The sequence below is a fragment of the Phycobacter azelaicus genome (assembly GCF_014884385.1).
Classification (GTDB): Bacteria; Pseudomonadota; Alphaproteobacteria; order Rhodobacterales; family Rhodobacteraceae; genus Phycobacter; species Phycobacter azelaicus.
In genome coordinates this window covers 340522-453588 of sequence record NZ_WKFH01000003.1, presented here as the reverse complement: position 1 = coordinate 453588, position 113067 = coordinate 340522, and the positions used below count along the sequence as shown (strand labels likewise).

Here is a 113067-nt window from a genome sequence, read left to right as displayed (position 1 = left end):
TCAGCTTTTGAAGCTCGCTCTGAGCTTCTCTTGTCAGCTCCTCCATTCGCATCCTGTCTGTCGGGTTGGGAATTTCATCGTAACCGAGGATTTTGAAAAGTCCTGGACTCCAGTACAGAATGTCGTTTTCAAGATCTTGAGAGTACACACCAACGTCCAAGTCTGCGGTGAGCATGTTGTATTGCTGGAGCAATAGATCTCTTCCGCGCTCCTCAGACACGTTGCGCGTCACTCCAACAAGGTAGACATGTCCGCTGTTTTGGTCCCTAAAGGCTTCACCGAAGATGTGACCGATGAAGACCTTTCCGTCCACCCGTGCAAGCCGAGCGTAAAAATCAAATGGTTCAAGATTCTCTGACGCGGCTTTCAGGTTGACCTCGACGCGCTCACGCTCTCCTTCGTCGACAAATTTCAAACCCTCATTCAAGCTGTCGGGACGGTTGTCATCGGTGTATCCGAGCAAGGCATCATGTTCCGGCGTGGTTTGCAATTCTCCTGTATCCATGTTGATCCGCCACGAGCCCATGCTCGCAAATCCACCGGATTTGTCGCTGATCAACAGATGTCCAAGATCGCTTTCGATGGATTGGATCTGGAGGATCAGACCGATGAGGTTCTCATCGGATGAAAAAACAGGTGCAATACTGAGATAATAGTCTCTGGGGCCGGCCCTGAACCGCTGCCGAAGCGGCAAGCGGGACACCAGCGCCTGGGTGCACAGATCGATGAAGGGAGGGTAACCCGTTGGCACAAAAGCCTGCGACAGATGTCCGTAGCCGATGCCGCGTTCCGTCAGTTGGAACAGAGCAAGCGCCTGATCCGAGGCGTAGCGGATCAACAGCCCCTGATCGACCATGATCATCACCGTTGGCATATTGCCGATCAGCCCAGTCAGCTCAGCGGTGGTGCGTTCCAGCTGACTGGTGTTGACCAGCAACTCCTCGTTTACGGTGATCAGCTCTTCGTTGGTGGATTGCAGCTCCTCATTCGAGGTTTCAAGCTCTTCGTTCGTCGACTGCAGCTCCTCGTTGGAGGATTGCAATTCCTCATTGATCGCTTGCAGTTCCTCGTTTGAGGTTTGCAGCTGTTCAATTGTGACCTGCAGGGCGTCGCGCGTTCGTGAAAGTTCCTCTTCCAGGTATCCGACGTATTCCGTGTCGCCGGTGTCCTTCTTGTGTTCAACTGCGGGCTCTGCCCGCGCTTCAAAGCCGATCAGGATCATGTCCTCGGCAGCCTCTCCGTGCCCGCCCATCGGGTAAGCGGTCAGTTGCACCAGTTCTCCGTCCATATCGGGCAGACGGTGCCAAGGGCCATGGCGCCGCTGGTCATACTTTAGGGAAACCAGCGCCAGGCTTGCCGCATCAGATGCCAGAGGTTTTTTCAGAACCGACAGGTTGCTGAGCCCGAAAGACCGGGACGTCAGGTTGCAGTAAGGCGCAATGTCACCATACACCCTGAGAACAGTGTGCTCCCGGTTCAGGACAATTCCATCGCTGACGACAGACCGGGCCAGCCGGTCGAATTGATCCCACTGATCTACGGACCGTGGCAGATTTGAGAAAGCTTCGCCCGCGGTGGCCGGGGGAAGGCGACCGCCGCGAAATGCGGCCTCTGTCGCGCGAGGTGAAATCCGGCCCTTTCCACGAAGCTGGAAGATGCGGGCGCTGCTGGACAGTTGCGTGAAATGATCGTCCATATGGCCGAGTGTTTCAGAGGTGCCGAGGAACAGAATCCCGTCCCGCTTCAACGAGTATATCAATCGGGTCAGAACGCGTTCTTGCAACTTGGTGCTGAAATAGATCAGCATGTTGCGGATGCTGATCAGATCCATGTTCAGGAAAGGTGCATCCTGAAACACGTTATGCCTCGAGAACATAACAAAGTTCCGCAGCTTGGGTGTGACATGCACCATATCCCCATGCGTTTCGAAATACCGTGGCAAGTACTTTGATGGGATATCTGCCGTGGCCGCCTGGGGATAGATGCCCCTGCGGCCGACACGCATTGCCTCTTCGTCGATATCGGTTGCAAAGATCTGAATGGCGTCGGATGCAACCTCATCGAGACCGCCCATCGCCTCGACAACCAGGATGGCAAGTGAATAGGCCTCTTCGCCTGTAGCGCATCCCGGCACCCAGATCCGGATCGGCTCGGTTTCGCTGTAGTCGCCAAATCGCTCTGCAACGACACGTTCAAGAACCGAATACTGTTCTTCGTCGCGGAAGAAACGTGTGACGGAGATCAGCAAATCCCTGTATAGGGCGTCCACTTCTTCGACCGACCTGCGACACAGGTCTACGTAGTCGTCAAACTTGTCGATGCCTTTGGCAATCATTCGCCTTTGGATGCGACGATTGATTGTGTTGCTCTTATACTGTCTGAAATCGACCAGGGAATGCGCCAACAGCACATCGAAAAGGTCATTGTTGCGCCCACTTTGTGAATTGAGTTCCTTGAGCGCGCTCAGATCGCGTGGGTGTTGCAGGATCAGCCCGATATGAGCGCCAATTTGTTGGGGCGTCAGGGTCAGATCGACGCAGCCCGTGCGAATGGCGGCAAGAGGCATGCTGTCGTATTTGCATGTCGTCGGCTCCTGAGCAATTGTGATGCCGCCCATTTCCCTGATGGAACGCACCCCATAGCTGCCGTCACTGCCTGTGCCGGAGAGGACCACGCCAATCGCATTCTCGCCTTTCGTATCGGCAAGGGAGGCAAACAGCCGATCGGCGGATGGCTTGGGAGACGCGGGATGATCCGAAGGATTGCGCAACTCCAGCCCCCCGTCATTGAAAATGACGTCTTTTGCAGGCGGCGGAATATAGATGATATTGGGCTTTGGGACCGTTCGCTGCTGCAACTCTTCCACGTGCAGCGATGTTTCACGCGACAGAAGGTCAACCAGCATGCTTTTGTGTGAGGGCGACATGTGTTGGGCGATCACATAACAGCAATTCATGCCCGATGGCAGGTTCTGAGCGAGGATTGATGTCGCTTCTAACCCGCCAGCAGAAGCCGCTATGGCTACGATGCTGAATGGGTCGGCGGGTTCAACGGTATTCATGGTCTTTCTTTCCACCCGTAGTCACATCCTGTGAACCGGGTCGCAAAATCTACAGTCATCGGGTGTTTGTTTGCTGTTAGGCCGACAAGGCACCAAAGTGATTCAAGTGTCGCAAGTGTTGATTTCTCCAGCGTATTGTTCGCGTTTGTCGCGATCAACTTCCAACGCCTTTTGGGTCTCGCGCAGGTCATCCAGGCGTTGGCTCACCATCTCGATACGCATCATGATGTGTTCCCGCGAGGATTCGAGCCTCTCAAGGCAGGCTTCGAGGTTTTGCCTGTTGCTGCCCGAAAGGCTGGGCAACTCACTGATCGAAGCGATGTTCAGAGCTGGAATGAGAACCCAATCCAATGTGTCCTCAAGTGCGTCAACGACAGTGTTGACTGGCAACAAAAAATGCATCAGGCGCTTTGATCAAGGCTGCGTTCGGATTCCCAACCAATGCAGAAAACCGGATCAGGACCCTGGCTCTGCCTTGTTCGTTAGGGGAATAAACAATCCGAACCCGCCCCAGCACCAAACCGGGCATGCGAAGCTCGGCGTCAGGAAATGACATAATTTTGGATTGTGAACCGAGGTCGCACAGGTATGGATGGAAAAAGCGCACTATTTCAGCGCAAAATATGTCCTCGAACGACCGCATTTGAGTAAACGAAATACGGTGCGAAACATCTTCTCGGTTCACCACAACCGAGACGGGTGTCCAGCCACGATCAGATCCCGGATGTTCCAGGGTCACGGACATTGAGCGCTCACGCTCAGTACTATTGCTCATAGTCGTGCCCCCCAAACAGAAAAACTTGGAAACATACGAAAGTATGCTAGCGACAAAGAAGCCTCTTGGATAGGTAGAATACCGTCAATGCGTGTTCACAGTGCCGTTGATTTCAGTCTTTGCATGCATCGGCGCCAGCAGAATGGGCGATGTTTGCTGCGCCCGGCTGCATCGCTTCTGCATTTAGGCAACGGACGGGCGACTACATCACCGGTTCGAGCAAAGTCTGCCGATCGGTTATCCTTGTCAGAAGATCCTTGTCGTGACTCACGATGAGAACCGCGATCTTCTTGATCCGCGCCAGGTCTACCAGCAGCTTTAGCACAGCACGCTGTGTCAGCGGATCAAGCCGGGATGTTGGCTCGTCCGCAAAAAGGAACACGGGATCCATCAAAAGCGCGCGTGCAATGGACAGGCGCTGTAGTTCACCGCCCGAAACGGTATCCGGTGTGCGCTCCAACAGACCCGGTTCGAGGTTCAGCTGTGTCAGAAGGGGCTGAAGTCGTTGCTTTTCTATCCCGTGCAACCTCATCAGATCTGCGATGCCTTGCCCAATGCTCTGATGCGGGGCAAAGGCCGCCGGCGGATCCTGCCAGAGCTTTTGAAAACGCCGCTGCGAAATCCCCTTGCTGCGGGAAACGGTTCCATTCGCGGGTGCGCTTAGTCCGAGCAGTGTGTCGCCCACCGTTGTTTTGCCCACTCCGGACGGTCCGCTTAAGCCGACGATTTCGCCAGCCCCAAGTGACAAATCCAGGCCCGTGGTCAGCACCCGACCACCCCGAGACACGGTTACGTTTTGCGCGGCCACAACCGTTTCGCCCGGCACCGCGGGTGCGTTTTGGGGCCAGTTGCGCGGCACCGCCGAGATCAGCTCGGCTGTATAGTCGGTTTTGGGGTGTCGCAGGACGTGCTCAGCAGGGCCGCGTTCCACAAGGTGCCCCTTGCGCATGACCAGGAGCTCGCCGCCAAGCGCCTCTGCCAGATCCAGGTCATGGGTGATAGTCAGGGTCGCTCCGCCGTCCTGGCGTATCTCGATCAGGCGCTTGGCCACGTCATCGCGGCGGTCCGTATCAAGACCTTTGGTTGGCTCGTCCGCAACAACGATCCGCGCGCCACCGGCCCGAGCAGCGGCAATGGCCAGTCTCTGTGCCATGCCGCCCGACATCTCGAAAGGATAGGCGTTTGTCGCATTGTCGAGACCGAGCGCCGCCAGGTCGGATCGGGCTGCCGCCTTTGGGTTCGTGGCGCGAGCCACCAGTTCATGCACCTCGGCGACCTGTTGCTCTGCGCGCATCAGCGGATCCAGGGCGCGCCATGGTTCTTGCGGGAGAACCGAAATGGCGGTCCCCCAAAGGTGTTCAAGTGCATCAGGCGAGACAAGAGCGATCCTTTCTCCTCCCACTTCGAGGTCTCCAGTCGAATTAAGACCTGGCGGCAGGGTCCCCAGAATGGCTTGCGCAAACAGACTTTTGCCTGAGCCAGTTTCTCCGATGAGAGTGATGGATTGTCCGGCTTCGAGTGTGAGCGAGATGGGCGCTATCAGTGGTTGATGACCCGCGTGGACGGCGATCTGCTCTGCTTTCATCAGGGTCATGTCCTCGTGTCTCCCGCGATCAGGGTGAGGGCCAGCAGAGTGACAAGCGTGGCTGCGACAGGCTGCAAAAGCGCCCATGGTGCTTCGCGCCAGTAGGGGAGGAGTTCCACCATCATCATGCCGAGTTCCGGCGTTGGCGCACGCACGCCCACGGAAACAAACCCAAGGGCGGCGATCCCCATCACGACCGTCGCGAAGGTGAGCGCAAAAGTTGCCCTCAGGATTGGTGCCAGTTCGGGCCAGAGGTGAGTGCGGAAGATGTAAAAGGGACCAAATCCCAGCAATTCTGCCGCTTGCACGGCTGGGGCCGCTATGTGAGCCCGTATCGTCGCGCGCGTAAGACGAAAGATCTCGACCCATAGCGTGGCCGAGAGTCCGGCCCAAAAGGCAAGGGGTTGGTTTGGGAGAATGAGACCGGCCATCAGCACGATCAACAGGGCGGGCAGGGCAACGACGGAGTCAGCCAGAAGAACCAGCCCCCGATCAAGCCAATCGCCACGCCAGCTTGCGATTGCGCCCAACACCACGCCAATCAGCGCGGTCGTGATTAAGGTGACAAAGGCAATGCCAAGCGACAAGCGAAGCGCGGCTGCAAGCCGAGCCGCCATTGATCGGCCAAGGTGATCATACCCCAGCAGCGCGTCTTGTGAGGGGGGCTGAAGGGCTTTGAGCAGGCTTTGCGCCACCGGGTCGGTGTCAGAGATCAGCGGATAGCCAAGTGCAAAGATCAGTACCGCACATATCAGACCAGTGCCTGTTGAGCGGGGGGTCATCGTGCGACCTCTCGTGGGTCCAGTATCCGCGCGGCGATATCGGCGAGGGCATTCACCAGCACGAAAGACAGCCCCATCACCAGTGCGGTGCCCTGTACCATGGGCACATCCCTGTGGAACACGGCATGCACCAGGGCGTGACCGATGCCCGGCCATCCAAAGATTGTCTCGACAACAACGATGCCTTCCATCAGGGCCACGAACTGTGCTGCGATCAGGGTCAAGAGTGGTACCGACACATGGCGCAGCCCGTGGCGCAGCATCACCTGCCGATCAGACAAGCCTTTCCAGCGCGCAAAACGCCACCATTCAGACCCTCGTGCCTGCACAACGGCTTCGCGCGTGATGCGGGTCGTACTGGCGGATAATCCCAAGGCCAGCGTCACGCCAGGCAAGACCATGTGGCGCACCTCTCCGTGACCAGCCGCCGGCAGGAGTCCCATGCCGATGGCCACGACAACGATCAGGACAAGGCCCAAAAGGAATTGTGGAATGGACTTGAACACCGCAGCCAAGGTCACGACGGTCCGGTCCAGGAGGCTGCCGGGGTTCAGACCAGCCCAAAGTCCCAATGGCGGGCCGATCAGAATAGACAGCGCGATGGCCACTGCGGCCAGTTGCGCGGTTGCGCCAAACTGATGCGCAATCTCGGCACTGATCGCTTCGCCCGTGACCAAGGACACACCCAGATCACCGCGGAATAACCCGGTTATCCAGCTCGCAAATGCGGTGATGCTTGAAGGGTCTCCGAGTTGGGCGCGTATGATCTCTGCATTCTCGGCAGTGACGTTGTCATAGCCAAACCGGGCGCCCGCAATACGGTAGATCATATCCCCGGGCAAAGTGCTCATCATCAGGAAACTGAGAATGCCGACGAGGATGGCCACCATCCCCGCCTGCGCCAGCCTCCACCCCAGGGCGGGGATAAGTGCCTTGGCCATGCGCGTTTACTGTCCGCTCCAGGAAACCGAAGACAGGCCGAGCGTTCGCTCGAACGGGTCGACAATCACTCCCTCAACCGTGTCGGAAACTGCCATCGTCAACTGGTACCAGGCGATCGGAATGACAGGCAGCTCTGCTTGCAGTGTGGCGACCAGCTCATCGCGCGTGCCCTCAGGTGCGGTCCCGGCAGCCATCGCCTTGACGCCATCAGTGAAGGCTGCGTTTGACCAGCCCATGGCGCCCCAGTCACCGCCGGGGGCGTAGTCTTGCAACAAAGTGCCAACCGGGTCAGGGACCAGTGCGAAGTTACGCGCAAAAAGCGCCGTCGAGAGCGTGCCGTCATTATGCCGCGCCGGTATCTGCGAGAAGTTGGTCGAGTTGATTGTCGCCTCTGCGCCCACTGCCTTGAACTGCTGCTCAAGAACGGCGGCCACCAGCGGCAATTCTGGACGATCCGGGTATGTGAGAAGTTCGATATCGAGCCGCTGCCCATCCCGCGTCAGTACGCCGTCAGCGCTCTCGCTCCAGCCAGCCTGAGCCAGCGCCTCTTTGGCCGCTTGGGGATCGTATTTCAAAGGGGCAAGCGTTGCGTCATGCCAGTCCGCCATGCCGGGCGGGAACATCTGGGTTGCCCCATCTGGAAAGCGCAGGATCGCTTGTGCAATACCTGCACGGTCAATCGCTAGGCTCAGCGCCTTGCGTGTTGCCTGATCAAAGACCTCTCCATTGACCTTGAGCATCAGCACGCGCGGGATCGGGGCAGAAATCACCTCAAGATCATCTTCGCCCTTGAGGCGCTGCACCGAGGCAGGATCAAGAGTCAGCGTGATGTCCGCATCGCCACTTTCAGCCATCAATGCCCGCGTTTCAGCCCGACTGACGCCGTGATAAGCCGCTCTTTGGATCTTGGCCTTTTCACCCCAGTATTGGTCAAATGCGACAACCGACATCTTGTTTGGCGGTGAAAATTTGGCAACGCGATAGGGGCCCGTTGCAATGACCTCTGTGATCGTGCCGTCTTGTGCAATGCTCTCTGGTGCGATGATGGCAGAGCGGTATTCAGCCAGGAAGGCGGGCAGCATGGCGAAAGGAGCTGTCAGTTCAATCTCGACTTGTTGGTCACCTTTGGCGGTGATCGCATCGATCGGGGCGCGGGCCAGAAGACCTCCGTCTGCGACTGACCTTTGCAGGGATTTGGCCACTGCAGGCGCGTCCATCGGGTTGCCATTGTGGAACGTCACGCCGCTGCGCAGCGAGAATGTCCAATTGCGCCCGTCTTCCGAGACCTCCCAGTCAGTGGCCAGTCCGGGCTCAAGCTGACCGCCCGCAGATACATCAACTAGGGTCTCAATGACGTCCATCTTGATTAGGATGCTGCCCGACTGGATAGGGTCTGCGCCCTTGATCTCGAATGGGGCAACGACATCCAGAACATCATCCCTTGCCATAGCAGGCAAAGCTGTGCCTGCGATCAGCAGGGTGAGCGCGGTCGATCTTATCATGGGGTTCTCCTGACTTGGGGTGCCCGTAGGCATTTAGCTTCAGGCCGCGCTGTTGGCGTCCCAGCCTGGCAAGGGAAAAGGGATAGGCAGGTTTCGTGATATCTGCTGATATCTATTATGTGATAACATAACTTCTTGCGAGTGCAAGAAGCATTTCCCGGAAAAGATCACAGCGCGTCCGGGGATGCGTTTGCAGATCGAGATTTGGGCTGTGGGGCAGGATGGCCGGTCAGCAATTCCTGGACGAGTTTGTTCGGGAACCTGCGCTTCAATGTGATGGCGAAGAAATTCTCTTTGATTTGTGGATGTTCATCCGCCTCGACGAGACGGCCAGAGGACAGTTCGTCCTGCACGACGATCGGGGCAACCAGAGCAAGGCCGATGTTTTCACGCGCCAGCAAGCGCATCATGGCCATATCGTCAACCTCAGCCACGATTTGGGGGCGTACGGACAGGCGGCTTGCCATGGCATCAAAGGCTGTGCGCAGTGAATTGTCGGTCGTGGGCAGGATGAAGGGCTGCTCACGCAGAAGGTCTCTGATTGGCGTAGACGGTTCAAACCGGCCAGGCGATCCTACAATGCTGACGGGTTGTTCTGCGATGTGGTGCGTCTCGTAGGGCGCAAGACTGTCGCTTGGAGGCTCGCGGTTCATAAGCACAACATCGAGGTTCAGTGTTCCCAACCCCTCCATCAGTTCCGTCGGGCTGCCGGAGCGCAGAATTACCTCCACATCCATGCGGGCGAGCATGGGTCTTAGAAAACCGATCTGAAAATTCCGTGACAGCGTCGCCAGCGCTCCGATTCTCAACGCCTGCCGCGTATTGCCCGTTTCTTGCAGTGTTGCGACGAGTTCCTGACCGGCCGAAAAGATCGCATCGGCATGGTCCAGAGTGATCCGCCCCGCTTCGGTAAGATGTAGCTGCCGTCCGCGTCGCTCGAACAGAGCGTGTCCGAGCCGTTCCTCCAGCTGTTTGATTTGCGTGGATAAAGCAGACTGGGACAAATTGAGGTGCTGTGCCGTGCGGGTGAGATTCCCATCGTGGGCGACAGCCCAGAAGTAGCGCAGATGGTGATAGTTGAGCGGCATAACGTTCTAAATAATAGAATGAAAACTCAAAAACAATGAATTTTTATGGTCGCAATTAATGACGTATCTGCAGTGACGGATTGAGTTTGACCCCACAGCCCAAGGACGCCAACCGATGAGTCATCTGCTTTTACCACTTCTTTGCCCCGTGATCTTGCTGATCATGGTGGCGACGGCGCGTAGCACCCCAGGCGCGCGCCCCGGTTCGTTGCCCAAGATGGCGGAACTGGCCACGCTTGTGATTTTTGCAATCAGCCTGCTGTCCGTTGGGCTGGTGCTTCTCTATGGCGGTGGCACCTCGGCATTGCTGGGGGCTTGGGGTATTGGACTGTCGGTGCGGCTTGATGCGGTCAGCCTGACCATGCTCACTCTGGTCAGCTTCATTGGCTGGGTCGTCATGCGCTATTCTGCCACCTACATGGATGGCGAAGAGCGTCAGGGCGCCTTTACAGCAATGATGCTTGCGACCCTTACTGCGGTTCTGTTGCTGGTGATTTCGGGTAATCTGTTCCAGCTGCTTGCGGCATGGGTCGCAACCAACCTGCTGCTCAATCGCCTGTTGGTGTTCTACCCGGAGCGGATGACCGCCCAGCGCGCCGCCCGCAAGAAGGCCGTGATCGCCCGCTTGAGCGAAGCGGTTCTGGCCGTCGCTGTGACCCTTTTGCTGCTCAACTATGGCACGTCAGATATCGGAACCATCCTGGCGGCCGCTCAACCGGACTTGGCAACAGCCGCTGCCGCTGTTTTGATCGCTTCGGCCGCGGTTCTGGCCTCGGCGCAGCTTCCGGCTCATGGCTGGCTAACCGAGGTGATGGAAGCACCCACGCCTGTGTCAGCCTTGTTGCATGCCGGTGTCATCAACGCTGGTGGCTTCCTTCTGATCCGCTTTGCCGATGTCATGCTGACGGCGCCGGGTGTGATGGCGCTCTTGGTGATGCTGGGCGGGTTCACGGCGCTCTTTGGTGGGCTGGTCATGCTGACCCAGCCTGCCGTCAAGACATCGCTGGCGTGGTCGACCATTGCCCAGATGGGCTTCATGGTGATGCAATGCGGTCTTGCGCTGTTTCCGCTTGCTCTGCTGCATATCCTCGCGCACTCGCTTTACAAGGCGCATGCCTTCCTGAGCGCCGGTGAGGCAGTGCGCAACGTGGCAGCGATCCGTCGCCCGGGACCCGTCGCCGTGCCCAGCATGCGGAACGTGATCCAGTCCTTTTTGATCGGCATCTCGATCTATGCGCTGGTGGGTTTCCTCATCGGATTTGACGGCAAGTCCGTGCAGGCCATCGCCTTGGGTGTGATCCTGATCTTCGGTGTCGCCTATATTCTGGCGCAGGGCCTTGCCGATGCCGCCCCGGGTGTTCTAACGCGGCGCACCATGGTCTATGCGCTCGCCACGTCGACCAGCTATTTCCTGCTGCAGCTTCTGGCGCAGTACGTCACCGCGGGTACCTTGCCTGCCACTCCGGCACCCGGACCGCTGGAATGGGCGCTGCTGATACTCGCTTTGCTGAGCTTCGGCGTGGTTGCGCTGGCCCAGGCGACCTTCCCGCTTTGGGCGAACCATCCTGCGGCCCTTGGCATCCGTGTACATCTGGCCAACGGCTTTTACATCAATGCGATCTTCGACAAGCTGCTTGGCGGCTGGTCGTATCGGAAACCCTCCTGATATCGGAGTCCGCTTATGCTGACCAAGTTCGAAGTCTTCCCCGCCGCTCTTCTTGAGCTCGTCCACGCCGCAAACTCAGCCGCTAAGGCGATCCCGCCGTTGTTTCCCCTGTCTGCCAGCGTTGCGGTAAATCCCTTCCTCGGTCAAACCGATGAGCCCTTGGCCGTCACGGCGGCCCGCCTTGCCCGGGTCTCGGGCAAGCGGATCATGCCTCACCGTAGCCATTGGGCGCAAAAACTGACAAGCGGAGAGATCTGCCAAGAAGATCTGACCGATGCGCTTGCCGGTCTTGAGCGTACCTTTGATCGCCCCGATCTGAACGATGTGTTGAACGCGCTTGATGTCGAGGGTGCGCTGCCGGAGGCGCTTCCGACCATAGCTGACCTGGCTGCCGAGGTATCAGGCATCGACTGGCCGGGGCTCATTGAAGAGCGGATCGGCGTCTGGGCCGCCAGCCACTTTGATGAAGGGCAGGCGCTGTGGCAGCCGGGCCGTACTGGCGGTATCTTTAGCGCCTGGCGGGAGTTTGGCGCCCGTGACCTGACGCCTGAAATCCACGGGCTGACCGGGTTTGGCGCCTTTGTTGCGGCCACCAACCGCTCACACTGGCGGGCCATCGGGCGGGCATCGGAAACGCTTGGCCTGACGCCAGCGGCCGCGGGCACCGCTTTTCACCGCTGGCTGATGACCTTGGGGGGCTGGGGCCAATATGGTCGCTATTTCTTGTGGCAGGCGGAACTGAACAACGACAGCGACAACTCCGTAACCGAGCTTTTGGCCATCCGCATGGTATTCGAGGAGGCGCTCTACACGCTCTACAAGGACCAGATCGCGGACCGCTGGGCAGATGTGGTTGCGGCTCACGAAGCCCCTGTGACCCCGACGCGTGACATTGTTATCGACGCGGTCCTGCAGGAGGCGGGCGAGCGGGCAGAACAGCGGCGGCTGGCCGATGCCCTTGCCGCAGCGGATGTCCGGTCTCTGAAGCAGCGCCCCGATGTACAGGCGGCCTTTTGTATCGATGTGCGCTCTGAAGTCTTCCGCCGCGCTCTTGAGGCGCAGGGCGCAGGTATCGAGACCATGGGCTTTGCCGGTTTCTTCGGGCTTGCGGCGGCGCATCAGTGCGCCGGCTCTGATGTGGTCGAGGCGCGCGGCCCCGTTCTGCTGCAGCCAGGGGTGACATCACAGGCCCATGAAAACGAGCAGACCAACCTCAAGCGGCGCGGTGTTGCGCGGGCTAAACGGGCCTGGGGGCGGTTCAAGCTGGCAGCGGTATCTTCTTTTGCCTTTGTCGAGGCGACCGGCCCGGTCTACGCGGGCAAGCTGGTTCGGGATGCGCTTGGGATCGGGCATGAGCAAAAGGCAGACCCAGCTCCCCAACTTGATCCCGGTATCGATCTTGCGCAGCGTGTCACCATGGCCAAGACGGTTCTGGGCGCCATGTCGCTGACCCGTGACTTTGCGCCGATTGTCATGCTGGCGGGACATGGTGCGGATGTGACCAACAATCCGCACGAAAGCGCCCTTCACTGCGGGGCTTGCGGCGGCTTCGCCGGAGATGTGAACGCACGCCTTCTTGCCGGTCTCCTGAATGATCGTGATGTTCGTGTCGGTTTGGTCAGTGAAGGCATTGATATTCCGTCCGATACGGTATTCCTGCCTGCAATGCATCATACCACAACGGATAAGGTGACCCTTTTTGAGCAGGATCTGCCGGATACGTCCAAGGCAAGCGATATCGCGCGGCTGAAGGAAATGCTCGCGGCGGCGGGGCGTCTGGCACGCGGCGAGCGGGCCAAACGTTTGCCTCGTGCGACGGGCGAGGCGGATGTGATGCGCCGTGCGCAAGACTGGGCCGAGACACGCCCGGAGTGGGGCCTCGGCGGCTGCCGTGCCTTCATTGCCGCGCCCCGTTCGCGGACCTCAGGAGCCGTGCTTGACGGGCAGTCCTTCCTGCACAGCTATGACTGGCGGGCGGATGAAGGCTTCTCGGTGCTCGAACTGATCATGACAGCCCCTGTTCAGGTCGCCAGCTGGATCAGCCTGCAGTATTATGGCTCGACGGTGACGCCTGACCTGTTTGGTGGCGGCAACAAGCTGTTGCATAATGTGGTCGGCGGTATCGGCGTCCTTGAAGGGAACGGAGGCAATCTGCGCGGCGGGCTGCCCTGGCAGTCGGTGCATGATGGCGAAGGCTTCCAGCATGATCCGCTGCGGCTTTCGGTCATCATTGAAGCGCCCCGCGAGGCGATGAGCGATATCCTGGCGCGTCATTCAAACGTGCAAGAGCTGTTCGATAATCGCTGGCTTCACCTTATCGCAATGGACGATGACGGAAAGCTGGCCTGGCGGTATGATGGAGATCTGCAGTGGTCTGCGATCAATCAGAAAGACGGCGCGGGACGCGCAATTGCAGCAGAATAGCTTTGCCGTTTTATTCTAGGCGGTCAATGTCACGCTTTCAGTGACATTGACCGTGTGGGGCATGGTGATTGGTAGCAGCACAAGGCCGGTTGCCATAGCGGCTGCGAGGGCCATGACGACGAGTGAGGTCATCTCTTTCATACGTCTGTTCCTTTTCGTTGGGTTCGGCGCGACACCGGCGCCGACTGGATGATGTGAACTTACGCCTGCGGGACGTTCACATCTTGGCAGCCTCTGCCAGAATTGTGTCCATTCCTGCCAAGCAGGCGATAGGCATCTTTCAGGCTGAGCCTGGTTTCTGGCGATATTGGGCCGGAGCAAGGCCCGCCCAGCGTTTGAAAGCCCGGCTGAAGGCGCTTTGTTCGGAGAAGCCTGTAAGAAACGCGATTTCAGCAATGGACCGGTTGGAGGAGCTCAGCAGTTCGCGGGCTAATTCGCTTTGCGCCTGTTGAAGAACTTCTCGATAGGTTAGTCCCTCATCGGACAGGCGGCGATAGAGGGTGCGTTCACTCATGCCCATTGCGCGGGCAATGTCAGCTGCTTGGGGCAGGCCGTGCTGTAAAGCTCCAGACACATGCCGCATCAGTTCGGCTATCAAGGGGTTTGCGCTGTCCAAATTAGACAACTCTTGTTCCAGATGCGCGATCAGGAAATTGCTGACGCCCTTGTCCCCGCGAAGAACCGGAAGGTCGAGCGCCTCTGCACTCAGCCAAACGGCGTCGCGTGTTTGCTGGAACAGGACGTCACAACCGAAATGGTCTGCATATCTTGCCGGATCGCCCGTACATTTGTGGGCGAATGAGATATGGTCCAGAGCGATTTCAGAACCTGTCAACATTCTGATCTTCTTTGAGAAGCCCAAGAGCGCGCATTCATTTCGAAAGGGCAGAGCCGCATGCCGACCAGTCTGAGCCACTATGCTGAGGCTCGCCGGATCGCCTGTGCTGTCGAACCGATAGACAACGGTGTCCGTCATCAAGGCGAAAAACCGTTCAATGACGGAGAGGACGCTTCTCAGATCTGGCGCTGTCTTGACGGCCAGCCCGAGGACACCGAGGTCATCTAGTTCGATCATGTCAGAATAGGCACGCATCAGGGCCAGATCGTCACCAAAATGGCTTCGGATACGTTCCAGCGCATCAAAGTGCTCGTTGTCGGTAATGGTCTTTTGCGGCGTACGCTCGAACCGGTAGACTAGATCCGCCCCAGACAGGAGGCGCCCATCGTCGGACAGGGTCAACCCTGCAGCCCGGGCCATGGCGTTTACGAAAGCAGCAGCTACCGTCGGCATGGGCTCCTCCCTAAGACCTGAGGTTTGCAGACGTTGTTCTGGCGATCCGGCATTTATCACCAAAGTGTGTAGTGGTGTACTGATCGGTACTCTTTTTGTCAACGCGCGGTTTTCAGAGCTTTCCAGTCATGACAAGAGGTCCGGAATGTTGCGTTTCTTTTCAGAAGTTTTCCGCTAGAAGGCACCGGAGGAATCCCCGATCAACGCAGTACTGGTCGATATGGCTTTGTTGCAAAAAAGCCTTGTCGCTACCCTGCCTGGGCTTGGCTGCCGCAGTTGAGGTGTTAGCGAATTCGGTCGACGAAACTCGTTGGATGATCTAAAGCTATTTGACGCCCAGGCCCATCTGCATCAGGGTTTTACGCACAGGCGCCATTGAATAAAGGGCGCTCAGGCCAAAGGCCCGCAAATCGCGCAAGGGGCGGGGCGACAGCATCGACGTGCGGTTCAAAAGGTCGATCCCCTTGACGCGCATCAGTATATCTCGGTGGCGGGCCTTGTGATAGGCCTCAAGCATGGCTGCATCGCCTAGCCCCGCTGGGCGGGCAGTTGCCAGATCAAGCAGGCAACGCAAATCGCTTAGGGACATGTTCAGGCCCTGAGCGCCGATTGGGGGCACTACGTGAGCCGCCTCTGCCATTAGTGCGATCCGCTCACCGGCAAGGCGCTCTGCGGATTGGCTGATGATTGGCCAGATGCTCCGTCGTGACGCCAGTTTGAGATCCCCAAACAGGCTGCAGCTGCGCCGTGTCATTTCGACCTCAAACGCGCTGGGCTCCATCTGCAGAAGCTCGGTGGCTCTTGGTCCTCGTTCCATCCAGACCACGGCAGAGGAGGGCTGGCCCTCGTAGTCGGGCAGAGGTACCAAGGTGAACGGTCCTCCGGACCGGTGGATTTCGGTCGAAACGTTTTCGTGCGGCACTGGATGAGTGACGGCAAAGGCCAGAGCTTTTTGACCATAACGGGTGGTCTGGACCGGAATTCCGGCGGCCTCGCGCATGGGAGAGCTGCGCCCATCACAGGCCAGCACAAGTCGCGCCCGCTCCTGGCGGCCATCGGTCAGGGCAACTCGTGCCTCGCCGAGGCGGGTGAACAGCCGCGTGGTGCCAACACCGGGGCGAAAATCCACGTTGGGCATGCCTGCAAGAACTGCTAATAGTTCGCGCCGCAACAGCCAGTTCGGCAGGTTCCAGCCGAAGGGACGCTCCGAAATGTCTGCGGCGTTGAAGTCTTTGACAACACGCGCCTCCGGCTGCTCGCCACCTGCATCTACAATGCGCATCACCTGCAAAGGCGCTGCATGTTCCGACAGACGCGCCCAGATTCCAAAATGCTCCAGCAGATCACGCGCAGGCTGCAGCAGCGCTGTTGTTCGTAGGTCGGATCCATCGACATCCCGTTCGATGACCGGCGGCGTTGGGTCAACGCAAATGACCCTGAAACCGGAGGATCCGAAGGCGGCGGCTGCGGTCAGACCGGCAATACCGCCGCCGGAAATCAGGATGTCACACGTCTCGGTCATGGCTGCCGCCTTTCGTCGTCGTCTCGCGCTCAGATATGCGTCCCGGACACGCAAAGACAAGCGGCAAATGGTCCTATCCGCGCGTGATCAGGATCAGCAGCGTGAACATGACTGGCACAAGGCACAAGGCGGGTATGTAGAGACCCGGAATCCCGAACATCAGGATTGAGCAGCCCCATAAACTGACGAAGGTCCCAAGTGCGTAGTAGATGTTGTCGGCCGCGCCGTAGGTGACCTCTTTGGCAATGCGCCCAAGTACGGGAATGGCAAAGAGGATGCGCTGCCACAAGGACAGGCGCGCAGGCAATGTGTATGCAGTCATGTCGCGTTTCCTAAGTCAGTTTCAGACCTGCATGTAGGTCAGCAGTTATGACTCTTGGAGGTGCGATTTCGTCGCAGGATATGAGGCTCATAGCAGCCTTGCGAGAAAACTGCTCAGGTCATCCGTGTGGTGGTGGATGTGCCCCCTCTCGTGCGGGTCAGGGGCGACGTGGACTGTGCGCATGCCCATGGCGTGGGGGGCTTCGAGGTTCCTTGGATCATCCTCGAACATGGCTGCGGCTTCAGAAGCTATGCCTGCCTTGGCGAAAACCGTGTCAAAGGCTTGCCGCTCGGGTTTGGGGCGATAGTTTGCGTGTTCGACGCCGTAAATCCCATCAAAAAGGCTTGAAAGCCCGCGTGCCTCCAGCACTCGCTCAGCATATGGGGCGCTACCGTTTGTATAGACGATGCGCTTGCCTGGCAGGTCGCGGATTCGGGCGGCGAGATCTGCGTCAGGTTCAAGCGGGTCAAACGAAATGTCATGCACGGCGTGGAGGTACGGCTCGGGATCGATTTCATGCTCCTGCATCAAACCGGCCAGCGTGGTGCCGTGCTCGCGCCAGTAGTGTTTGCGCAGGCGATCTGCTTCGGCGCGATCGACGCCCAACTCTTGCATCACGTAGTCGGTCATCTTGACCTCAATCTGGTCAAACAGCCGAGCCGAAGGCGGATAAAGCGTGTTGTCAAGGTCGAAGACCCAGTGCCGTACATGGGAGAAGAGCGATTTTACCATTCCATCCGTTTAAGATCTGAGCTTGGATTTTTCAATCCGGCTTGGGCCGCGCCGCCTTTTGAATGGACTGCGTGATTTCGGCGCAAACTGTTCTAAAGGCTTGATTGGTTGCAGGTGCGATGTAGAAAAGACCGGATGTACCAAGGTGGAAAACCCATGAGCCAGAGCCGCAGCAACCAGAAAGATGCCTATGCCTTGATCCTCGAGGCCATCGACGTGGGTGTTTTCAAACCAGGTGACAGGCTGGTGGAAAGTGATCTCGCAGAGCGGTTCGGGGTATCGCGGACACCTATCCGCGAAGCGTTGCAGCGCCTTGAAACCCAATCGCTGTTGGAGCGCGATGGCCGGTCGCTGATCGTGGCGTCGCTGGATCACAATCAAATGGCCGAGCTTTATGTCGTGCGGCGCGAACTGGAAGGACTCGCCGCGGCGCTTGCCGCCCAGCACGCCACCGAAGAGGAAATTCGCGTTCTGCAGGAGATGGTGAAGGCGGACGATCTACTGGTTGAGAACCCGACCGAGCTGGCCAAGGCCAACCGTCGCTTTCACGAACAGATCCATCTTGCTTCTCATAACCGCTATCTTGTGCAGCAGCTGGATCTGGTGCATCGAACCATGGCCCTGATGGCCACGACATCCCTGGCTGCAAAGGGACGCGGCAAGATTGCCCAGTCCGAGCACAAGGGGATAGTGGATGCGATTAGCAGGCGCGATGCCGAAGGCGCTTCGGAGGCGCTGAAACAGCACATCTCGATCGCCTTTATGACCCGCCTGAAACAGGATGCAGGTGATCGTAGCAAGGGGTAATGCCTTTGCTTGCCAGTCATCTTTTTCCGCTGGTCACTGGGCCTGATCCCGGGGAGGCGGTTCAGGTGCATGCAGACCATGATGCGTCTTGTCCCAGAAGAAGGGACGGAAGACGAACTCATACAACGCCTTGTAGGCCGCAGCCGCACCCATGACGTAGTAGAACAGAAGGCAGGGGGCCCAGAGCGCAAGGCTCCGACGCTTGCTGGCAAATGCTGCAAGAATGGCGGTCACTTGGTTAAGGAGTTCAAAGAAGACAAGAGCGGCAGCGGCCAGCGACAGCCACAGGCCCGGGACATGGCCTGCGCTTGGGTGTGGAAGGCCAAATGTCACCAGCCAGAAACTCCACAAGATCGGGGCGAATAGGAACTGACCTACGGAGCAGAGAAAGAACACCTGCAGTCCCAGGAACTGCTTCCAGCCCAGATCGCGCAGCAGTTGCCGTGGCGCGCGCATGTGGGTTGCATAGGTCATCATGAAACCTTTGAGCCAGCGCGAGCGCTGCTTGATCCAGGGCCAGACACGGGCATTGGCCTCTTCATAGGTCGTAGAAGCCAGCATCTCGGTACGATAGCCGGCTCGGCACAGGCGGACGCCTAGGTCGGCATCCTCGGTCACATTATGGGCGTCCCAGCCGCCGATTTCCTCCAGGACCTTGCGCCGCACGAACATGGTTGTGCCTCCAAGAGGCACGATGATGCCCAGTTTGGCGATGCCGGGCAAGATGATGCGGAACCAGCTTGCGTATTCAAGCGTGAAGCAGCGGGCGATCCAAGTGGCGCGAGGATTGTAATAGTCAAGAACACCCTGAAAACACGCGACTTTTGGTGGTGCGTTGGCAAAGGCCCTCGCCACCTCAAAAAGCTGATCAGCCATGGGAGCGTCTTCGGCGTCCCAAACGCCGATGATGTCTCCGCGGCAATAGTTCAAGGCATAGTTCAAAGCACGCGGTTTGGTCTTCAGCTCTCCGTATTCAGGCACTTTGATGACTTTGATCCAGTCCGGCAACACAGTCTCGCGCACTGCATTCCAGGTTATGTGATCCCCATCTTCGAGCACGAGGAAGACCTCAAGCAAGGGATGCGGGTAGCGTTGCCTGTTGAGGCGTTTCAGCAAGTCCTTGCTGATTCTGGCCTCTTTGAAGAGAGGGACAAGAACGGAAATCCTTGGCAGCGGATTGGTTTCAAAATAGGTTTCAGGACAAGTTTTCGGTTCGCTGCGCAAGCTCAAAAAACCTGCAATGCCAGCCATTCGAAACGCGGTGAATAGCGCCAGCAAAAGCAAAGTGAGGCCACAGGCGGCTATGAACGCGGCCATTGGAAACATCACAATCAAGCAAACCACAAAGCTCGTCCATATGGCATAGCCTGTGTGTAGGTCTGGATTGGCGAGGAACCGGCTACTATGCGCCTGTGGAACGCGGAGACTGGCGCGTCTCGCCATCTGGTTGCGCAGGTTTGCGTTGAGGTGTTTCAGTATCTGATCAGCACGTGCTGAGATTGGGATCACAACGCCAAAATGGTGATGAAGAGCCTCTTGGAGCACTGGCGCGCGGGACGGATCTGCCATGGCCACCACGATTGCGTCTCCCAGACGCAGCCATGGGACTGCGGCGTGGCGCAACCAGAAGGCTGGTGGCATACGGTCCAGCAGTCGCTTGTCAGGAGGGGCACGGTCAAGGTCCACATGGCGAAACCGGTCAGGTGCTTGGTGCTTGCAGTCGAAAGCCGTGGCCATCGCAGAGGGCTGGCCGAACGGTCTTACCTGCAGGTCTTGCCCTGCCACAGGTTTGCCATGCTGCCTGAGGGTCAGCCGGTGCAACGACGAGGCATCGCCTGAAGGTCCGAAACCTTGTTGGCCGTCCAGATCCTTATTGCGCAGGCCATCCAAATAGCCGCGACCAAGAATGCTCTCGTCGCCTCTGTCCCGCTTTGATGCCCCGTGCACACGTGCATTTGGCGACATCTGTGATTTGAAACCAGCCCTACCGGGTCGGCGCAAACTCCGCCTTGATCTTACCATAAAAACACAATCCCAGGTGGATTCTGAGACTACGCTTTCCCGTCTGAGTTAACAATCACTTAATGCCAAATTCTGACGGCAGGCGAAGGATGTGTTTTTATGCGCCTTTGCGTTCGGCCATTGCGTCCGCAAATCTTTCGAAAAGATAGAAGCTGTCTTGAGGTCCCGGGCTGGCCTCGGGATGGTGCTGAACAGAGTAGACCGGACGGCCCGTCACGGCGATTCCGCAGTTGGATCCGTCAAAGAGTGAAATGTGAGTCTCTTCCACTCCCTTGGGCAATGACTGCGCATCCACGGCGAATCCGTGGTTCATCGAGGTAATCTCCACCTTGCCGGTAGAATGCTCCTTGACCGGATGGTTGGCGCCATGGTGACCATGGTTCATCTTGACGGTCTTGCCACCAAGGGCCAGCGCCAGCATCTGATGGCCAAGACAGATCCCGAACACAGGGAGGTCGGTGGTGTCGAGAATGGTCTTGATCATCGGAACAGCGTATTCGCCTGTCGCGGCCGGATCGCCGGGACCGTTGGACAGGAACACACCATCCGGGTTATGGGCTAGCACTTCCTCTGCTGTCGCGGTCGCGGGCAGCACCGTTACGTCACATCCAGCGCTGGCAAGGCAGCGAAGGATATTGCGTTTGGCGCCATAGTCGACGGCGACGACTTTGTGTTTGGGCGCCTTCTGGCGGCTGTAGCCCTCGGGCCAGGCCCACCGCATTTCATCCCACCGATAGCTTTGTGCGCAGGTGACGTCTTTGGCCAGGTCCAGACCTTCAAGACCAGACCATTCGCGCGCAGCGGCGACCAGGGCTTCCACATCAAAGTTGCCCTCGGGATCATGGGCAAGCGCAGCATGCGGGGCACCCTGCTGGCGGATCGCACGGGTCAGGCGACGGGTATCGATACCGCCAATTGCAATGCGCCCGGTGCGGGTCAGCCAGGCTTTCAGCTCCTCGGTGGCCCGCCAATTCGACGCCAGCGTCGGGTCCCATTTGACAACCATGCCAGCGGCAACCGGATCTGCGGTTTCGTCATCCTCAGGTGTGACGCCGGTGTTGCCGATATGGGGGAAGGTGAAGGTAACGATCTGACCAGCATAGGAAGGATCGGTCATGATCTCCTGGTAGCCTGTCATTGCTGTGTTGAAACACAGCTCAGCCACGCATCGTCCGGTCGCGCCGAAGCCCATACCGTAGAAAATAGTTCCATCGGCAAGCGCCAGACATGCGGTTGGCGTGGACGGTGCAGTATCGGCCATGACACGACTCTCCATGAGGTGAAATTCAAGGGCTTGTAGGGGCAGGGGGCAAGCGGGTCAAGGGCGCCCGTCGACCCGGCGACACAAGGCAGGAGGATCAGCTGGCGGTTTCCCTTGCTTGAAAATCGCTTTCCGATTGGTTATGCATCCAAGCTCCGATGCCATGGGGATGGATAGAGACATATGGACACGCGCACGCGGGTAAATCAGGCCTTGAAACAGGCAATGAAGGACAAGGCGGCCGATCGTCTGGCGACTCTTCGGCTGATTAATGCTGCCATCAAGGACAAGGAAATCGCCGCGCGCGGTGAGGGCGGTGAAGGCACCATTGGGGATGCCGAAATCCTTGGGATCCTTGGAAAAATGACCAAGCAGCGCAATGAAAGTGCTCGCGCCTACGAAGAGGGAGGGCGCCTTGATCTGGCTGAGCGGGAACTCGGGGAAATTGCCATTATTGAGGAATTCCTGCCCAAGCAGTTGGATGAGGGTGAAATCCGTCAGGCGGTCAAGGCTGCGGTCAGCGAAACCGGAGCCGATTCAATTCGCGACATGGGCAAGGTGATGGGCGTATTGAAATCGAAGTATACCGGCCAAATGGATTTTGGACGGGTCGGCCCCATGGTCAAGGATGAGCTTTGCACCGAAGGGGGATGTTGACCCGTTTCTTGCCTGCTGACGGACGCCGTTGAGCCTTGAAAGACTGATTTGGCCCGCTTGGAGCGGGCCTTTTTCGTTGTGGGCTAAACGTCTTTACATGCGGTGAGCGCCCGTGCTTTGCGCAGAAAGTCTTCTCGCACCTCGGCTGCGAAGGGATTGGCGTGTGAAATGGCTGCAAATACCCCTGGTGGGTCGCCTTCAACCATGCGCGCGGCTTCCATCAGAAGCTCGTAACTGACAGTGGTCATGCGTGTTGGCCGTTGGGGCATGTCGGACAATGTTCGTGCAATAAGATGGGTAAGTCCCTGAACGGTGGCGGCCTCTCGGTCGTGATCCTCCGGCGTAGTAAGGAATACGCGTAATCCCCAGGTTTTGCGCAGGAAGGCTGCAACGGGAAGATGGGCCGGGCCACGGATTTTGCACAGGGCGATCTTATGCCCGGCAATGCCACAGGAGGCGCTTTGCGGGCCAAACAGCGGATGGGTTCCGACAATGTCGACGTGGGAAGGCAACAGATCCTGCATGAGGCGGCAGGGTTGAACCTTGACCGAGCCCACGTCGGCGACGATGGACCCCGAGCGTAGGTGCGGTCCGATCGCTGTGCACAAGGCGGGCAACGATTGTACCGGGACAGCCAGAATGACCAGTGGGCTGGCAGCGGCCTCCTCAAGGCTGCCAATTTGCACATTCACAGGCAGTGCATCTGTATGCAGCAATGCCGGATCATGAACGGTCATCGGCACGAGAGGGGAAAGGTGCCTGGCGATCAATCGACCAAAGGCGCCAAAGCCAAACAGCCCGACAGAGTGGATATGTGGAAGAGATGTCATCAGTGTCTCCGGTGTGCCGCGACGCCGGAGGGAAGTTCTGTTCTGTATCAAGCCGCCGGATCGGGGCGGTTGAGCATGGATATAGGAAATGCGACCGCCGTTATGTAACGCGGCGGTAATAGACGGTGCTGAAAAGGGGCGTCATGTTGCGCATGCGCTCTGCCTAACTTCGCGTTGCAGCAGAGTCAAAACATGTTTTGTGAGATCTACCGGTGCAGGGCCGTTTGCAGATCGTCGTACAGCGCCTTGCGTTCATCTTCTGAGAGAAAGGCACCAATCTCCACTTCGCGTCCTCCGCCCCTCAGTGTCACATAGTTGGGTACGGGCCCCTCGTTGGGGTGGATCTGAACAGTCGTCCAATAGCGGTTGCATTCCCAGCTTTGATGACCACCTCGCAGGTCGGTCCGCTCCAAGCGTGCTTCATCTGGACCGATGGTCAGCACCTCGAGGATCTGCCTGTCGCGACGACTTCGGTCTAGTGCCCATTTCATGCCAAATAGAGCAAGCAAGAGAAACGGAAGAACGCCCCACAGAACAAACGAACCCAGCAGTGGGAACAACGGGACCGTAATCAGAACGGCCGTCACGGCCAGAAAGCGCACGTAGCCTTCGGGGGGCAAGGACTGATGTGGCCAGAGGTGCAACTCTCGTGTGGAGGTCGCATCAGTGATGTCGTCTGATGTCCAGTTGTACGGCATGGTCTTGCTACGCGTGGTGTTGAGTGGTGTCCCTGAATTATGTTGCCGTCTTTTCCGGTTTCAAGGTGCGCGTTGTCGCAAAGCGTCTTGGCATAATGTCGCAACACGTCGGGCCAAGGAAAAGGCCCCGAAGCTGTCGCTCCGGGGCCCGTTCAAATTCTCATGACACTCGCCTTAGTGAGAGTGGGATTTGTCCCAGTCTTCCTGCTTGGGCAGGATCTCAAAGGTGTGCTCCGGTGGCGGAGAGGGCAGAGTCCACTCCAGCGTATCCGCGTATTCGTTCCAGTAGTTGTTCTGGGTGATGCGTGCGCCGCGCAGCAGCGAGTAGATCATCACGCCAAAGAAGAACACGAAGGACGCAAAGGACAGGAACGCGCCATAGGACGAGATCTTGTTCCAGTAGGCAAAGCCTTCGGGATAGTCGATGTAGCGGCGCGGCATGCCCTGACGGCCCAGGAAGTGCTGGGGGAAGAAGGTCACGTTCGCACCGATGAAGAACATCCAGAAGTGAATCTGAGCGCCCAGTTCCGAATACTGACGGCCGGTCATCTTGCCGAAGTAGAAGTAGATGCCTGCAAAGATTGCAAACACGGCACCCAGCGACATCACATAGTGGAAGTGAGCAACCACATAGTAGGTGTCGTGATAGGCACGGTCCACAGCGGCTTGCGACAGAACCACCCCGGTCACACCGCCTACGGTGAACAGGAAGAGGAAGCCGAAGGCGAACAGCATCGGGGCTTTAAACTCGATGGAGCCGCCCCACATGGTTGCGATCCACGAGAACACCTTAACGCCAGTCGGAACCGCGATCACCATGGTGGCCAGCATGAAGTAGGCCTGCTGGTTCAGCGACATGCCGACCGTGTACATGTGGTGTGCCCACACGACAAAGCCCAGAACACCGATCGCGATGATCGCCCAAACCATTGGCAGGTAGCCGAAGACGGGCTTGCGCGAGAAAGTGGCGATCACATGAGAGATGATGCCAAAGCCCGGCAGGATCACGATGTACACTTCCGGGTGACCAAAGAACCACAGGATGTGCTGGTAAAGCACAGGGTCACCGCCGCCCGCAGGGTCAAAGAAGGTGAAGCCGAAGTTGCGGTCCATCAGCAGCATGGTGATTGCGCCCGCCAGAACCGGCAGAGACAGCAGAATCAGCCAAGACGTGACGAAGATCGACCAAGAAAACAGCGGCACCTTGAACAGGGTCATGCCGGGGGCACGCATGTTCAGGAAGGTGGTGATCATGTTGATCGCGCCAAGGATCGACGAAGCACCCGAGATGTGGACGGCGAAAATCGCCAGATCCATCGAGAAGCCGCCCTCATTGGTGGACAGCGGCGGGTATAGAACCCAACCCACGCCGGAACCCATCTGGTCATTGCCGCCCGGGGCTAGCACCGAGGCCACGGCCATCGAAGTGCCAGCCACGTAGAGCCAGAAGCTGAGGTTGTTCATCCGCGGGAACGCCATGTCCGGCGCACCGATCTGCAGCGGCATGAAGTAGTTGCCGAAACCGCCAAACAGCGCAGGAATCACCACGAAGAACATCATCAGGATGCCGTGGGCAGTGATCATCACGTTCCAAAGGTGACCGTTCGGGGTACATTCGCCCGGAACCGATGCCGCCATCGAGCTCAGGAACCCGCTGATGAAGCCTTTGTCCAGGTGCTCCATGCACATGTACTGAACGCCGGGATCCATAAGCTCCATCCGCATGAATACGGTGAACGCGACGGAAATGAAACCTGCAATCGCCGAAACGATCAGGTAGAGAATGCCGATATCCTTATGGTTCGTGCTCATGAACCAGCGGGTAAAGAACCCCCGCTCGTCCTCATGGCCGTGACCATGAATGGCTGCGTCTGCCATTTAAGGTGCCTCCTGTTGCATAACGAAAGGCCACAGGAAATTTGTCCGGGCGGCCTTAGACTCAAAAGTGGTTTTAGATCGCCCTGCCAAGGCCTTCAATGGCGGAGTTTGATCTGGATCAAGAATAATTGTCGCGGGGGGGTGACGTTTTGGAGGCCAGGTCCCATCGGCGTGTTGACATGCTTGACCCGCTGCGACGCAGGCCGCACAACCGTTGCGACACTTCAAACGGAGACGCACCGCATGACAGCTTATGATCCAGACAATATTTTTGCGAAACTCTTGCGTGGCGAAATCCCATCCACGCGCGTTTACGAGGATGACGAAACGCTTGCATTCATGGATATCATGCCGAGGGCCGACGGTCATTTGCTGGTTATTCCCAAAACCCCCTGCCGCAATATGCTGGATGCCAGTCCTGAGCAGATATCTGCAGTCATGGCAACCGTTCAACGGCTCAGCCACGCAGTCATGAAAGCCTTTGACGCCGATGGGGTTACGATCCAGCAGTTCAACGAGGCCGCAGGCGGTCAGGAGGTATTTCACCTACATTTCCATGTCCTGCCTCGAAAGGAAGGTGATAAACTACGACCTCCGGGGACGATGGGGGACATGGATGAAATTGCTCGCCTGGCAGAGCAAATTCGATCCGCCCTCTAGGGTTGAGTTGCTCCGCATTCATGGTCGCATAAATGGTCACGCTTTCCTAAAGTAGTTGAAAAATGAGACCAAATTGTTATGAATTTTCAGAGTGCATGCCGCGCGGCAGGGGGCAACGTTTTAAGAAGTGTTTCGATGGTGACCTATTTCGCCGCTTCAAGCGTCATAAACGTTTGTCGGCATTGAGGCATGATCTGATTTCCGATTGGCCGCTGACCAAGTGTTGACTTGGGGCCACTGGAAAAGGGGAGGCTGTATCTGGTCTGGCGTTCGCAAAGGATTGTGCTGACCCGCCATCTAAGCGGCAGCGTTCCGTAGGTTTGATGAGGGTACGAGTGGAAGCGAACGTCAATGAAGCGATAGGCTTGGCGGGCGAAGGCCCTTCACAGCTTCAGGTCATATCTGCGATATATGATACCGTTCTTCAGCCACAGTGTTATGATCGGTTTTCTGATAGCCGACTGAATGGAGGTTACAGTGAGGCTCCTTTCGATATATGGGGGCAGAATCCAGCCGCAGTCGCGCCACATTTCGCATTTCATTTCGCCAAGGCTCTGGAGACGCTGAGAGATCAATGGGCCAATAAGAGCAGCCCTGATCCAGCTTACGTTTATGAGGATGGTGGTGGCGCGTGGCTCGTTACAACCTTGGGCGCACGCGCCCTGCGGTGTTCACGGGAGGCGCGGCGCATGATCGACGTATTGCCGCGGGATGTGTTGAAGACTCTCGAAGCAAATAGCCTTGTAAATCTCAGGGTTTGGGAGAAATTTGCGGATCGCCTGCAATCTGGAACCTTTACTTGGGACGACTTTATCGTCCTGAGTTCTCAGAAACCGGGAACATTGCTGCTTTGCAGGCCGGTGTCGGCTGGCTCTGTCGTTTCAGAGACCGCACTGGTGATGGTCGAAGTGCTGGATGTGCCCATGTTCAGCGGCGCCATTTCCTATCTGAAGCAGGGCTTCAATCTTAACGAGGAAGAGGCTGATGCCCTTGCCTGCCTAATGAGTGGCAAGGCCGTGTTCGACAAGAACTGGCCAAGCCGAGCAGTTTGGCAGGCCGTGGCCAAGGCGGGCGCGCCGGGGCCAGCCGAGTTGATCCGTCTTGCGGCCTCACTCGTGAAAGAGCATGCGTCGGACGTGGCAATCGCCTCCGGTGCTGCAATGCCACCATCGGGCACCCTCGTCATTCCAGGGGGCGCGCGCACCCAGTACCTCAGGTTGGGAGCTGAAACCGGAAAGTCGGTCGTCTTCATGCATGGGCTGCTCGATTGCCTCGCTGGAGTTTTGCGCCTGCAGACGGAGTTCCGACGTTTGGGCTTTCGGGTCTACGTCCCTTTGCGCAACGGGTACGGCGATTCCGGCCCTGTTCCAAAAGGGGACCGCCACTTGGACGTTTTCAGTGAGCAGTTCGGGGCGCTCATGGACCGGGAGGCCCTGCAGCGTCCGATTCTGCTTGCACATAGGGGAGGTGTCGTTTTCGCGCACGCCGTAGCCAAGCGCTGGCGCGATCGAATCGGTGGTATTGTTGCCGTGTCGCCGTCTGGGCCGCTCAAGACCATCCGGGATTTTGCGACACTTCAGGGGTATCATCGTGCTTTTGCAATTTGCTCATCGCTGGCACGTCCCCTGTTGCCTGTTCTTATGCGAAGCTGGTCGCGCAGCGTGCGCAGAAAAGGAGTGGAAGTGCTCCTGACGCGGCAATCCTCCACGGGGCGACTGGATGCGGATTTGGTTGCCAACCTCAACCTTGCACCGCTTCTGCGCCACAGCCACGATTTTGCTATGCGGCAAGGCGGGGCCGGCTTCATCGCGGATGTTGATCTGATTATGCGGGATTGGCGACCGCTTGTTTCGGGCAAGGCCGGGGCCGCCCCTGCGGTTTACCTCTATGGCAGCGAAGAGCCAACGTCAGAGGGAACCAGGGACATTTCTGTAACCGGACAGAACTCACAGTATCGGGTGTGCGAAGGGGCGGATGGGACGTTGTTGTACACCCGCCCGGAGCTCATACTGGCCGCCTTGGAAGATCTGGCGAACCAGCAGGCTCACGCAGAGGGGCAGAAGGCGGCTCTGAGCTGAATACCTGATCAAAACAGCGTTTCAACGCTACATCGACATCTGCCATGGTGACCGGCAGGCCCATGTCCACAAGACTTGTAACGCCGTACTCCGTTATGCCGCAGGGCACGATACCACCAAAATGATCAAGATCTGGCTCGACGTTTATCGAAATGCCATGAAAACTGACCCATTTGCGCAGGCGAATCCCGATGGCTGCGATCTTGTCTTCTGCCATTTGTCCGCTGACCGTAACCGGCTTGTCCGGCCGCTCGACCCAGACCCCGACGCGGCCACATCGGATATGTCCGGTCAGGTTGAACTCGGCCAAGGCCCGGATCACCCAGTCTTCGAGTTGTTGGACGAAGCGGCGAACATCATGTCCCCGTTTGCCCACGTCCAGCATCACATAGACCACTCGTTGGCCAGGCCCATGATACGTGTATTGGCCACCTCGTTTTGAGGGGTAAACCGGAAACCGTTCCGGATCGGTGAGGTCCTCTGCCTTTGCTGAGGTCCCGGCCGTGTACAGCGGCGGGTGTTCAAGCAGCCAGATGCATTCCTCTGCTGTGCCGGCCGCGATTGCCGCCGCACGCTGCTCCATGAAGGACGTCGCCTCATCATAGTCGACCAATGCCTCCGATGTGATCCATTCGACCATGATGTCGGTGCCTCCGAAGAACTTTCAGAAAATGCTGCACGTATAGCCACGCAGTATTTACGCGGCGATAACGGCGCATCCGGGTTACTCTATCTGCAGTGATTCTTTTTATTCAGCAATAGAGGACCCGATTTCATGGTACGTAATCCGATAAAGGCCGCCGTCATGGCGTCGCTGTTCCTGACTCCCGCCGCGGGTCCGGTTGCTTCTGATAACCTTGGTGCCGCGCTTCTAGGCGGTATCGTAGGCGGCGCCATCATCAACGAAGTCAACAGGAACAAGAGGCGAAATACCGGTACAAATTACTCTGCCGCACGTGCCCAGAACCGGGAAACTCAGGTGTCACTGAACTACTTCGGCTTCCCGGCGGGAACGCCTGATGGTGTAATGGGCCGCAAGTCGCGTTCGGCCATCATGCAGTATCAGGTGCATATGGGTTTTCCGGCAACCGGTCAGCTGACCTCATACGAGCGCGACTTTCTTGTCTCATCTTACAATCGAGCCCAAGTGGGTGGTCCCCAGGTGATAAAGGCAATGCAGGGGCCGAACGGAGTGCGGGGCCTTTTGCATACCTGGCGCGATGAGGCGGCAGGCGTGCGCAGCGCCAGCAGTGGCTACTCTGGCCTGCCGATCGAAGTTAGCGATGCGGTTGATGAGATTGCAGCCTCGGCCGACCCGAGCGCCGAACAGCTGTTACAACGATCGGGCTTCATGCGGTTGGCAGACTTGAACGGCGATGGACGGAACGACTACATACTGGATACCTCTCACTCGGGAAGCTCTTTCTGGTGTGGAGCCTCCCGCTGCACCGTGATGGTCTTTGCGTCCACCCCGCAAGGATACCAGCGCAATGATTTCGTGGCGAGCGGGGTTACAACGGCAAGTTTTTCCTGTCACCAAGGTGTATGCAGGGTGAATGATACCCAGACGGCAGCGGCACCCTCGCAAGTCGCTCCGGCGCCCGCTCCACAGCAGCAAAGTGGCACGGTCATGGCGTCTGCTGCAGGTCAGGCCGGGGCAGCAATCCCGATGTTTGCAGCGCCTGCGGCCGCAGCGCAGACAGCATCCTTGGCAAGCTATTGCAGCAAAGTCAGCCTGCTGACGAGCTCGAACGGGGGCTACATGACGGTTTCAAACTTGACGGACCCGGACATTGCGCTCGGAGAGCAGTTCTGCCTCGCTCGTTCCTATGCTCTGTCTTCTGGTGAAGCCGCAGTCGCTAATCTGCCAAATGTCAGTACGGCCCAGGTGGATAGCCAGTGCGATGGGTTTGGTCCCGCCGTCCAGCCATTCCTTGCGCGGCTTGGCGCGGACAGCAGCCAGGCACTGCTGGCGGATGTGCAAAAGTTCGTTTTGCAATCCAATATGTCGCTGGAGCAACTCTCCAATACCGCGACGATTTGCATGTTCTCTGGTTATCGCCGTGACAATCTTGAGATTGCCATGGGATCTGCGCTGATAATGGTGGCCATCGGCAAGCGTCCATACGCCGAACTGATCGGTCACCATCTGTCTCAAGGGTTTGGGGCGGCAAAAGGAGCTAACGCTGCGCAGGATTGGTATGGTCTCGCAGTTGCAGCGCTCGAAGGGGGCGCTGAGCCGGTCTTTTCGCCTGGCCAGCCCGAGCGTGTCGCACTGATCAAGGCCGCCTCTGCTGGCCTCGGTGGGGGGGCGCTCGCTCAACCCGTTCCGGCATCCAGTAGCGCATTGGCCTTGCCGAGTTTTTCGACGGATTGATCCGCGTTATTCAAGTGTTCCAGTCGCCGCCGGTCGGCTTTCGCTCAGTCCGTGAAGCCCATCCGGGGTGACGCCAAAATAAGATATGGGAAGAGGCGATTCTTGGCATTTTGCCTCTTCACATCCTTATGTGGCTCGTCTATACGCCCCTACACCAAGCCTGGACAGTGCGGTCGTGGCGGAATTGGTAGACGCGCAGCGTTGAGGTCGCTGTGGGGTAACTCCCGTGGAAGTTCGAGTCTTCTCGACCGCACCATCTTGGATTTCCAAAGAAGCCGACAGTGCTCATCTTGATGTGAGATCTATTCGTGTGCACCGCATTCGTGGTGACATTTTCCGTTGATGTGGTCGTTTTTGTATTGAGCCGGTTCCCCGCCTGCGTCGGTCTTCGCCGTGTTTGGGCCCGTTTCTGTATCACCCTTCGGGCAGCCCACGCTAACATAAGCGTCTGCGCCGCCCAGAGGTGGTTACCATCAAAGTTACATGGCTTTGAGCCTAGGTCTCCCCTGGCTACCCGGAAAACACCAGCGCAATCCCTGGAAAGGCTACAAGCAAGGCAACCAGCAAAAGGGAGCAGCCGATGAAAGGAAAGGCTGCCGTGTAGATCGTGCGCATGGTTGTCTCTGCAGGCGCTACACCTTTCATCACAAAAAGGAGCAGACCAAAGGGGGGGGTGGTAAAGCTGATTTCCAGCGCCAATAGCATGATCAAGCCGAACCAGATGGGATCAAAGCCAAGCGTTTGTGCCAGTGGGAAGAAGATCGGAACCGTCAGCAGCATCATCGAGATCTGCTCCATGAACATGCCTAGCAGCAGCAGTACAGCGAACATGACAAGGAGCATGGAGATTGGCGCGAGATCAAAAGAGGTTGCCCAACTGACCAGCCCGCGCGAGGCACCGGAAAAGGCCATAAGCTGGCTGAAGGTCGCTGAGCCGAAGACGATAAGATAGGCCATCAGCGTGACGCGCAAGGCGCCATTGATCGACTTGCGCATGACCTCCCACGTCAGGCAGCGGAAGACAGCCGCCAGGATCAATACACCAAGCGCGCCAAAGGCGGCCGCCTCGGACGGGGTGACGAAGCCGTTGATCATCAGCACGATAATCACCACCATCACGCCCACCATGGGTACCACTTCGCGCAAGAGAAGCGAAAGCTTGGCGCCAAGGGTCATCTCCTCCACCTCGTAGGCAGGGGCGGCTTCCGGGTCGATGCGGGTTTGCAGCCAGATGGTGCCGATATACATGCTCGCAAGGATCAGCCCAGGAATCACACCTGCGATGAGCAGCGCGCCGACATCGATCTGGGCTAAGGTTGCCAGCAGGACTGCCAGAGCTGATGGGGGGATGATGATCGCAAGACCCCCGGTGCCCAGAATCGGACCGATACTCATGTGGGGTTTGTAGCCCCGGCGGCTCATTTCGGGCACCATCAGCGATCCCAGAAGTGCGGTCGACCCCATGGAAGAGCCGGAGAGTGTCGAGAAAGCAGTTCCGCCAAGAACAGTCACATAGCTCAGCCGGCCGGGCAGGCGCCCCAGCAACCGGTCGATTGCGTTGAACATGCGCCCACCCAGCCCGGTGTGAAAGAAAATTTCACCCATCAAAAGAAACAGCGGGATCGGGACCAGCGCGTATTTGGTGAGCGATCCAAGACCGTTGTTTAGGAGCTGCCCGACGCCGCGGTCGCCGCCCATAAAGACCCAGGCGCCAACGATATTGGCCGCCAGAAACGCCAGCGCCACCGGCATGCCAATGGCCATGAGGCCGACGATGGTGCCCAGCAACAGGGCAAGCGCTTCATACCATTCCATTATTCGTGAATTCCTGCTTCGCCGGAGTGCATCAGTTCCGATCCGAAGACGAACCGGGAAAATTCAATCGCCATCAGTCCAAAGCTGATGGGGAAGGCAATTGTGAGCAGCCAGCGGGGGTAATAATAGGCGCGGGTGTCGTAGTCGCCGCGCTCGATGTTTTTGAGGAACAGCTCCACACCTTTCCACGCCAAAAGAACGCAAACGAGCACGCACAAGAGCGCCACAAAGCGGCTGACCAAACGGCGCGGGCCTTCGGGCAGGGCAGAGGTCACCAGTTCGATGTGAACATGTCCCCGCTCACGAACCAGCCAAGGGGCGCCGAGCATGGTCATATACAGAAGACCGTATTCGCCAGAGGTGAACAGCCAGGCAAATGGCTGAAGGCCAAGGTTGCGCATCAGAACCGAGGTCACGACTGATACCATCAGCCAGACCAGCGTGGCGCCGGATATGATCGCCATCGCATTCAAGAACGCATCATAGGCCTTGGAAAGTGGGGGCATTCATCGGCTCCAAACAGGCGAAAAGAGGCTACAGGCCTGCTCGGAAGCAGGCCTGTACTTGCTTGCCAGAGGGCCTATTGGGCCGCATCCAGATCGTAGAACAGCTCTATCAGACGGTCATAGTTGCCTGTGCCGCCGGGTTGCTCGGCCATCAGGCCCTTCATGCGTTCCCAGGTCTTTTCACGGGCGGCGGCCAGGTAGTTGGCCTTGGCATCACCTTCAAGCGAGACAACCTTCATGCCGGCCGCTTCAAGGGCAGCGAAATCCTCGTCCCGCTTGGTGCGCAGGGCGGCTACACTGTCCTTCTCGTGCTGGATCGCCACGTCCTGAAGGATGGTCTTGGCCTCATCGCTGAGGGAGTCCCATTTCTCCTGGTTCACTATCACGCCCAGGTCGGTCGAGAAGAAGCAGGGTTCAATCCTGTAGTTCAGGAACTCGTTCCACTTGAGGTCGATCAGGCCGATCTGGGTCCAGCCGGTGGCATCCACGACGCCGCGCTGCAGGGCCGAGTAGACCTCCCCGGTGGGCAGGTCGATCACCTGCGCGCCAAGGTAGTTGGTGAAAAAGGCGTTGTAGACGTTGTTTCCGCGCAGCTTCAGGCCCTCGACTTCGAGGTTGCCCGCATCGTCAAAGCTAGGCTCTTCGCGGGTCCAAAGGTTGTAACAAACGCCGCTGTCGAACCAGCCAAGGTACTTGAGCCCCATCTTTTCCTGATGGATCTGGTCGATCAGGGCGATACCGCCGTTCTCGCGGGTTTCGACGGCCGTCAGGTTCGAGGCCACCATTGCATCCTTTTCGGGCAGCGAGCCGCCATAGAAAGAACCGGGCGTGTAGACCATGTCCACGATCCCGTCGCGCACGGCGTCGGGCTGCTGGAACATCCCGATCGCCTCGGGACCGCCGCGCACGTCGATCTGGATGACGCCCTTCCCGGCTTCGTTTACCTTGTCCACGAAGGACAGGAAGCTTTTGGTATAGATCAGGGTTTCTGGGAAGGCGTGCACCGCGGAAATGGTTTCTTCCGCCTGCGCCACGCTGGCGATCAGGGTTGAGCTGGCGATCAGGCCGCCCATAAAGGTCATCTTCATTTTCTTCCTCCTGTTGCAAGACAGACGCGATCTGTCCCATTCGTTGGTGCCGGAATGCGTCCGGCGGTCACTGCGCCCTTTTGCTGGGCGGTTCTTGGTCTTGCGCCGCGGGCCAGGCCCACCGCGTTGTTTGAAATCTTTGATCCTTGAAGGTTTGGATCTGGTCTTCGTGGTTCAGGGTCAAATCAATATCGTCCCAACCGTTGATCAGCTTGGTCCGCCAGCTGTCGTCCAATTCGAAAGCATAACCCTGATCGCCGATCCGCAATTCTCCGGCCCTAAGGTCGATCAGCACGGCGGCGGATTGATCCGCGAGGCTGTCGATCAGTTGCGTGACTTCATGTTCGGGAAGGCGTGCGGGCAAAAGACCATTGTTCACCGCGTTGCTGGCAAAGATGTCGCCGAAATTTGGCGCGATGACGGCGGTGATCCCGGCATCCACCAGCGCATAGACCGCCGCCTCGCGTGAGGAGCCGCTGCCGAAGTTGCGCCCAGCCACAAGCACGCTAGCGCCTTCATGACGGTTCAGGGGGAAGTCGGCGATCTCTGCGCCGTCAGCGTCAAACCGCATATCGTGCAGCAGGAATTTTCCGTAGCCTTCACTGCGCGATGCGGACATGAAACGTGCTGGGATCAGCTGATCGGTGTCAACATTGTGCAGGGGCAGGGCGATCGCACGGCCCGAATGTGTGCTCCAGCCCGCCATTAAACAGACCTTCCGTGCAAGAGTGGCCGCACGTCTGTGATTGTGCCGGTGACGGCAGCCGCGGCCACCATGGCAGGCGACATGAGATGGGTGCGTGCGCCGGGGCCTTGGCGGCCACGGAAATTGCGGTTGGTCGACGACGCGCAGCGTTTGCCGGGTGCCACAAGGTCGCCGTTCATGCCCACGCACATGGAGCATCCCGCGGCGACCCATTCGAGGCCTGCCTCTGTGAAAATGCGATCCAGCCCTTCCTGTTCAGCCTGGGCTTTAACCTGTGCTGATCCCGGTGAAACCATACCGGGAACCTTGGCCTTGCGCCCGGCCATCACGGCGGCGGCGGCGCGCAGATCTTCGATCCGTCCATTCGTGCAGGAGCCGACAAAGACCTGATCCACCTGGATGCCGTCCAGCGGGCGTCCTATGGGCAGGCCCATGTAATCCAGTGCGGCCCGCGCTGCATCCGCCTTGCCGGGATCAAGCGTAGCCGGGTCCGGAATGTTCTCGGTCACAGGCAGGGCCTGTTCGGGGCTGGTACCCCAGGTCACTGTGGGGGCAATAGCATCGCCGTGCAGTGTCACTTCCCGATCAAATGCGGCACCGTCATCCGAGCGCAGATTGGCCCAATCGGCCAGGGCGGCCTCCCAGTCGTCGCCTTTCGGGGCGTAGGGGCGACCTTTGAGATAGGCAAAGGTTACCTCGTCCGGCGCGACCATCCCCAGTCGCGCGCCGCCCTCGATCGACAGGTTGCAGAGGGTCATACGCCCTTCCATGCTCAGATCCCGCACCGCGTTCCCAGCATATTCGATGGCGCAGCCCTGCGCGCCGCCGGTGCCAAGGCGCGCGATCCAGTTGAGCGCAATATCCTTGGCGCTAACGCCGGGGCCGAGACTGCCGTCGACGGTGATGCGCATGGATTGCGGTTTCTTCTGCCAGATCGTCTGCGTTGCCAGAACATGTGCGACTTCGGTGGCGCCGATGCCAAAAGCCATCGCGCCAAAGGCCCCGTGAGTGGAGGTATGGCTGTCGCCGCAGTTGATCAACAGTCCGGGGAGGGTGAGTCCCTGTTCGGGTCCGATCACATGAACGATGCCCTGCGCGGGATCCATGAGGTCGAAAAGGCGCAGGCCATGCTGCGCTGCATTCTTGCGCAGGGTGCCGATCATGCGGGAAATCTGCGGATCTGCGATCTGGTCTCGGTTGCGCGTGGGCGCGTAGTGGTCCACCACGGCAAAAGTAAGTTCCGGCGCGGTGACCTTGGCCCCGCGCGCGGCAAGCTTGCCGAATGCGTGGTGTGATCCTTCGTGGACCAGATGACGGTCCACCCACAAGATCGACGTGCCATCCTCACGTCTAAGGATCTCATGCGCCGACCAGAGTTTGTCCAGAAGGGTGCGCGGATGGGTCACGGCGCCTCCTCCTCGGTCTTACCTATCGCGGGTTCCCAATGGCGGGCGGCCCCGTCTCCGACGCGTGTCAGAGGCATTTCGAGACGGAACATGTCGGGGCGGTAAAGGCCCGCCAGATATTCAACACCATTCCCGTCCACATCACGCACCACGCGGCGCAGCGACAGAAGGGCGGAGCCGACAGCAACCTCAAGCGCCTCGGCAACGTCCGGACCCGCCAGGGTTGCGGTGACGGATTGATGGGCTTCCTGGATTTGCACGCCACTGCGTTCCAGCAGTTTGAACAGCGGGGTCGTTGCCAGATCGTTTTCGGAATAATTTCTGGCGATTTCAGCCGGAACATAGGTTGTCAGATGCGAAAATGGCGTGTCGCCGGCAAGGCGTACGCGGGTTGCAATCTGGACCTGTTCATCTGATTCGATGCGCATGGCAGAGGCAACGAATTCCGGCGCGGTGGCATAGGAAAAAGACAAAAGCCGCGCCGTGGTGCTTTGGCCCATTTCCACCAGCTGTGGCATAAGGGTCGTCATGTCCATTGCCATTGGCTGACTGCCAGTTGCCCCCGTGCGCACGCGCGAGCCGCTGCCTGCGCGCCGTTCTACCAGTCCTGCTGAGGTTAGCGATTCAAGAGCCCGGCGAATGGTCACACGGGAGACGTCGAAAAGTTCGGCAAGCTTTTGCTCCGAAGGGAGCGTTTCCCCCTCGGGCAGCCGCCCATCAGCAATCTGATCGCGCAGGGAAAGATAAACGCGGCGCGCCTTGGCGCCTTCAGGCAAGCTGATTTTGTCCGGTTTGTTCACCAGGGATTCCCTCCAGAATTCTCCACGATGGTACAGACGGCTTTGGGAAAATCAAGCTTGCAGTTCGGTCTGTAATTCAATTTCTGTATTAACAAGTGGTGCCAACCTGTATTACAGATAGTACAGATTTTAGAGGGAGAGACTCGTGCCGCTTGTTGAACTGCACCTTTTGCAAGGCTATGGCGCCGAGGAAAAGCGGCGTCTGGGCGAGGCTCTGACCGATGCGGTCCGCCTCGTTGTTCCGGCGGATCCTGGGGCGATTACCATCATGATCCGCGAGATGGCTTCGGATCAGTACATGCGCGGGCGCAGATCGCGCAGCGGTGCCGTCGCCCTTCCGGACCCGCGAGAGGTCGTGCGAGGCTACCTTGGGGCGATGGAGCGGCGTGATCTGGCCGCTGCGCAGGCCTCGCTGGCGCCCGGCTTTGCCATGCAGTTCCCGGGCGCTCCAGAGATGACCACACTGGATGAACTGATCGACTGGTCAAAGCCGCGCTACAAATTCGTGACCAAGACCTACGAGCGGTTCGACGCGATGCAGTCCGAAGGGGCTGCCGCCATCGTCTATTGTTTCGGAACCCTTTCGGGAGAGTGGTTGGACGGGGTTGAATTCTCGGGGATTCGTTTCATCGACCGGTTCGAACTCGAGGGCGGCAAGATCACACGACAGGACGTCTGGAACGACATGGCAGAGGTAAGGGCAAAAGCATGAGTGAAATCGATCCCATCACACTTTCGGTGCTGGCCGGGCGCATGGAGCAGATCGCCGATGAAATGGATGCGACTCTTTTCCGTGCCGCCTTCAATCCGATCATCGCCGAAGCACATGACGCCAGCCACGGTTTGTATCACGCTGCGACGGGCGACACGCTGGTGCAGGGCAAGTCCGGCCTGCCGATCTTTGTCGGGGTGATGTCCTTTGCCGTGAAGGCGGTCATCGAAAAGGCCGCTGCTGATGGCGACCTTCAGGATGGTGATATCTACATCTTCAACGATGCTCATATCGGGGGCACGCACCTCAGCGACATGCGTCTGGTGCGCCCCTATTTCCGCGATGGAGAGCTGTTCTGTTATCTCGCTTCGGTCGGCCACTGGCATGACGTGGGCGGTGCGGTACCGGGCAACTACAACCCGGCCGCGACTGAAGTTTTCCAGGAGGCGTTCGTTCTGCCGCCGGTGCGTCTGGCCCGCGCGGGCGAGGTCAATCAGGACATCATCGACATCCTGTTGCGCAACACCCGCCTGCCGCAATCGGCCATGGGCGATCTCAACGGTCAGCTTGGCGCGCTGGATCTGGGCGTCAAGCGCATGGATGAGCTGCTGGACGAATATGGCGCGGGCACCGTGCGCGCAGGTCTTGATGCGCTGGGTCACCGGGCCGAGGCGTTGATGCGCTCCGAGCTGAAGGCGCTGCCCGATGGGCGCTGGGAGGCGGAGGATTTCCTCGACAATGACGGGATCACCGATGAACCGCTGCCGATCCGGGTCGCGCTGGAAATCAAGGGGGACCGCATGACCCTCGATTTTGCGGGCTCTGCTCCGCAATGTGCGGGTCCCGTGAACATCGCTCTGCCCACCACCGTTGCCACCGCCTATGTGGCGATCAAACATATCTTTCCCAGCCTGCCCGCCAATGCCGGCGTGATGCGCCCGATCGAGGTGAAGGTGCCCGAAGGATCGCTATTGTCTGCAGAGTTCCCGGCGCCCACCGGGGGCTATACCGAGACAATCCTGCGCATGATCGATGTGATCTTCTCGGCCTTTGCAGGGGCCGCGCCTGACCGGGTTGTGGCCAATGCCTATGGCACGATCAACGCGCTCTCGATCGCGGGCAAGCGCAAGAACGGGCAGCCCTGGGTCATGTTCAGCTTCTACGGGGGCGGTCACGGCGGTTCTGCCGAAAGCGACGGTCTGAACCACGGCAATGCGCCCATTTCCACCGCGACGATCCCGCCGATGGAGATCCTGGAGGCGGCCTACCCCGTGATGTTCCGAAAATGGGCCCTGCGCCCCGACAGTGCAGGCGCCGGTGCCCATCGCGGTGGCATGGGCGCCGTCTACGAGATCGAGGTGCTTGAGGAAAATGGCGCCGAGGCCTTCTTGTTTGGAGAGCGCGGCCGCTTTGCGCCCAAGGGCATTGCAGAAGGGCAGGATGGGGCGCTCAATGTCTTTACCTACGAGCAGGATGACGGCTGGAAGACCCCTCCGCTCGCCTCGAAAATGCGCGGGATAAAGCTCCGTCAGGGCCAGGCTGTACGGCTTGAGACGCCTGGTGGTGGTGGCTACGGCGATGCGGCGGGCCGCTCCCCCGAAGATGTGGCCCGCGACGTGGCGCGCGGGTTTGTAAGCGAAGCGCGCGCAGATGCGCTCTATGGAACCAACTGGCGGGAGGTCACGGCATGAGCGGCCGCATGATTGGCGTTGACGTAGGTGGCACTTTCACCGACGTCTTTGTACTGAACGAAAAGGATGGCAGTGCTGCCGTTGCCAAGGTGCCGACAACGCGCCCTGATCAATCGGGTGGTTTTCTGGATGGGATCGGTCAGCAGGTGACCGACCTTTCCGAGATTTCGGTGGTCGTGCATGGCACCACTGCGGGCACCAATGCGCTGCTTGAACGCAAAGGCGCCAAGACCGGCGTCATCTGCACCGAAGGGCTGCGGGACGTTCTTGAGATGCGCCGCCGTGATCGCCCCCGCACCTGGGGCCTGCGCGGCGATTTCGAACCCGTTGTGGATCGCCGCAATCGGCTTGAGGTGCCAGAGCGTACCTTGGCCGACGGAACCATCCGCACGCCCGTCGATCTGGACGCGGTGCGCGCGGCTGCAACTCAGCTGCGTGAGAACGGCTGCGAAGCTGTGGCGATCCTTTTTGCCAATGCCTATGCCAACCCCGAGAACGAGGTTTCAGCGGTTGCCGCCGTGCGCGCGGTCTGGCCCAACCCGCATGTCTCGGCCTCGTCCGAGATCCTGCCGGAGATCCGCGAATTCGAACGCTTCTCGACAACCGCGCTCAACGCCTACCTGCAGCCCGAGGTTTCGGGCTATCTGGGCCGTCTTGAGAATGCGCTGAAATCGGGCGGTTTCGATGGCGAGTTCATGATCGTGCAGTCCAACGGCGGGGTGATGGCGGTGGATACCGCTTGCCGCCTGCCGGTGCGCACTGCCCTTTCCGGCCCTGCGGCGGGGGTGATCGCGGCGGGATATATTGCCTCTTCTGCAGGGTTCGACAACATCATCACCGGCGATATGGGCGGCACCAGTTTCGATGTGTCCCTTATCGCCGAAGGCCAGTCCATGCTCTCGCCGCAGACCTCGATCGACTTTGGCATGGTGGTGCGCACTCCGATGATCGAGATCACCACCATCGGCGCCGGCGGCGGCTCTATTGCCTGGGTCGACAAGGGCGGGCTTTTGAACATCGGCCCCGAAAGTGCGGGATCCAACCCCGGCCCGGTCGCCTATGGCCTCGGCAACACGCGCCCGACGGTCACTGATGCAAACGTGGTCCTGGGACGGATCGACCCGGATAATCCCATTGGTGGTAAGCTGGAGAGGCTCGATGTAGAGGCGGCCAGCAAGGCCATCGACACTCATGTCGGGGAACCGCTGGGCTTGTCCACGGTAGAGGCCGCCGAGGCGATCCTGCGCGTCGCAAATTCGCGCATGGCAGGCGCCATTCGCCTCGTGAGCATTGAACGTGGCTTCGATCCAAAACGCTTTGCCTTCATGCCTTTCGGTGGCGGCGGCGCGCTGCACACCGGCGCGATGCTGGCCGAGGTCGGCATCGCCCGCGCCATCGTGCCCCGTTACCCCGGCGTGACTTCGGCCATGGGCTGCGTGATTGCTGACATGCGGCAGGATTTCGTTCAGACCATCAATTCGCTGGTGGATGGCTTGGATGAGGCCGCTCTGGGCACCTTCATGCAGGATCATGCGGATCGGGGCATGGAACTCCTGGATGCGGCACGCACCACATTCGAGGCGCGCGACGTGACATTCGAACTCGACATGGCCTATGTGGGGCAGACCCACACGGTTTCGGTGCCGCTCAGTGTTGCAGTGACGGATGGCAAGGTCACCGCTCCCAGCAAGGCAGACATAGAAGCGGCTTTTGATGCGGCCTATAGGGCCACCTTCGGGCGGCTCCTGAAGAACGGCGTGCGGCGGATCCTCAATCTGCGCAGTGCAGTGACCGGCAAACGGCCAAAGTTTGACCTGAAAACACTTGCCCCGCGTGGGCAAGACAAGGTCGCGCCCAAGGCCTCGCGCCGGGTGCATTTTAGCACCGACTGGTTTGACACCGCGATCTATGATCGTCTTGCTCTGCCCGTGGGGACGGTTATCAACGGTCCCGCCATTCTGGAGCAACCCGACACTACTGTGCTGGTGGAGCCGAACCTGCAAGCGCGGGTCGATGACTTCGGCAACACCATCATCGAACCGGCAAAGGACCCGTCATGAGCGACCCTAAGACTTGGGATCTGACGCGCACCGCGCTGCTGACGATCGACCTGCAGAATGATTTCATCCATCCCGAAGGCGCCTATGGCCGCGCAGGCCAGACGAGCGAGGCAATTGCCGCCCTGCCGGACCGTATCGCTCCTCTGGTTGCGGCGCTCCGTGCACGAGGCGGGCACTATATCTCGGCTCAGTTCACCCTGGTCCCCGATGGCAAAGGCGAGCCGCTGATTTCGCCACATCTGAAGAAGCTGCGCCCCTTTCTGGGGCGGGGGGATTTTGCACCAGGCAGCCAAGGAAACCGGCTGGTCGATGCGCTGTTTCCTGCGGATTTCGTGATCGAGAAGGTCGCCTATTCCGCGCTTTACCAGACGCGGCTCGAATACATCATGCGCGCGGTCGGCATCGACAGGCTGATCGTGGGCGGCATTGTCACCAATGGCGGTGTCGCCTCGACTCTGCGGGATGCACATTTACGCGACATCGATACCGTAATGTTGACGGATGGTTGCGCGGCCTTCAAACCCGAGGTCCACAACGCGACGCTGATCTCTTTGGGGACGGTAACGCATCAGATGACCTGCGCAGAGGCGCTGAACTGGCTGGAGGGCACGGCATGAGCCTTAAGACACGGCTGACACAAAGGGACATCTTGGTGGCCCCAGGCGTTTATGACGGGCTGACGGCTTCGCTCGCGACGGCGGCGGGGTTCGAGGCGCTTTATCTCAGCGGCGCAGCGGTAGCCTATACGCGGCTGGGGCGGCCTGACATTGGCCTCACTTCGGTGTCGGAAATGGCGGATACCATGACCCTGATCGCCGACCGGACCCATTTGCCTGTGATCATCGATGCCGATACCGGCTTTGGCAATGCCCTGAATGCGCAACGCACCATGCGCCTTTACGAACGGGCAGGGGCCTCGGCCCTGCAGGTGGAAGACCAGACCTACCCGAAACGCTGCGGCCACCTGACCGACAAATCACTGATCTCGGCGGGGGAAATGGCGGGCAAGATTGCGGCGATGGCGGATGCGCGCAACTCGGACGAAACGCTGATCATCGCGCGCACCGATGCCATCGCCGTTGAAGGTTTTGGAGCGGCGATAGAGCGTGCTGAGACCTATGTGGAGGCGGGCGCAGATGTGCTATTCATCGAGGCTCCGCAGTCTCGGGACCAGTTGACCAGTATCGCAGATCATTTCGCAGATCGCGTGCCGCTATTGGCGAATATGGTCGAAGGGGGCGCAACGCCGATTACTGGCGCCGATGACCTGGAGGAACAGGGCTTTTCCATCGTCATATTCCCCGGCGGCATTGTGCGCGCCCTGGCCAAGACAGCGGGCGATTACTATCAAAGCCTGCGCGCCAATGGCAGCAACCGGCCTTTTGCGGACCGGATGTACGACTTTGCAGGTTTGAATGATGTCATCGGAACCGCTGACATGCTGGCCAAGGGCGCGAGCTATGACCGCTCCGAAAACTGAGGTCGCCGCGCCACCTCCGGCGTTCGATTTCGACTGTGAAACGCTTATTGTCGGAGCCGGGGCTTGCGGTTTGGTGGCAGCGCTTGCGGCCCATGAGGCAGGCCAGTCTGTGCTGGTGGTCGAGGCGGATGCCATAGCCAGCGGCTCCACGGCACTGTCGGCAGGGCTTATCCCCGCAGCCGGAACACGTTTGCAGAAGGCAGCCGGGATCAAAGACGATCCGTCATGTTTTGCCGCGGACATTCAGGCAAAGGCGAAGGGCGAGAATAATCCTGAATTGGTGGATCTACTGGCGACCCAGTCTGGCGGTGTGATCGACTGGCTCACTGACCGCTATGGGTTGCGGTTTTCGGTGCTCGACAATTTTACCTACCCCGGCCATAGCCGTCACAGGATGCATGGGCTGCCCAGCCGCTCTGGCGCCGAGCTGATCAATGCCCTGCGCGCCGCATGCGAAGCGGAAGGTATCGATATCATCTTTGAGCGCCGCGCGTGCCGACTTTATCAGGCGGAGAAGCGTATCATGGGCATTGCCGTCACACGTCCTGATGGCGGAGTGGAAGAGATTGGCTGCGCAAAACTGATCCTTGCCTGCAACGGGTTTGGTGGCAACCGAGACCTGGTGGCGGATCTGTTGCCGGGCATCAAGGACGGGCTTTGGTTCGGACATGATGGCAACCGGGGCGAAGCAGTTCTCTGGGGTCAACAGATCGGAGCGGATCTGGTGCATCTTGGGGCCTATCAGGGTCATGGCAATGTGGCCCACCCGCACGGGATCCTGATCACTTGGGCCACAATCACCGAAGGCGGCATTCAGGTGAACCGTGACGGGCGACGTTTCTGGAACGAGGCACAGGGCTATTCCGAGGCGGCGCAGGCGGTCCTTGCCCAGCCGGGCGGAGAAGCCTTCACCATCTTTGACAGCCGCATCGCCGGGATCGCGCGTCAGTTTGAGGATTTCAAACAGGCCGAAGCCGCAGGCGCGGTCCGCCAAAGCGATACCATTGAGGGGTTGGCGCAGGATCTTGGCCTTCCGCCCGAACAATTGAGGCAAACCCTCGCCGAAGTGACCGAGGGCGGGCCAGATGCCTTTGGGCGCAGGTTTGCGGGCGCGCCGCTCAGGCCACCCTACTGCGGGGTGCGGGTCACAGGCGCGCTGTTTCACACCCAAGGCGGCCTGCGCACAGATGCATCGGCGCGAGTTATGCACCGTGACGGTACGATCTTTGAAAACCTATACGCCGGCGGCGGCGCGGCTTGTGGCGTTTCGGGGAAGGCCGACAGTGGGTATCTGTCGGGCAATGGCCTGCTGGCTGCGGTCGTACTGGGCAAATTGGCCGGCGGCGCGCCGGTGGACTCTGGTTAGGCCCAGTCCATTTGTTGGATGCCGAAGGATTTGATCCGCGAATAGAGCGTCGTCGGTTTGATCTGCAACAGCGCGGCGGCACCATTGTCGCCAGAGACGCGCCCTTCGGTTTCGCGCAGGGCAGCGATGATGTTGTTGCGCACCATCTCCTGCATCTGCGCCTCGGTTACAAAAGAACCGCGCCCCTGCGGCGCTTCGGGCGCGCCCGCTGACAGCTCCAGCACCAGCTTGCCGTCGCGAGAAACGATGGCGGCCCGCTCCATCACGTTGCGCAACTCGCGCACATTGCCGGGCCAGTCATAGGCTTGCATCTGCCGCACCGCGCGTTCGGTAATTACCGGCACCTGCCGGTTCAACCGCCGACAGGCGATTTTCAGCAGGTGACTTGCCAGTAGGGGGACATCTTCGGGCCGTTCACGCAGGGCGGGGCAGGTGATGGGAAAGACGTTGAGGAAAAGATGCAGGTCCTCACGAATGCGGCCAGTGCGGCGCACAGCATCCTCGGATAGAGACGTCGCAGCAATCACCCGGATATCGAGCGGTTTCTCGCGCGTGTCGCCCAGCCGTGTCACCGCGCCCTTCTGTAGCGCGTGCAGCAACTTGCCCTGGATTTCCAGCGGCAGCTCTTCCACATCGTCCACGAAAAGCGTGCCGCCATGGGCCAGCTCTAGCTTGCCGGGCTTGTCACGCGTCGCGCCATTGGGGGCGCCGCGCATCTGACCGAACAACTCTGCCTCCACCTCTTCCGGAGCGACCGAGCTGCACTTGAAGTGAATGAGGGGGCGTTTGGCGCGCGGACTGGTTTTGTGGATCTCGGTTGCGATCAGTGATTTCCCGGTGCCGGTTTCGCCGGTGATCAGCACGGTGGCCGTAGTCTGAGCCACGAGGTCAATCCGGGCGACGATCTGCTGGATCGCCAGTGATGTTCCAATAATGTCGTGATGTGCGCGTTCGGAGGTAATCGCCTCCTGAAGGTAGGCGTTTTCCTGTTCCAATCTGTCCCGCAGGGCGGCGACCTCCGCCATAGCCTCGCGCAGCTTTCGTTCGGTCTCCTTGCGTTCGGTGATGTCGCGGAAGATCACTACGGCGCCCGCCAGTACCTGCTGATCATAAATTGGGGTCGAGACGTACTCCACCCGGATCGGTTTGCCATCCTTGCGCCAAAACACCTCGTCCTCGATGCGGTGTACCTGTTCAAAGCGGAAGGACCGGTAGATTGGGCACTCATGGGATGGATACACATCACCACTCAGGTGGTGGTGGTGGATCATCGAATGGATGTCCTTGCCCAGAAGATCCTCGGAGGTCCAGCCTAGCATTTCACGCGCGGCGCGGTTCACGAAAGTGGTCTTGCCATCCGCATTGACGCCGTAGATGCCTTCCCCCGCAGCGTGCAGGATCAGCTGGTTCTGTCGCTCCAATTCGGCAAAGAAGCCTTCAGTGCGCTTCCAATTTACGATGCCTGCACGAAAGGTCTCGGCCAGGGCGGCGGTTTCGGCCCGCTGGTCCAGCGCGCTCAGGTCGGTTATCGACAGGATCAGCCAGCCCTGGCGGTTCGTGACCGGTTGTGCACGTAACTCGCATTTCAGAGCGCTGCCATCCGCGGTGCGCAGGGGAACATCACGTGTCCAGCCGTGCCCGCGGTGATCCACCTCGTCCAGGAAAACCACAAATCTCGCCATGGCCTTGTCCAAGAAATGGGAGAAAGCCGAAGGCTCTGCCGCATCCTGCCCTGTCAGCAACCGGGCCGCCGCCGCGTTCCAGGTCACGATGCGATCAGAGGTGGTGTCGAGGATAAGGACGGCCTCGGGGATGGACTGAAGAAGGGAATCGCTGTCGAGAAGATCCAGGGACATGAAGACAGGTTACGGTATGAGTTTTCTGAGAAAAAACGAAATCTCGTAAATTATGAAATATCGTAATTATCCGGAAGCGCATCAGGTCTTATCAGATTGATTTATATATATTTATCATGATGCCCAAATATTGGGCGGGCGCTTTTTTCGAGGCCTTCTGCCTGTCAGGGTTAACGAAACACTGACTGCAAAAGGGGATCCCCATGACGATCAAGAGCCTTGGAAATCCATTCTCGGAAAAGACCGATCTTCGGCACGGCGCCGATTGTGGCTGCGAGGGATGCCTGTCGGGCCACGGACACGACAAGACCCACGCCGAGCCTGCGCAGATGTCATCGGAACAGATGCTGGAGCGCGCAGTTGAGAGCGCCGTTGTGCGCTCGGTCTTTGGTCAGAATGACATCGGGCGCCGTTCTTTCATGGGAATGCTCGGTGGGGGCACCGTTGCAGCGGCTCTGGCGTCGGTCTTTCCACTTGAAGAGGCCAAGGCGGCCATCCTGGATGAGCTTGGGCCACCCGAGAAATCGGACCTCAACATCGGCTTTGTGCCGATCACCTGCGCAACGCCTATCATCATGGCTCAGCCCATGGGGTTCTACGAACGTTATGGTCTGAACGCGCAGGTCATCAAGACGGCCGGCTGGGCGGTGGCGCGGGACAAGTCCCTATCGGGAGAATATGACGCCAGCCACATGCTGACCCCGATGCCTTTGGCGATGACGCTGGGCGCCGGGTCCGTTGCGGAACCCTACATCATGCCCGCGGTCGAGAACATCAACGGCCAGGCCATCGTTCTGTCGAACGAACATCTGGACAAGCGCGATCCGAAACAGTGGAAGGGCTTCACCTTTGGCGTGCCCTTCGAGTATTCGATGCACAACTTCCTGCTGCGCTACTATGTGGCCGAGCATGGCCTCGACCCCGATGTGGATATCCAGATCCGCGTTGTGCCGCCGCCAGAGATGGTTGCCAACCTGCGCGCCGGGAACCTTGACGGTTATCTTTCGCCCGATCCATTCAATCAGCGTGCCGTCTGGGAAGGCATCGGTTTCATCCATATGCTGACCAAGGACATCTGGGAGGGCCATCCTTGCTGCGCCTTTGCCGCGCCGCTGTCCTTTGCGACCGAGCTGCCAAACACCTATGGTGCACTGCTGAAAGCGATCATCGATGCAACGCAGTATGCCTCCAACCCCGACAACCGCAAGGAAATATCCGAAGCGATCGCGCCGACCAACTATCTGAACCAGCCGGTTCCGGTGATCGAGCAGGTGCTGACCGGCACCTATGCCGATGGTCTGGGTGAGGTGCAGCGCGTGCCCGACCGCATCGATTTCGATCCCTTCCCATGGCATTCCATGGGGGTCTGGATCCTTACGCAGATGAAACGCTGGGGCTATATCGAAGGCGATGTCGATTACAAATCTGTGGCCGAGCAGGTTTACCTCGCGGCCGATGCGAAGAAGGTGATGAACGATCTTGGCTACGAGGCGCCAGAGGTCACCTACAAAACTCACACCATCATGGGCAAAACCTTCGATCCAGCCAAACCGGAAGAATATGTCTCCAGCTTTGCGATCGGAAAGGGCTGATCCATGTTGGACAACCTTTCAATAAACCAGCGTGCGCTGATCCTATCGGTGGTGATGTTGGTGGTGGGCCTCCTGATCTGGGAGGCCGCCATACCCGCCCAAAAGGCGGCCGCAGAGCTGACCGAATACGAACGCCTGACCGGGGGCGGTGCCCCAAAGGCAGGCGTGCCCCCACCAAGCCAGGTGATCGCCAAGGCCTGGGAGCAGCTGTCGAACCCGTTCTATGATGCTGGCCCCAATGACAAGGGGATCGGTATCCAGATCGGGTACTCCATCTACCGAGTGCTGACGGGTTATCTGATGGCGGCGCTTATCGCGATCCCGCTGGGCTTCCTCATCGGGATGAGCCAGGTGGCCTACAAGGCCTTCAATCCCTTCATTCAGGTGCTGCGCCCGATCTCACCGCTGGCCTGGATGCCGCTGGCGCTGTTCATCATCCAGGACAGCGAGGCCTCGGCGATCTTCGTGATCTTCATCTGTTCGATCTGGCCGATGCTGCTGAATACCGCCTTTGGCGTGGCCGGGGTGCGTGAGGACTGGGTGAATGTCGCCCGCACGCACGAGCTGGGCGCCCTGCGCACAGCGTTCACTGTGATCCTGCCTGCGGCAGCCCCAACCATCATCACCGGCATGCGGATCTCCATCGGCATCGCATGGTTGGTGATCGTGGCGGCAGAGATGCTCGTTGGGGGGACAGGTATCGGCTACTACGTCTGGAACGAGTGGAACAATCTCGACCTCACCTCCGTTATCTTCTCGATCCTCATGATAGGCGTCGTGGGCATGTTGCTGGATGCCGCCTTTGGTGTGCTGCAGCGCGCCGTCGCCTACGCGGAATAGGAGTATTCCCATGCCAAAACCCTTTCTAAGCATCGAGCGTTTGACGCAGCAATTCCCCGACGGTCAGGGGGGCACCCTGACCGTTTTTGAAAATGCCACCTTCGGCATCGAAAAGGGAGAGTTCGTCTGCATCCTGGGCCACTCCGGTTGCGGGAAGTCGACGATCATGAACATCCTCGCGGGTCTGGCCGAGCCGACTTCCGGCGGCGTCAAGATGGATGGCACCGAGGTTTCCGGCCCCTCGCTGGATCGCGGGGTGGTATTTCAGAACTATTCGCTGCTGCCCTGGCTTTCGGCGCTCAAGAACGTGATCTTTGGCGTCAAGGCGCGGTATCCGGAATGGTCCAAGGCCAAGGTCGAACAACACGCCCGCGACTACCTGGCTATGGTGGGCCTTGAAGGGGACGTCGTGCACCGCAAGCCCAGCCAGCTGTCAGGAGGCATGCGTCAGCGGGTCTCTATCGCACGGGCCTTTGCCAATCATCCCAAGTTGTTGTTGTTGGATGAACCCTTTGGGGCGCTGGATGCGCTGACCCGGGGCACCATTCAGGACGAGCTTTTGAAGATCTGGGGCGGAACCGAGCAGACGGTCTTCATGATCACCCACGACATCGACGAGGCGATCCTTCTGGCCGACCGCATCCTGCTTATGACCAATGGTCCATTTGCGCGCGTCGCGGAGTCAGTCGAGATCACCATACCGCGCCCGCGCAGCCGTACAGAGATCGTCGAACACCCCAATTACTACGCGATCCGCAACCACCTGGTGCAGTTCCTCGGCCAACGCTCGAAAGAACTGGCAGGACAGAAAAGCGACGATCCCGATCAGCGCCCTACCACGGTGCGGATCGACAAGACCGCTGCGGCAGAGCCAGAGCCAGAGCCGAGCCGACGCCTGCATGCCGTGAACGACTGATCGGCGCGAAAAGACGAGAACAAGAAGGAGAAAAACAAATGAAAGATACGTTTGAGGTTCCGACCATGATGACCAAAGAAGACGTGACGATGATGATCCTCTCGGCCAAGAAACGGGCAGGGCTGACCTGGGAAGGCATCGCGGAAAAGATCGATATGTCACCGGTCTGGACCCATTCGGCCTGCATGGGCATGAACGCCTTCCCAAAGGACAAGGCCGAAGCACTGGTGACCGCGCTATCCCTGCCGCAGGAGGCCGCATCGGTTCTCGAAGAGCCGCCGACCAAGGTCTGGGAGCAATCGGTGCCAACGGACCCGTGCATCTATCGCCTTTATGAAATCGTCGGGGTCTATGGTCCGACCATCAAGGCGTTGATCGAAGAGAAATTCGGAACCGGCATCATGTCTGCAATCGATTTCGATATGCAGATTACCCGTGTGCCCCATGAAAAAGGCGACCGGGTCAAACTGGAGATGTCGGGCAAGTACCTAGCCTACAATTCCTGGTAATCTCTGTCTGAATGATAGAGTGGGGGCACTTGAACACTGTGCCCCCATTGGGCTGATTGTGCCGCTTGTTGCGCTTTAGCCCCATTTATCTCTGCTGCGCTGATACATAGCTGCGCCTATACATACGCCGCACAATGAAAATTAGGTTGCAGGGAGCAATGAAGCACTCTCCTCACTGGTAATCTTAACGTGATCTGAGGTTAGAACCGATCCGCCGGGAAATAACATGAGGCTGTCATCGGTATACACGCGCTGTTCAGTTTCGCAGACTACGTATGCCGCGTGCCGACTTTGTTGCACAAACCGCCTGTTGGGATTCACCTTGTGAATCCTGCATCGTAGTCGGTGGACCACTTTCAGCGGGCTACTCCTATCTCACTTGGCTATTGTTGGCAGCCAACATTCCAGGGAGATCCGACGCTCCGAACAGCTTGAACTTGTTTCTTGCGATGATGGTCTAGTGCCGCGTGAGCTAGTTGCCGAAGCCAAGGGCGGGAAGCTGACGTTTCCTGCGCGGGGCACCAAGGTCCGCAATGATTGGGAACCTGTTTTTAAAAGCTACTGGCCCGTTTCAACATCCTCGACGACGACTGATGCAAGAATACTCTTCACGACTTTCTCGCGCAGATCGAGCTGAGCCTTTTCGGAAAACAGGGCATCGCCGAAGTTGATTGCAAACGTCGCCTGGTTGGATACGTTGAAGAAACTCATCGCGCTGATCTGCCAATGGATGACCAGAGGCGAGATGTCTTTCCGGAACACGCCAAGCTTCTGTCCCATGTCGCAGATGCGTTCGATCTGCTCGATCGCCGCCGTGTTTGTTCGGGTCAGCGTCTCGATGCTCTGCATGTGCCTTGCCCCGTGGATGTTTTCGATCATGACGAGGCGGATGAAGTCCGGGTTGGCGCGATGGTGGTCAAAGGTGAATTCGACGAGGCGCCTCAGAGCATCGACCGGTGGCAGGCCATCCAGGTCCAGTTCCGCTTCGGCTTTCCGAATGCTTTTGTAGGCCTCTTCCAGAACGGCCCGATATAGCCCCTCCTTGTCGCCGAAATAGTAGAAAATCATACGCTTGGAGGTTTGGATCTGGTCAGCGATCTCCTGCACCCGGGCGCCCGACAATCCGTGTTTGGAAAACTCAGCCCGCGCCGCGCGGAGGATGTCGGCGCGCACCGCTTCCGGGTCCTGCTTCCAGGACCGCGTCTTCTTTGCTGTTTCTTTGCGTTTTTCCATGAGCCGAGACTTCCAGAGCGGCGGGGGATTGTCCAGTGCATTTAACCGCTCGGTACAAATGCCTTGACTCAATTTAACCGTACGGTTCATTGTTGCGCACAGGGAATCGGAGGAGTGGCCTTGAACAGGCAGTCATCACCCATGCAGAAGCGTGCTCAGAGCGACGCGCTGACGACAATCCAGACCGGCCTGATTGGGCGCGGGATTGCGCTGTCGAGAACGCCTGCAATGCACATAAGGGAAGCAAGCGCACAGGGTTTTTCCTGCGACTACCGGCTGTTCGACATGGACACTCCGGAGTTTGACGGGATCAGCCTTGCGGCACTGCTGGATCGGATCGCGGGCGAGGGCTACGCGGGTGTCAACGTCACCTATCCTTTCAAGATCGAGATCATTCCATTCCTGGATGACTTGTCAGCCAATGCGGCGGCGGTAGGCGCAGTCAATACGGTTGTGTTGCGCGACGGGCGGCGGGTTGGCCACAATACCGATCTGTGGGGGTTTGCAGAAAGCTTCCGGCGGGGACTGGGCGAAGCCAGCCGCAACCGCGTGCTGCTGATGGGAGCCGGTGGCGCAGGCGTCGCTGTGGCACATGCGCTTGCCGATTGCGGCGCAGTGCATCTGAGCATTCACGACACGGATCATGAACGGGCAGAGGCGCTTGCAACGCAGGTCTCATCGAACCGGGCCGACGTGCGGGCTGAGGCCGTTGGAGATCTTGCGTCTTACGTTCGCGACCAACGCCCCGAAGGTATAGTGAACGCGACGCCCATGGGGATGGCCAAGCTGCCCGGCTCCGCTTTCCCGACAGACTTGCTGGAGCCATCCATGTGGGTGGCCGATATCGTTTACTTTCCGCTGGAAACCGAATTGCTGCGCGCAGCACGCCTGCGCGGCTGTCGCACTTTGCCCGGTTCCGGCATGGCCGTCTTTCAGGCGGTGCGCGCCTTCGAACTTTTCACGGGACGGCCCGCCGACCCCAACCGCATGAAGGCCACTTTTGACAGTTTTGACAACAACCCCGCCAAACAGCGAACAACTGAATGCAATAGGGAGGAAACCAAATGACATTCAAATGGACCACTATCGCCGCGACCGCGGTTATGGCACTGGGATTTGCCACTGCAGGCAGCGCCCAGACGCTGCGCTTTGCGCATGTCGACCCCGACGATTGGCAGAACTCGAAGAAGGGCGCGGCCGCGCATGTCTTCAAGAACATCGTGGAAGGTGAGACCGACCTCACTGTCGAGCTTTTCCCCGCAGGGGCGCTCGGCAACGAGGACGAACTTGTGGCCCAGGCGCAAGAAGGGCTGACGCAGGTGGTGATGGTCTCGGGCGCGATGTCCAAGGTCTGCAAGGCGGCCTCTGTACTCGACATCCCCTACACCTTCCCGTCGGCCCCGGTGGCCTGGGAGGTTCTGGATGGAGCCTTCGGACGGGAGCTGGCGCAGCACTGCCTTGACGAGACCGGCCTCAGAACGCTGGCTTATGGCGAAACGGGTTTCCGCAATTTCACCAACAACACCCGCGCGATCCGCACCCCCGCGGATATGGAAGGGTTGAAATTCCGCGTACAGCCGATCCCACTTTATATCGAGATGGTCGAAGGCCTTGGCGGCGAGCCAACCCCGATTGCCTGGACCGAATTGCCCAATGCGCTCTCGACCGGCGTGGTCGACGGGCAGGAAAACCCGGTTGGCGTGATCTATAACAACGGCCTGCACAAGCTGCAGAAATTCATGACCCTCGACGGCCATGTCTATGCCGCCGACTTCCTGCTGATCTCGGACGAGTGGTTCCAATCTCTTGATGCAGCCGAGCAGGAAGTGGTGATGAAGGCCGCCAAAGTCGCAGGCAACATGGGCCGCTCAATCCAGCAGTGGAACACCGCCTCGGGCGTCAACAAGGTGCAAGAGGAAGGCATGGAAGTCTATTCCCCAACCGCCGATGAACTGGCAATGTTCCGTGACAAGGCTCAGCCCGCAGTCAAGGAATGGCTGGCCGGTGAGTTGGGCGATGATGCTGCCTGGATCGAAAAGCTCGACGCCGCCGTTGCCGCTGCAACGAAGTAAACGGCGCATCGGCGGGCGGCACAGGCTGCCCGCCGAACCCTTGAACGGAAAGAACCCCATGCCCACGATCAGCCGCCTGCTTCAACGCGTCTTTGCCACTGGTGCGGGCCTGTCGATGGCCTTCGTCTTTGGCATCATCTTCCTGAACTCCTTGCGCCGCTACACTACGGGCGAGTCCCTGCGCTGGGGTGAGGAATTGCCGATCTATCTTAGCATCTATGGTGTCATGTTCGGCATAGCGCTGGCCTACCTTCAGGACAGCCACATCCGCTTTACGATCCTGACCGATTTTCTACCTGAAAAGATACGCAGCCGCCTTTTTGCCGCGATGGATCTGGTGACCGCCGCAACCGGAGCCGCGCTGTGCTGGTCGGGGATCGCCTTTGCCAGCCGCCGCGGCAGCGTCGAAGCCTCTGGGATCATATCCACCGCCCGTGACCTTGCCGAAACCACCGGCTTTGAGCCCCTCGTCTGGATCGGACGGATGGGCACATGGCAAAGCGCGATCGCCTTTGGCGGCGTCCTGCTGACAATCGCCGCGCTCGTGCGGTTTGCAACCCGACTGCGGGAGGCCTGATCCATGGTCTATATCATCCTGATCGGCGGCCTGCTGCTTGGCCTGCCCATTGCCTTTGCCATTCTCGCGGCCTTGTCCGCCTTCATGGCGACGGGCGATATGCCCTATCACATCCGCCTGGTCGCAACCGAAATGTTTCGCGGGCTGAACAGCTATCCGCTGCTTGCGATTCCACTGTTTATCCTTGCGGGTGAGTTGATGAACGAAAGCGGTATCACTGGCCGCATCATCGCCTTTGCCAACGTCCTAGTGGGTGGCTTTCGCGCGGGCCTTGCCCATGTCAACATCTGGGCTTCGGTGATCTTCGCAGGCCTCTCCGGCTCTGCGGTTGCCGATACCTCTGCCATCGGACGCGTCTTTATCCCGGAGATGGAAAAACACGGCTATGATCGCAGTTTCGCGGCGGCTCTGACGGCGGCCTCCTCGGTGATCGGCCCGATCATTCCCCCGTCGATCCCGGTCATCATCTACGCGCTGATCGTCTCCGGAGTGTCGGTGCCCGCGCTGTTCATGGCGGGCGTTGTGCCCGGATTGCTGGTGGCCGTGTTCCTGTCGATCTATGTGGCGCTGACCGTCAAGACGGAAACCGTCACCGTCGATCCCGAACTGTCAGGACCCTCGCCGCGCGAGGCTTTGATCGGCGGCCTGCTTCCCCTTTTAATGCCGGTCTTTGTTGTGGGATCCATCCTCCTCGGCGTCGTGACCCCGACCGAGGCCGCCAGCTTTGCCGTAGCCTATGCGCTGGTCATCGGCGTGGCGGTTTATCGCAAGCTCAAGCTCTCTGCCCTGCCGCGTATCTTTGCCGGTGCCATGCGTGACAGTGCGGTGATCCTTGTCATCATCGCTGCCGTTTCGGCTGCCAACTGGCTGCTGACCTATAACCGCGTGCCCAATATGCTGACCGATTGGGTGCTTGGGAATGTGGACAGCAAAACGACCTTCCTGATCGCTGTCATCCTGTTGTTCCTTTTCGTCGGGCTGTTCCTCGAAGGGATCGCGGCGATGCTGGTGCTGGTTCCGATCCTGCATCCGATCGCCGTCTCAATGGGAGTCGACCCGGTGCATTTTGGCATTCTGGTGATCTTCAACCTGATGATCGGCCTCATCACCCCGCCGCTGGGACTGTGCCTGTTCGTCGCCGAAGGCGTCGCACAGGTGGGCATGGCCCGGCTTACCCGAGCGATCCTTCCGCTGTTCCTGGTTGAAGTTCTGGTCCTGCTGATCCTGACCTTCGTGCCGCAAACCGTGACCTGGCTACCAAACATCCTGGGATATTGATCCATGAAAACATCGATCGCCACCGTTTCCATTTCCGGAACCCTGACAGAAAAACTCACCGCCATCGCGGATGCGGGTTTTGACGGCGTCGAGATCTTTGAACAGGACTTCATCGCCCATGACGGCAGCGCCGCTGAGGTGGGACGCATGGTCCGTGACCATGGGTTGGAGATCACCCTGTTCCAACCCTTCCGGGACTTCGAGTGCCTGCCTGAACCTATGCGGAGCAAGGCCTTTGACCGGGCCGAGCGCAAGTTCGACTTGATGCAGGAGTTGGGGACGGATCTGGTGTTGATCTGCTCTTCTGTGCATCCATCATCACTTGGCGGGATCGACCGCGCAGCGAACGACCTGCGGGCGTTGGGCGAAAGAGCAGCCGCACGGGGGTTGCGTGTCGGCTACGAAGCACTCGCCTGGGGGCGACATATCTCGGATCACCGGGACGCCTGGGAGATCGTGCGCCGCGCGGATCACCCCAATGTGGGGCTGATCCTCGACAGCTTTCATACCTTGGGGCGCAAGATCAGCCCGGAATCGATCCGCTCCATTCCCGGAGACCGGATCTTTTTCGTGCAACTTGCCGATGCGCCGCTGATCGAGATGGATCTGCTCTACTGGTCCCGCCACTTCCGCAACATGCCGGGCGAGGGGGACCTGGACGTTCAGGGCTTCATGCAGGCCGTGATGGCCTCCGGATATCAGGGGCCGATCAGCCTTGAGATTTTCAACGACCAGTTTCGCGGCGGCAACCCGCGCACGGTGGCGGGCGATGGATACAGGTCCCTTGTTGCCCTTATGGATGACGTCCAGCGGGCCGAGCCTGAGGTTCCATGCGGGCTATCCCCCATGCCGCCCCGGATCGCCTGCAGCGGCGTCGCATTCGTTGAATTTGCGGCGCGCGGTGCGGATGCCGACCGTCTTACCACCCTGTTCCGTTCGATGGGTTTCGCCCGAGTTGGACGACACCGCAACAAAGCCATCGACCTCTGGCAGCAAGGCGACATTCGTTTCGTCGTCAATTCTGAAGATACCGGCCATGCCGCGCATGTGTGGAATGCGCGAGGGCTCAGCTGTTGATTGTCACTGAGAACTGACCCGGTAGCCCTATAAATTGTCACTGAGAATTGACCCATGTGAACACACTTCCCCGACGGTTTTGGTTGGGGGGATTAGGAGTGATCGACATGGGATTTTTGAGTGTCATTCGACGCTGGGCATTGCGTGACAAAATGCCAATCAGGGAGATTGCCCGGCGGACGGGTTTGTCTCGGAACACGATCAAGAAGTATCTGCGTGAAGGTGCGGTGGAACCGCAGTTCAAGACGCCCAAGCGTCCAAGCAAGCTGGACCCCTACGCGGATCGGCTGTCAGCCTGGCTTTTAATCCAGACGCGGAAGTCACGCAAAGAGCGGCGGACAGTGAAGCAAATGCATGCTGATCTTGTGAAGCTGGGATATAATGGTTCCTATGAACGCGTGGCAGCTTTCGCCCGGGCATGGCGTGAAGATCGGCATCGAGCGGAACAGACGACGGGGCGCGGCACCTACGTGCCTTTGGTGTTCGCGCCCGGCGAAGCCTTCCAATTCGATTGGAGCGAGGACTGGGCCAACATCGGCGGTGAGCGCGTCAAACTTCAGGTCGCTCATATCAAGCTATCGCACAGCCGCGCTTTCTTGGTGCGGGCCTACCCGCTGCAAACGCACGAGATGCTGTTTGACGCCCACTGGCATGCATTCCGCGTGTTCGGCGGTGTGCCTGGTCGCGGGATCTATGACAATATGAAGACCGCCGTTGATCGTGTGGGCAAAGGCAAGCAGCGGGACGTCAATGCACGCTTCAAGGCTATGGCCAGCCACTACGTGTTTGAGCCCGAGTTCTGCAATCCGGCGGCCGGTTGGGAGAAAGGCCAGGTTGAGAAGAACGTGCAGGATGCGCGCAACCGCATGTGGCAGGTCATGCCGGTCTGCGCCGATCTGGCAGAGCTGAACCAATGGCTTGAAGATCGCTGTATCGCCCTTTGGACAGAGACGCCGCACAAGGCTTTGCCGGGGTCCATCGCTGACGTGTGGGAGGCCGAGAAGCCTACGCTGATGGCACTGCCGCCGGCATTCGATGGCTTTATCGAACACAGTAAGCGTGTGTCACCCACATGCCTGATCACTTTCGAACGCAATCGCTACAGCGTTCCCGCCAGCTTTGCGAACCGCCGTGTCAGTTTGCATGTCTATCCCGAACGGCTGATCGTGGTCGCTGAAGGGCAAACGGTTTGCAAGCATGCGCGGATCATCGAGCGGTCTCATCGCAAGCCCGGCAAGGTCATCTATGACTGGCGCCACTATCTCGCTGTTATCCAACGCAAACCGGGCGCACTTCGGAATGGTGCGCCGTTCACGGAGATGCCGGATGCCTTCCGTCAATTGCAGGATCACATGCTGCGTAAAGAAGGCGGTGACCGAGAGATGGTCGACATTCTGTCTTTGGTCCTTCAGCACAACGAAGAGGACGTTTTGTGTGCAGTGGAGCTGGCACTTGAAGCAGGCGTCCCCACCAAGACGCACATCCTGAACCTGTTGCATCGATTGATCGACCGCAGACCGACAGATCACCCCGAGGTCGATCCGCCGGACGCACTGGCATTGCAGACAACGCCAGTGGCCAACGTCGGTCGCTATGACGGGTTGCGACAGACTGAGGAGAAGCGCCATGCGTCATGACCCAGCAGGAGCCTCTATCGTCATCATGCTGCGCAGTCTTAAGCTCTATGGCATGGCAAATGCGATTGAAGACTTGGTCGCCCAGGGCGCGCCAGCGTTCGAAGCTGCCACACCAATGCTGTCACAGCTGCTCAAGGCCGAGATCGCCGAACGCGAGGTACGGTCCATCGCCTACCACACGAAGGTCGCCCGCTTCCCCGCATACAAGGATCTGACGGGCTTCGACTTTGCATCGAGTGAGATCAACGAAGCGACAGTGCGGCAGCTACACCGATGCGAGTTTATCGAAGCGGCCGAGAATGTCGTTTTGATCGGCGGTCCCGGAACGGGCAAGAGCCACACAGCCACAGCAATCGGCGTCCAAGCCATCGAACATCACCGGCGTAAGGTGCGCTTCTTCTCGACCGTGGAATTGGTCAACGCGCTGGAGCAGGAGAAGGCGCTTGGTAAGGCAGGGAAACTGGCTGAGATGCTGACGAAGGTCGACTTGGTCATCTTGGACGAACTCGGCTACCTGCCGTTCAGTTCATCTGGCGGGGCGCTGCTCTTCCATCTGCTCAGCAAGCTCTACGAGCGCACCAGCGTCATCATCACCACAAACCTCAGCTTCTCAGAATGGGCGCAGGTCTTCGGGGATGCAAAGATGACAACCGCGCTCCTCGATAGGCTGACTCACCGCTGCCACATCCTCGAAACCGGAAACGACAGCTACCGCTTCAAGGCCAGCGCTGAGGCTGCAAAAAAAACACGAAAGGAGGCCAAAACATTGACCGCGTCATAAACCACGACGCATAACTGAGGGTGGGTCAAATCTCGGTGAAAATACCGGGTCAGTTCTCAGTGACAATCAACAGTTTGTGATGTCTTTGTCACCGCAAACGTCGATGACATAACCACAAGAGCGTTCAGCTGCGCGGTGGAAAGTGACGGGACGATCATGGCCCTTCAGTCGAAGGTAGATGGCCACAGCCTCAGATAGCTTGACCGCTTCCGGCATACTGGGAGATGCAGACAGCGACATGGGAGCAGCATCAGCGTTCTGCGCCAGTCGAAGCATGTGTTTACCCGGTAGCTCGCTGTTCTTGATCCGAAGGTGATACCAATACTCGTCAAGCTGTTGTGCGGCTCTCGTTGCCCTCGATGCAGCAACTGACGCTGATCTGGTTCGCAGTGAGTATGAAATTTTCGACGACGTGTAGTGATGCTTCAAGTCCTTCGGGACTCGCCTCACGAAGTAGAAAACACCGTCTTTGACAAATGAGTGAGGTGCAGTTTTGTTCTCCGCCATGTTCTACGGTAGCTCCATCAACAGATAAAGCTGAGGTCTTACAATGGCTTAGCGGATGCTATGGTGCCCGGGGGCGGAATCGAACCACCGACACGAGGATTTTCAATCCACTGCTCTACCCCTGAGCTACCCGGGCACGGGAAAGGCTGTTTGCCTTGGGTGCTCGCCTTCTAAGCCGTGGCGCAGGCAGTGTCCAGAGGCTTTTTGAAAGAAATTTGTCAGTGCTTGAGGCGACGTCCTGGTTCGTCCGAAGACGTTGCTTTTGCGGTCTCTTCCAGCGCCTTTTCAATGTCTTCTGGGTCCTGGCTGGGAACCGCGTAGCTGCCGTTCAGCCAGCGCGCAAGGTCACGGTCGGCGCAGCGTTTGGAGCAGAATGGGCGGTAGGCGGCGGCTGTATCCTCGCCGCAAAGCGGGCAACTCATTTCAGGACCTCAGTTAGGGGGGTACGGCCGCGTTTGCGCTGCAGTTCGAAATGGCCAAGGTTTGTCCAACCGACAAGGACTGTCTCCTCGCTGTCGGCACGGAAGGCCGCGCGCAGGGCGGTCTCGAAGGCGCGGCGGTCCTTCTTTGGCATCGGGGCGAGGTCCAGAACGACCTGACCGCCAAGACCCCGGACGCGCAGGGCGCGGGGCAGGGCGCGAGCGCAGGCCATGTTGGCCTTCACGCCTGCAGCCAGCGAGGTGTCGGAGCCGGTGTTCACATCCACGGCCACCAGGGCGCGGGTGGGCTCAACGAACAGGAATGCACCGCCCGAGAGAGGCTCACGAATCCCGCGCGTTTCCTCCAAGGCATCCAGGACGCCGTGAGCCTCAAAGCCTCCCGGGCTGCGCTCTACTTCTGCAGGCTCGACCCAGTCGCGCCAGGCGCGGATGTGGGGGCTGTCGCCCTCGGCCAGGGTTTCCACTTCGGTGCCATGGTCGTTCAGGACCTGATCGGCGAGGGAGACCATGGCTGCGATGTCCTCGGCCACCTCATCCGGATCGGCACCGTCGCAGGCAGAGCGGAGGATCAAGCCGTAATCGCTACTCTCCATCACCTCATGGGCGATTTCCAACAGGCGGTCGCGTTCGTCCTCGTCCCGGATCGAGCGGGAGACATTGAGACCCGGCGCCTCGGGGGTCACGATGGCGTAGCGGCTCTTGAACAGCAGTTTCTGCGTCACGGGAATCGCCTTGCCCGGTTCCGCGTAGCCGGTGACCTGCACCAGCATCTGTTGCCCCGGTGCCAGGCCCTTGACCTGTCGCAGAAAGGCGGGGCCATCTGGGGTGGTCAGGAACATGCCGCCCTGGCCCTTTACAGGACGGTCGGCGCGGGCGCGGTAGACGGTACCAGGCACGGGCGCTTCGCCATCGATCAGGAAATCATCCAGCTTGCCATCCACCATTAGAGCGGCGGCTTCGCGCCCGTCGATGTGGTCGAGAATGATCGTGCGGCCCTTCATGCAGTGGCCTCCTTGTAGATTGGCCAGCCTGCGGCCTTCAAAAGATGGGCGGTTTCACAAAGCGGCAGCCCGACAATGCCGGTGAAGGAACCGTTGATCCAGGGAATGAAGGCCCCGGCAGGCCCCTGAATAGCATAGCCGCCCGCCTTGCCCTGCCAATCCTTGGTGGCGAGGTAGGCGTTCAGTTCTTCGTCGCTGAGGCGCTTCATCTTGACATGGCTGACCACATCCTTCTGCCAGATGCGGGCGCCCCGGCGCACCGCGACGGAGGTGATGACCCTGTGCCGCCGCCCGGAAAGGGCCAGCAGAAACTCGGCGGCCTCTCCGGCACCCTCGGGCTTGCCCATGATCCTGCGCCCCAGCGCGACCGTGGTATCGGCGCAAAGCACCACGTCATCGGCATCGGCGGGAACGGCAGCGACCTTTTCCCGGGTCACGCGCGCGCAGTAGTCACGCGGCAGCTCGCCCTTCTTGGGGGTCTCGTCGATATCCGGCGGCCGCACCGCGTCCGGAGTGACGCCAAGCTGCGCCAAAAGCTCCAGCCGCCTTGGGCTACCCGATCCCAGAATGAATGCCATGTGTGGGCCTTTGCTGTTGCCTGCCGTCAGATGTTTCACGCTGTTCTAGGAGCAATGCTCCTAAAACAAAAGCCCGGCGTCGGGGCCGGGCTTTGCTTGTCTGACTATGCCGTGTGGTCGGACCCGCGCTTATTTGAAGCGGTAGTTGATCCGTCCCTTGGTCAGGTCATAGGGGGTCATCTCCACCTGGACCTTGTCGCCGGCCAGAACACGGATGCGGTTCTTGCGCATCTTGCCTGCCGTATGTGCGATGATTTCATGGCCGTTTTCCAGCTCGACCCGAAACGTCGCATTGGGCAGGAGTTCCTTCACGACACCGGGAAATTCGAGCGTATCTTCCTTGGCCATGTTGTCTCCATCATTACGTTGCCCCGGCACAATGCGGGGATGCGCTTAAATGGGCGCATTTCGCCAATTTTTCAAGGGCGCAATCACCGCAATGAGAGATTTGTGACGGATTTTACCCTCGGTTCCTGCTCTTCCCAGTGGCTGCGGTTGCGCACAACGCCCGCGCGGCGCACATCTGAGATGGTTTCAAGGTCGACATCGGCAAAGGTCCAGCCGGGTTCGCCCAATGTGCCTTCGGCCAGAACCCCGGTGGAGGGGAAACCGGTGTCCGGCGGGCCAAAGATGCCGCCCATGCCGATGGTCACATCCACCGATTCGGACCAGTCCGCCTGACCAACAAGCGAGGCCTGGGCAGTGACGCATTGGTTTTCCAGCGCCCGTGCCATGGCGCCGATACGCACCCGCCAGTATCCCGCCAGTGCCTCGGTGCACGACGGCACAAGGATGATATCCGCCTCGGCCAGCGCGCGGCCCAAAAGGGGAAATTCGCTGTCATAGCAGATCAGCACACCAATCTTGCCGAGCGCGGTGTCGAACAGTTTCAGCGGCCCGCCGCCCATGACATCCCAGGGATCGCGCTCGAACATGGTCATGATCTGCTTGTCCTGATGGTCGCGCTGGCCGTTGGGGGTATATAGCTCGGCCCGGTTCACCGGCCGGTCAAAGCCTGCATTGACGGGAGCCGAGGCGCCAAGGATATGCACGCCGTATTCAGCGGCCAGTTTCAGGTGCAGGGCGGCTGCGTCCTCCATCCGGTCCGAGACGGCATGAAGGGAGCGCTCCAGATCGCGGGCTGCGCCCTCCCCATCCAAAGTTGCCAACTCCATCGCGCCATATTCGGGGAACACCAGCAGATCGGCACTTTCTTTGGCGGCATCCCCGACCCATGAGGCAAGCTTGTCTTCATACTGGGCCCAGTTGTCGAGCCAGTCCATCTGATAGGCGGCGGTAGCGATTTTCATGTGCAAGCTCCCTCACATCAGGCGGGCAACCCGCCGGTCGTTTCAGAGTAAACCTACAGATCCCGGATCCAGAATTGTAGCGGTTTGCGGGTCTCTTCCTGTTGACCCACGTCTTTCCAGGAGAACTCTGCCACCACACCGGGCAGAGGGGCATAGCCGCGTTTGCGCCAGAAGGGGTCGAGCGGGGCATGGTCATCGGGGCGCAGCGGGTGGTCCTCGGGGCGGACAACGCCGCAAAAGGCGGATTTGGTGAAGCCGTGGGTACGAGCGTGGGCTTCGCGCGCGTCAAAGAAGCCATGCCCTGCGCCCTGACCGCGGTATTCGGGCAGCAGCACCGATTCGGCGCAATAGAAAACAGTGCTCAGGTCGATGCCCGTCCCGGCAAAGGCGGCGGCGAAATCATCGGCGTGATCGGCCAGCGGCGTGCCGGTGGCGGCACCCACAAGGCGGTCTCCATCGAAGGCGCCCACTACCACGGCGCGGGCACTGTCGCGGTAGCTTTGCAAGTAGTCGCGCTCATACCCGAGGTCGCCGTCATAAAGATAGGGCCAGGCCCGAAAGACCTCGATCCGAAGGGCGGCCACATCATCCAGCGCGGCTTCCAGTGCTGCGCCCGTAAGAGGCTCGATCCGCAGCGCCATCAGGCGGAGACCTGCGCCACCCAGTCGGCGAGGTTGTAATAGGTGGTGACGCGGGAAATCTTGCCGTCCTTCAGATCAAAGAAGGACCCCGCAGGCAGGCGGTAGGTCTGGCCCTTCGCCTCGGGCAGGCCCGCGTCGGTTTCAAGGTAGGTGCCATTGACGATGTATTCGGCAGCGGCGCGGCTCCCGTCGGGGGTGGCAAAGATCACCATATCTGTCAGCTCTTCGCGGTAGCAGCGGCTCATGTGGCCGCAGAATTCCGCGAATTTTTCCTTGCCGACACGTATTTTGCCCTCATTGACGTGATGGGCCACGTCATCAGACAGGCAGTCGATCATGGCATCGGTGTCGCCTGCGTTGAAGGCTTCGAAATAGCGCGCAATGGTCTCGCTCATAGCAGCTCCGTCGGTTCGCCCCAGCGGGATTTCAAATGTTGGATGATCTGGTCACGGGTCTGCCGGTAGCTGTCCAGCTTGGCCTCTCGCGTCTCTCCCAGCCCCGTCGGATCCATGATCGGCCAGTATTCGACTTCCAGATGGAAAAATCGCGTCAGTTCCAACGCGCGGCGCTGACTGGCGGGCGACAGCGCCACCACCAGATCAAAGGACGAAAGATCATCGCCCCATTGCTCCATCTCATCGAAAGAGCGCGACCGGTGGCGCGACAGTTCCACCCCGATTTCCTGACAGACGGCAATGCAGAAGCCGTCGATCTCCATGTCGTTCTTGACGCCGACCGATTGCACATAGGTCCCGGCGCCATAGAATTTCTTCATGATCCCCTCGGCCATGGGGGATCGGACCGCATTGTGGTCACAGCAGAACAGGATGGACTGCGGCAACTGCTCCACCCGTCAGCCTCCGAAGTGCAGGACGCAGATCAGGGTGAACAGGCGGCGGGCGGTGTCCGTGTCCACATCAGCCTTGCCCTCTAGCCGCTCCTGCAGAACCCGGCTGCCCTCGTTGTGGATCCCGCGCCGTGCCATGTCGATGGTCTCGATCTGGCTGGGGGGCAGAGTCTTTACGGCGGTAAAGTAGCTTTCGCAGATCTGGTAGTAGTCCTTGACCACCTGTCGGAAGGGAGACAAGGACAGGTGGAACTCGGCCGCCTTTTGTCCGTCTTCGGTGGTGATATCAAAGACCAGCCGTTTGTCACGTATCGCTAGGCCAAGATGGTAGGGGCCATCGGGCACCGCGCGTCCGTCACGTTCAGGCAGCGAAAAGGAGTTCTCCTCGATGAGGTCAAACAGCGCCACCTTGCGCTCCTGCTCGATCTCCGGTGTCGGGGGCGGCAGGTTGCTGTCGTCCAGCTCGATATGACTGATGCGGCTCATGGGGTGGGACCTCTTACCCTGTTTCGCATCCTCACTAGACCATGGTGCGCTGCGCGGCAATCATTTGACTGCCGCCTGATTGCTGCGCGGCAGCTTTGTGCGGTTTCAGTCGTTCAGAGCGTTCAATCGCACGGTCACGGATAAGCCGTGCGCCTCAAGGCTTTCGCTTTGCGCGAGGGTTTCGGCGGCAGGACCTATGGCGCGCAGGGCCTCGGGGGTCATCCGGGCGAGCGTTGTACGTTTGAGGAAATCCATCACTGACAGCCCCGAAGAGAACCGCGCCGAGCGCGCGGTGGGCAGCACGTGGTTGGGGCCGCCGACGTAATCGCCGATGGCCTCGGGCGTGTACTGGCCAAGGAATATCGCGCCGGCCTGGATGGTCTTCTGGCTCAAGCCCTCGGGATCGGGCACGCAGAGTTCAAGGTGTTCCGGCGCGATCCGGTTCGAAAGCTCTGCCGCCTCGTCCAGATCGCGCACGGTGATCACCGCGCCAAAATCGCGCCAGCTGGCACCCGCGATGGCGCGGCGTTCCAGGGTTTCAAGGCGCTTGTCCACGGCCTCGGCCACGGCGAGGCCAAATGCGGCGTCGTCGGTGATCAGGATCGACTGGGCGCTTTCGTCGTGTTCGGCTTGGCTCATCAGGTCCAGCGCGATCCAATCGGGATTGTTGTCCTTGTCGGCGATCACCAGAATTTCTGATGGGCCAGCGATCATGTCGATGCCCACCTTGCCAAAAACGCGGCGCTTGGCGGCGGCGACAAAGGCGTTGCCGGGGCCTGTGATCTTGTCCACGGGGGCGATGCTTTCGGTGCCATATGCCAGTGCGGCAATCGCTTGGGCGCCGCCGATGCGGTAGATCTCATCCACCCCGGCGAGACGCGCAGCCAGCAGAACCAGCGGGTTCAGAACTCCATCGGGGGTGGGGACGGTGATGGCAAGGCGTTCAACCCCGGCGACCTTGGCCGGAATGGCATTCATCAGCACCGAGGACGGATAGGAGGCAAGCCCGCCTGGCACGTATAGCCCGGCAGCGGAGACCGCCGACCAGCGCCAGCCAAGGGTCGCACCCGCTGAATCGGTCCATTGTGCGCCTTCGGGCATCTGGCGTTCGTGATAAGCGCGGATGCGTTCGGCAGCCAGTTCCAGCGCCTTGCGTTCCTCTGCTGGAACACCTGCGATGGCGGCGTCCACTTCAGCTTCGGAGACTGCCAGCTTTTCGGCATTCAGCTCCAGCCGGTCGAACTTTGCTGTCAGCTCGATCAATGCCGCATCCCCACGTGCACGTACATCCGCAATGATTTCGGCGACCACGGCATCCACATCCGGGCTGTCCTCCCGCTTGGCGCTCAGGAGCGCGGCAAAGGCGGCTTCGAAATCGGCATCGGACGTATCAAGGAAAACGGGCATTTGGTTTCTCCGGCTGTGCGCAGGGGACATATAGGGCAGAAAGAGAGGGGGCAAGCCACATGAGCGCCCTATGCAGGCTCAGCTATCGCCGTGATCCGGAGCTTTGCCTGATGGGGCAGTGTAGGGCCGGGTTACATCGCGCAGATGCATTTCCAGCGCCTCCACCGACAAGCGGATCGCGCCATCGCCCGCGAGCGTCAGCACCAAATGGCCCGCCCCATCTTCAGCGGGTTCGAACGACAGTGACAGGAGCGACAGAACCAGTTCGTTGTCGCTACGGTCGAACCCTTGAGAGGCGACGCGCATCACATTGTCCACCACCAAAAGCGATTGTACCCGTTCATATGCGCGAGCGCGCCGCTCAGCGGCGGCACGGTCTTCCCAGCGAAAGCGGTTTATGAGCAGGGCAAAACGGTGCTTGGAAGCCTGCCAGCGCATTTCGGTGACCGGAAATACCGCATCCTGCACGAGGGCCGAGAGAACCTTCAGATCCTCATCAGTCTCTGCGCCCAGGTTCAGCGGTGCCTCGCGGCCTTCTTCAAATGTTGCGTCTGCCATCAGTTTCCCTTGATCCGTTCGATCTTGGCTCCCACGCCCGAGAGTTTGCCCACAACATGTTCATAGCCGCGGTCCAGATGGTAGACCCGGTTGACCAGCGTTTCACCTTCGGCGGCCAGCCCTGCAAGGATCAAGGACACTGAGGCGCGCAGATCGGTCGCCATCACCGGCGCGCCCTTGAGCCGCTCGACCCCGGTCACGGTCGCTGTGCCGCCCTGCACGTCGATCCGGGCGCCCATGCGGGTCAGCTCGGGGGCATGCATGAATCGATTCTCGAAAATCTTCTCTTCCAGAACGCTGACCCCATCCGCCGTGCACATCAGCGCCATCATCTGCGCCTGCAGGTCCGTTGGAAAGCCCGGGAAGGGCTCGGTGGTGACATTGACCGACCCAACGCGGTCACCCCGGCGGCGTACCTTGAGGCCCGCATCCGTCTCGGTGATATCAACACCGGCCTCGTCGAGCTTTTCGGCAAAGGCGCCAACCAGATCCAAGCGCCCGCCCAACAGTTCAACCTCGCCGCCACAGATCACCGGCGCCAGCATGTAGGTGCCAAGCTCGATCCGGTCGGTGACCACCTGATGGGTTGCGCCATGCAGGCGATCCACGCCCTGCACCTCGATCCGCGATGTGCCGTCGCCCTCGATCTGCGCTCCCATCTTGCGCAGGCATGCGGCAAGGTCGGAAATCTCCGGCTCGCGGGCAGCATTGTTGATGACGGTGGTGCCCTTCGCAAGCGTCGCCGCCATAAGGATGTTCTCGGTTGCACCGACGGAGGCAAAGGATAGGTCGATCACGGCGCCTTTGAGGCCGCCTGGTGCCGTGGCATGCAGATAGCCGTCGCGCAGGTCGATCTCGGCGCCCAGCTTTTCCAGGCCAAAGATATGGAGGTCCATCGGACGCGCACCAATCGCGCAGCCACCCGGCAGCGAGACCACCGCCTGTCCGAGCCGCGCCAGCATCGGCCCCAACACCAGGTTGGAGGCGCGCATCTTGCGCACAATGTCATAGTCAGCCACGTGGTTGTCGAGGTTATGGCTCGACATGGCCTGCACCTGACCATCTTGCAGAGCAGAGACCTCCGCACCCAGAGATTGCAGCAGTTCTGTCATGGTCTTGATGTCGCTTAGACGAGGCGCATTGGTCAGTGTCAGTGGTTCCTCGCTCAAAAGCGTCGCGGGCATTAGCGTAAGGCATGCGTTCTTGGCCCCCGCAATCGGGATCTGGCCGCTGAGTGGCCCATTGCCCGTTACCAGAATCGAATCCATTCGCCTTACCTTTCTGAACTGCCTGCCTCTGAGTCCTGTTTAGCCGCGCGCGCTTTGGCCTGCGCCTTGCGACGGGCCATGTTCGCCTTGAGCGCCGCCTTCAGGCGATCCTCGCGATTCGTGGACTGAGCACTGGTTTTTGGTGATTTTTTATCTGCCATAAACCTTGTGTAACTTAGTGTGAAAAAACCGTCCAGAATGGTCTTGCGCACCTCGGCGTTTATCCCTAAAAGCCCCCTCACCGGCGCTGCTGTAGCTCAGAGGTAGAGCACTCCCTTGGTAAGGGAGAGGTCGAGAGTTCAATTCTCTCCAGCAGCACCACTAACCCCCCTTTCAATTCAATAGTTGTTGGAGATCAGCGTTCTGCGCTTGCCGACTCCTACACGGTGTCCTCAATCATGGCTTTGTTGCACAAACTCGTATGTGGGCGCACTTCTCCTTTGCCGGGGCGGACTGATCCTGTTTGCTTTGTGACAGGTATGCGAGGAGCCTTGCAGCGGTCGAGAACTGCGACGCGGACCTGGATTTCTGCGACCTGCCGGTCGAAATCTCGCGCCATATTCGATTGGCTTAAGAGTTTCATTTTATGCATCTTCGTCTCGGCACGGCACCTGCGGTGATATCCTGCGCGTCGTCGCAACAGGGCGCGCGCCAAATCGCGTGAAGCATTGACTACCACGCCCGGGCTACCGCCCCGTCGCTTGTAGGCTTCCATAGCTTGGCGTTCCTGCGGGGCGGCATGACGGCATGTGCGCAACGGGACGGCAATCGCGTCGTGACACTTTCGAGTTTCGTATGTCCAATCTGCGGTGACTGATCCGATGTCCTGATCGAGTGGGGTTTGGGCAGGCAACTCGGGCAACATAGGCGCATCGCCCACATTGCCGGTGGCGACCTCGACCGGCCGAACCTCCAGCCCAGTCCGACCAGCCGCAGCAGGCTCTCCACGAACCCGCCATCTGCCGTGGCGGCATGCCAAACAGCACCTCAATCGTCAGGCAGCCTAGATCGCAGCGTCGCTGAAACGGCACTGACGGCCGCGTTTGCAGGTCGGCGGCGGTGTCCAAACCATCTCGGGATCAAGCCAGATCGACGGCGATCCGCGACGCCTCAAGCTGTCATTGCAAGCCGAGCAATTTGTCGTCAGGCACTTTGTCGGGGCTCAGCTGCTCATGACCTCCAGCTACCATGCTGGATTCACAAGGTGCATCCCCTCAGACGATTTGGCCGACAAAGCCTCTCGGTCAAAAACCGAAGGAGAATCAGGCTATAACCCTTACGCCACATTCAATGTCGAATTTACGGGTGCGGCTCACTACGTCTCTTTAATTGTCACCCTTTTGGGTGGCCAAGTCTCAAGAAACCGCTAGGTTTGTGCAAGGGGGGCTGCTCATTCTTCACCGACAGCATTGCGGGGGATTAGCCGCCGTCTGTGCTCTGGATCTGTTAACCAGGCCGGGGCCTCTGTTCGGGTGTTTCGCAACACCGAATCACAACCGCTGAAACAGGCCTATTGTCGTCGGCTATCGGTAGCCGTTCGGCACCCTGATGTCCCTTTGGAAGGCGCTAAAGGGTAAGCTCTTGCGCTGGGGGGCTTATGCCGCCCGTCGGGACTGGAGCAGCAAGCGATAGCTTTTGTTGTGATATCTGTCGCAGAGACGCTCGCGCGTGCGGTCATCAATCACAGCATGTCAGGTGCGCATGTTGGCGCAGTCTAGTGCAATTATTGATGCCGTGGTGCGGGCGGTGGGACTCGAACCCACACGGGCATACGCCCTTCAGATTTTAAGTCTGATATGTCTACCATTCCATCACGCCCGCATTCTGCGTGAAGGCCGTATCGATCTTTCGGTGTGGCCGAGACCCGAGTTGCGGCTTCTCAGTTGGATAGGAAGAAATTGGGCAGGGCACAAGGGCAGGATAGTCGCCGGAGCGGTTTTCCCGCGAGATATTTCGAGAAATAAAGGTTGTGCTCCGTAAGAGCTGTCTTCTGTAGGCGGCCGCGTCTTGATCTGTGCCCCTTGCCCTTGTTCCGGGGCTACTGGGTGTGCGTGCGCCGCAGAATGTAGATATCCATGAGCCAGCCGTGATCGGCACGCGCTCTGGCACGGGTCTCAAGGATGTGGGGCATAACAGCCCCGAGTTCACCCGCGATAGAGATCTCGTTCTCCATGCCCGCGTAGGCAGACCACCAGATCTGCACGCCTTGGGGGTCAATGCTCTGAAAGCTGCATTCGCCATCCAGCATGATCACGAGGGTGTCGGCGCTGTCTGGCCAGCCGACCTCGCGCAACTGGCGCCCGGTCGTGATGGTGACAGGGGCGCCAATCTCGTTCAGGGGGATGGCATGCGCGGCTGTCAGCGCCTGGATCGAAGTGATGCCAGGAATGACGCGCAGCCGGACGTTGGTGCGTGCCTTGAGCCGGTCGGCAATACGCATGGTGCTGTCGTAAAGAGAGGGATCACCCCAGACGAGAAAGCCGACCTTGCCACCTGCGGGCACAAGGTCATTGATGTTTCGCTCCCAGACTTCTGCAATGGCATCGTGCCAGTCATCCACGCCCTGCCGGTAGCTGGGATTCCCAGCATCGCGCTTGGGCAGCTGGAATTCGACGATTTGGGGGCCCTCACCGCGCAGTACCCGATTGCAGATCTCGCGGCGTAGCCCCGCCAGATCGTCCTTTCCTGCGCCCTTGTTGGGGATAAGGATCAGGTCCAGTGTGTTCAGGGCCTCGATGGCCTCTAGCGTCAGGTGCTGTGGATTGCCGGTGCCGATACCGACAAGGGTCAGGTCAATCATCATTCGGGGCCTTGGACAGGGAGATCCTTGTCAATGAACACGGCCCCGAATTGGGGCCGTGCTTGATAGCAGTTGATTTCCTGCAGTTCTTAAGTGGCTGCTGCATAAAGACGCGGTGTCACCAAACCGCCGCGCTCAAGACCACGCAGGCTCTTGGCGGTGGCGAGGACAGCAAGGTCGACCAGTGGCTCAATCAGGATGACCATCATGTAGGCCGCACCGAAGGTGAAGACCGATGCCATGGTTTCCGCGCCAATGCCCTGACCATAAAAGACCCAGAAAGCGACCCAGCCGACAACACCGGCCTGATAGGCGGTCGAAAGCGCAAGCGCTTGGGAGTATTTCAGATCCACATAGGCGGTGCCCGGCGCAATGACTTTCTTTGCCAGTGCCTGCATCGCAAACAGCGGCACCAGTAGTGTCGTCAGGTTGATGAAGTATTGCGGAAGATCGATGGGCGCAAAGAACACTCCCTGTATCAGAAGGCCCATTGCCAGACCAAAGGTGGCAGGGGCGGCACCAAGGATCAGGAACAGCGTCGAGCCGAGAATGAAGTGTACTTCGGAGACGCCAACCGGGAAGTGCGGCAGGATTTCAAAGAAAGCAAAAACGCCGACCGTGGCAATGGCCGAGCGCGCCGCGAAGGACGCGATGCCCGAGTTGCGTAGGTCATCCATGGTTTTCTTGGCGGCAAAGCCAAGCGCGCCTGCAGCGGTTGCATAGGACAGGGCGATTTTCGCACCGTCGACGATACCGGGTTCAATATGCATATCTGTCTCCTTGCCGCCTCACCCGGCGGCACTAGGTTCATTGGTGGCCAGTGCTGGCCGGGTTAACCAATGGCAGGTCTCCTGACTCGCGGGTCTGTGCCGCTCCGGGGCCTTCCCAGTCCCGTTTGGGACCAGTGGCCATGCCCGGTGGCTCGCCGCTCACAGTTGCGGGGGCAGTCACGGATTTGGCGCCTTTTGGCTACACCGCACCGTGTTCCCTTTTCATCCTTGGGTCTTAGACCCGTCGGAACCGTTGGTCATAGAGAGATGGCACAGGCGTCAAGAAGCTGTCAACGAGGCAGACGCGTCATCCATGTGTCATTTGCGGCATATGGCAGAATCAGTGCGGCAGGTCCTCGTCTGCCAGCGGCCCGTAGAGGATAAGCACTGGCGCCTTGGTCTCCATCGCGCGCAGCACATCCGGCAACTCTCCTACTGTATGACAGGACAGGGTCTGATCGGGTGTCGATACACCCAGCGCGATCAGCGCATGGGTTTCCGGCGGCAGTCCGGCCTCCAGCAGGCGCTCTGCCAGCGCAGCAAAAGTGCGTTTCCCCATGTAGACGACCGTTGTGGCCTCGGGGTCTGCAAGGGCGGCCATATTCAGGTCCTCTGGCAGGCCGCCGGTGACGTCATGTCCGGTAATGAACTGCAAGCGCCGCGCGGTCAGGCGGCGGGTAAGAGGGATGTTCGCAGCGGCGGCAGCTGCCGAGGCTGCAGTGACGCCGGGCACAATCTCGAAGCCGATACCGGCCCGGCGCAGGGCGGTAATCTCTTCCTCAAGGCGACCGAATACCCCTGAATCACCAGATTTCAGCCGTACCACATGAGCGCCGGTGGACGCGTATTCAACCAACAGTTGGCTCACGTGATCTTGCCGGGGCGAAGGGCGTCCGGCGCGTTTGCCCACTCCCACCAGATCGGCGTCCTTTCGGGCGTGGGAAAGGATCGGACCCGACGACAGATCGTCAAACAGCACCGCATCCGCGACCTCAAGCCGCCTCACGGCCTTGACGGTCAAAAGCTCAGGATCGCCGGGACCGGAAGAGACAAAACTGACAAAGCCGGTCATGGGGTCTCTCCAGTGATGAGATGGAAGAAGGTGCCGGTCACATGGCCGCGCACCGAGCCGGTTTCGGGCACCGGGTTGCCGTCTGCATCCATCACATTGGCAAGGGGGGCGTCGGGCTCATCCACAATGGTCGAATAGTGAAACTCATGCCCGCGTAGGGCGGTGCCGCTCGCAAACCCCGGCATCGGAGCCTGAAGGATCGCGCGGCGGTAGCCCAGATGGAACTTGCGCTTCTCGTAGGAGGTGACAAGGCCCAACAGCCCGGCCATCTGGTGCCGGTTGCCTGCCTTGTCGACCAGCACTTCGCCAAGGGCCATGTAACCGCCGCATTCGCCGTGCACCGGACGGGTTTGGGCGTGTTTGCGCAAAGCCGCGCGGAAGGTTGCCGCAGCGGCCAGTCTGCCGCCGTGCAATTCGGGATATCCCCCCGGAAGCCAGACAAGATCGGCATCCGCCGCAGGAGCCTCATCCGCGAGCGGCGAAAACGGCAGGATCTCGGCCCCCGCCGCCCGCCAGCCTTCCAGAAGATGCGGATAGGTAAACGAGAACGCAGCATCACGGGCCAGAGCGATGCGCTGGGCGGGTGGGTTCGGCAGATGTGCCGCTGCGGGGGCAATTCCGGCGCGGGCGGCGGATTTGATTGCCTCCAGATCGACGTTGTCGCGCAGGAATGCGGCATAGCCCGCGATGGCGGCTTCGAGATCCGGGTGCTCCACCGCCTGAATGAGGCCGAGATGGCGCTCCGGCAGGGTGAGATCGCCGCGCCGGGGCAGGGAGCCGAGAACGGGAATGCCAGCGCGCTCCATCCCAAGCCGGGTCAGTCTTTCGTGGCGCGCGCTTGCAACGCGGTTGAGGATCACGCCCGCAAAGGGCAGGTCGGGATCATAGGCGCGAAATCCCAGCGCCGTGGCCGCTGCCGATTGCGCCTGACCGCCCACATCCACGACCAGCACCACCGGCCAGCCCATGCGCTTTGCGGTTTCCGCGGAAGAGCCAAAGCCGCTTTGCCCGCGTGTCGCCACGCCATCGTACAGACCCATGGAGCCTTCGCCGACGCAGATCTGCGCATCGCTTGCCTGACCGGCAACGGCATCCAGCAGGCCGCTATCCATCGCCCAGGTGTCGAGGTTGAAAGAGGCGCGGCCCGCCGCGGCAAGGTGAAAGGCCGGGTCGATGTAATCGGGACCGCTTTTGTAGGGTTGAACTGCAAGGCCATCCTCTGCCAGTGCGCGCAACAATCCTAGCATCACGGTGGTTTTGCCTGTACCTGAGGCGGGCGCCGAGATCATAAAGCCCGGCGGGTAGGATCCGGTGTTTCCTGTTTCAGTCATCACCATCGCTCCAACTGGCCCATTGGCTGTCGGCGCTTTGCGGGCGGTAGCGCCGATCGTAATCCTGCGCGTAAAGGCAGCTTTCGTCAAAATCCTCGGCGCCAAGGGCATGGCCTACAAGGATCAGCGCGGTCCGTCCGCGCGCGCCATCTGTGGCTTCGATCAATGTGCCGAGGGTGGCCTTGATGATCTTCTGATCCCGCCAGGAGGCGCGCCAGACGATGGCAACCGGGCAGTCCGCGCCATAGGCGGGGGTGAGCCGCGCCACCACATCGTCCAGCACATGCACCGACAGGTGAATGGCGAGTGTTGCGCCGGTGCGGGCGAAGTTTTCCAGCGTTTCGCCCTCGGGCATGGTGGACGCCCGCCCCGAGGTGCGCGTCAGCACCAGCGATTGGGCTACGCCGGGTAGCGTCAGTTCAGCGCCAAGGGCGGCGGCGCTGGCGGCGAAGGCTGGCACGCCTGGCGTTACGTCATAGGCAATGCCCAGATCCCGCAGGCGGCGAAGCTGTTCGCCCATGGCGGACCAGACCGACAGATCACCTGAATGGAGCCGCGCCACATCCTGACCGGCGGCATGGGCGGCTTCGATCTCGGCCATGATTTCGTCCAGCGACATGGACGCGGTATTGACGATCCTTGCGCCTTCCGGGCAGTGCTGCAGCAGCGCCTCCGGCACCAGCGAGCCGGCATAAAGGCAGACGGGGCAGGCGGCGATCAGGTCACGCCCGCGCAGGGTAATCAGATCGGGTGCGCCGGGTCCGGCGCCGATGAAGTGAACGGTCATGGGGTCAGTCTTTCAGCAATGGCCGCAGTGGCCAGACCATCTGCGGTAACAACTCGGGGGCCAAGCAGGCGGGCGGTGGCGGTATCGCCGCCCTGGCATGCGCCCAGAAGGGCGGCGGCTTCGGCCAGCGATCCAGTTCCGAACCGCGCCAGGATACGGTCGGATGAGGTCAGGGTCGAAGTGCCGCGCAGAGCCTCTTCCGGCAGGGCGATAACGGGCAGGTTCATCTTGGCAGAAAGGGCACGGAACGCTGGTGTCTCTGCCTTGGCGGCAACCGAGGCCAGCCCATCGGGGCGATGCCCGGTCAGTGCCAGCGCGGCGGCGAGATCGTTCGCAGTAGCACCCTCGCGAAATCCGAAGCCTGCCACTTTCATCGCATGACACTCCATTGAAGGACGGGGCGCGCGCGCTCCCAGCCGCGCATGGAACCAAGCGGTCCAGCTTCGGCGATCTCGGCTTTCAAAATGTCGCCGCCATACGTTGCCTGGGCCTGCATCAAAAGTGTTTCGGTTTCCAACGTGACGCCATTGGCCACAATCCGAGTGCCAGATGGCAGCACGGCCCACAGGTGATCCAATAGCGCCTGCGAGCCGCCGCCGCCGATGAAGACACAATCGGGCATCTCGAACCCATCCAGCACATCCGGCGCGCGGCCCAGCACAGCTTTCATTTGGTGTTCGATCCCGAACCGTTCGGCATTGGCGCGGATATTGGCAATCCGATCCTCGCGTGGCTCGAAGGTGATGGTGCGCGCGCCGGGCGCGGCAAGGCACCATTCTACCGAAACCGAACCGGAGCCGCCACCGATGTCCCACAAGAGTTCCCCCGCGCGCGGGGCCAAGGCGGACAAGGTCAGGGCGCGGATGGGGCGCTTGGTGATCTGCCCGTCGCTGAGGAACAGATCGTCGGGTAACCCGCTGGCGCGGGGCAGGCCTTTTGCACCTGTAACCGCCAATGCGGCGATGACGGGCGCGGTAATGTCCGTCAGGTCAAATACATCTGCGCGCCGGCTGCGCACCCGTTGGCGCGGGCCGCCCATGGCCTCCATCACTGTGATTTCGGTCGCACCAAAGCCCTGTTCAGCCAGCCATCTGGCCAGCGCTTCCGGGGCCGCGCCATCGCGCAGGGTGCAGATGATACGCCTGCCCCTGTTCAACACGGGTGTCAGCCTCTCGAACGGCGCCGCATGAAGGCCGAGGCAGAGTGTTTCTTCCAGCTTCCAGCCAAGGGTATTTGCGACCAGTGAGAAGCACGAAGGCGCAGGGTGCGAGATCCATTCGCCCCGGTGCAGATCCGACAGCAGAGAACCGCCCGCGCCGTGCCAGAAGGGATCGCCCGAGGCTAGAACCACCACCCGACGTCCTCGCGCGGCCAGAACCGGGGCGGTTGAAAAAGGGACCGGCCAGGGCTGGCCGCGTGATCCCGCCTCTACAAGTTCAAGATGGCGCGGGCCTCCAAAAATGACCTCGGCATCTGCAATGGCTTTCCGGCTTGCATCCTGAAGCCCCGCCAGTCCATCTTCGCCGAGGCCGACGAGAGTCAGCCAGGGTTTTTCTTGAGGGTCAGACATCATGCGCATCCTGCTATTGGGCGGCACATCGGAAGCCTCGCGTCTTGCGGTTGCTGTGGCCGATGCCGGGCTCGATGCCGTGTTCTCCTATGCTGGCCGTACGGCGCAGCCCGTGTCCCAACCCCTGGCCCTGCGGGTGGGCGGGTTTGGTGGCGTCGAGGGGCTGGTGACCTACTTGCGAAACGAGCGCATCACCCATGTGATTGATGCAACGCACCCCTTCGCGGCGCAGATGAGCAGCAATGCGGTTCGTGCCTGTGGACACGCGGGTGTTGCACTGTGTGCGCTTGAACGCCCTGCTTGGCAGGCCGACACGGGTGATCGCTGGACCCATCTTGCCACACTGGAAGAGGCCGTTGCAGCCCTCCCGGATCGGGGTGCGCGAGTTTTCCTCGCGATCGGAAAGCAGAACCTGTCGGCCTTTGCGGCAAAGCCTGAGAACCATTACCTTCTCCGCCTGGTAGACCCGCCAGAGGCGCCCTTGCCGCTGCCGAATACCAGTGTGGAAATTGCCCGCGGCCCGTTCGATGTGATGGGAGACAGATCGCTGATGCAGGCCCATGGCATTACACATGTGGTTTCCAAAAATGCCGGCGGAAGCGGCGCCGAAGCCAAACTGCAGGCGGCTCGCGAGCTTGGCGTGCCTGTGATCATGATCGCACGCCCCAAAGTCCCGGAACGCAGGGTTTTGGCTTCGGTCGAACAGGTGATGGGTTGGCTTCGGGGCGGCGCTGATCACGAGGTTGCATCCCCTGCAGAGCGGGGCGTGTAGACAAACCGCCCGATAGCCCGAGTATCTCTGTTGCCGACGATCACCATGGTGCGCATGTCCGCCATTTCTGGCGTTGCGTGCTTCAGGGCCACGGTGTTGATCTGCTGCGTCGGTTTGGTCACATCACGCGCAAAGCTGATCAGCGTATCGCCGCCGCATGCGTCGCGCAGGATTTCCAGCGCGCGGGCGAACTGGTGTGGGCGAGACTTGGAGCGCGGATTGTAAAAAGCCATGGCAAAGCCCGCTTCGCCAGCCGCACGCAGGCGGGTTTCGATCAGTGACCAGGGCTTGAGATTGTCGGACAAGTTGATCGCCGCGAAATCATGGCCCAGGGGCGCTCCGATCTGGGCTGCGGCTGCCAGCATCGCGGTGATGCCGGGCAGGACGCGGATGTCGAGGTCGAGCCAGTCTTTCGGTCCGGCTTCAAGCGCCTCGAACACGGCCGAGGCCATGGCGAATACGCCCGGATCTCCTGAAGATACCACAACAACGCGCTTCCCGGTTGCGGCCATTTCCAGCGCATGGGTGGCGCGGTCCAGTTCGACACGGTTGTCAGAGGCATGAAGCGTCAAGCCGTCGCGCGGCGCGATCCGTTTGACGTAGGGGATGTACCCAACGATGTCAGTGGCGGCATCGATGGTATCGCGCACCTCCTGCGTCACCAGTGCCTCATCCCCAGGGCCAAGTCCTGCTATCACGACCCATCCGTTTTTCGATGGCGCGATCATGGGCGGCGCCCCTGTCCGTGAACGAGCACGATAGAGAAGTAAGGCACATCGCCCGTCACTTCGGTCAATTTTTGCACAGTCTGACCGGGCATTGTGCCACGTTCAACCAGCCAGGCGTCATCCAGTTTCCCCGCAGTTGCGAGCGCGCGTCGCAGTTTTGGCAGATTGCGACCGATCTTCATCACCACAAGCGCATCGGTGCCCTTTGCGCGCTCGGTCAGTTCTTCCTCGCTGAGCGTGGCCATGGCGACCGTCAGCACGTCATCGCCCCAGGTTATCGGCTGATCGGTGGCGGTCCAGCAGCCAGACATGCCGGTGATGCCGGGAATGATCTCGACCTCGGCGCGGCCCTGAAGGCGGCTGTGCAGATGCATGAAGGAGCCATAGAGAAAGGGATCGCCTTCACACAGGACCACCACGTCCTCGGTGCGGGTGATCTCCTCCAGCCGGTCTGCCCAGTCGTCGTAGAATGCGGACAGGATGCGGTTGTACTCGGGGTCGGAAAAATGGATCTCGGTCGTGACCGGGTATTCCATCGCGTGTTCCTGCACGCCTTTCGGCAAGAGGTCATCGACGATAGCGCGCGCCTGCCCCTTGCGACCGGCCTTGCGGAAATAGGCAACATGGCGGGCGCTTGCTATGGCCCGGTGCGATTTCACGCTCATCAACTCAGGATCGCCCGGGCCAAGCCCTGCGCAGATAACCTTGCCCATGATCACTCTTTCCAGCTGGCGAGCGCGTTGACCGCAGCCACGGTGATGGCAGAGCCGCCAAGGCGCCCCTTCACGATCATAGAAGGCACTGGCAGATCCTCCATCAAGGCCTCCTTGGATTCCATGGCGCCGACAAAGCCAACCGGGCAGCCGATGATGGCCGCAGGGCGCGGGCAGGCGGAGTCTTTCAGCATGTTGAGCAAATGAAACAGTGCCGTTGGGGCGTTCCCGATGGCAACCAGGGCACCGTCCAGTTTGGGGCGCCACAGCTCCAGCGCGGCGGCGGAGCGGGTGTTGCCCATCTCCTTGGCCATATCCGGCACCCTTGGATCACGTAGGGTGCAGATGACCTCGTTACCAGCGGGCAGGCGCGGGCGGGTGATACCTTCGCTGACCATATAGGCGTCGCAGAGGATCGGAGCGCCGGAAGCCAACGCGGCGCGGGCGGTTTCGGCCATGCCGGGGGAAAAGCGGATGTACTCTTCAAGGCCGACCATGCCTGCAGCATGGATCATACGCACGGCGACGCTTTCCTCATCTCGGGTGAACCGGTCCAGATCGGCCTCGGCGCGGATGGTGGCAAAGCTCTCGGCGTAGATCTTTGCGCCGTCAGTTTCATAGGTATGGAGCATGTCAGCTGCCCTCTGTCAGTCGTTCGGGAGCGGCACGCAGCTCGCGCGCGCTCAGGGGGTGTTCTAGCGGCTCATCGGCGGCGGTGCCATGGCGGATCAGAGCAAATCTGTCGCGTCCGGTGGCGGTCAAGGTCAGGGGCGCAGGGTCGGGGTGGGCGCAGCCCTTGGCGCACCCCGAGACGTGCAGATGCGCGCCTTGTGGTACGAAAGGTGCCAGGTCGCGCGCCAGATCGCGGGTGGGGGACAGCGCCTGCAGGCAGCCGGGCGCTCCGGTGCAGGCGGAGACCCGCAGGCGCGGATCCGTTGCATCGAGGATCAGGCCGGGCAGGGAGGCAATGTCGCTGGCGCCTTCGATCAGCAGCATTCGCCAGGGGGTGAGGCGCAAGGGGCCTTGGTCTGCCAGTGCCTTAAGGGTTTTCGCGTTCATCTGGCCGAACTCCAAGGCGACCAGCAAGCCTGTCGCCACGGGGCCGGGTTTGGGCTGTTGGCCTGGCTCGATGGATGTCTCGCTATAGCCGGCGGGGAGCGGGGTTCCCTTGGCAAGATGTGCCTTCATCCGCCCGCGCCCGCCTGTTGCACCTCCGGTATCAAGAAACCAGCGCGCCAAGTTGATCGCTTCGGCTGCAGCGGTGTCGCGAGTCACGCGCAAGCCAACGCGTTCGCCATCGGGACGCAAGACCAAGCCAGTATCTGCGCGCTCAATGCGAATGTCCGCGGCGGCTTCTTGCAGCACTGGCGCCGCACCGCAATCCACGGCAAAGCCGAATTTGCCGGGCAATTCCAGGTCCGTCGCTGCCGTCAAGGCCTTGGCCAGATCACTTGCGATCGCGGTGCTGTCATCCCCTTTAGCCCAGAACGGGGTGAGCATGATGTTGCGGCGCGCCTCTGCGGTCTCCTCTGTGTCCAGGAGGCCGAGGTCGCGCAGGCCAGAGAGCAGGGCCGCGTGGTCTTGTTCCCGAATGCCGCGCATCTGCAAGTTCGCGCGGGCGGAGAGGTCCAGCAGGCCATTGCCGTGGGTTTCGCAGAGGTCTGCCACACCGCGCGCCTGCTCAGGCGCAAGCCGTCCCATTGGCGCGCGGATACGGACCACCAGCCCGTCGCCCGACACCATCGGGCGCAGGGCGCCGGGGCACCAGCCGTATACCTTGGGCGCACCGCTCATGCCGCGCCGCTTTCGAGAGTTGCAATGATCGAGTTGCGGCGGGTGACCCAGAGACCACCCTCTTGCAGGGCGCGGAAACGGTCCCTCATGGCAGCTAGGGCATCGGGGTTTTCGCGCTCGAGGAACTCCACCAAGTCGTCGCGACCCAGCGTCGCTTCGAAGTAAAGGTCGAACAGATGCGGCGGTACAGCCTGTGCGAGGTGGGCAAAGGCAGCCATATGATCCAGCGTAGCAGCAATCTCGGCGCCACCGCGAAATCCGTGGCGCATCATGGATGTGGCCCAATCCGGGTTGGCGGCACGGGCACGGGTAACGCGGGCAATCTCTTCGCCTAAGGAACGTGCCTGCGGTGCATCGGGGTGGGTGGCGTCAAGGTGATAAAGGGCAGGCGCCTTTTGGCCGATACGCGCCATGGCGGCAGCAAAGCCGGCCTCATGCGCTGCATAGTCAGACGCCACGAGGATGTCCGTTTCAGGCAGGTCCTGCAGGTGTACGAAGCTGTCGACGCCCTTCAGGCGGTCTTCAAGCGCCCCGCGTGCTTCGGCGATATCGCCCTTTGCGTCGATGGCATGAGAGGAGGCATTGAGCCAGGCCTCACCAGCTGCAGCGCGCGCTTCATCGGAATAGTCGTCCATGTGCGCGCCCATAGACAGACCATACTGTCCGGGTTTGGGGCCAAAGACGCGCGGCGCTTCTGCCAGGTAGGGATTGTCGGTCTCAGCCTCGTCCCGGTCTGCGAGAGCGCCGGCGGCGGCTTCGAACATCTGGGCCAAGCCGGGAAAGACATCGCGAAAGAGACCGGAGACCCGCAAGGTCACGTCGATTCGGGGGCGATTCAGCATCGACATGGGCAATATCTCAAAGCCCGAGACCCTTTCAGAGCCTTCATCCCATTTCGGGGCTAAGCCCGCCAGGTGCAGGGCCATGGCGAATTCCTCGCCCGCGGTGCGCATGGTGGCCGACCCCCACAGATCGATAACGAGCCCTTTGGGCCAGTCGCCATGATCCTGAAGATGGCGGCGCAGCAGCTCTTCCGCCAGTTTGACCCCTTGTGCATGCGCCGCCCGCGAGGGCACCGCCCGTGGATCGGTGGTAAAAAGGTTGCGCCCGGTGGGGATTACGTCGCTGCGACCGCGAAAAGGAGAGCCGGAGGGACCGGGAGCGACCAGCCGCCCGCATAGGGCGGCCATCACACCGGCGATCTCCTGCGGGCCGCACTGGCCAGTGCCAAAGACGTGCAGGCCTTCGGCGTATTGGCTTTCCTTGATGTCGCAAACAAAGGCGTCGATGCGGGTGATCGCCTCGGCGGCAGAACAATCGGGTGTTAGGCCGAGATCGGCCTCGACGCCGGTGCCTTGCGCCTCGGCTCGGATATCTTCGATAAGACGGTCCCGGCGGGCGGGATCGAGCCCGTCTGCGGTGGAGTATTCGTCCAGAAGGCTTTCGAGCCGCGCCATGCCATCGGGCAGGTTGGTCTGGGCCAGCGGCGGTGGCAGGTGGCCGATTGTTACGCCGCCGATGCGCCGCTTGGCCTGGGCCGCCTCGCCGGGGTCGTTGACGATGAAGGGGTAGATTACCGGGAGAGGCCCAATCAGCGCCTCGGGCCAGCAAGTTTCAGACAGGGCGACCGCCTTTCCGGGCAGCCATTCCAGCGTGCCATGGGCGCCGATGTGAAGGACTGCATCAACTTGCTGCTGGAGCCAGAGGTAGAAGGCCACATAGGCATGGCGCGGGGTGCGGTCCAGATCGTGATAGTCATCCACGCGGGTCTTCACCTCGCCCCGTTCGGGTTGCAGGGCGATGATCGCCTTGCCTGCGGTGAGCGCCTTCATGTGAAAGGCACCATCCTGGAGGTCCGGGTCGTCTTCGGGTGCACCCCAGGCGTCTGTAAGGTCCTGTTGCAGCTTTTCAGGGAGCGTTCGAAGGGCCGCTTTGTAGTCGCCTAGCGGAAGCGAAATCGTCTCTTGCCCAAGGCGGGCGCCAAGGTCGCCTTTTGGTGACACGTCATGCCCGTGATCGGCCAGCGCGCTGAGCAAGACCTCGCAGGAGGCAAGTGCATCAAGGCCGACGGCATGGGCGATGTTGTAGTCGCGGCCGGGATAGGTGGAGAGTACCAGCGCGAGGCGTTTGTCTTGGTTGTCGAGTGATGCAAGGCGGAGCCAGCCTTCGACCCTGTCAATGGTTGCGCGCACGCGGTCCGGGTCGGCGCGATGGGCGAAACGCGAATACTGGAGGTCAGGATCCTTTTTGGCCGGGGCCTTGAAGCTGACCACACCGGCCATGATGCGACCGTCCACCTCGGGCAACACCACATGCATGGCAAGATCGGCAGGTGACAGGCCACGTGCCGCTTCTGCCCAGTCCTTGCGGCGGGCGGTGGACAGCGCGACCTGAAACACCGGGCAGCCCGTCACGCTGAGCGGAGAGGCGCGCCCATCTGACCCTTGCGCCGAAAAAGCGGTGGCATTGATGATCGCGGCAGGGGCGAGGCGAGGGAGTTCGGCGTCGAGCCACTCCGCGGCGGCCGGTGCTTTGAGGCTGGCGGCAAAGATGCCAAAGGCGGCATAGCCGCGCGTCCGCAGTTCCGCGATCAGCGCATCCACCGGCGCGGTGTCGGCTGCTGTCAGGTAGGAGCGGTAGAAGCTGACGAGGACCAGCGGTTTGTCATCCTGTGGCAGGTCTGCAATGACGCCACGCTCGGGATCGTAAAAACCATACTCCGGTGTGGTCTTGAGACCCGGAACCGGCCCTGCATAAAGGCCGGCAGCAAGCGCCAGTTGAGCAAGGGCCGCCTGTGCCGCAACCGCGCCGCCCGCATCACACAGCGCCTGAAGGCGACGCAGGGTCGAGACTGGCAGGGTCGACAGCTCATCAAGGCGCGGATCCTCGCGCCCGTCGGCGGGCAGGATGGCAAGCGCGATGCCTTTGCGTCGGGCCAGATCCTGCAGGGTTGCCAGGCCATAAGGCCAGTAGCTTTCGCCGCCGATGAGACGCACCAACACGCCCTTTGCACCCTCAAGCGTCTGCTCAGTGTAGGTATCGACTGACAGGGGGTGTTTCAGCGCCACCAGATTGGCAAGGCGGCAGGACGGCAGCTTGCCCTTGGCCCGGTGCCAGCCGGCTGCAAAAGCGCCAAGGTCGCTGTCGGAAAAGGACAGAACGATCAGATCCGCCGGATCCTGCCCGACGTCGAAGGGGGTATCGGTTTCCTCTAGCCCGTGACTTTCGCGAAATACGACGTGCATGGGTCAGCTCCGCAACTTGGCAACAGGTGTGCCGAGAACTGCACACGGACGCGGGTGGGGGCAAAGCCCCCGCCGACGGGGGCGGTCGGGGGCTGTCCGGCCGTTTGGCCGAACGATAGGGTTGTTATCTTTCGCCCCCCGCATGACAGGTCAGGCTCCGAGATCTGCGTGGATGCCCGCGACGTCGATATCGTCGTGTTCGGCAATAACCACCAGCTGGGTCTTGCGCGGCTGGGTGCCCCAGGGTTGATCGTATTGGGCGCGCAGGCGTTCGCCCACAGCCTGTACCAGCATACGCATCGGTTTTCCTTCGACGGCGACATAGCCCTTTACGCGCAGAATCTTGCGGCTGCGGGCCATCTTGATGATGCGATCTTGCAGGTCTTGTGGGTCTGAGACTTCGCCCATTTCGACCACGATGGAGTCAAAATCGTCATGTTCGTGATCATGATGCCCGTCGTGATGGCTTGGACGCGAGTCGAGGTCATCTTCGGCAGCAGCACCAACGCCCAGCACGACGCGGGGATCGATCACGCCCTCGGTCATCGGCAGGATCGGCAATTTACGGGGCGCTTCGGCCTCGATCACGGCGCGGGCCTTGGTCAGGCCCTCTTCACCGGCAAGGTCCGCCTTGGACAAGAGCACGATGTCAGCGCAGGAGATCTGATCTTCGAAGACCTCGGACAGGGGTGTTTCGTGATCGAGGCTCTCGTCTGCCTCGCGCTGGGCCTGAACAGCGTCGAGATCGGGGGCGAATTGCCCTGCGGCAACGGCTTCGGCATCAGCGAGGGCAATCACCCCGTCCACAGTGATACGGGAACGGATCGCGGGCCAGTCAAAGGCCTTGAGCAGAGGTTTCGGAAGAGCCAGGCCCGAGGTTTCGATGAGGATGTGTTCGGGCGTTTCCGGCAGGGCCATCAGCGCCTCGATCGTGGGGATGAAATCATCGGCCACGGTGCAGCAGATGCAGCCGTTGGCCAGCTCCACGATGTTGTTTTCCGGGCAGTTCTCATCGGCGCAGGATTTCAGGATGTCGCCATCTACTCCGGCGGTGCCGAATTCGTTGACGAGCACCGCCAGACGCTTGCCTTGCGGGTTCTGCATAAGATGGCGGATCAGCGTGGTCTTGCCCGCGCCCAGAAAGCCGGTGATCACGGTGACGGGAATTTTGTTCAGATCGCTCATCGGTTACTCCTGAGATGGGCTGTCATCCGGCGCAGGCGCCGGGGGAATGCGGGCAATGGATTGCTTGCGAAAGACCTGGGGACGTTCGCGCCAGGGCACAAGGCCATCCTCGGTCGCGGCATAGGCGGCGGCGCCTTCCAGGATTTCCGCAACGTGCTGGTCCGGGTCAAGATCGCCGTAGATATAGCTCCAGCGGCCCGCGCCGCCGCTCAGCACCATCGAGCAGCCGCGCTTGCAGGCCGACAGGCATTCAACGCCGCGTACGGAAACGCCCTCGGGCAAATCGGTGCCTTTGAGGGCCTCGAGCAGAAGCGTGCCAGGGCGGGTGGCCTCGGGGTCGACACCGTCGCGCTTGCAGGTTGTGCAGACGGTCAGGAGGACCGGCGCCTCTGCCGGGGTCTGGATGTCTGAAGTGTCTTTCGCCATGGTCCGGCGACTCCTTCGCGTTCCTTTTGGCAGGCGGGGAGGGGCCAGAAGGGAGCCGCATCGTTGCATCGGCTCTCATCCGGTCGCGGAAACACCCCGTCCGCCCGTTGATCCTATCCGTTGGCAGGTCTCCCGGCTTGTGGATCCCAAGGCCTGTGCGCAGGGCGGGGGGCCTTTTCGGTCCTCCTGCCTTCCCGGTTTCACCCAGTGGCGTGGAGGCCTCTCCGGTCACGGTCGCGGGGGCGGCTGCGCTCCGGGCCGTTTGGGGCCCTGTCACATTCCCTCTTCGCCTGCTTGCGCAGGAACCAACAAAATCCCCTTGCGCTATTGGGGGCTTCCTTGTCAAGACATGGGGCCTAACCGCGCAAGCAGCAGGAGTGGACCCGGTGAGCGAAAAGTCCGAGAACGGCATTTCAGAAGAGGAAGCGGCACGTCACGCCTCCAAAATGGCCAAGAAGAAGGCCGCCCGCGATCGCATGATGGCCAACAAGGATGGTGAAAAGGGGTTGATCATTGTCCACACCGGCCCCGGCAAGGGTAAGTCCAGCTCGGGATTCGGTATGATCATGCGCTGCATCGCCCACAAGATGCCCTGCGCGGTGGTTCAGTTCATCAAAGGGGCCTGGCAGACGGGCGAGCGCACGCTGATCGAAGAGAATTTCAGCGATCTTTGCCAGTTCTACGCCATGGGCGAAGGCTTTACCTGGGAAACGCAGGACAAGGCGCGCGACATCGCGGCGGCCCGCGCTGGCTGGGAGAAGGCCAAGGAGATGATCCTCGACGAGAAGAACACAATGGTTCTGCTCGATGAGATCAACATTGCGCTGCGCTATGAATATCTGGATCTTGAGGAGGTGCTTGAGTTCCTGGTGGAGCATAAACCCCCGATGACACATGTTGTGCTCACAGGCCGCAATGCCAAGGAAGAGTTGATCGAGATCGCGGATCTTGTGACCGAGATGGGTCAGATCAAGCACCCCTTCCGCGCCGGGATCAAGGCGCAGAAGGGCGTTGAGTTTTAGGGGGTATCAGGTGGCGGCTTTGTCCCGGATGTAGACGTCTACCGCCTCGCGTTGGGCCTCATCCAGGCGCAGGCCCAGCTTGGTGCGCCGCCACAGGAAGTCATCGCCGCTGCGCACCCACTCATTGGCAATCGTCCAATCGAGTTCCCGTTCGGTGATCGTCGCGCCAAAATCCTGTCCCAGATTCTTGGCGCTGTCTGCCTTGCCCAGAACATCCCAGGCCTCGGTGCCATAGGCGCGGATCAGGCGGCGCACGGCATAAGACGACAGGAACGGATAGTCCGCCGCCAGCCGATCCTGCAGTTTCTTTACGTCGGCAACCGGGAAATCACCGCCAGGCAGGGCCACGCCTGCGGTCCAGTCCTGCCCGACACCGGGCAGTGCTTCGGCGATCTTGGCCAGCGCGGCCTCGGCCAGTTTGCGATAGGTGGTGATCTTGCCACCAAAGATATTCAAAAGCGGCGCCGCGCCGTTCTCCAGCGTCAGCACATATTCGCGCGTCGCCGCCGTGGCTGAGCTGGCCCCATCATCATAAAGCGGGCGCACGCCGGAGTAGGTCCAGACGATATCCTCGCGGTTGATCGGCTTTTCAAAGTACTGCGAGGCAAATTTGACCAGATACTCCTGCTCCTCTGGCGTGCAGGTCGGGGCAGTTTGCGGATCGGGGTGGTCGGCGTCGGTGGTACCGATCAGGGTAAAGTCTTCCTCGTAGGGAATTGCGAAAATGATCCGCCCGTCCGTGCCTTGGAAGAAATAGCAGCGGTCGTGGTCATAAAGTTTTGGCACTACGATGTGGCTGCCGCGAACAAGGCGCACGCCTTCGCGGCTGTTCTGGCCCAGTTTCTGTTGCAGCACGTCAGCGACCCAGGGGCCGCCTGCATTGACCAGCATGCGGGCGCGGCGCATGAAGACCTCGCCGGTGGCGCGGTCCTTGAGATGAATAAGCCAGTGATCCTCGGCGCGTTCGGCCACCAGAACCTCGGTGCGTGTCATGATCTCGGCGCCGCGCGCCGCAGCATCGCGGGCGTTCAACACCACAAGGCGCGCATCCTCGACCCAGCAATCAGAGTATTCAAAGGCTGTCTTGAACTTACGCTGCAAGGGCGCGCCTGCTTCGTCCTTGATTAGGTCCAGCTTGCGTGTTCCTGGCAGGATGCCGCGTTTGCCCAGGGTGTCGTAGAGGAACAGGCCGAGACGGATCAGCCAGGCTGGGCGGCGTCCCTTCATCCAGGGCATCACAAGGGTCAGCAGGCGCGAAGTGGGGGTGTCGCTGTCAAACCGCATGTCCTTGTGAAACGGCAGTACAAAACGCATCGGCCATGAGATATGCGGCATCGCCTTGAGCAGCACCTCGCGTTCGATCAGCGCCTCGCGCACGAGGCGGAATTCGAAATACTCCAGATAGCGCAATCCGCCGTGGAACAGCTTGGTCGAGGCCGACGAGGTTGCCGAGGCAAGGTCGTTCATTTCCGCCAGACTGACCGACAGGCCACGCCCAGCCGCATCACGCGCGATACCGCAACCGTTGATGCCGCCGCCGATAATGAAAAGGTCGGTGATGTTCTCATCCATCGTTTTCGCTGCTTTCGCTTTGAGTTTCGCTTTGGCCCGCGACCAGGATGCGTGTTCCGGCCGTGCGGGCCGCCTCGGCGAAGGGGGCAGGGACAGGGGCGTCGGTGATCACGAGATCCAGATCTGCCACATCGCAGATCCGTACCGGGGCAGAGCGTTGGAATTTGCTGTGATCGCAGACCAAGATACGGGTGCGGGCGTTTTTGAGGATCGCGCGCGCAACCGAGACTTCGCGTCCATCGTGATCCAACACCGCGCCATCTTCGTCGAGGGCCGAAGCTCCGATCACCGCAAAATCCACCTTGTAGCGCGAGATGAACTCGACCGCGTCCTCGCCGACGATGGCGCCGTCGCTTTGCCGTACTGCGCCGCCGACAAGGACTAGTTCACGACTTTCGCCACCCATCATCATGTTTATAATGTTGATATTATTAGAAATTACCGTCAGGCCGCGATGGCTGGACAGGGCACGCGCCACCTGCTCGGTCGAGGTGCCGATATTGAGCGTGAGTGAACAGTTTTCCGGGATGACCTCGGCTGCCAGGGCGGCCATGGCCTGCTTTCCATCGGCATTGAGTCTGCGCCGATCCTCATAGGCGCGGCTTGCGCCTGCGCTGATGCGCACTGCACCGCCATGAACGCGCGACAGGGCGCCACGCTCGGACAGATCCCGCAGATCAGCGCGCACGGTCTGAAGTGAGACGCCAAACCGCCGCGCCAGATCATCGACCTCGACACGATCCTGCGCATTCAGTAGCTCGACGATTTCGTTTTGGCGTGTTGTGGCATCCATGGGCTTTCCTTTTCTAAAGCTCACATAGTGTTTGGATTTCGATTTGTCATCGTTTATTTTCGAGAATGCGCGCTTTGGGCCTTTAGACGCATTTTTTCCGGCTTTGCGCGCGGGCAGCCACTGGCCCTGCCCCGCCCGGGGGCGAAGACGGGGCTGACCCTGTGCCCGCAAGGGGAGCTTCCGTTTTGGTCAGGCTAGCCTTATCAGGTGGTTGTCCCAAGCGATTGGTGCCTGTGTCAGCGGGGTCACGCTGTCGTAGCCGATCTGAACGATCCGGCCGGTCCCCGAACTGGAGATCAGGCCGCCCAATCCCGGAGCCAGACCGCAGACATCCGCCAGACGGTGTTCTGCGCTGATCCTACCGCTATCGGTGTCCATCACCTGCACAAGGCCTCCACGGGGGGAGGTCACGGCAACCTGTCTGCCATTCTCGGAAAAGGCGACTGATCCGCCATAGCCTGCAAGGTTGCGCAGTCGCGGATCGTCCTCTGCCATCAGGCGGGGGGCACTGCCAAACCGGTGCAGCCCGACAATCGGGACATCCGTGCCCTGATCGCCCTGCCACTGCATGGCAAAGGCGACGGTGCCATCCGCGTGCATCGCAAGGTGGCGGATCGAGTTCTTGTGCAAATCCTGCCCGAGTTCGACCTGCTCATCCAAGCTTCCGCCAAAGCTGAGGTAGCTGAGATTGGGCTGCATTGTCGGGATGTTCAGCTTGGCCCGGCCGCTGTCGGGGTGTGTTTCGATGCCGCCATTGGCGACGATGATCCCCGGCCCATCCATGCGCAGCAGCATGTCATGTGGTCCGAGCCCACCCGATGAAAAGCTGCCCATGCGCCGGTAGCCGACGGCCGCATCCCACAGACCGATGACGCCGCGCCCGGCTTCAAAGTCATTCTCGGTGGTCATCAGCAGTCCGCCGTCGGGGGTAAAGACACCGTGCCCATAAAAGTGATGGCCCGAGGGTGGTTCAAGCCGGGCCAACCGGGCGCCGCTGCGGCAGTCGACGACATCTGCGAACCGTCCGGGGCGCCGGGCAAAGGCGACTGCTTCTGGACGGCTAGGGTGGGCCGCAGCAGCATGGCCGCGGGCGGGTAGGTCGCGTTGAAACAGGACCTCGCCGACTTCGGTGAGGCCTGCCAACACGTGGCTGCCATCGGCCGTTTTCCCTGCGGACAGAAATGCTGGTGTGCCAAGATCTGCCCAGCTTGCCGCAGGCGCCATGCCCACCGCCAGAAGGCCCGCCAGAAATCCACGTCTTGAAGGCATTTGAGGTTCTTTCCTTCTAGTCGCCGTCCAACGCGTTGAATCCGACCTCGACGCCCAGAGCCGGGCCGAGGTTCAAGCCCACCTTTTCGCGCAGATTGCGTATGTCCTGTTGCAGGGCTTCTATGCGCAGGCGCGATCCTGGTTCACTAACCCCGGCAAACATCGGATCCTTCAGACGCTGCGCATGGGCGCGGGTGGTGGCAAAGCTGGTGGCGAGCGCATCCTGCAGATCAGGTGTGTCGGCAGAGAGGATGAGCGCAAGATCTTCCAAGGCCTCAAGCGAGAGGATCACATGGTGCAAAGAGCGACCCGATCGATAGGCCTCGGCCCGTTTGGGTCGGGGTTTGTCGTATGTGCCAAGGGGGCGGCCAAGGCGCATGTCGATTAGGATCTGCAGGCCGGTATCCAGTGCCTTGAACAGTTCCTGTTTGATTTCGGCTTCGCTTTGATAGCGTGTGCCGGGCTGCCGCATTTCATTCGAGAAATTCTCGCTCCAGTCTTCGGCTATTGCGGTGCTGGTTCCGGCGATGTCTCTGGCAATGGCACGCGTCAGGTCACAGCGGTAGGCGGCGGTTCCTGTTTGCTGCAGCTTGGCATCGTAGAGCAGGAATTCCAGCGCATAGAATCCGCGCGCCGCGATCGAGACTGTGGCGTAGGCTTCTGGATCATCTACGATCGGATCGTTTGTCCTGACCAGCTGATTGAGCGCCTTTGGGGTTTTGCCGCGGCTGTCGGGCCAGAAGGCCAGCGCAAAGGCACGGTTTTCGGTTTCGGTGGGGCCGAACCGAAGGTGGCTGACGCGGACCCAGGCGTCAAAAGCTGCACCATAGGCGGTTCGCAATGCTGCTGAATTGGGTTCACAATCGTCAATGGCCGTTTGGTTGAGCGTGGTCGAGGTTTCCGCCAAGGCGTAAAATCCCGGCAGGATGTGCCGGTCAATCGCAATGTCTACCATGTCGGCGCGCAAGAAGGATGGCGCCATGGCAAGCGTGGCAGAGAAGGCCGTGACCAGGATTTGAGACAGGGTGCGGCGTGTCATAGGCTCTCCAAAAAGCGGATAAGATCGGCGCGGTCTTCGGGGGGTAGGTCAACCACATGGTCGCGGGCCGGTTGCGCCTCGCCGCCGTGCCAGAGGATCGCCTCCAACAGCGTGCGGGCGCGGCCATCGTGCAGGAAGGTGGCGCGGGGCGAGACCTGCTGGACCAGTCCAATCCCCCAGAGCGGAGCAGTGCGCCACTCGCGGCCCGTTGCGCGGCCTTCGGGGCGGTGATCGGCAAGGCCTTCGCCCATGTCATGCAACAGAAGATCGCTGTAGGGCCAGATCATCTGAAAGCTGTGCTCGGGGCGGTCTTTCAGGCGGTGCGTGACGAATTTCGGCCGGTGGCAGGAGGCGCAGCCTGCGGTGTAGAAAGTCTCTTTGCCGCGCAACACGTCGGGCGCATCCACATCGCGGCGCGCAGGAACGGCCAGGTTGCGGGAATAAAAGGTGACCAGATCCATGTTGGTCCGGTCGATTTCGGTTTCGCGTGCGTCTGCGTCTCCGTGGGGCGCTGTGCGGCAAGCGCTTTGCGCGGGGCTGCAATCGCCCCAGGGCTCGGGGAACAGCGGCGTGGAAATGCCGATGTCATCGGAAAAGGCGGCAGAGGATTGTTCGTGTACCGTGGGCATTCCCGCCTTGAGGCCAAAGCGCCCCAGCATGATCTGCTGGTACTCTGTCGACCAGACCAGATTGGCGCGGCCCGATATGCCGTCCCCGTCCGTGTCATCGGGGTCGGCTGAAGCGAGGATATCGGCGGCCGGGATCGCCTCCAGCAAGCCAAGGCCGATCATGGACGGTGCCACGCGCGGGGAGAGCATTGCCTCCGGGTGCAAGGGGCCATAGCCAAGCTTGGAGGCATTGTAGCTGGGTTTGCGCAACGAAACGGTTTCGCCGCCGTTCAGCGTGACGGGCACTTCCTCGTATTGGATGTCAAGGCGGTACTCCGGAGCGATGCCCGGGGAGGAGAAGTCCTGTAGCTGCCCGCCATAGGTCGGCTCGGGCAGGGTGCCGATGTAGTCCTGTATCGTTTCCAACTCGATCGGCACGGGGCCGGGGATCGAGATGCGCAGGAACATCGAGGTGGAGGTGTAGTCCGGCTCCTCAGGCACATGGCCGCGGCCGTCCTTGATATGGCAGCGCTGGCAGGAGCGGGCGTTGTAGAGCGGGCCAAGGCCGTCCGAGGCGCGGGTGGAGGAGGGCGAGAAGACCCAGATCTTTTTGAATAATCCGTTGCCGAGCTTGAACTCAAGCTCCTGCTCGAAGGTGAGGTTGGCGGAGTGTTGAGAAAATGCCTCGTCATCGCGGCGGGCTCGAACCGTGGCAGCGCCCGCAGGCAGGAGCTCATAGGGTTCAGCTGTGGTGAAATTCGTCGCAGGCGCAGTGACCTGCTTTATCCGGTCAGCGTCTTCTTTGCCGCGGGGAAGGACATTGAGATGGGGATCGCCGAGGGACAGGTCGGTAGGCTCCAGTGCCCCGGCGGGGGCGGCAAAGCTGGCTGCGAGCAGAGCCGCAGACAGCCAGTGTTTACTCTTCGACCTCTTCCATCTTGGTGGCGTTGAGTTGTGCATAGTTTTCGGCACCGATCCGGTCGTGCAGCTCGAGCTGGGTTTCGAGGAAATCGATATGACCTTCCTCATCGGCCATCAATTCCTCAAATAGTTTCATCGTGACGTAGTCGCCTGCGCTGTCACACGCTTCGCGGGCTTCTTTGTAGAGCGCGCGTGCACTATGTTCCGCGGCTAGATCGCATTCCAGAGTTTCCTTCGGGGTCTGGCCAATGCGCAGGGGATCCAGTTTTTGCAGGTTCGGGTGGCCGCCTAGGAAGAGGATCCGCTCAATCAGCTTGTCGGCGTGCTCCATCTCTTCGATGCTTTCCTCGCGGCTTTTCTTGGCCATGCTGCCAAGGCCCCAGTCGTCCTGCATCCGGTAGTGCAGCCAATACTGGCTGACGGCGGTCAACTCATGGCGCAAGGCCTTGTTGAGATACTCGATGACGGTTGGGTCGCCCTTCATGGCTCATCTCCTGTCTGTGTGGCGTGCGCAAATTTTGCAGCTGCGCAGGTATTGTGACCATAACATTGCTTCGCATGGTGTCTAGGAAGAGCGGCATGCATCCGCCACAATCGGCGCTTTTGCCCAGGGCGTGATAGATTTTTCCCGGTGTGATTATGGTGTCCGGGTCAGCGGCACGCATCCAGTCGATGGCGGCGTGGATGTCGTGATCGGTGATCTGGGTGCAGTGGCAAACTATCATCTTCGCATTCCGGGCGCTGGTCAAACAGGTGTCCGTGGTCGATGAATCGAATATCTGACAAAAATAGTCGCCAAGCAAGACGCATTCTTGATTTTTTCTGTCATGTTTTCGTGAGGGCATCGCCGGACAACAAAAAGGGGCCGCAAAAAATGCGGCCCAGTCCGGTTTTTATGGATGTTTCCAATCAAAACCGAGGGAAAATTCAGCCACCCAGCGGGATAACGAGGCTAAGGCCCAGCGTGGTGTCCTCAACGCCCGAGTCGTCGGTCTGAGCAAGTGCACTCGACAGCGTCATGCCGTTTTTGAAGTCGTAGTCCGCGGCAATGGAGATCAGGTTGGTGTCGCCTGCGCTGTCGAGATCGCGGCGCGCCAGCGTGCCGGAGATGGTCCACTGACCCACCCCGTAGGCGGCGTTCAACGTGGCAAATGTGGCGTCATCCGCAGCACCGCCAAAGTTCGAGAAGGAGGCCGCTTCGGCAAAGATGTCGAGGCCACCCGCAAACGAGTGACCAACGCCAATTACCAAGCCCTGCTCGTCACCCACGTCGCCAGCGCTGGCGCTCAGGTGCCGAGCGCCGATATGAAAGCGGGTGCCTGCGATGCTATGTGCCCACTGGATCGTAAAGTTATCGAGTTCGCCGGTGTTGCCCGCACCGCCCGCCGACGCGCGGTTGCGACCGCGATCTTCCCCCCAGGAGCGGCTGAGCCCGGTGTCGTCGGCAAAGAAAACGCCAAAGGAGAGCGAGCCTGCGCCGTTCAGCTCAACATCCGCCAGTACGCCGATCTGTTCGGACAGCTCATAGTCTTCGGCCAATGTGCTGCCAAAAAAGCCGGCAGCATCGTCCCAGGCGGTGCCAAAGACGGGGTGCAGCTTACCGATCGAAACCGTTGTCGCCTGTCCGATGCCAAAGCTGAGACCCAGTTCCTCGACATAAAGGCCCATGTCTTCAAAGGTTCTGTCGTAACTCGCATCCGTTACGCTTTCGGCGGTCAGTGTCGAAAACAGCGCAACGCCGTTGCGAAAGGAATAGGATCCGGTGGCGGTGACAATCAGATAAGTGTCGCGGATTTCATTCGCGGCGGTGTCCGAGGAGATCACCTGCTCATTGCCGATCTCGATTTCGCCTTCCCAGGTGAATTCCGCATGTGCGGAGGTTGCGCACAGCGCGAAAGGGGCGCCGAAAGCCAGCGCCGCAGCCAGAGTCTTGTTCATGGTTCTGTCCTGATGGGGATGGAAACCGGGCAGCGTCACTGGCTGCTAGAGGCTGGGCTGCCCGGTCAGGATGGTTTATTGGAAGACCGCGCCTGGGTTGTCCAGGGAGTCGGAGCCTTCGAATTCGATATCGCTCAGTTTCAAGGCGGCAACCGCGCGTTCGATCGAGCGGGTCTGCTCGATCAATCCATTCACGCCGCCCATGATCAGGGCTTCACCGGCTGCATTTCCCTGCTCCAGCATCTGGTCATAGGAGAATCCAGCCTCTGCTGCCGTCTTGATCCGACCCAGAGCCAGCATGGTACCGGCCAGCTTGCCGCGCAGTTCCGCATCAAGGTCTGCATCCGAGGCGGCCACTAGATCCGACAATGAGGCGCCGGACACCAGTTCGCCATTCACGCGTATGTATTCGCCCAGATAGACGTTCTGCACGCCAAGTCCGTCATAGTAATGACTGTTGTGGGTGTTGTCCGAGAAACAGTCATGCTCTTCCTCCGGATCGTTCAGCATCAGGCCCAGGCGCATCCGCTCACCAGCCTGTTCACCATATGAGAGCGAGCCCATGCCGGTGAGCATGGCGACAATCCCGGCGCCTTCATCCGACATCAGCTCGGAGCGGGCGTCACCGCCTTCTGCCCATTGCGCCGTCATCCATTCCAGATCCGACACCAGAAGATCGGTCGCCGCCTTGAGGTAGGCACCGCGGCGCTCACAGTTGCCACCGGTGCAAGCCTCGCCTGTGGCATAATCGGTCCAGGGACGGTTGCCCGCGCCGTGATTTGTGCCGTTCAGGTCTTGGCCCCAAAGCAGGAATTCAATGGCGTGATAGCCGGTTGCCACATTTGCCTCGACGCCGTCAGCTTCATGCAGGGTTTCTTCTAGAAGCGCCGGAGTGATGTTGCTGGTGTCGATGATCTTGCCCGAAAGCTCAAATTTCGGGTTGGCGATCACGTTGAGCGCTGCCAACGCGTTCTCATCCGAGGGGCCGCCATAGGACGTGTCCACGTAGTCAATGAGCCCCTCATCCAGAGGCCAGGCATTCACTTTGCCTTCCCAGTCATCGACGATGGCATTGCCGAACCGAAAGACTTCTGACTGTTGGTAGGGAACCCGTGCGGCCAGCCAGGCGGCGCGGGCGGCCTGCAGAGCCTCTGCGGACGGAGCCGAAATCAAGGTTTCTACCGCATCCTGCAGCTTTTCTGCCGTGGTCAGGCTGTCCTCATAAGTGGCCTGAGCGATGTCCGCGTAGGTCGTCAGCACGGCTCCTTTCTGCGGCGCAGTGCCTGCAGCCAATGCCGTGCTGCCCGCCATGGCGAGGCCTGCCAGGGCGGTTCCGGTGCGAAACAGAGACTTCATTAGGTTGATCCTTGTTTTGTCTTGCAAAAGATTTGGGATAGGACGCGTGCAGCTGGCTATCGGGTCGCGATGTCAAAGTGTGGTTACTTGGTCAGGATCAGCTTGCCGGCGCGGGTAATGCGCAGGCTGTAAATCTGACCGTTCAGCAGAATCCGCGCCTGGATACCGCCGCGGGTCAGGTCTTCGGCATGGTAGGTCGGAAAGGCTTCAGTGGTGGCGGTTGCAACCACCGGTTCAGGAGTGATCTGGTTCATGAGGAATGCCCATTCTCGAAATCCGTCCTGTCGAATTCGGCCCTGTCCAGCAGCCACTCTAGGCAAAAACCGCAGAGCGTGCCGGAGCGTGCAAAAACTTCCGGCCAGATCTGAGACAGGCTGTCCTGATCGTCAGGCGGTTGCGCGCGGAAGGTGTGGTTCGGGGCTGGATTCGACATGATGACGCATGTTGGTTGTCTCGGTTTTTTCGGGCTGGCCTGACATGCGCCAGGTTGGCTGGATTGGCCTATACCTGATTTATTTACTCGCCTTTGTCAATCTGAGTTTTTTTGTCGGAAATAAAATTTCCGCCCCAACTGTTTTGTTTTTGGGCAAATGCCCAGATTTTGGGGAACTGTTTTGGGTGCGTGCACAGTCTTCTGCCGGGCTGAAGGCTGTGGTTTGATCCGCGAGTCGCGCCTGCTCAAAAGAAAAGGCCACCCAAAGGTGGCCTTTAGAATTCTGCTTGATGGTTTGGGCCTAGTCGCGCGTGCCGGAGAACCTGGTTTGCCAGTCTTCGCGCTGCTCGTCAGTGATCTTGGCAAAGAGCACCTCCGGCACGGTGAAGCCGTGTCCGGCGGGCAGGGCGGAGAGGGCTGCGGCTACATCGCTTGGCCAATCCATATCCGATGTGTTCAGTGCTTCCATCAGCTTGGCGCTGGCCTCTGGAATGAAGGGCGCGCTGAGGACGGCGTAGAAGCGGATCAGGTTCAGACCCAGGCGCACCTGCGCGGCGGCGCGCTCGGGGTCTTCCTTGAAGACCGACCAGGGTGCTGCCGATTGCAGGTATTCGTTGCCCGCTACCCAGATCGCGCGCAGCTCCTGCGCCGATTTGCGCACCTCCATGTTTTCCATGTGCTGCTCATAGGCGCTCAGGCGGGTGGTGAGTTCCCCGATCAGGGCGGTTTCCTGTTCGCCGTATGCACCGCCCGTGGGCACCTCTTCCCCGAACTTGGAGCGGCAGAACTTGGTGATGCGGGAGACGAAGTTGCCCAGAACATCTGCCAGATCCTTGTTCACCGATTGCTGGAAGTTCTCCCAGGTGAATTCGGAATCGCTGCTTTCGGGCGCATGGCTCAGCAGCCACCAGCGCCAGTAATCGGCGGGCAGGATCTCAAGCGCCTGATCCATGAAGACGCCGCGCCCCTGGCTGGTGGAGAACTGGCCGCCATCATAGTTGAGGTAGTTGAAGGACTTGAGGTGATCGACCAGCTTCCACGGCTCGCCTGATCCAAGGATGGTTGCCGGGAAGGACAGGGTGTGGAAAGGCACGTTATCCTTGCCCATGAACTGGACGTATTTCACATCCTGCGCGCCCTTGTCGGTGCGCCACCAACGTTCCCAGTCGGCGTCCGTCTTGCCATGGGCATCGGCCCATTCCTTGGCGCAAGCGATATATTCGATGGGCGCGTCGAACCAGACGTAGAAGACCTTGCCTTCCATACCGGGCCAGTCTTCCGCGCCCTTCTTGACCGGAATGCCCCAGTCCAGATCGCGGGTGATGCCGCGATCCTGCAAGCCGTCGCCATCGTGCAGCCATTTCTTGGCGATTGAGGTCGTCAGAACGGGCCAGTCGGTCTTGCTGTCGATCCACGCGTCCAGCTGATCTTTCATGGCGGATTGGCACAGGTACAGGTGCTTGGTCTCGCGCACTTCCAGATCGGTGGAGCCGGAAATCGCCGAGCGCGGGTTGATCAGATCGGTGGGATCCAGCTGCTTGGTGCATTCCTCGCACTGGTCGCCGCGCGCCTTCTCGAACCCGCAGTTGGGGCAGGTGCCCTCGATATAGCGGTCGGGCAGGAAGCGGCCATCGGCGTTGGAATAGACCTGCTTTTCCACCACTTCGCGGATCAGACCGGCCTCGGCCAGCTTGCCCGCGAAATGCTGGGTCAGCGCGTGGTTCTGCGGGCTGGAGGAGCGTCCGAAATGATCAAAGCTGAGGCAGAAGCCCTTGGCGATCTCGGCCTGCACCTCGTGCATCTCGGCGCAGTACTCCGCGACCGGCTTGCCTGCTTTGGCGGCGGCCAGCTCAGCCGGGGTGCCGTGTTCATCGGTGGCACAGAGGAACATTACCTCGTTGCCGCGCCCGCGCTGATAGCGCGCGTAAAGGTCGGCAGGCAGCTGGCTGCCCACGAGGTTGCCCAGATGTTTGATCCCGTTGATGTAAGGGATCGCCGAGGTAATCAGAATGCGTTCCATACCATCCATCCACATGTCGCTTTGCCAGACCGTCTAACGCATGGCGGCGGCGGCGGAAACCCCGCCTGTGTCTTTCCTAGAAAACCCGTCATTCAATCCAGGTCCGAGTTTTTTCCTGAGTATCAATGCGCTCCCGGTCATCGTGCCCTTAGGTTGTAAGGGCATGGGGGTTGAAATGGGCGAAATGCCTTCCCATATCCATTGTATACTGTCGCATACTTATTCAAATCTGACTTGAGAGGTCCCTTTCACTGATGCTGCAATTCCTGCTTGAGGGCGGCTTTGCCCCCTTTACCCTGGCGCTTGCGCTGCTGACCGGCCTGATGGTGCTGGAACTGGTGGCGCTGCTATTGGGGGGCAGTCTGATCGGCTCTGATGGTGATGCGGATCTGGATCTCGACGCGGGAGAGGTCGGTGATTTCGATCTTGACCTTGATGGTGCGGATCTGGGCGGGGTTGAGGGCATTGACGCCGCCGATCTGGATCTGCCGGATGCGGATCTGGAGCTTGCCCCGGATACGCCAGTGGACGCAGGTGCTTCGGCATCAGCGGGCTTGGCTGGCTGGCTCGGGCTGGGCCGCATGCCGATGGTGATCTGGCTCGGCGCTGTATTGCTGGGCTTTGGCCTGTTGGGCATGGGCCTGCAGGTAGCTTTGTCTTCGACCCTGGGGCTGACGGCTCCCGCTTGGGTCGCGGCCATTCCCGCAGGCGGTTTTGCCTTCTGGTTCGCGCGGGTCTTTGGCGGGGGTTTTGCCCGTGTCCTGCCCCAGACCGAGACGGAGGTCCTGTCAGAGCGCAATCTTGGCCGTCGCCGTGGCATCGTCACCCAAGGCACTGCGGCCAGCGGGCGCCCTGCCGAAGTGCGCGTCATTGATGGCTACGGCAATGCTCATTACCTGCGCGCCGAACCCCTGAAAGAGGGGGAGACCATCGCCCAGGGCACCGAGGTTCTGGTGATCCGGGATCGGCGCAAAGGGAGTTACGTGCTTGTTGCCGTCTCCGAATAAGCTTGACGATAAAATTCTAACTTTTGTCCCAAAGGGAGGTTTCTCAATGGAGTTTGAGTTTCTGCTGATTGTTGTAGTTGGTATTCTGGTTTTGTTTGCTTTGATTTCGCTCAGCATTGGGCGCATATACAGGCGCTCAACCCGCGAAATCAGTCTCATAAGAACAGGACTGCGCGGCAAAAAGGTCATCATGGATGGCGGTGTTTTTGTGCTGCCGTTGCTGCATGAGATCAGCCCGGTCAACATGAAGACCCTGCGCCTTGAGGTGAAGCGCGACGGTGAAGCGGCGCTGATCACCCAGGACCGGATGCGCGTCGATGTGGGCGTTGAATTCTACGTTTCGGTCAATGCCACCTTTGAGGGGATCGCCCGCGCGGCTCAGACCCTTGGCAGCCGCACCTTCGATGTGGAGCAGCTGCGCGAGATGATCGAAGGCAAGCTGATCGACGGTCTGCGCGCCGTGGCCGCCCAGATGACCATGGATGGGCTGCATGAAAACCGCGCCGACTTTGTTCAGGAGGTGCAGAATGCCGTCTCCGAGGATCTGTTGAAGAACGGCCTGTCGCTGGAATCCGTCTCTTTGACGGCGCTGGATCAGACGCCGTTTGAAGCGCTTGATGAAAACAACGCCTTTAACGCGGTGGGTATGCGCAGGCTGGCCGAGGTGATTGCCACCTCGAAGAAAGAACGCGCCCAGATCGATGCTGAGGCAGATGTCGCCGTACGCCGCGCCGCGATGGAAGCCGAGCGTCACAAGCTGTTGATCGAACAGGACGAAGAACAGGCCCGGATCGAGCAGAAGCAGAAAGTCGAGACTCTGCGCGTTGCGCAAGAGGCCGAGATCGCCGCCCGCACCGAGGACAGCGTGCGCGAAACCGAACGGGCACGGATTGCGCGGGAAGAGGCCATCCGCGCCGCCGACATCGAACGCGAGCGCAAGATCCGCGAGGCCGAAATCTCCAAGGAGCGCGAGCTGGAGGTGGCCGAACAGGAACGCCAGATCATCATCGCACAGAAATCCGAAGAGGAAAGCCGCGCCCGGGCCTCGGCCGATCTGGCCCGCGCCGAAGCCACCAAGGCGACAGAAGCGGTGGCAACCGCCCGCCAGGTGGCCGAGGCCGAGCGTCAGAAGCAGATCGTTCTGATCGAAGCGACGCGCGAGGCAGAACGTCAGGCGACCGCCATTCGCCTTGCCGCCCAGGCAGAGAAGGAAGCCGCTGCCGACCGCGCCGAGGCTCGCCGCGAAGAGGCTCAGGCCGAAGCAGATGCGCTCAACATCCGTGCTGAGGCTAAGAAGAACGACATGCTGGCCGAGGCCGAAGGCAAGCGCGCCATCGTGGAGGCGGACAATGTCCTTTCGGAGGCGCAGATCCGCTTCAAGGTCGATCTTGCCCGGATCGAGGCGATGCCCTCTATCGTGGCCGAAATGGTCAAACCTGCCGAAAAGATCGACTCGATCAAGATCCACCAAGTGGGGGGTATGGGCACTGGCGCGGGCGGTGCAGGCGCGGTGGCGGCCTCTGCGGGGGGCGGCGACAAGCCTGTCGTCAATCAGGCGCTCGATTCCATCATGGGCATGGCCGTGCAGATGCCCGCGCTCAAGAAACTGGGCGAAGAACTGGGCCTGTCGATGGAGGAGGGCGTGGCCGGACTCACCAGCGGTGCCTTGGGCGTATCCCCTGAACCGGCCGCCAAGGATGACACGATGGAAGTGGAAGGTCCTGCGGTGGAGGAGGTCGAGGAGCCGATAGCGCCGCAGGCTTAGGTCAAGCCGGACTGAAATAATGTGGAAAGGGTCGGACTTGTCCGGCCCTTTTCCATTTTGGCGCTACCGGTTTTCCCGTTCACCCTTGGTGAGGCGTCCGATGGTGAAGGAGGTGCGCGGCGCATAGACGTAGTTGGTGCGCTCTTCCGGGGTCGGGCGCGACCGCATGCGCGACAGGCCAAAGACGATCAAGGCCAGGTGCCCCAAGGCGATGAAGGCAAACAGGGCTTTGGGGCCGAAACTTCCGATCAGCACCGAAGAGACATAGGGCGCGGCAATGGCCCCAAGCGCATAGAAGAACATCAGGGCTGCCGCCAGCTCGACCCGCTCCTCAGAGGTGGCAAAATCGTTGGCATGGGCGGAAGAGACGGAAAAAACTGGAAAGGCCGAGAGGCCGAAGAGGCCGGCCATCAGCATCGTGGCTTCGGTGCTGTAGCCAGAGATCATAACGGTCAGACCACAGGCTAGGATGGCGGCTCCCGAAAGCCAGATCAGCACCCAGCGGCGGTCGAATTTGTCCGCAAGCCAGCCCACCGGATATTGCGCCAGCGCTCCGCCGAGGACGAAGGCGGCGAGGAAAAAGGCAATCTGGTTCAGCTCGAGGCCGACTTCGGTGCCATAGATCGGCCCGACCATGCGAAAGGATGCAGCCCCAATGGCTGCCACGATCACACCGACGACGGCCAGCGGTGAGCAGCGCCAAGCAAGCCCAGGCCGCAGGCGAGGGGCGGCAGGTGTGGCTGGTTGGCTGGCTCGGGTCAGGGTCAGTGGCAAAAGCGCAGCGCAACACAAAAGGGCCAGGAGGTTGTAGGACACATAAGAGGCGGGTGGCAGCACCGCGATCATCAGTTGCGCAGCCAGCGATGCGATAAGGTCGGCCAGCCGGTAGGTGCCCATGGTCCGCCCGCGGTTTCCATTGGTGACCTTGGCGTTCATCCAGGCTTCGATCACCGTGTAGCAGCCGGCCACCGAAAGCCCCGAGGCAATGCGCATGGCGGCCCAGGCCAGGGGCGCTTCGGTCAGGGTGTGGCCGATCAGCCCCATGGCGCCCAGGGCGGTGCAGACGGCAAAGGCGCGCGAATGTCCGACCGTGCCCATCAGGCGCGGTGCCCACCAGCAGCCGACGAAGAAGCCAAGAAAATGCGCTGAGCCGAGAAGACCGATCTCTTCTTTGCTGAACCCAAGCGTAAGTCCCGAGATGGCATCAAGGGGCCCCACGCCGCCTGCAGAGAGTTGGAGGAGAATGACGGATAAAAAGAGGGCAGCAAAGGATAGGATCAGGCGCATGACAGGGCGGACTGTGACGCCAATTTTAAAGCATGCCTAGTGGTTTGCGTCATGTTTGGTCGTATTCGTATAACGCATCCGATTTTTCTGCCAGTTGGGTACTCCCGCGCAGCGGCGATCCTCTTGCGAGGCCCTTCGCCTCTTGGGGCCAATTCGGTCAGGGCTGTAGAGGCGCAGCGGGTGCATCTTGCAGATGCGGGGGATGCACCACCCAGTTTGGAGGTGCAGCATGTGCCGTGACCTGAGACATGCCATCCACAGCTGTCTCGATTAGCGGAGCGCGCGGCGCGGGCTGCGTGATGTGCCAGCGACGCGGAGGCTGGGCGCGAGCCCGCAGTCGCTCCAGCTGCCAGCAGCGATGACGCCCCTGATGGGCAGGCTGCATGGACCAGCGGCTTTCGATACCTTGCGCGCCACCGTCACCGGGTGTCAGCAAAAGGCCCAGAGGTGGTAGCCCGTCCGGGGCTGCCGTGGCGGCGGCTGCTGCGGCCAGATGCAGGCGGCGGACGGGTGTGATGGCCGGAGGGGTAGTAAGCTCTGCCACCACCAGCGATGCCCCGCCGCAGCGCAGGGCTTCCTCCATGACCCAGAGGATATCGTCCTGTCGGGAAGGGGTGATCCACAGAAAGCGGGCCGGATCCGCAAAGTCAAAGATCCCGTCCGGGTTCAGATGAGCGTGTTCCTGCGGTGTGGAAATCCACACCACGGGTCCTTGTATCGCGCCTGCGATCCACAGGGCAAAACTGCACCGCGCCCGCCCGCAGGCCTCATGGGCGCGTCCCCGCAGCAGGGAGGCGGTCTTCAGCAAGGGCAGGCTGGCTTGCCGGTGCCGATGGGGCGGCGCGGACAAAGCCTGGCTGGCCGCCAGAAGGCGGGAGGCACTGGGGTGAATCGACATGATGAAAAACTATCATGTTCACTTTTTGTTCTCAATGGTGCTTGAGTGTTCCTTGCGGTGGGCAGCTGTTCCCTGATCGGCTCTGCTGCCCAGTCCGAAATGCAAATTAGCTGTCGCGGGGCACCACCGGGCCGCCCTCTTCGACCCATTTGGTAAAGCCGCCCTCCAAATGCAGAACCGGGGACAGTCCCATCTCCATGGCAACGCGGGCGCTGAGGGCTGATCGCCAGGCGCTGGCGCAGTAGAAGACATAGGTCTTGTCCTGATTGAAGACGGGTTTGTGGTAGGGGCTTTCGGGATCGATCCAGAATTCCAGCATGCCCCGCGGGCAGGAAAACGCACCGGGGATCATGCCAGAGCGTTGCAGTTCTCGGATGTCGCGCAGGTCAACGAAGACATAGCCTTCGTCCTGAGCCTTTTCCTTGGCCTCGTCGATAGACATGGTGTCGACCATGGAATTGGCTTCGGCGAGCAAGGCTTTTATTCCTTTGATGATGGTCTGCGGCATGAGGCTCTCCCTTGTCAGCTCCGCTGGAGGCTCTTTCATTTTGTCTGCCGGGGCAAGAGCGGGATCCGGCGGGGGGCTACGCCGCAACGAAAAGCCCCGGCCTTCTGAGAGGGCCGGGGCGGTAAGGCGATGGTTCAGGGTGCTTAGGCTGGCGTCACCATTTTACGGGGGACAAGGCGCAGCCGCTTTGCATCCAGGCGTCCAAACCACCTTCCAGATGACGGACTTCAGGCAGGCCCATGTCGAGAGCGGCCTTGGCTGCCAGGGCCGAACGCCAGCCGTTATCGCAGTAAAAGACGAACAGTTTCTCGCTTCCAAAGACTTCTTTGTAATAGGGGCTTTCGGGGTCGATCCAGAATTCCAGCATGCCGCGGGGGCACGAAAATGCACCAGGAATGACACCAGTCCGGTAGAGCTCACGGATGTCACGCAGGTCCACGAATTGCGTGTGGCTCTGGCTCAGCAGTACCTGCGCTTCCTCTATGTTGACGTGCTGGACCACAGCGTTAGATTCGGCGACAAGGTCCTTGAAACTCTTCTTTGTGGTGAATGTCATAACGGGCTCCTTCAGGGCTGTTGGTTCAGGTTTCTGTGTCCTTAAGCGTGTCCTTTCTGCGACTTCGGTTCGGGACTCTGCTTTCACGTTGGCGCCACCATCATGGCCGTAATCCCTGAACTGAGTAAAGAACACGGGCGCATAGGGTTGCACTCCTTTGGGTCAGGAGTAGTTTCTTTTGAAACGTTTCAGATAAGGGCTGCGCGATATGAAAATGAACCCTTTGGGCCGCACCGGTATGATGGTGTCCGAACTGTGCCTTGGCACAATGACCTTTGGCACCCAGACCAGCGAGGCCGAGGCTCATGCCCAGATCGACATGGCGCTGGCGGCGGGCGTGAATTTTGTCGACACAGCCGAAATGTATCCGGTGAATCCAGTCAGCAAGGACACGGTGGGCGACAGTGAGGCGATCATCGGCAACTGGAACGCAAAGACCGGGCGGCGCGGCGATTACATTCTGGCTACCAAACACTCGGGCGAGGGATTGGCGGCGGTGCGCGACGGGGAGCCGATCTCGTCAAAGACCATCGCGCCGACGATCGAAGGATCGCTGAAGCGCCTGAAGACCGACTACATCGATCTTTATCAGTTCCATTGGCCTAACCGGGGCAGTTACATGTTCCGCAAGAACTGGACCTATGATCCCTCCGGGCAAAACCGGGAGGAGACCTTGGCGAATATGGAGGACTGCCTTGAGGCGCTGCAGGCACAGGTGGACAAGGGCAATATCCGCGCCTTTGGCCTCAGCAACGAAAGTGCCTGGGGCACCGCGCAATGGCTTCGTCTCTCCGAGGAGAAGGGTTATCCGCGCCTGGCCTCGATCCAGAACGAATACTCGCTCCTGTGCCGGATGTATGACACGGATCTTGCGGAACTGAGCGTGAATGAGGATGTGGGTCTCATGGCCTTTTCACCGCTGGGGACGGGGCTGTTGACAGGAAAATACCAGAATGGTGCAGTGCCTGAGGGATCACGCAAGACGCTGAACCCGGACCTGGGGGGGGCGTCATTCGCCGCGCGTCTATGCCGCTGTGGACGCTTACCTTGAGATTGCGCGCAAGCATGGGTTGGATCCCGTGCATATGGCGTTGGCCTGGTGCCGCACACGTCCGTTCATGGTTTCGGCCATCTTTGGTGCGACAACTGTGCCCCAGCTGGAGCATGCGCTTAAATCGGTAGAGGTCACGTTGAGCGAGGAGGTGCTGCGCGAGATCGATGCGGCCCATCGCGCCCACCCGATGCCCTACTGACGCACCCGAAAAAAATGCGGAGTGCTGCCGTGCCCGCAGGTGCATCGGCTGTTGCCGATACCCCTTGGCGGCCTTGGGCCAGGCTCGGCGCATATGCGCCGAGCCTGGCCCAAGGGGATGAAGCACATTTCATATGTGCAAAAGCCGCGCGGGAGCGCCGCCGATGTTTTGTGAGGGATTGGAAGATAGGTAGATCACGCCTGTTCAATGGGTGATCGGACGATGGTTCTCTGCGTCTGATCCATGCGCGGAATAGCTGGCCGATTGCGCGTCATTGCGCGCCATACGCAAATCGCGGGCCGAGGTGCCATGGGCGAGCCGAAACGCACGGGCAAAGCTTGACTGCGAAGTGAAGCCTGTCGCCATAGCCACATCCATCAGCGGCAGGTCGGTATCCGTCACCAGCCGCCGGGCTTCGGCCAAGCGCAACTGCAGGTAGTGATCCTGCGGTGTGGTGTTCAGGCGCAGGCGGAACTGCTGCTGGAGACTGCGGGGGCTAGTGCCCAAGGTCTCGGCAATTTGGGACAGCGGCATGGGATCGTCCAGCGCGGCCTCCATCAGCGCGTTGGCCTTGGCGGTCAGCGCGTTGTGCTTGTGTCCGCCAAGACGGCTTTGCGGGCGTGGCGTGCTGGTCGGACCATCGTAGAGGAACAACCCGGCCACGCGGGCGGCGAACCCGGCGCCGTGGCGCGCGCTGATGATATGCAGCATCATTTCGATCGCCGGGGTTGCACCACCCGAGGTTAGGCGCCCGTCAGAGACAGTGAACCGGTCGCTGCGGCAATCCACATCGGGGAAGCGGGCCGAGAAATTCTCCAGATCCTCCCAATGGGTGGTCGCGGGGTGATCGTTCAGAAGGCCCGCCTCGGCCATCAACCAGGGGCCGCCGTCGATGCCCGCAATGGTGGCGCCGGTGCCCGCGATACGGCGCAGTCCTGCCAGCAGGCTGGGGGTTGCGTGGCGTGCCAGCTGGAACCCCGCCACCACGATCAACAGATCGCAGCCCTCCAGCCGTGACAGCGGCGTCGTCGGCACCGTCAACCCGCTGGTCAGCATTGGCGCTTCACCCGTTGCGCCAAAATAGTCCCAGTCAAAGGCGCAGCGTCCCGCAAGCCGGTTGGCCGCCCGCATCGGATCGACCGCCGCCGCAAAGGAGAGCGTATTGCATTCGTCCAGCACCAGGACCGCGCATTTCAGCGGGCGATGCTCGGGCTGCAGGATGTTTTTCGCGGATTTCATCAAGTGGGATTCGCTTTGCGTCAACTGTTCAAGACAAGGCTGAGGCACAGTAGGCGCCAAAGCAAACAGGAATCTGGGGAGGAGCCTGGGGATAACCCACGGCAAAACCCTGTACATCGAGGGGAAAACAATAACATGCCTCTGACAATGAACCGCGACGTCTTCATCACCTGCGCCGTCACCGGCTCGGGCGGCACCCAGGACCGCAGCCCGCATGTGCCCCGCTCGCCTGAGCAGATCGCCGAAAGCGCCATAGCGGCGGCCAAGGCGGGCGCTGCCGTTGTGCACTGCCACGTGCGCGATCCCGAAACCGGCGCGCCGAGCCGTGATCTGGGCCTTTACCGCGAAGTCACCGACCGCATCCGCGACAGCGCTACCGATGTGGTTTTGAACCTGACCGCAGGCATGGGCGGCGATATCGTCTTTGGTGACGTGGAAAACCCGCTACCCGTGAAAGACGCAGGGACCGATATGATCGGCGCTACCGCGCGCATGGCCCATGTGGCCGAGTGCCTGCCCGAGATTTGCACGCTCGACTGCGGCACCATGAACTTTGCCGAGGCCGACTACGTGATGACCAACACCCCCGGCATGCTGCGCGCCATGGGGCAGATGATGACAGATCTGGGGGTGAAGCCCGAGATCGAAGCCTTTGACACCGGCCATCTGTGGTTCGCCAAGCAGCTCGTCTCCGAAGGCATCCTGACCAGCCCCGCACTGGTTCAGCTCTGCATGGGGGTGCCCTGGGGCGCGCCCAATGACCTCAACACCTTCATGGCGATGGTCAACAACGTGCCCGGTGATTGGGACTGGTCTGCCTTCTCGCTCGGGCGCGATCAGATGGCCTATGTGGCGGCCTCGGTTCTGGCGGGCGGCAATGTGCGCGTCGGTCTTGAGGACAACCTCTGGCTAAAAAAGGGCGTTCTGGCCGAGAATTGGCAGCTGGTGGAGCGCGCAGGCACCATCATCGAAAACATGGGCGCCCGCGTGATCGGCCCCGAAGAGGTGCGCGACAAGCTGGGCCTCGTGAAACGCGCGCCGGTTGCAAAGTAACGCGACGCTATGGGCAGCGACTAAGCCTGGGGGGGCGCAAAGCGTAATTCTGAGGGAAGGTTCGGGCGAGGTCCGTGCTGTTGCATGGACTGGTTCCTCTGCGGAGAATTCAACATGAAAACAGAAGTGATCAGTCATCTGGAAAGGAAAATGGTGGGCTCCCAAGGAATTGAACCTCTCGCGGTGACCTCCCCACTTTTTACCGCAACGGATTTACAGTCCGCCGTGGGGGAAGGAGCCCTGGTTGATTTCATTGGTGGGCTCCCGAGGAATCGAACCTCTCGCGGTAACCACCCCTTCTTTTGCCGCAACGGATTTACAATCCGCCAAGGGGAAGGGAGCCCGGAAGCCGCAGAGTTTCTGAATGTGAGGAAAAAACCGCTGCGACACGACAAATCACGCCGGATTGCGGCGCGAATGAGTGCTTCAATAATAGAAGCCCGTATGTCGAGTCATCTTGGTCATGGCGCTTGCATAACGCCGAGCTCCGTGTGGTGCAACACTCAAAACGAGAATCTTTAGAATGAAAACAGCAGCAATCATCGGCGGTGGGGTCATCGGCGGCGGATGGGCCGCGCGGTTCCTTTTGAACGGATGGAACGTGCGGGTCTTTGACCCTGATCCCGAAGCCGAGCGCAAGATCGCCGAGGTTCTGGGCAACGCGCGCCGCGCCCTGCCGGGGCTGGGGAATGTGGCGCTGCCTGCTGAGGGCACGCTGACCTTCCACCCCACCATTGCCGAGGCGGTCGCGGGGGCAACCTGGGTTCAGGAAAGCGCGCCCGAGCGGCTCGATCTGAAGCAGAAGGTCTACGCCGAGCTGCAAGAACACGTGGCGCGCGGCGCGGTGATCGGGTCTTCGACCTCGGGCTACAAGCCGTCGCAACTGCAGGACGGTTTCACGAATGCTGCGCAGATCGTCGTCGCGCATCCGTTCAACCCGGTCTACCTGCTGCCGCTGGTCGAAGTGGTCACCACCGAGGCGAACAGCCCCGAGGTGATCAGGAAGGCCAAGGAGATCATCTCCGGCATTGGCATGTATCCCCTGCATCTGAAAAAGGAAATCGACGCCCATGTGGCGGATCGCTTCCTTGAGGCGGTCTGGCGTGAGGCGCTGTGGCTGGTCAAGGACGGCATCGCCACGACGGAAGAGATCGACAATGCAATCCGCTACGGGTTCGGCATCCGCTGGGCGCAGATGGGCCTCTTTGAGACCTACCGCGTGGCGGGCGGTGAAGCGGGCATGAAGCATTTCCTGGCGCAGTTTGGTCCCTGCCTCACCTGGCCCTGGACCAAGCTGATGGATGTGCCCGAATTCAATGATGAGCTTGTGGATCTGATCGCGGGCCAGTCCGATGCGCAGTCGGGCAAATATTCGATCCGCGAGTTGGAGCGGATACGCGATGACAATCTTGTCGGCATGATGCGGGCACTGGGCAATACGAACTGGGGGGCAGGTGCGCTGCAGAACGCCCATGACAAGGCGCGCGAAGGGGCCATGGGCCTTGCCAGCACCATGGGGGAAATCACGGATCCCAGCCAGCCTGTGCTGACGCTCAACCGCGTGGTGCCGCTGGATTGGACCGACTACAATGGCCACATGACCGAGAGCCGCTACCTGGATGCCTTTGCCCAGTCCACCGATCGGCTGATGGCAATCATCGGCTGTGATGCGGAGTATATCGCCTCGGGCGGCAGCTTCTTCACCGCCGAAACCCATATCCGCCATATTGACGAGGTGCACGCGGGCCACCCCATTCAGGTCAGAACGCGGGTCATTCTGGGGGAGGGGAAGAAGATGCACCTCTGGCACGAAATGTACGAAGGGGACCGGCTCTTGGCGACCGGGGAGCATATGCTCTTGCACGTGGATCTGACGACGCGCCGCTCGGCGCCGCCCGCACCGCATCTTGCGGAAAACCTTGCCACCTTGGCGCGGGCCCATGCGGATCTGCCTGTGCCCGAAGGGCTGGGCCGCGCCATCGGCGCACCGCGTTAGAGGCGCGTCGTGCGGGTTCTGATCACGGCGGGCGCTTCTGGCATCGGGCGCGCCATGGGCGAGGCGTTTGATGTGGCGAGCGCCGAGGTCTGGGTTACCGATCTGGACGCGGCAGCGCTGAAAGACTTGCCGGAGAACTGGCACGCCCGACAGGCCAATGCAGCCGACGAGGCCCAGATGCGCGCGGTCTTTGATGAGATCGCGGCGGCTGGTGGGCTGGATGTGCTCTGCGCCAATGCAGGAATCGCCGGGCCAACCGCACAGGTCGAGGACATCGACCTTCAGGACTGGCGCGCCTGCGTCAGCGTCAATCTGGAGGGCGCCTTTCTGGCGGCGAAATACGCCACGCCCCTGATGAAATCGGCGGGGCGGGGGGCGATCATCCTGACGTCCTCCACCGCCGGGATCTATGGCTATCCCAACCGCGCGCCCTACGCGGCTGCGAAATGGGCCGTCATCGGGCTGATGAAGACTCTGGCGATGGAGCTGGGACCGCACGGTATCCGCGCCAATGCGATCTGTCCCGGCGCAGTCGAAGGGCCGCGGATGGAGGGCGTTCTGGAGCGGGAGGCCGAGCTCAAGGGGATGAGCCGCGATGCGGTCTATCAGGGCTATGCGGCGGGCACCTCCATGCGCTCCTGGGTCAGGGCCGAGGATGTGGCCAATATGGCGGTGTTCCTGGGATCTGATGCGGCGCGGCTGGTATCCGGACAAGTGATTGCCGTGGATGGTCACACCGAAAACCCGGATCCCAAGGTCTAAACCGGATAATCCTTGTAAGCGCGCAGTTTCTCGGGGAACTGGCGGGCGGTCAGATCTGCCTCGCGCACCAGCCTGTCGAAGTGATTGGTGAAGGTCTCGACCCGTTCGCGGTCGCGGAAGGCCATGTAGTGGCTGCCCGCGTAGAACACGCATAGGAGCGGGCCAAAGATCGTCAGCGGTGAGGAAAACAACCGTTTGGCGTCAAAGAGGTAGATCCTGAGCCGGGGATAAAGTTGGGTACAGATCTCTTCGAAGTGGTCCAGTTGTTCCAGGCGGATCTCCAGCGGTAGCCCTTCGTAATACCCGGTGGCCTGGGCAAAGCTCTCCAGCTCGTAAGTGGGCATGGCGATTTCATAGTCGGACTGGGCCTGACGCATCCAGGCAAGGCGATCTTCGGATGCGCCGATGGCCTGATCGGCGGAGCGCCCCAGATGCGGTGCATACTCCCATTCCAGTAATGCGCGGGTTTTCAGCATGTCAGGCAGGGCGGCGGGGACATGGCGGATCTTGTAGCCCGCGGCCTCCCGGTGCCAATCGAAGATCTGCTCATCCACCAGGGCGCGCGGTGCTTCGCTCACCGACATGCTGGAGGCCAGCAGTTCAGCGGCGTTTTCAGGACGTTCCGACAGGCTGAGAAGCCAATCCGCAGAAACCCCAAGCGCCGATGCACAGGCCCCGACCACATGGGCATTGGGTAGCCGCGCGCCCTGGTCTGTAAGAAGCTGCGAAATGGTAGAGCGATCCACGCCGGTCTGGCGAGCCAGGGCACTTTGGCTCATTTCACGGGCGCCCATCGCCCGGTTCAGGCGGTCCCGAAACTGCTGAGCGCGCAACCGTTTGTCGATTTTAGTATGCATTGGTGATAAATATAACATCTGCTGAGATTTGTTAATCATATTCGGAATTACGCACATCAGGCCCCCCTCATAATCTGACCGTGAACGGCTGCCATCCCAAGGTGCAGTCACGGAAATCATGGCAAGAAATGAAGGAGGCGGAATGGAGACGCGCAGGCGGTCGGTCGTAAAGGCTGCGATCTGGAATGTGATTGGCTTCTCGGTGATGACCTTGGTGGGTTTCCTTGCCACCGGTTCGGCCAGCGTGGGCGGGATCATGGCGCTGGTGAATACTGGCCTCGGGTTCGTGACTTATCTGATCTACGAAAGGGTCTGGGCTGGCATTTCCTGGGGACGGGCGCATGTCTGAGGCGCCCAAGGTTCCGGGCGAATTGATGCCGCGCGGGGTGGAGTGGGGCACGCTTGCCCTGATCTCTGCCTGCTATGGAGCGTGGTGTGTCTCGGTCTTTTGGTTGGCTGAGCTCAGCCTTTGGCCAGCTGTCCTGTTAACGGCAGTTCTGATCGCCTTTCACTCTTCCCTCTGCCACGAGGTTCTACACGGCCACCCGTTTCGCACGAAGGCGTTGAATGAAGCGCTGATGGTGCTGCCTCTAAACCTTGTCATCCCATATGGTCGCTTTCGGGATACCCATCTGGCTCATCACCAGGACGAGCGTCTGACAGACCCATACGATGACCCCGAAAGCAACTTTTTGTGTCCAAAGGTTTGGGCCGGGCTTCCGGGCTGGCAAAAGCTGACACTGCGGGCGAACAACACCCTGCTTGGAAGGATGTTGCTTGGCCCGCTGATCTCTCAGGTCTGCTTCATGATTGGCGATTGGCGTCTAATCCGGGCCGCAAAGCGGCAGGTCATCAGTGATTGGCTACTGCACATCGCAGGCGCAGTCGTTGTGATTTATTTGGTTTGGCTATCGCCAATGTCGGTATGGGTTTATGGCGTGGCGGTCTACCTCGGCCTGGCGCTCTTGAAGATCCGGACTTTTCTGGAGCACCGCGCCCATGAGGATGTCCACGCTCGCACCGTCCTGATAGAAGACCGCGGCCTTCTTGCCTTCCTGTTTCTCAACAACAATTTGCATATCGTGCATCACATGCACCCGGGCGTGCCCTGGCATGCGTTGCCGCGCCTCTATCAGCGCCACCGGGAAGCCTACAAGCAAACGAACGGAGCGTACATCTATCGTTCCTACTTGCAGGTTTTCCGTCACTACTTCTTGCGAACTAAGGATCCGGTGCCGCATCCGCTCTGGCAAAAAGACATGTAAGTGCTCATAAGCGGCTTCATGTTGACTTGGATTCCCGTCTCCATCGCCGCTGCAACCTTTCAGACCGTACGCTTCATGCTGCAAAAGGTCCTGAGCAGCGTCACCTTGTCGCCGGGCGGAGCGACCTTCGCACGGTTCGCCTACTCGGCGCCGATCATCGTGACGACGCTTGCGGCCTACCTGGTCTCAACAGGGCAGAGCCTGCCCGAGTTGAACGCTAGGTTCTGGGCATTCGCAGCCATCGGCGGGACTGCCCAGATCCTGGCGACGGTTTGCGTAGTGGCGCTGTTCAAACAGCGGAATTTTGCTGTTGGGATCACGTTCAAAAAAACCGAAGTGATCCAGACGGCGATTGTGGGCCTCATTGTTCTGGGTGACGATGTGAGTCCCTGGGGCTGGGCGGCGATCTTGATTGGTCTTTCGGCGGTTCTGGTCCTGTCGAAAACCCCGGATGTG

Annotated in this window: 107 protein-coding genes, 4 tRNA genes, 2 pseudogenes and 2 riboswitches (2 of these 115 cut by a window edge); of the genes and pseudogenes, 38 read left to right on the top strand and 75 right to left on the bottom strand. The window is 60.3% G+C overall.

Annotated elements, in window-relative coordinates; translation table 11 throughout:
• From INS80_RS03280 to INS80_RS03250, 7 genes are all read right to left on the bottom strand, one after another.
• Window positions 1–3061, bottom strand: partial view of a chemotaxis protein CheB gene (locus tag INS80_RS03280; protein ID WP_192964239.1) — the 5' portion only. 176 nt of this gene lie to the left of the window's left edge; only the first 3061 of its 3237 coding nucleotides appear in the window; it begins with the start codon at window positions 3059–3061; the stop codon falls past the left edge of the window.
• Window positions 3062–3163: 102 nt separating this feature from the next.
• Window positions 3164–3463, bottom strand: a complete 300-nt coding sequence (locus tag INS80_RS03275; protein WP_192964238.1) for a hypothetical protein — start codon at window positions 3461–3463, stop codon at window positions 3164–3166.
• Window positions 3464–4038: 575 nt separating this feature from the next.
• Window positions 4039–5430 carry an ABC transporter ATP-binding protein gene (locus INS80_RS03270; protein ID WP_192964237.1) on the bottom strand — a complete coding sequence of 464 codons (1392 nt, stop codon included), beginning with the start codon at window positions 5428–5430 and terminating at the stop codon, window positions 4039–4041.
• Window positions 5427–6203, bottom strand: a complete 777-nt coding sequence (locus INS80_RS03265; RefSeq protein WP_192964236.1) for an ABC transporter permease — start codon at window positions 6201–6203, stop codon at window positions 5427–5429. Before INS80_RS03265 ends, INS80_RS03270 begins: the two co-directional genes overlap by 4 nt.
• The gene (locus INS80_RS03260; RefSeq protein WP_192964235.1) at window positions 6200–7144 is read right to left on the bottom strand and encodes an ABC transporter permease; all 945 of its coding nucleotides are present in this window, start codon (window positions 7142–7144) and stop codon (window positions 6200–6202) included. The genes INS80_RS03265 and INS80_RS03260 overlap by 4 nt, the downstream gene beginning before the upstream one ends.
• 6 nt (window positions 7145–7150) lie before the next feature.
• The gene (locus INS80_RS03255) at window positions 7151–8647 is read right to left on the bottom strand and encodes an ABC transporter substrate-binding protein (protein WP_192964234.1); all 1497 of its coding nucleotides are present in this window, start codon (window positions 8645–8647) and stop codon (window positions 7151–7153) included.
• A 167-nt stretch (window positions 8648–8814) separates the two neighbouring features.
• A complete protein-coding gene (locus tag INS80_RS03250) occupies window positions 8815–9735 on the bottom strand; it encodes a LysR family transcriptional regulator (RefSeq protein WP_192964233.1) in 921 nt (306 codons plus the stop codon).
• Window positions 9736–9850: 115 nt separating this feature from the next.
• Between INS80_RS03250 and INS80_RS03245 the strand changes: the two genes are divergently transcribed.
• A complete protein-coding gene (locus tag INS80_RS03245; protein ID WP_192964232.1) occupies window positions 9851–11401 on the top strand; it encodes a proton-conducting transporter transmembrane domain-containing protein in 1551 nt (516 codons plus the stop codon).
• 15 nt (window positions 11402–11416) lie between these two features.
• Complete coding sequence (locus tag INS80_RS03240) at window positions 11417–13825, top strand: YbcC family protein (protein ID WP_192964231.1); 2409 nt, start codon at window positions 11417–11419, stop codon at window positions 13823–13825.
• A gap of 15 nt (window positions 13826–13840) precedes the next feature.
• Here the strand turns inward: INS80_RS03240 and INS80_RS19390 are convergent, their stop codons facing one another.
• The 5 genes from INS80_RS19390 to INS80_RS03220 all read right to left on the bottom strand — a co-directional run bounded on the left by INS80_RS19390 (window position 13841) and on the right by INS80_RS03220 (window position 17692).
• Window positions 13841–13966: a hypothetical protein gene (locus INS80_RS19390; RefSeq protein WP_255430518.1), complete on the bottom strand. Its 126-nt coding sequence runs from the start codon at window positions 13964–13966 to the stop codon at window positions 13841–13843.
• Between the two features lie 139 nt (window positions 13967–14105).
• On the bottom strand, window positions 14106–15218 hold the full coding sequence (locus tag INS80_RS03235; protein ID WP_226892545.1) for an AraC family transcriptional regulator: 1113 nt from the start codon (window positions 15216–15218) through the stop codon (window positions 14106–14108).
• 223 nt (window positions 15219–15441) lie between these two features.
• Entirely contained in the window at window positions 15442–16638 is a 1197-nt protein-coding gene (locus tag INS80_RS03230) for a UbiH/UbiF family hydroxylase (protein ID WP_192964230.1), read from the bottom strand.
• A gap of 73 nt (window positions 16639–16711) precedes the next feature.
• Complete coding sequence (locus INS80_RS03225) at window positions 16712–16960, bottom strand: hypothetical protein (RefSeq protein ID WP_192964229.1); 249 nt, start codon at window positions 16958–16960, stop codon at window positions 16712–16714.
• Window positions 16961–17047: 87 nt separating this feature from the next.
• Window positions 17048–17692, bottom strand: coding sequence for a pyrimidine 5'-nucleotidase (locus INS80_RS03220; RefSeq protein WP_192964228.1), 645 nt, complete (start codon window positions 17690–17692; stop codon window positions 17048–17050).
• A gap of 156 nt (window positions 17693–17848) precedes the next feature.
• Between INS80_RS03220 and INS80_RS03215 the strand changes: the two genes are divergently transcribed.
• Window positions 17849–18499, top strand: coding sequence for a GntR family transcriptional regulator (locus tag INS80_RS03215; RefSeq protein ID WP_192964227.1), 651 nt, complete (start codon window positions 17849–17851; stop codon window positions 18497–18499).
• 33 nt (window positions 18500–18532) lie between these two features.
• Here the strand turns inward: INS80_RS03215 and INS80_RS03210 are convergent, their stop codons facing one another.
• Both INS80_RS03210 and carA read right to left on the bottom strand, forming a co-directional pair.
• The gene (locus INS80_RS03210; RefSeq protein WP_192964226.1) at window positions 18533–20464 is read right to left on the bottom strand and encodes a glycosyltransferase; all 1932 of its coding nucleotides are present in this window, start codon (window positions 20462–20464) and stop codon (window positions 18533–18535) included.
• Window positions 20465–20618: 154 nt separating this feature from the next.
• On the bottom strand, window positions 20619–21782 hold the full coding sequence (gene carA, locus INS80_RS03205) for a glutamine-hydrolyzing carbamoyl-phosphate synthase small subunit (protein ID WP_192964225.1): 1164 nt from the start codon (window positions 21780–21782) through the stop codon (window positions 20619–20621).
• Window positions 21783–21965: 183 nt separating this feature from the next.
• On the opposite strand from carA, the gene INS80_RS03200 reads away from it, so the two are divergent.
• A complete protein-coding gene (locus INS80_RS03200) occupies window positions 21966–22439 on the top strand; it encodes a GatB/YqeY domain-containing protein (protein WP_192964224.1) in 474 nt (157 codons plus the stop codon).
• 83 nt (window positions 22440–22522) lie between these two features.
• Here the strand turns inward: INS80_RS03200 and INS80_RS03195 are convergent, their stop codons facing one another.
• The 3 genes from INS80_RS03195 to INS80_RS03185 form a co-directional block, all read right to left on the bottom strand.
• Window positions 22523–23269 carry a prephenate dehydrogenase gene (locus tag INS80_RS03195; RefSeq protein WP_192964223.1) on the bottom strand — a complete coding sequence of 249 codons (747 nt, stop codon included), beginning with the start codon at window positions 23267–23269 and terminating at the stop codon, window positions 22523–22525.
• 206 nt (window positions 23270–23475) lie between these two features.
• Window positions 23476–23967, bottom strand: a complete 492-nt coding sequence (locus tag INS80_RS03190; RefSeq protein WP_192964222.1) for a DUF2244 domain-containing protein — start codon at window positions 23965–23967, stop codon at window positions 23476–23478.
• A 174-nt stretch (window positions 23968–24141) separates the two neighbouring features.
• A complete protein-coding gene (locus tag INS80_RS03185; RefSeq protein WP_192964221.1) occupies window positions 24142–25845 on the bottom strand; it encodes a cytochrome c oxidase subunit I in 1704 nt (567 codons plus the stop codon).
• A 243-nt stretch (window positions 25846–26088) separates the two neighbouring features.
• Between INS80_RS03185 and INS80_RS03180 the strand changes: the two genes are divergently transcribed.
• On the top strand, window positions 26089–26505 hold the full coding sequence (locus tag INS80_RS03180) for an HIT family protein (protein WP_192964220.1): 417 nt from the start codon (window positions 26089–26091) through the stop codon (window positions 26503–26505).
• A 689-nt stretch (window positions 26506–27194) separates the two neighbouring features.
• Window positions 27195–28583 (top strand): alpha/beta hydrolase, encoded by a 1389-nt coding sequence (locus INS80_RS03175; RefSeq protein ID WP_192964219.1) that lies wholly within the window; start codon window positions 27195–27197, stop codon window positions 28581–28583.
• Here INS80_RS03175 and lipB read toward each other — a convergent pair.
• Window positions 28510–29223 (bottom strand): lipoyl(octanoyl) transferase LipB, encoded by a 714-nt coding sequence (gene lipB, locus INS80_RS03170; protein ID WP_192964218.1) that lies wholly within the window; start codon window positions 29221–29223, stop codon window positions 28510–28512. The two genes, INS80_RS03175 and lipB, sit on opposite strands and share 74 nt — an antisense overlap.
• Before the next feature lie 135 nt (window positions 29224–29358).
• Here lipB and INS80_RS03165 point away from each other — a divergent pair, with 135 nt between their 5' ends.
• Complete coding sequence (locus tag INS80_RS03165) at window positions 29359–30960, top strand: peptidoglycan-binding domain-containing protein (protein WP_192964217.1); 1602 nt, start codon at window positions 29359–29361, stop codon at window positions 30958–30960.
• Between the two features lie 169 nt (window positions 30961–31129).
• Window positions 31130–31216: transfer RNA gene (locus INS80_RS03160), tRNA-Leu, on the top strand.
• Window positions 31217–31470: 254 nt separating this feature from the next.
• Here INS80_RS03160 and INS80_RS03155 read toward each other — a convergent pair.
• The 6 genes from INS80_RS03155 to INS80_RS03130 all read right to left on the bottom strand — a co-directional run bounded on the left by INS80_RS03155 (window position 31471) and on the right by INS80_RS03130 (window position 37281).
• The gene (locus INS80_RS03155; RefSeq protein WP_192964216.1) at window positions 31471–32775 is read right to left on the bottom strand and encodes a TRAP transporter large permease; all 1305 of its coding nucleotides are present in this window, start codon (window positions 32773–32775) and stop codon (window positions 31471–31473) included.
• Window positions 32775–33281, bottom strand: coding sequence for a TRAP transporter small permease (locus INS80_RS03150; protein WP_192964215.1), 507 nt, complete (start codon window positions 33279–33281; stop codon window positions 32775–32777). Before INS80_RS03150 ends, INS80_RS03155 begins: the two co-directional genes overlap by 1 nt.
• A gap of 74 nt (window positions 33282–33355) precedes the next feature.
• The gene (gene dctP / locus INS80_RS03145; protein ID WP_192964214.1) at window positions 33356–34369 is read right to left on the bottom strand and encodes a TRAP transporter substrate-binding protein DctP; all 1014 of its coding nucleotides are present in this window, start codon (window positions 34367–34369) and stop codon (window positions 33356–33358) included.
• A 67-nt stretch (window positions 34370–34436) separates the two neighbouring features.
• A complete protein-coding gene (gene leuD / locus INS80_RS03140) occupies window positions 34437–35075 on the bottom strand; it encodes a 3-isopropylmalate dehydratase small subunit (RefSeq protein ID WP_192964213.1) in 639 nt (212 codons plus the stop codon).
• Window positions 35075–36481 carry a 3-isopropylmalate dehydratase large subunit gene (gene leuC, locus INS80_RS03135; protein ID WP_192964212.1) on the bottom strand — a complete coding sequence of 469 codons (1407 nt, stop codon included), beginning with the start codon at window positions 36479–36481 and terminating at the stop codon, window positions 35075–35077. Before leuC ends, leuD begins: the two co-directional genes overlap by 1 nt.
• The gene (locus INS80_RS03130; RefSeq protein WP_192964211.1) at window positions 36478–37281 is read right to left on the bottom strand and encodes a GntR family transcriptional regulator; all 804 of its coding nucleotides are present in this window, start codon (window positions 37279–37281) and stop codon (window positions 36478–36480) included. The genes leuC and INS80_RS03130 overlap by 4 nt, the downstream gene beginning before the upstream one ends.
• 145 nt (window positions 37282–37426) lie before the next feature.
• On the opposite strand from INS80_RS03130, the gene INS80_RS03125 reads away from it, so the two are divergent.
• The 6 genes from INS80_RS03125 to INS80_RS03100 are packed head-to-tail and all read left to right on the top strand — an operon-like array spanning window position 37427 to window position 44590.
• Complete coding sequence (locus INS80_RS03125) at window positions 37427–37993, top strand: nuclear transport factor 2 family protein (protein ID WP_192964209.1); 567 nt, start codon at window positions 37427–37429, stop codon at window positions 37991–37993.
• Window positions 37990–39684, top strand: coding sequence for a hydantoinase B/oxoprolinase family protein (locus INS80_RS03120; protein ID WP_192964207.1), 1695 nt, complete (start codon window positions 37990–37992; stop codon window positions 39682–39684). The genes INS80_RS03125 and INS80_RS03120 overlap by 4 nt, the downstream gene beginning before the upstream one ends.
• Complete coding sequence (locus INS80_RS03115) at window positions 39681–41744, top strand: hydantoinase/oxoprolinase family protein (RefSeq protein ID WP_192964205.1); 2064 nt, start codon at window positions 39681–39683, stop codon at window positions 41742–41744. The genes INS80_RS03120 and INS80_RS03115 overlap by 4 nt, the downstream gene beginning before the upstream one ends.
• Window positions 41741–42361, top strand: coding sequence for a cysteine hydrolase family protein (locus tag INS80_RS03110; RefSeq protein WP_192964203.1), 621 nt, complete (start codon window positions 41741–41743; stop codon window positions 42359–42361). Before INS80_RS03115 ends, INS80_RS03110 begins: the two co-directional genes overlap by 4 nt.
• A complete protein-coding gene (locus INS80_RS03105; RefSeq protein ID WP_192964201.1) occupies window positions 42358–43224 on the top strand; it encodes an isocitrate lyase/PEP mutase family protein in 867 nt (288 codons plus the stop codon). Before INS80_RS03110 ends, INS80_RS03105 begins: the two co-directional genes overlap by 4 nt.
• Window positions 43205–44590 (top strand): FAD-dependent oxidoreductase, encoded by a 1386-nt coding sequence (locus INS80_RS03100; protein ID WP_192964199.1) that lies wholly within the window; start codon window positions 43205–43207, stop codon window positions 44588–44590. Before INS80_RS03105 ends, INS80_RS03100 begins: the two co-directional genes overlap by 20 nt.
• Here INS80_RS03100 and INS80_RS03095 read toward each other — a convergent pair.
• Complete coding sequence (locus tag INS80_RS03095; protein ID WP_192964197.1) at window positions 44587–46446, bottom strand: sigma 54-interacting transcriptional regulator; 1860 nt, start codon at window positions 46444–46446, stop codon at window positions 44587–44589. The two genes, INS80_RS03100 and INS80_RS03095, sit on opposite strands and share 4 nt — an antisense overlap.
• A gap of 203 nt (window positions 46447–46649) precedes the next feature.
• On the opposite strand from INS80_RS03095, the gene INS80_RS03090 reads away from it, so the two are divergent.
• The 4 genes from INS80_RS03090 to cynS are packed head-to-tail and all read left to right on the top strand — an operon-like array spanning window position 46650 to window position 50303.
• Window positions 46650–48038 (top strand): CmpA/NrtA family ABC transporter substrate-binding protein, encoded by a 1389-nt coding sequence (locus INS80_RS03090; protein WP_192964192.1) that lies wholly within the window; start codon window positions 46650–46652, stop codon window positions 48036–48038.
• Between the two features lie 3 nt (window positions 48039–48041).
• Window positions 48042–48878: a nitrate ABC transporter permease gene (gene ntrB / locus INS80_RS03085; protein ID WP_192964191.1), complete on the top strand. Its 837-nt coding sequence runs from the start codon at window positions 48042–48044 to the stop codon at window positions 48876–48878.
• A 10-nt stretch (window positions 48879–48888) separates the two neighbouring features.
• On the top strand, window positions 48889–49794 hold the full coding sequence (locus INS80_RS03080) for an ABC transporter ATP-binding protein (protein ID WP_192964190.1): 906 nt from the start codon (window positions 48889–48891) through the stop codon (window positions 49792–49794).
• A 38-nt stretch (window positions 49795–49832) separates the two neighbouring features.
• Complete coding sequence (cynS, locus tag INS80_RS03075; protein ID WP_226892544.1) at window positions 49833–50303, top strand: cyanase; 471 nt, start codon at window positions 49833–49835, stop codon at window positions 50301–50303.
• A 558-nt stretch (window positions 50304–50861) separates the two neighbouring features.
• Here the strand turns inward: cynS and INS80_RS03070 are convergent.
• Window positions 50862–51536 carry a TetR/AcrR family transcriptional regulator gene (locus tag INS80_RS03070; RefSeq protein ID WP_192964189.1) on the bottom strand — a complete coding sequence of 225 codons (675 nt, stop codon included), beginning with the start codon at window positions 51534–51536 and terminating at the stop codon, window positions 50862–50864.
• 141 nt (window positions 51537–51677) lie between these two features.
• Between INS80_RS03070 and INS80_RS03065 the strand changes: the two genes are divergently transcribed.
• From INS80_RS03065 to istB, 7 genes and pseudogenes are all read left to right on the top strand, one after another.
• Window positions 51678–52604 carry a shikimate dehydrogenase gene (locus INS80_RS03065; RefSeq protein WP_192964188.1) on the top strand — a complete coding sequence of 309 codons (927 nt, stop codon included), beginning with the start codon at window positions 51678–51680 and terminating at the stop codon, window positions 52602–52604.
• On the top strand, window positions 52601–53608 hold the full coding sequence (locus INS80_RS03060; RefSeq protein WP_192964187.1) for a DctP family TRAP transporter solute-binding subunit: 1008 nt from the start codon (window positions 52601–52603) through the stop codon (window positions 53606–53608). The genes INS80_RS03065 and INS80_RS03060 overlap by 4 nt, the downstream gene beginning before the upstream one ends.
• A gap of 58 nt (window positions 53609–53666) precedes the next feature.
• Window positions 53667–54185, top strand: coding sequence for a TRAP transporter small permease (locus INS80_RS03055; RefSeq protein WP_192964186.1), 519 nt, complete (start codon window positions 53667–53669; stop codon window positions 54183–54185).
• A gap of 3 nt (window positions 54186–54188) precedes the next feature.
• Window positions 54189–55463, top strand: a complete 1275-nt coding sequence (locus INS80_RS03050; RefSeq protein ID WP_192964185.1) for a TRAP transporter large permease — start codon at window positions 54189–54191, stop codon at window positions 55461–55463.
• A 3-nt stretch (window positions 55464–55466) separates the two neighbouring features.
• Window positions 55467–56528 (top strand): annotated as a pseudogene (locus tag INS80_RS03045) (sugar phosphate isomerase/epimerase family protein); the annotation flags it as partial.
• A 119-nt stretch (window positions 56529–56647) separates the two neighbouring features.
• Window positions 56648–58177: an IS21 family transposase gene (gene istA / locus INS80_RS03040; RefSeq protein WP_110732346.1), complete on the top strand. Its 1530-nt coding sequence runs from the start codon at window positions 56648–56650 to the stop codon at window positions 58175–58177.
• On the top strand, window positions 58167–58958 hold the full coding sequence (gene istB, locus INS80_RS03035) for an IS21-like element helper ATPase IstB (RefSeq protein WP_050687164.1): 792 nt from the start codon (window positions 58167–58169) through the stop codon (window positions 58956–58958). Before istA ends, istB begins: the two co-directional genes overlap by 11 nt.
• 66 nt (window positions 58959–59024) lie before the next feature.
• Here the strand turns inward: istB and INS80_RS19465 are convergent, their stop codons facing one another.
• From INS80_RS19465 to INS80_RS02965, 15 genes are all read right to left on the bottom strand, one after another.
• Window positions 59025–59465 carry a DUF6538 domain-containing protein gene (locus INS80_RS19465; protein ID WP_369411360.1) on the bottom strand — a complete coding sequence of 147 codons (441 nt, stop codon included), beginning with the start codon at window positions 59463–59465 and terminating at the stop codon, window positions 59025–59027.
• Between the two features lie 61 nt (window positions 59466–59526).
• Window positions 59527–59601: transfer RNA gene (locus INS80_RS03030), tRNA-Phe, on the bottom strand.
• 82 nt (window positions 59602–59683) lie between these two features.
• Entirely contained in the window at window positions 59684–59887 is a 204-nt protein-coding gene (locus tag INS80_RS03025) for a DNA gyrase inhibitor YacG (protein WP_192964183.1), read from the bottom strand.
• The gene (locus tag INS80_RS03020; protein WP_192964182.1) at window positions 59884–60906 is read right to left on the bottom strand and encodes a ribonuclease E/G; all 1023 of its coding nucleotides are present in this window, start codon (window positions 60904–60906) and stop codon (window positions 59884–59886) included. Before INS80_RS03020 ends, INS80_RS03025 begins: the two co-directional genes overlap by 4 nt.
• The gene (locus INS80_RS03015; protein ID WP_192964181.1) at window positions 60903–61484 is read right to left on the bottom strand and encodes a Maf family protein; all 582 of its coding nucleotides are present in this window, start codon (window positions 61482–61484) and stop codon (window positions 60903–60905) included. Before INS80_RS03015 ends, INS80_RS03020 begins: the two co-directional genes overlap by 4 nt.
• Before the next feature lie 129 nt (window positions 61485–61613).
• Complete coding sequence (gene infA, locus INS80_RS03010; RefSeq protein ID WP_005978431.1) at window positions 61614–61832, bottom strand: translation initiation factor IF-1; 219 nt, start codon at window positions 61830–61832, stop codon at window positions 61614–61616.
• 83 nt (window positions 61833–61915) lie between these two features.
• On the bottom strand, window positions 61916–62794 hold the full coding sequence (locus INS80_RS03005) for a carbon-nitrogen hydrolase family protein (protein WP_192964180.1): 879 nt from the start codon (window positions 62792–62794) through the stop codon (window positions 61916–61918).
• Window positions 62795–62847: 53 nt separating this feature from the next.
• Window positions 62848–63435: a GNAT family N-acetyltransferase gene (locus INS80_RS03000; RefSeq protein WP_192964179.1), complete on the bottom strand. Its 588-nt coding sequence runs from the start codon at window positions 63433–63435 to the stop codon at window positions 62848–62850.
• Window positions 63435–63830 (bottom strand): ketosteroid isomerase-related protein, encoded by a 396-nt coding sequence (locus INS80_RS02995; RefSeq protein WP_192964178.1) that lies wholly within the window; start codon window positions 63828–63830, stop codon window positions 63435–63437. Before INS80_RS02995 ends, INS80_RS03000 begins: the two co-directional genes overlap by 1 nt.
• A complete protein-coding gene (locus tag INS80_RS02990) occupies window positions 63827–64285 on the bottom strand; it encodes an arsenate-mycothiol transferase ArsC (RefSeq protein ID WP_192964177.1) in 459 nt (152 codons plus the stop codon). Before INS80_RS02990 ends, INS80_RS02995 begins: the two co-directional genes overlap by 4 nt.
• Window positions 64286–64288: 3 nt before the next feature.
• A complete protein-coding gene (locus INS80_RS02985; RefSeq protein WP_192964176.1) occupies window positions 64289–64768 on the bottom strand; it encodes a UPF0262 family protein in 480 nt (159 codons plus the stop codon).
• 105 nt (window positions 64769–64873) lie between these two features.
• The gene (gene hisD / locus INS80_RS02980; protein ID WP_192964175.1) at window positions 64874–66175 is read right to left on the bottom strand and encodes a histidinol dehydrogenase; all 1302 of its coding nucleotides are present in this window, start codon (window positions 66173–66175) and stop codon (window positions 64874–64876) included.
• Between the two features lie 78 nt (window positions 66176–66253).
• Window positions 66254–66733: a DUF2948 family protein gene (locus INS80_RS02975; protein WP_192964174.1), complete on the bottom strand. Its 480-nt coding sequence runs from the start codon at window positions 66731–66733 to the stop codon at window positions 66254–66256.
• Window positions 66733–68001 carry a UDP-N-acetylglucosamine 1-carboxyvinyltransferase gene (murA, locus tag INS80_RS02970; RefSeq protein ID WP_192964173.1) on the bottom strand — a complete coding sequence of 423 codons (1269 nt, stop codon included), beginning with the start codon at window positions 67999–68001 and terminating at the stop codon, window positions 66733–66735. Before murA ends, INS80_RS02975 begins: the two co-directional genes overlap by 1 nt.
• 5 nt (window positions 68002–68006) lie before the next feature.
• Complete coding sequence (locus INS80_RS02965; RefSeq protein ID WP_192967356.1) at window positions 68007–68213, bottom strand: hypothetical protein; 207 nt, start codon at window positions 68211–68213, stop codon at window positions 68007–68009.
• 34 nt (window positions 68214–68247) lie between these two features.
• Here INS80_RS02965 and INS80_RS02960 point away from each other — a divergent pair.
• Window positions 68248–68322, top strand: a tRNA-Thr gene (locus tag INS80_RS02960).
• A gap of 58 nt (window positions 68323–68380) precedes the next feature.
• Here INS80_RS02960 and INS80_RS02955 read toward each other — a convergent pair.
• The 9 genes from INS80_RS02955 to cbiE all read right to left on the bottom strand — a co-directional run bounded on the left by INS80_RS02955 (window position 68381) and on the right by cbiE (window position 76331).
• The gene (locus INS80_RS02955; RefSeq protein ID WP_369411358.1) at window positions 68381–68980 is read right to left on the bottom strand and encodes a transposase; all 600 of its coding nucleotides are present in this window, start codon (window positions 68978–68980) and stop codon (window positions 68381–68383) included.
• Window positions 68981–69736: 756 nt separating this feature from the next.
• Window positions 69737–69822: transfer RNA gene (locus INS80_RS02950), tRNA-Leu, on the bottom strand.
• A gap of 217 nt (window positions 69823–70039) precedes the next feature.
• Complete coding sequence (gene cobF / locus INS80_RS02945) at window positions 70040–70801, bottom strand: precorrin-6A synthase (deacetylating) (protein ID WP_192964172.1); 762 nt, start codon at window positions 70799–70801, stop codon at window positions 70040–70042.
• 89 nt (window positions 70802–70890) lie between these two features.
• On the bottom strand, window positions 70891–71571 hold the full coding sequence (locus tag INS80_RS02940) for an energy-coupling factor ABC transporter permease (RefSeq protein ID WP_192964171.1): 681 nt from the start codon (window positions 71569–71571) through the stop codon (window positions 70891–70893).
• Window positions 71572–71625: 54 nt separating this feature from the next.
• Window positions 71626–71841: riboswitch (cobalamin riboswitch) on the bottom strand.
• Window positions 71842–71911: 70 nt separating this feature from the next.
• Window positions 71912–72643 carry a uroporphyrinogen-III C-methyltransferase gene (gene cobA / locus INS80_RS02935; protein ID WP_192964170.1) on the bottom strand — a complete coding sequence of 244 codons (732 nt, stop codon included), beginning with the start codon at window positions 72641–72643 and terminating at the stop codon, window positions 71912–71914.
• Complete coding sequence (locus INS80_RS02930) at window positions 72640–73974, bottom strand: cobyrinic acid a,c-diamide synthase CobB (protein ID WP_192964169.1); 1335 nt, start codon at window positions 73972–73974, stop codon at window positions 72640–72642. Before INS80_RS02930 ends, cobA begins: the two co-directional genes overlap by 4 nt.
• Window positions 73967–74761, bottom strand: a complete 795-nt coding sequence (gene cobM, locus INS80_RS02925) for a precorrin-4 C(11)-methyltransferase (RefSeq protein WP_192964168.1) — start codon at window positions 74759–74761, stop codon at window positions 73967–73969. The genes INS80_RS02930 and cobM overlap by 8 nt, the downstream gene beginning before the upstream one ends.
• Entirely contained in the window at window positions 74758–75135 is a 378-nt protein-coding gene (locus INS80_RS02920) for a cobalamin biosynthesis protein (RefSeq protein WP_192964167.1), read from the bottom strand. The genes cobM and INS80_RS02920 overlap by 4 nt, the downstream gene beginning before the upstream one ends.
• Entirely contained in the window at window positions 75132–76331 is a 1200-nt protein-coding gene (cbiE, locus tag INS80_RS02915) for a precorrin-6y C5,15-methyltransferase (decarboxylating) subunit CbiE (protein WP_192964166.1), read from the bottom strand. Before cbiE ends, INS80_RS02920 begins: the two co-directional genes overlap by 4 nt.
• Between cbiE and INS80_RS02910 the strand changes: the two genes are divergently transcribed.
• On the top strand, window positions 76330–77103 hold the full coding sequence (locus tag INS80_RS02910) for a cobalt-precorrin-6A reductase (RefSeq protein WP_192967168.1): 774 nt from the start codon (window positions 76330–76332) through the stop codon (window positions 77101–77103). The genes cbiE and INS80_RS02910 overlap by 2 nt on opposite strands.
• On the opposite strand, the gene cobJ is transcribed toward INS80_RS02910, so the two are convergent.
• The 7 genes from cobJ to INS80_RS02875 form a co-directional block, all read right to left on the bottom strand.
• The gene (gene cobJ / locus INS80_RS02905; RefSeq protein WP_226892542.1) at window positions 77067–77831 is read right to left on the bottom strand and encodes a precorrin-3B C(17)-methyltransferase; all 765 of its coding nucleotides are present in this window, start codon (window positions 77829–77831) and stop codon (window positions 77067–77069) included. The genes INS80_RS02910 and cobJ overlap by 37 nt on opposite strands.
• Window positions 77828–78544 (bottom strand): precorrin-2 C(20)-methyltransferase, encoded by a 717-nt coding sequence (cobI, locus tag INS80_RS02900; RefSeq protein WP_192964165.1) that lies wholly within the window; start codon window positions 78542–78544, stop codon window positions 77828–77830. The genes cobJ and cobI overlap by 4 nt, the downstream gene beginning before the upstream one ends.
• Before the next feature lie 2 nt (window positions 78545–78546).
• Window positions 78547–79176 (bottom strand): precorrin-8X methylmutase, encoded by a 630-nt coding sequence (locus INS80_RS02895; protein ID WP_192964164.1) that lies wholly within the window; start codon window positions 79174–79176, stop codon window positions 78547–78549.
• 1 nt (window position 79177) lies between these two features.
• Window positions 79178–80338 carry a precorrin-3B synthase gene (gene cobG / locus INS80_RS02890; RefSeq protein ID WP_192964163.1) on the bottom strand — a complete coding sequence of 387 codons (1161 nt, stop codon included), beginning with the start codon at window positions 80336–80338 and terminating at the stop codon, window positions 79178–79180.
• Window positions 80335–83583 (bottom strand): cobaltochelatase subunit CobN, encoded by a 3249-nt coding sequence (cobN, locus tag INS80_RS02885; RefSeq protein WP_192964162.1) that lies wholly within the window; start codon window positions 83581–83583, stop codon window positions 80335–80337. The genes cobG and cobN overlap by 4 nt, the downstream gene beginning before the upstream one ends.
• Window positions 83584–83733: 150 nt before the next feature.
• Window positions 83734–84768: a cobalamin biosynthesis protein CobW gene (gene cobW, locus INS80_RS02880; protein WP_192964161.1), complete on the bottom strand. Its 1035-nt coding sequence runs from the start codon at window positions 84766–84768 to the stop codon at window positions 83734–83736.
• Window positions 84769–84771: 3 nt separating this feature from the next.
• Window positions 84772–85194, bottom strand: a complete 423-nt coding sequence (locus INS80_RS02875) for a DUF1636 family protein (RefSeq protein WP_192964160.1) — start codon at window positions 85192–85194, stop codon at window positions 84772–84774.
• Between the two features lie 105 nt (window positions 85195–85299).
• Window positions 85300–85519: riboswitch (cobalamin riboswitch) on the bottom strand.
• A gap of 61 nt (window positions 85520–85580) precedes the next feature.
• Here INS80_RS02875 and cobO point away from each other — a divergent pair.
• A complete protein-coding gene (gene cobO, locus INS80_RS02870) occupies window positions 85581–86216 on the top strand; it encodes a cob(I)yrinic acid a,c-diamide adenosyltransferase (protein ID WP_192964159.1) in 636 nt (211 codons plus the stop codon).
• A 6-nt stretch (window positions 86217–86222) separates the two neighbouring features.
• Here cobO and glpD read toward each other — a convergent pair whose 3' ends face one another.
• From glpD to INS80_RS02815, 11 genes are all read right to left on the bottom strand, one after another.
• Entirely contained in the window at window positions 86223–87788 is a 1566-nt protein-coding gene (gene glpD / locus INS80_RS02865) for a glycerol-3-phosphate dehydrogenase (protein WP_192964158.1), read from the bottom strand.
• Complete coding sequence (locus INS80_RS02860) at window positions 87781–88581, bottom strand: DeoR/GlpR family DNA-binding transcription regulator (protein WP_192964157.1); 801 nt, start codon at window positions 88579–88581, stop codon at window positions 87781–87783. Before INS80_RS02860 ends, glpD begins: the two co-directional genes overlap by 8 nt.
• Before the next feature lie 189 nt (window positions 88582–88770).
• A complete protein-coding gene (locus tag INS80_RS02855; protein WP_192964156.1) occupies window positions 88771–89850 on the bottom strand; it encodes a DUF1513 domain-containing protein in 1080 nt (359 codons plus the stop codon).
• A gap of 16 nt (window positions 89851–89866) precedes the next feature.
• Entirely contained in the window at window positions 89867–90889 is a 1023-nt protein-coding gene (locus tag INS80_RS02850) for an imelysin family protein (RefSeq protein WP_226892541.1), read from the bottom strand.
• Window positions 90886–92457 (bottom strand): di-heme oxidoreductase family protein, encoded by a 1572-nt coding sequence (locus tag INS80_RS02845; RefSeq protein ID WP_192964155.1) that lies wholly within the window; start codon window positions 92455–92457, stop codon window positions 90886–90888. Before INS80_RS02845 ends, INS80_RS02850 begins: the two co-directional genes overlap by 4 nt.
• Window positions 92414–92902 carry a bacterioferritin gene (gene bfr / locus INS80_RS02840; protein ID WP_192964154.1) on the bottom strand — a complete coding sequence of 163 codons (489 nt, stop codon included), beginning with the start codon at window positions 92900–92902 and terminating at the stop codon, window positions 92414–92416. Before bfr ends, INS80_RS02845 begins: the two co-directional genes overlap by 44 nt.
• On the bottom strand, window positions 92850–93143 hold the full coding sequence (locus INS80_RS02835; RefSeq protein ID WP_192967166.1) for a (2Fe-2S)-binding protein: 294 nt from the start codon (window positions 93141–93143) through the stop codon (window positions 92850–92852). The genes bfr and INS80_RS02835 overlap by 53 nt, the downstream gene beginning before the upstream one ends.
• A 202-nt stretch (window positions 93144–93345) precedes the next feature.
• Window positions 93346–94356 carry a porin gene (locus INS80_RS02830; RefSeq protein ID WP_192964153.1) on the bottom strand — a complete coding sequence of 337 codons (1011 nt, stop codon included), beginning with the start codon at window positions 94354–94356 and terminating at the stop codon, window positions 93346–93348.
• Between the two features lie 75 nt (window positions 94357–94431).
• Window positions 94432–95712, bottom strand: coding sequence for an imelysin family protein (locus INS80_RS02825; RefSeq protein ID WP_192964152.1), 1281 nt, complete (start codon window positions 95710–95712; stop codon window positions 94432–94434).
• Window positions 95713–95795: 83 nt separating this feature from the next.
• Window positions 95796–95966, bottom strand: coding sequence for a hemin uptake protein HemP (hemP, locus tag INS80_RS02820; RefSeq protein WP_192964151.1), 171 nt, complete (start codon window positions 95964–95966; stop codon window positions 95796–95798).
• Window positions 95963–96145 (bottom strand): hypothetical protein, encoded by a 183-nt coding sequence (locus INS80_RS02815; protein WP_192964150.1) that lies wholly within the window; start codon window positions 96143–96145, stop codon window positions 95963–95965. The genes hemP and INS80_RS02815 overlap by 4 nt, the downstream gene beginning before the upstream one ends.
• A gap of 8 nt (window positions 96146–96153) precedes the next feature.
• On the opposite strand from INS80_RS02815, the gene INS80_RS02810 reads away from it, so the two are divergent.
• A complete protein-coding gene (locus tag INS80_RS02810) occupies window positions 96154–96372 on the top strand; it encodes a hypothetical protein (protein WP_192964149.1) in 219 nt (72 codons plus the stop codon).
• Between the two features lie 74 nt (window positions 96373–96446).
• On the opposite strand, the gene metG is transcribed toward INS80_RS02810, so the two are convergent.
• Window positions 96447–98165, bottom strand: a complete 1719-nt coding sequence (gene metG / locus INS80_RS02805; protein WP_192964148.1) for a methionine--tRNA ligase — start codon at window positions 98163–98165, stop codon at window positions 96447–96449.
• Window positions 98166–98419: 254 nt separating this feature from the next.
• On the opposite strand from metG, the gene INS80_RS02800 reads away from it, so the two are divergent.
• The gene (locus tag INS80_RS02800) at window positions 98420–99172 is read left to right on the top strand and encodes an OB-fold-containig protein (RefSeq protein WP_192964147.1); all 753 of its coding nucleotides are present in this window, start codon (window positions 98420–98422) and stop codon (window positions 99170–99172) included.
• 46 nt (window positions 99173–99218) lie between these two features.
• Window positions 99219–100937: a flotillin family protein gene (locus INS80_RS02795; protein WP_192964146.1), complete on the top strand. Its 1719-nt coding sequence runs from the start codon at window positions 99219–99221 to the stop codon at window positions 100935–100937.
• A gap of 63 nt (window positions 100938–101000) precedes the next feature.
• On the opposite strand, the gene INS80_RS02790 is transcribed toward INS80_RS02795, so the two are convergent.
• The 4 genes from INS80_RS02790 to INS80_RS02775 form a co-directional block, all read right to left on the bottom strand.
• Window positions 101001–102224 (bottom strand): MFS transporter, encoded by a 1224-nt coding sequence (locus tag INS80_RS02790; RefSeq protein ID WP_192964145.1) that lies wholly within the window; start codon window positions 102222–102224, stop codon window positions 101001–101003.
• A 157-nt stretch (window positions 102225–102381) separates the two neighbouring features.
• Window positions 102382–103122 (bottom strand): hypothetical protein, encoded by a 741-nt coding sequence (locus tag INS80_RS02785; protein WP_192964144.1) that lies wholly within the window; start codon window positions 103120–103122, stop codon window positions 102382–102384.
• Window positions 103123–103228: 106 nt separating this feature from the next.
• A complete protein-coding gene (locus INS80_RS02780) occupies window positions 103229–103630 on the bottom strand; it encodes a rhodanese-like domain-containing protein (protein ID WP_192964143.1) in 402 nt (133 codons plus the stop codon).
• A 154-nt stretch (window positions 103631–103784) separates the two neighbouring features.
• Window positions 103785–104186, bottom strand: a complete 402-nt coding sequence (locus INS80_RS02775) for a rhodanese-like domain-containing protein (protein ID WP_192964142.1) — start codon at window positions 104184–104186, stop codon at window positions 103785–103787.
• Between the two features lie 208 nt (window positions 104187–104394).
• On the opposite strand from INS80_RS02775, the pseudogene INS80_RS02770 reads away from it, so the two are divergent.
• A pseudogene (locus INS80_RS02770) lies at window positions 104395–105439 on the top strand (aldo/keto reductase).
• Window positions 105440–105643: 204 nt separating this feature from the next.
• Here the strand turns inward: INS80_RS02770 and INS80_RS02765 are convergent.
• Entirely contained in the window at window positions 105644–106678 is a 1035-nt protein-coding gene (locus INS80_RS02765; RefSeq protein WP_192964141.1) for a GlxA family transcriptional regulator, read from the bottom strand.
• Window positions 106679–106813: 135 nt separating this feature from the next.
• Here INS80_RS02765 and bcoG point away from each other — a divergent pair, with 135 nt between their 5' ends.
• From bcoG to INS80_RS02750, 3 genes are all read left to right on the top strand, one after another.
• Window positions 106814–107731, top strand: a complete 918-nt coding sequence (bcoG, locus tag INS80_RS02760; protein ID WP_192964140.1) for a 3-dehydrocarnitine:acetyl-CoA trimethylamine transferase BcoG — start codon at window positions 106814–106816, stop codon at window positions 107729–107731.
• A gap of 523 nt (window positions 107732–108254) precedes the next feature.
• Entirely contained in the window at window positions 108255–109727 is a 1473-nt protein-coding gene (locus tag INS80_RS02755) for a carnitine 3-dehydrogenase (RefSeq protein ID WP_192964139.1), read from the top strand.
• Between the two features lie 9 nt (window positions 109728–109736).
• Complete coding sequence (locus INS80_RS02750) at window positions 109737–110489, top strand: SDR family oxidoreductase (RefSeq protein ID WP_192964138.1); 753 nt, start codon at window positions 109737–109739, stop codon at window positions 110487–110489.
• Here the strand turns inward: INS80_RS02750 and INS80_RS02745 are convergent.
• A complete protein-coding gene (locus INS80_RS02745; RefSeq protein WP_192964137.1) occupies window positions 110486–111346 on the bottom strand; it encodes a helix-turn-helix domain-containing protein in 861 nt (286 codons plus the stop codon). The genes INS80_RS02750 and INS80_RS02745 overlap by 4 nt on opposite strands.
• A gap of 142 nt (window positions 111347–111488) precedes the next feature.
• Between INS80_RS02745 and INS80_RS02740 the strand changes: the two genes are divergently transcribed.
• The 3 genes in view from INS80_RS02740 to INS80_RS02730 are tightly spaced (at most 18 nt apart) and all read left to right on the top strand, a layout consistent with a single transcriptional unit that may run on beyond the window.
• Window positions 111489–111695 carry a DUF2061 domain-containing protein gene (locus INS80_RS02740; RefSeq protein WP_192964136.1) on the top strand — a complete coding sequence of 69 codons (207 nt, stop codon included), beginning with the start codon at window positions 111489–111491 and terminating at the stop codon, window positions 111693–111695.
• On the top strand, window positions 111688–112611 hold the full coding sequence (locus INS80_RS02735) for a fatty acid desaturase (RefSeq protein ID WP_192964134.1): 924 nt from the start codon (window positions 111688–111690) through the stop codon (window positions 112609–112611). Before INS80_RS02740 ends, INS80_RS02735 begins: the two co-directional genes overlap by 8 nt.
• Window positions 112612–112629: 18 nt before the next feature.
• Window positions 112630–113067, top strand: the beginning of a protein-coding gene (locus tag INS80_RS02730) for an EamA family transporter (protein WP_192964133.1). It continues 465 nt past the right edge of the window; only the first 438 of its 903 coding nucleotides appear in the window; its start codon is at window positions 112630–112632; the stop codon falls past the right edge of the window.

Excerpts from the sequence above, each read along its gene's own strand:
- INS80_RS03155 (WP_192964216.1), bottom strand. The coding sequence starts at position 32,775 with ATGGAATGGTATGAAGCGCTTGCCCTGTTGCTGGGCACCATCGTCGGC.
- INS80_RS03210 (WP_192964226.1), bottom strand. The coding sequence starts at position 20,464 with ATGTCGCCAAATGCACGTGTGCACGGGGCATCAAAGCGGGACAGAGGC.
- INS80_RS02740 (WP_192964136.1), top strand. The coding sequence starts at position 111,489 with ATGGAGACGCGCAGGCGGTCGGTCGTAAAGGCTGCGATCTGGAATGTG.
- hemP (WP_192964151.1), bottom strand. The coding sequence starts at position 95,966 with ATGAACCAGATCACTCCTGAACCGGTGGTTGCAACCGCCACCACTGAA.
- INS80_RS03255 (WP_192964234.1), bottom strand. The coding sequence starts at position 8,647 with ATGATAAGATCGACCGCGCTCACCCTGCTGATCGCAGGCACAGCTTTG.
- INS80_RS02860 (WP_192964157.1), bottom strand. The coding sequence starts at position 88,581 with ATGGATGCCACAACACGCCAAAACGAAATCGTCGAGCTACTGAATGCG.
- cbiE (WP_192964166.1), bottom strand. The coding sequence starts at position 76,331 with ATGTCTGACCCTCAAGAAAAACCCTGGCTGACTCTCGTCGGCCTCGGC.
- INS80_RS02755 (WP_192964139.1), top strand. The coding sequence starts at position 108,255 with ATGAAAACAGCAGCAATCATCGGCGGTGGGGTCATCGGCGGCGGATGG.
- lipB (WP_192964218.1), bottom strand. The coding sequence starts at position 29,223 with ATGGTCGAATGGATCACATCGGAGGCATTGGTCGACTATGATGAGGCG.
- INS80_RS03190 (WP_192964222.1), bottom strand. The coding sequence starts at position 23,967 with ATGCCGTACAACTGGACATCAGACGACATCACTGATGCGACCTCCACA.
- INS80_RS02810 (WP_192964149.1), top strand. The coding sequence starts at position 96,154 with ATGTTGGTTGTCTCGGTTTTTTCGGGCTGGCCTGACATGCGCCAGGTT.
- INS80_RS03070 (WP_192964189.1), bottom strand. The coding sequence starts at position 51,536 with ATGGAAAAACGCAAAGAAACAGCAAAGAAGACGCGGTCCTGGAAGCAG.
- INS80_RS03065 (WP_192964188.1), top strand. The coding sequence starts at position 51,678 with ATGCAGAAGCGTGCTCAGAGCGACGCGCTGACGACAATCCAGACCGGC.
- INS80_RS03185 (WP_192964221.1), bottom strand. The coding sequence starts at position 25,845 with ATGGCAGACGCAGCCATTCATGGTCACGGCCATGAGGACGAGCGGGGG.
- INS80_RS02825 (WP_192964152.1), bottom strand. The coding sequence starts at position 95,712 with ATGAAGTCTCTGTTTCGCACCGGAACCGCCCTGGCAGGCCTCGCCATG.
- INS80_RS03270 (WP_192964237.1), bottom strand. The coding sequence starts at position 5,430 with ATGACCCTGATGAAAGCAGAGCAGATCGCCGTCCACGCGGGTCATCAA.
- glpD (WP_192964158.1), bottom strand. The coding sequence starts at position 87,788 with ATGGATGAGAACATCACCGACCTTTTCATTATCGGCGGCGGCATCAAC.
- INS80_RS03120 (WP_192964207.1), top strand. The coding sequence starts at position 37,990 with ATGAGTGAAATCGATCCCATCACACTTTCGGTGCTGGCCGGGCGCATG.
- bcoG (WP_192964140.1), top strand. The coding sequence starts at position 106,814 with ATGCCTCTGACAATGAACCGCGACGTCTTCATCACCTGCGCCGTCACC.
- INS80_RS02995 (WP_192964178.1), bottom strand. The coding sequence starts at position 63,830 with ATGAGCGAGACCATTGCGCGCTATTTCGAAGCCTTCAACGCAGGCGAC.
- INS80_RS03100 (WP_192964199.1), top strand. The coding sequence starts at position 43,205 with ATGACCGCTCCGAAAACTGAGGTCGCCGCGCCACCTCCGGCGTTCGAT.
- INS80_RS02745 (WP_192964137.1), bottom strand. The coding sequence starts at position 111,346 with ATGCATACTAAAATCGACAAACGGTTGCGCGCTCAGCAGTTTCGGGAC.
- INS80_RS03050 (WP_192964185.1), top strand. The coding sequence starts at position 54,189 with ATGGTCTATATCATCCTGATCGGCGGCCTGCTGCTTGGCCTGCCCATT.
- INS80_RS02940 (WP_192964171.1), bottom strand. The coding sequence starts at position 71,571 with ATGCATATTGAACCCGGTATCGTCGACGGTGCGAAAATCGCCCTGTCC.
- INS80_RS02850 (WP_226892541.1), bottom strand. The coding sequence starts at position 90,889 with ATGACACGCCGCACCCTGTCTCAAATCCTGGTCACGGCCTTCTCTGCC.
- INS80_RS03200 (WP_192964224.1), top strand. The coding sequence starts at position 21,966 with ATGGACACGCGCACGCGGGTAAATCAGGCCTTGAAACAGGCAATGAAG.
- INS80_RS03245 (WP_192964232.1), top strand. The coding sequence starts at position 9,851 with ATGAGTCATCTGCTTTTACCACTTCTTTGCCCCGTGATCTTGCTGATC.
- INS80_RS03230 (WP_192964230.1), bottom strand. The coding sequence starts at position 16,638 with ATGACCGAGACGTGTGACATCCTGATTTCCGGCGGCGGTATTGCCGGT.
- carA (WP_192964225.1), bottom strand. The coding sequence starts at position 21,782 with ATGGCCGATACTGCACCGTCCACGCCAACCGCATGTCTGGCGCTTGCC.
- INS80_RS02985 (WP_192964176.1), bottom strand. The coding sequence starts at position 64,768 with ATGAGCCGCATCAGTCATATCGAGCTGGACGACAGCAACCTGCCGCCC.
- INS80_RS03215 (WP_192964227.1), top strand. The coding sequence starts at position 17,849 with ATGAGCCAGAGCCGCAGCAACCAGAAAGATGCCTATGCCTTGATCCTC.
- hisD (WP_192964175.1), bottom strand. The coding sequence starts at position 66,175 with ATGCCCGTTTTCCTTGATACGTCCGATGCCGATTTCGAAGCCGCCTTT.
- ntrB (WP_192964191.1), top strand. The coding sequence starts at position 48,042 with ATGTTGGACAACCTTTCAATAAACCAGCGTGCGCTGATCCTATCGGTG.
- INS80_RS03025 (WP_192964183.1), bottom strand. The coding sequence starts at position 59,887 with ATGAGTTGCCCGCTTTGCGGCGAGGATACAGCCGCCGCCTACCGCCCA.
- INS80_RS02845 (WP_192964155.1), bottom strand. The coding sequence starts at position 92,457 with ATGCACAACTCAACGCCACCAAGATGGAAGAGGTCGAAGAGTAAACAC.
- INS80_RS03195 (WP_192964223.1), bottom strand. The coding sequence starts at position 23,269 with ATGACATCTCTTCCACATATCCACTCTGTCGGGCTGTTTGGCTTTGGC.
- INS80_RS03240 (WP_192964231.1), top strand. The coding sequence starts at position 11,417 with ATGCTGACCAAGTTCGAAGTCTTCCCCGCCGCTCTTCTTGAGCTCGTC.
- INS80_RS03020 (WP_192964182.1), bottom strand. The coding sequence starts at position 60,906 with ATGAAGGGCCGCACGATCATTCTCGACCACATCGACGGGCGCGAAGCC.
- INS80_RS03110 (WP_192964203.1), top strand. The coding sequence starts at position 41,741 with ATGAGCGACCCTAAGACTTGGGATCTGACGCGCACCGCGCTGCTGACG.
- cynS (WP_226892544.1), top strand. The coding sequence starts at position 49,833 with ATGAAAGATACGTTTGAGGTTCCGACCATGATGACCAAAGAAGACGTG.
- cobN (WP_192964162.1), bottom strand. The coding sequence starts at position 83,583 with ATGCACGTCGTATTTCGCGAAAGTCACGGGCTAGAGGAAACCGATACC.
- cobW (WP_192964161.1), bottom strand. The coding sequence starts at position 84,768 with ATGAGCGATCTGAACAAAATTCCCGTCACCGTGATCACCGGCTTTCTG.
- INS80_RS03220 (WP_192964228.1), bottom strand. The coding sequence starts at position 17,692 with ATGGTAAAATCGCTCTTCTCCCATGTACGGCACTGGGTCTTCGACCTT.
- INS80_RS02800 (WP_192964147.1), top strand. The coding sequence starts at position 98,420 with ATGCTGCAATTCCTGCTTGAGGGCGGCTTTGCCCCCTTTACCCTGGCG.
- INS80_RS02790 (WP_192964145.1), bottom strand. The coding sequence starts at position 102,224 with ATGCGCCTGATCCTATCCTTTGCTGCCCTCTTTTTATCCGTCATTCTC.
- cobA (WP_192964170.1), bottom strand. The coding sequence starts at position 72,643 with ATGACCGGCTTTGTCAGTTTTGTCTCTTCCGGTCCCGGCGATCCTGAG.
- INS80_RS19390 (WP_255430518.1), bottom strand. The coding sequence starts at position 13,966 with ATGAAAGAGATGACCTCACTCGTCGTCATGGCCCTCGCAGCCGCTATG.
- INS80_RS03265 (WP_192964236.1), bottom strand. The coding sequence starts at position 6,203 with ATGACCCCCCGCTCAACAGGCACTGGTCTGATATGTGCGGTACTGATC.
- INS80_RS02795 (WP_192964146.1), top strand. The coding sequence starts at position 99,219 with ATGGAGTTTGAGTTTCTGCTGATTGTTGTAGTTGGTATTCTGGTTTTG.
- istB (WP_050687164.1), top strand. The coding sequence starts at position 58,167 with ATGCGTCATGACCCAGCAGGAGCCTCTATCGTCATCATGCTGCGCAGT.
- INS80_RS03055 (WP_192964186.1), top strand. The coding sequence starts at position 53,667 with ATGCCCACGATCAGCCGCCTGCTTCAACGCGTCTTTGCCACTGGTGCG.
- INS80_RS02780 (WP_192964143.1), bottom strand. The coding sequence starts at position 103,630 with ATGCCGCAGACCATCATCAAAGGAATAAAAGCCTTGCTCGCCGAAGCC.
- INS80_RS02830 (WP_192964153.1), bottom strand. The coding sequence starts at position 94,356 with ATGAACAAGACTCTGGCTGCGGCGCTGGCTTTCGGCGCCCCTTTCGCG.
- INS80_RS02875 (WP_192964160.1), bottom strand. The coding sequence starts at position 85,194 with ATGGCGAAAGACACTTCAGACATCCAGACCCCGGCAGAGGCGCCGGTC.
- INS80_RS02775 (WP_192964142.1), bottom strand. The coding sequence starts at position 104,186 with ATGACATTCACCACAAAGAAGAGTTTCAAGGACCTTGTCGCCGAATCT.
- INS80_RS03165 (WP_192964217.1), top strand. The coding sequence starts at position 29,359 with ATGGTACGTAATCCGATAAAGGCCGCCGTCATGGCGTCGCTGTTCCTG.
- murA (WP_192964173.1), bottom strand. The coding sequence starts at position 68,001 with ATGGATTCGATTCTGGTAACGGGCAATGGGCCACTCAGCGGCCAGATC.
- INS80_RS02975 (WP_192964174.1), bottom strand. The coding sequence starts at position 66,733 with ATGGCAGACGCAACATTTGAAGAAGGCCGCGAGGCACCGCTGAACCTG.
- INS80_RS02835 (WP_192967166.1), bottom strand. The coding sequence starts at position 93,143 with ATGATAGTTTGCCACTGCACCCAGATCACCGATCACGACATCCACGCC.
- dctP (WP_192964214.1), bottom strand. The coding sequence starts at position 34,369 with ATGAAGATGACCTTTATGGGCGGCCTGATCGCCAGCTCAACCCTGATC.
- INS80_RS03015 (WP_192964181.1), bottom strand. The coding sequence starts at position 61,484 with ATGGCATTCATTCTGGGATCGGGTAGCCCAAGGCGGCTGGAGCTTTTG.
- INS80_RS02895 (WP_192964164.1), bottom strand. The coding sequence starts at position 79,176 with ATGCTCCATACCTATGAAACTGACGGCGCAAAGATCTACGCCGAGAGC.
- cobF (WP_192964172.1), bottom strand. The coding sequence starts at position 70,801 with ATGATTGACCTGACCCTTGTCGGTATCGGCACCGGCAATCCACAGCAC.
- INS80_RS02735 (WP_192964134.1), top strand. The coding sequence starts at position 111,688 with ATGTCTGAGGCGCCCAAGGTTCCGGGCGAATTGATGCCGCGCGGGGTG.
- INS80_RS03000 (WP_192964179.1), bottom strand. The coding sequence starts at position 63,435 with ATGGCGCTGCGGATCGAGCCTCTTACGGGCGCAGCACTGGAAGCCGCG.
- INS80_RS03105 (WP_192964201.1), top strand. The coding sequence starts at position 42,358 with ATGAGCCTTAAGACACGGCTGACACAAAGGGACATCTTGGTGGCCCCA.
- INS80_RS03250 (WP_192964233.1), bottom strand. The coding sequence starts at position 9,735 with ATGCCGCTCAACTATCACCATCTGCGCTACTTCTGGGCTGTCGCCCAC.
- infA (WP_005978431.1), bottom strand. The coding sequence starts at position 61,832 with ATGGCCAAGGAAGATACGCTCGAATTTCCCGGTGTCGTGAAGGAACTC.
- INS80_RS03115 (WP_192964205.1), top strand. The coding sequence starts at position 39,681 with ATGAGCGGCCGCATGATTGGCGTTGACGTAGGTGGCACTTTCACCGAC.
- INS80_RS03225 (WP_192964229.1), bottom strand. The coding sequence starts at position 16,960 with ATGACTGCATACACATTGCCTGCGCGCCTGTCCTTGTGGCAGCGCATC.
- bfr (WP_192964154.1), bottom strand. The coding sequence starts at position 92,902 with ATGAAGGGCGACCCAACCGTCATCGAGTATCTCAACAAGGCCTTGCGC.
- istA (WP_110732346.1), top strand. The coding sequence starts at position 56,648 with ATGGGATTTTTGAGTGTCATTCGACGCTGGGCATTGCGTGACAAAATG.
- INS80_RS02920 (WP_192964167.1), bottom strand. The coding sequence starts at position 75,135 with ATGAAAGTGGCAGGCTTCGGATTTCGCGAGGGTGCTACTGCGAACGAT.
- cobI (WP_192964165.1), bottom strand. The coding sequence starts at position 78,544 with ATGGGCAAGGTTATCTGCGCAGGGCTTGGCCCGGGCGATCCTGAGTTG.
- INS80_RS03060 (WP_192964187.1), top strand. The coding sequence starts at position 52,601 with ATGACATTCAAATGGACCACTATCGCCGCGACCGCGGTTATGGCACTG.
- INS80_RS03005 (WP_192964180.1), bottom strand. The coding sequence starts at position 62,794 with ATGAAAATCGCTACCGCCGCCTATCAGATGGACTGGCTCGACAACTGG.
- INS80_RS02765 (WP_192964141.1), bottom strand. The coding sequence starts at position 106,678 with ATGAAATCCGCGAAAAACATCCTGCAGCCCGAGCATCGCCCGCTGAAA.
- INS80_RS03080 (WP_192964190.1), top strand. The coding sequence starts at position 48,889 with ATGCCAAAACCCTTTCTAAGCATCGAGCGTTTGACGCAGCAATTCCCC.
- INS80_RS19465 (WP_369411360.1), bottom strand. The coding sequence starts at position 59,465 with ATGGCGGAGAACAAAACTGCACCTCACTCATTTGTCAAAGACGGTGTT.
- INS80_RS03150 (WP_192964215.1), bottom strand. The coding sequence starts at position 33,281 with ATGCCCCCACTTTCCAAGGCCTATGATGCGTTCTTGAATGCGATGGCG.
- cobM (WP_192964168.1), bottom strand. The coding sequence starts at position 74,761 with ATGACCGTTCACTTCATCGGCGCCGGACCCGGCGCACCCGATCTGATT.
- INS80_RS02815 (WP_192964150.1), bottom strand. The coding sequence starts at position 96,145 with ATGTCGAATCCAGCCCCGAACCACACCTTCCGCGCGCAACCGCCTGAC.
- INS80_RS03275 (WP_192964238.1), bottom strand. The coding sequence starts at position 3,463 with ATGCATTTTTTGTTGCCAGTCAACACTGTCGTTGACGCACTTGAGGAC.
- metG (WP_192964148.1), bottom strand. The coding sequence starts at position 98,165 with ATGGAACGCATTCTGATTACCTCGGCGATCCCTTACATCAACGGGATC.
- INS80_RS03260 (WP_192964235.1), bottom strand. The coding sequence starts at position 7,144 with ATGGCCAAGGCACTTATCCCCGCCCTGGGGTGGAGGCTGGCGCAGGCG.
- INS80_RS03095 (WP_192964197.1), bottom strand. The coding sequence starts at position 46,446 with ATGTCCCTGGATCTTCTCGACAGCGATTCCCTTCTTCAGTCCATCCCC.
- INS80_RS02855 (WP_192964156.1), bottom strand. The coding sequence starts at position 89,850 with ATGCCTTCAAGACGTGGATTTCTGGCGGGCCTTCTGGCGGTGGGCATG.
- INS80_RS03175 (WP_192964219.1), top strand. The coding sequence starts at position 27,195 with ATGATCGACGTATTGCCGCGGGATGTGTTGAAGACTCTCGAAGCAAAT.
- INS80_RS02930 (WP_192964169.1), bottom strand. The coding sequence starts at position 73,974 with ATGACTGAAACAGGAAACACCGGATCCTACCCGCCGGGCTTTATGATC.
- cobJ (WP_226892542.1), bottom strand. The coding sequence starts at position 77,831 with ATGATCGCGCCATCGAAAAACGGATGGGTCGTGATAGCAGGACTTGGC.
- leuD (WP_192964213.1), bottom strand. The coding sequence starts at position 35,075 with ATGGCGGGCTGGAGCACACATTCGGGCCGTGCGATCGCCCTGCCCCTG.
- INS80_RS02785 (WP_192964144.1), bottom strand. The coding sequence starts at position 103,122 with ATGTCGATTCACCCCAGTGCCTCCCGCCTTCTGGCGGCCAGCCAGGCT.
- INS80_RS03180 (WP_192964220.1), top strand. The coding sequence starts at position 26,089 with ATGACAGCTTATGATCCAGACAATATTTTTGCGAAACTCTTGCGTGGC.
- INS80_RS03090 (WP_192964192.1), top strand. The coding sequence starts at position 46,650 with ATGACGATCAAGAGCCTTGGAAATCCATTCTCGGAAAAGACCGATCTT.
- cobG (WP_192964163.1), bottom strand. The coding sequence starts at position 80,338 with ATGAGCGGTGCGCCCAAGGTATACGGCTGGTGCCCCGGCGCCCTGCGC.